Annotated in this window: 111 protein-coding genes, 1 tRNA gene, 3 pseudogenes and 3 CRISPR repeat arrays (2 of these 118 cut by a window edge); of the genes and pseudogenes, 47 read left to right on the forward strand and 68 right to left on the reverse strand. The window is 41.1% G+C overall.

Annotated elements, in window-relative coordinates:
- The 6 genes and pseudogenes from WA1_RS36105 to WA1_RS53795 form a co-directional block, all read left to right on the forward strand.
- Nucleotides 1-1103: pseudogene (locus WA1_RS36105) on the forward strand (nitric oxide synthase oxygenase) (its annotated part extends 1216 nt beyond the left edge of the window); the annotation flags it as partial.
- A 102-nt stretch (nt 1104-1205) separates the two neighbouring features.
- The gene (locus WA1_RS60625; protein WP_272819460.1) at nt 1206-1796 is read left to right on the forward strand and encodes a ferredoxin reductase domain-containing protein; all 591 of its coding nucleotides are present in this window, start codon (nt 1206-1208) and stop codon (nt 1794-1796) included.
- Nucleotides 1797-2238: 442 nt separating this feature from the next.
- Nucleotides 2239-3489 (forward strand): serine hydrolase, encoded by a 1251-nt coding sequence (locus tag WA1_RS36110; protein WP_017750147.1) that lies wholly within the window; start codon nt 2239-2241, stop codon nt 3487-3489.
- A 44-nt stretch (nt 3490-3533) separates the two neighbouring features.
- Nucleotides 3534-3656, forward strand: a pseudogene (locus WA1_RS53790) (type II toxin-antitoxin system HigB family toxin); the annotation flags it as partial.
- Nucleotides 3640-4044: a helix-turn-helix domain-containing protein gene (locus WA1_RS36115; RefSeq protein ID WP_017750146.1), complete on the forward strand. Its 405-nt coding sequence runs from the start codon at nt 3640-3642 to the stop codon at nt 4042-4044. The pseudogene WA1_RS53790 and the gene WA1_RS36115, both read left to right, overlap by 17 nt.
- A complete protein-coding gene (locus WA1_RS53795; RefSeq protein ID WP_148662840.1) occupies nt 4037-4183 on the forward strand; it encodes a glycosyltransferase in 147 nt (48 codons plus the stop codon). The genes WA1_RS36115 and WA1_RS53795 overlap by 8 nt, the downstream gene beginning before the upstream one ends.
- A 2-nt stretch (nt 4184-4185) precedes the next feature.
- Here WA1_RS53795 and WA1_RS36120 read toward each other — a convergent pair whose 3' ends face one another.
- From WA1_RS36120 to WA1_RS36150, 7 genes are all read right to left on the reverse strand, one after another.
- The gene (locus tag WA1_RS36120) at nt 4186-4986 is read right to left on the reverse strand and encodes a gamma-glutamyl-gamma-aminobutyrate hydrolase family protein (RefSeq protein WP_017750145.1); all 801 of its coding nucleotides are present in this window, start codon (nt 4984-4986) and stop codon (nt 4186-4188) included.
- Between the two features lie 102 nt (nt 4987-5088).
- Nucleotides 5089-5874, reverse strand: coding sequence for a class I SAM-dependent methyltransferase (locus tag WA1_RS36125; protein WP_017750144.1), 786 nt, complete (start codon nt 5872-5874; stop codon nt 5089-5091).
- A gap of 39 nt (nt 5875-5913) precedes the next feature.
- Nucleotides 5914-7410, reverse strand: coding sequence for a ThiF family adenylyltransferase (locus WA1_RS36130; protein WP_026135389.1), 1497 nt, complete (start codon nt 7408-7410; stop codon nt 5914-5916).
- 74 nt (nt 7411-7484) lie between these two features.
- Nucleotides 7485-7970 (reverse strand): E2/UBC family protein, encoded by a 486-nt coding sequence (locus tag WA1_RS36135; protein ID WP_017750142.1) that lies wholly within the window; start codon nt 7968-7970, stop codon nt 7485-7487.
- Between the two features lie 55 nt (nt 7971-8025).
- On the reverse strand, nt 8026-8223 hold the full coding sequence (locus WA1_RS36140; RefSeq protein WP_017750141.1) for a hypothetical protein: 198 nt from the start codon (nt 8221-8223) through the stop codon (nt 8026-8028).
- 60 nt (nt 8224-8283) lie between these two features.
- The gene (locus WA1_RS36145) at nt 8284-8676 is read right to left on the reverse strand and encodes a hypothetical protein (RefSeq protein ID WP_158516735.1); all 393 of its coding nucleotides are present in this window, start codon (nt 8674-8676) and stop codon (nt 8284-8286) included.
- 33 nt (nt 8677-8709) lie between these two features.
- Nucleotides 8710-9282 carry a LabA-like NYN domain-containing protein gene (locus WA1_RS36150; RefSeq protein WP_017750139.1) on the reverse strand — a complete coding sequence of 191 codons (573 nt, stop codon included), beginning with the start codon at nt 9280-9282 and terminating at the stop codon, nt 8710-8712.
- A gap of 196 nt (nt 9283-9478) precedes the next feature.
- Here WA1_RS36150 and tumA point away from each other — a divergent pair, with 196 nt between their 5' ends.
- The 5 genes from tumA to WA1_RS36175 all read left to right on the forward strand — a co-directional run bounded on the left by tumA (nt 9479) and on the right by WA1_RS36175 (nt 14723).
- The gene (gene tumA, locus WA1_RS61940) at nt 9479-9709 is read left to right on the forward strand and encodes an antitoxin TumA (protein WP_017750138.1); all 231 of its coding nucleotides are present in this window, start codon (nt 9479-9481) and stop codon (nt 9707-9709) included.
- Between the two features lie 44 nt (nt 9710-9753).
- A CRISPR array of direct repeats spans nt 9754-10152; the repeat unit is 37 nt; unit sequence GTTTCCAATTATGCGCCTCCACATTGTTAGTGGAGAC.
- Nucleotides 10153-10378: 226 nt separating this feature from the next.
- Nucleotides 10379-11473, forward strand: coding sequence for a TnsA endonuclease N-terminal domain-containing protein (locus tag WA1_RS53800; protein ID WP_272819043.1), 1095 nt, complete (start codon nt 10379-10381; stop codon nt 11471-11473).
- On the forward strand, nt 11457-12020 hold the full coding sequence (locus tag WA1_RS60630) for a Mu transposase C-terminal domain-containing protein (RefSeq protein ID WP_033336839.1): 564 nt from the start codon (nt 11457-11459) through the stop codon (nt 12018-12020). Before WA1_RS53800 ends, WA1_RS60630 begins: the two co-directional genes overlap by 17 nt.
- On the forward strand, nt 12014-13153 hold the full coding sequence (locus WA1_RS36170; protein ID WP_017750178.1) for an ATP-binding protein: 1140 nt from the start codon (nt 12014-12016) through the stop codon (nt 13151-13153). Before WA1_RS60630 ends, WA1_RS36170 begins: the two co-directional genes overlap by 7 nt.
- On the forward strand, nt 13143-14723 hold the full coding sequence (locus tag WA1_RS36175; protein WP_017750177.1) for a TniQ family protein: 1581 nt from the start codon (nt 13143-13145) through the stop codon (nt 14721-14723). The genes WA1_RS36170 and WA1_RS36175 overlap by 11 nt, the downstream gene beginning before the upstream one ends.
- A gap of 168 nt (nt 14724-14891) precedes the next feature.
- A CRISPR array of direct repeats spans nt 14892-15364; the repeat unit is 37 nt; unit sequence GTTTCCAATTATGCGCCTCCACATTGTTAGTGGAGAC.
- 390 nt (nt 15365-15754) lie between these two features.
- On the opposite strand, the gene WA1_RS36180 is transcribed toward WA1_RS36175, so the two are convergent.
- The 15 genes from WA1_RS36180 to WA1_RS36250 all read right to left on the reverse strand — a co-directional run bounded on the left by WA1_RS36180 (nt 15755) and on the right by WA1_RS36250 (nt 30234).
- A complete protein-coding gene (locus tag WA1_RS36180) occupies nt 15755-17431 on the reverse strand; it encodes a hypothetical protein (RefSeq protein ID WP_017746628.1) in 1677 nt (558 codons plus the stop codon).
- 152 nt (nt 17432-17583) lie between these two features.
- Nucleotides 17584-19551, reverse strand: a complete 1968-nt coding sequence (locus WA1_RS36185; RefSeq protein ID WP_017746629.1) for an RAMP superfamily CRISPR-associated protein — start codon at nt 19549-19551, stop codon at nt 17584-17586.
- A gap of 85 nt (nt 19552-19636) precedes the next feature.
- Nucleotides 19637-20125, reverse strand: coding sequence for a hypothetical protein (locus WA1_RS36190; RefSeq protein WP_017746630.1), 489 nt, complete (start codon nt 20123-20125; stop codon nt 19637-19639).
- A gap of 50 nt (nt 20126-20175) precedes the next feature.
- Nucleotides 20176-21072: an RAMP superfamily CRISPR-associated protein gene (locus tag WA1_RS36195; RefSeq protein WP_017746631.1), complete on the reverse strand. Its 897-nt coding sequence runs from the start codon at nt 21070-21072 to the stop codon at nt 20176-20178.
- Nucleotides 21072-22115, reverse strand: coding sequence for a type III-B CRISPR module-associated Cmr3 family protein (locus WA1_RS36200; RefSeq protein WP_017746632.1), 1044 nt, complete (start codon nt 22113-22115; stop codon nt 21072-21074). Before WA1_RS36200 ends, WA1_RS36195 begins: the two co-directional genes overlap by 1 nt.
- Nucleotides 22082-23854 (reverse strand): Cas10/Cmr2 second palm domain-containing protein, encoded by a 1773-nt coding sequence (locus WA1_RS36205; protein WP_017746633.1) that lies wholly within the window; start codon nt 23852-23854, stop codon nt 22082-22084. The genes WA1_RS36200 and WA1_RS36205 overlap by 34 nt, the downstream gene beginning before the upstream one ends.
- 189 nt (nt 23855-24043) lie before the next feature.
- Nucleotides 24044-24376, reverse strand: coding sequence for a type II toxin-antitoxin system RelE family toxin (locus tag WA1_RS61945; RefSeq protein ID WP_017746634.1), 333 nt, complete (start codon nt 24374-24376; stop codon nt 24044-24046).
- Nucleotides 24373-24606, reverse strand: a complete 234-nt coding sequence (locus WA1_RS36215) for a hypothetical protein (protein ID WP_017746635.1) — start codon at nt 24604-24606, stop codon at nt 24373-24375. Before WA1_RS36215 ends, WA1_RS61945 begins: the two co-directional genes overlap by 4 nt.
- 85 nt (nt 24607-24691) lie before the next feature.
- On the reverse strand, nt 24692-24979 hold the full coding sequence (locus tag WA1_RS36220) for a hypothetical protein (protein WP_017746636.1): 288 nt from the start codon (nt 24977-24979) through the stop codon (nt 24692-24694).
- Nucleotides 24980-25010: 31 nt separating this feature from the next.
- Nucleotides 25011-25379: a clan AA aspartic protease gene (locus WA1_RS36225; protein ID WP_017746637.1), complete on the reverse strand. Its 369-nt coding sequence runs from the start codon at nt 25377-25379 to the stop codon at nt 25011-25013.
- The gene (locus WA1_RS36230) at nt 25376-25648 is read right to left on the reverse strand and encodes a hypothetical protein (RefSeq protein ID WP_017746638.1); all 273 of its coding nucleotides are present in this window, start codon (nt 25646-25648) and stop codon (nt 25376-25378) included. The genes WA1_RS36225 and WA1_RS36230 overlap by 4 nt, the downstream gene beginning before the upstream one ends.
- Nucleotides 25649-25786: 138 nt before the next feature.
- Nucleotides 25787-25993 (reverse strand): hypothetical protein, encoded by a 207-nt coding sequence (locus tag WA1_RS36235; RefSeq protein ID WP_017746639.1) that lies wholly within the window; start codon nt 25991-25993, stop codon nt 25787-25789.
- Between the two features lie 195 nt (nt 25994-26188).
- Nucleotides 26189-26419: a hypothetical protein gene (locus tag WA1_RS36240; RefSeq protein ID WP_017746640.1), complete on the reverse strand. Its 231-nt coding sequence runs from the start codon at nt 26417-26419 to the stop codon at nt 26189-26191.
- Nucleotides 26420-26721: 302 nt separating this feature from the next.
- A CRISPR array of direct repeats spans nt 26722-27915; the repeat unit is 36 nt; unit sequence ATTTCCAATTATTCCGATTTAACCCAATCGGTGGGG.
- 187 nt (nt 27916-28102) lie between these two features.
- Entirely contained in the window at nt 28103-29107 is a 1005-nt protein-coding gene (cas1, locus tag WA1_RS36245; RefSeq protein WP_017746641.1) for a CRISPR-associated endonuclease Cas1, read from the reverse strand.
- A gap of 173 nt (nt 29108-29280) precedes the next feature.
- Nucleotides 29281-30234: a reverse transcriptase domain-containing protein gene (locus WA1_RS36250; protein WP_017746642.1), complete on the reverse strand. Its 954-nt coding sequence runs from the start codon at nt 30232-30234 to the stop codon at nt 29281-29283.
- A gap of 144 nt (nt 30235-30378) precedes the next feature.
- Here WA1_RS36250 and WA1_RS36255 point away from each other — a divergent pair, with 144 nt between their 5' ends.
- The gene (locus tag WA1_RS36255) at nt 30379-31410 is read left to right on the forward strand and encodes a M48 family metalloprotease (protein WP_017746643.1); all 1032 of its coding nucleotides are present in this window, start codon (nt 30379-30381) and stop codon (nt 31408-31410) included.
- A 127-nt stretch (nt 31411-31537) separates the two neighbouring features.
- Here the strand turns inward: WA1_RS36255 and WA1_RS36260 are convergent, their stop codons facing one another.
- The 12 genes from WA1_RS36260 to WA1_RS36310 form a co-directional block, all read right to left on the reverse strand.
- The gene (locus WA1_RS36260; protein ID WP_017746644.1) at nt 31538-33043 is read right to left on the reverse strand and encodes a TIGR03985 family CRISPR-associated protein; all 1506 of its coding nucleotides are present in this window, start codon (nt 33041-33043) and stop codon (nt 31538-31540) included.
- Nucleotides 33044-33304: 261 nt separating this feature from the next.
- Entirely contained in the window at nt 33305-35377 is a 2073-nt protein-coding gene (locus WA1_RS36265) for a WYL domain-containing protein (protein WP_017746645.1), read from the reverse strand.
- Between the two features lie 137 nt (nt 35378-35514).
- Nucleotides 35515-35856 (reverse strand): hypothetical protein, encoded by a 342-nt coding sequence (locus WA1_RS36270; protein WP_066613135.1) that lies wholly within the window; start codon nt 35854-35856, stop codon nt 35515-35517.
- 115 nt (nt 35857-35971) lie between these two features.
- Nucleotides 35972-36484 carry a hypothetical protein gene (locus WA1_RS36275; RefSeq protein ID WP_017746647.1) on the reverse strand — a complete coding sequence of 171 codons (513 nt, stop codon included), beginning with the start codon at nt 36482-36484 and terminating at the stop codon, nt 35972-35974.
- 119 nt (nt 36485-36603) lie between these two features.
- The gene (locus WA1_RS36280; RefSeq protein ID WP_017746648.1) at nt 36604-38085 is read right to left on the reverse strand and encodes a C2 family cysteine protease; all 1482 of its coding nucleotides are present in this window, start codon (nt 38083-38085) and stop codon (nt 36604-36606) included.
- A gap of 362 nt (nt 38086-38447) precedes the next feature.
- A complete protein-coding gene (locus WA1_RS36285; protein ID WP_017746649.1) occupies nt 38448-39452 on the reverse strand; it encodes a metal ABC transporter solute-binding protein, Zn/Mn family in 1005 nt (334 codons plus the stop codon).
- A gap of 27 nt (nt 39453-39479) precedes the next feature.
- Nucleotides 39480-41708, reverse strand: coding sequence for a GAF domain-containing sensor histidine kinase (locus WA1_RS36290; RefSeq protein ID WP_017746650.1), 2229 nt, complete (start codon nt 41706-41708; stop codon nt 39480-39482).
- Between the two features lie 205 nt (nt 41709-41913).
- Nucleotides 41914-42156, reverse strand: a complete 243-nt coding sequence (locus WA1_RS36295) for a hypothetical protein (RefSeq protein ID WP_017746651.1) — start codon at nt 42154-42156, stop codon at nt 41914-41916.
- A 72-nt stretch (nt 42157-42228) separates the two neighbouring features.
- On the reverse strand, nt 42229-43293 hold the full coding sequence (locus WA1_RS36300; RefSeq protein ID WP_026135019.1) for a WD40 repeat domain-containing protein: 1065 nt from the start codon (nt 43291-43293) through the stop codon (nt 42229-42231).
- A gap of 129 nt (nt 43294-43422) precedes the next feature.
- Nucleotides 43423-44394 carry a CobW family GTP-binding protein gene (locus tag WA1_RS36305; RefSeq protein ID WP_017746653.1) on the reverse strand — a complete coding sequence of 324 codons (972 nt, stop codon included), beginning with the start codon at nt 44392-44394 and terminating at the stop codon, nt 43423-43425.
- Between the two features lie 183 nt (nt 44395-44577).
- Nucleotides 44578-44715: a hypothetical protein gene (locus tag WA1_RS57525; protein WP_158516736.1), complete on the reverse strand. Its 138-nt coding sequence runs from the start codon at nt 44713-44715 to the stop codon at nt 44578-44580.
- Between the two features lie 241 nt (nt 44716-44956).
- A complete protein-coding gene (locus WA1_RS36310; protein WP_017746654.1) occupies nt 44957-45280 on the reverse strand; it encodes an H-type lectin domain-containing protein in 324 nt (107 codons plus the stop codon).
- Between the two features lie 477 nt (nt 45281-45757).
- Here WA1_RS36310 and WA1_RS36315 point away from each other — a divergent pair, with 477 nt between their 5' ends.
- A complete protein-coding gene (locus WA1_RS36315) occupies nt 45758-48886 on the forward strand; it encodes a hypothetical protein (protein WP_017746655.1) in 3129 nt (1042 codons plus the stop codon).
- 226 nt (nt 48887-49112) lie between these two features.
- On the opposite strand, the gene WA1_RS55895 is transcribed toward WA1_RS36315, so the two are convergent.
- Nucleotides 49113-49316, reverse strand: a complete 204-nt coding sequence (locus WA1_RS55895; protein WP_158516737.1) for a hypothetical protein — start codon at nt 49314-49316, stop codon at nt 49113-49115.
- Nucleotides 49317-49356: 40 nt separating this feature from the next.
- Here WA1_RS55895 and WA1_RS36320 point away from each other — a divergent pair, with 40 nt between their 5' ends.
- Nucleotides 49357-49980 carry a WD40/YVTN/BNR-like repeat-containing protein gene (locus tag WA1_RS36320; protein ID WP_017746656.1) on the forward strand — a complete coding sequence of 208 codons (624 nt, stop codon included), beginning with the start codon at nt 49357-49359 and terminating at the stop codon, nt 49978-49980.
- A 400-nt stretch (nt 49981-50380) separates the two neighbouring features.
- Complete coding sequence (gene psbA / locus WA1_RS36325; RefSeq protein WP_026135020.1) at nt 50381-51433, forward strand: photosystem II q(b) protein; 1053 nt, start codon at nt 50381-50383, stop codon at nt 51431-51433.
- 132 nt (nt 51434-51565) lie between these two features.
- On the opposite strand, the gene WA1_RS36330 is transcribed toward psbA, so the two are convergent.
- Both WA1_RS36330 and WA1_RS36335 read right to left on the reverse strand, forming a co-directional pair.
- Entirely contained in the window at nt 51566-52474 is a 909-nt protein-coding gene (locus WA1_RS36330) for an alpha/beta fold hydrolase (protein ID WP_017746658.1), read from the reverse strand.
- 72 nt (nt 52475-52546) lie between these two features.
- Nucleotides 52547-52981, reverse strand: a complete 435-nt coding sequence (locus WA1_RS36335) for a SufE family protein (RefSeq protein ID WP_017746659.1) — start codon at nt 52979-52981, stop codon at nt 52547-52549.
- Between the two features lie 271 nt (nt 52982-53252).
- On the opposite strand from WA1_RS36335, the gene psaK reads away from it, so the two are divergent.
- Nucleotides 53253-53516 (forward strand): photosystem I reaction center subunit PsaK, encoded by a 264-nt coding sequence (psaK, locus tag WA1_RS36340; protein WP_017746660.1) that lies wholly within the window; start codon nt 53253-53255, stop codon nt 53514-53516.
- A gap of 103 nt (nt 53517-53619) precedes the next feature.
- On the opposite strand, the gene WA1_RS36345 is transcribed toward psaK, so the two are convergent.
- The gene (locus tag WA1_RS36345) at nt 53620-54000 is read right to left on the reverse strand and encodes a hypothetical protein (protein ID WP_033336151.1); all 381 of its coding nucleotides are present in this window, start codon (nt 53998-54000) and stop codon (nt 53620-53622) included.
- A 115-nt stretch (nt 54001-54115) separates the two neighbouring features.
- On the opposite strand from WA1_RS36345, the gene WA1_RS60640 reads away from it, so the two are divergent.
- The 4 genes and pseudogenes from WA1_RS60640 to WA1_RS36360 all read left to right on the forward strand — a co-directional run bounded on the left by WA1_RS60640 (nt 54116) and on the right by WA1_RS36360 (nt 56940).
- Nucleotides 54116-54253, forward strand: coding sequence for a hypothetical protein (locus WA1_RS60640; RefSeq protein ID WP_017746662.1), 138 nt, complete (start codon nt 54116-54118; stop codon nt 54251-54253).
- A gap of 73 nt (nt 54254-54326) precedes the next feature.
- Nucleotides 54327-55283 (forward strand): annotated as a pseudogene (locus tag WA1_RS36350) (IS200/IS605 family accessory protein TnpB-related protein); the annotation flags it as partial.
- Nucleotides 55284-55398: 115 nt separating this feature from the next.
- Nucleotides 55399-56229 (forward strand): 4-hydroxy-tetrahydrodipicolinate reductase, encoded by an 831-nt coding sequence (dapB, locus tag WA1_RS36355; protein ID WP_017746664.1) that lies wholly within the window; start codon nt 55399-55401, stop codon nt 56227-56229.
- A 21-nt stretch (nt 56230-56250) separates the two neighbouring features.
- Nucleotides 56251-56940 (forward strand): hypothetical protein, encoded by a 690-nt coding sequence (locus WA1_RS36360; protein WP_017746665.1) that lies wholly within the window; start codon nt 56251-56253, stop codon nt 56938-56940.
- Between the two features lie 19 nt (nt 56941-56959).
- On the opposite strand, the gene WA1_RS36365 is transcribed toward WA1_RS36360, so the two are convergent.
- Together WA1_RS36365 and WA1_RS36370 are read right to left on the reverse strand one after the other, a co-directional pair.
- Nucleotides 56960-57574, reverse strand: a complete 615-nt coding sequence (locus WA1_RS36365; protein WP_017746666.1) for a precorrin-8X methylmutase — start codon at nt 57572-57574, stop codon at nt 56960-56962.
- 176 nt (nt 57575-57750) lie between these two features.
- A complete protein-coding gene (locus tag WA1_RS36370; protein ID WP_017746667.1) occupies nt 57751-58560 on the reverse strand; it encodes a TPM domain-containing protein in 810 nt (269 codons plus the stop codon).
- Between the two features lie 328 nt (nt 58561-58888).
- Here WA1_RS36370 and WA1_RS36375 point away from each other — a divergent pair, with 328 nt between their 5' ends.
- Nucleotides 58889-60475 (forward strand): hypothetical protein, encoded by a 1587-nt coding sequence (locus tag WA1_RS36375; RefSeq protein WP_017746668.1) that lies wholly within the window; start codon nt 58889-58891, stop codon nt 60473-60475.
- Nucleotides 60476-60766: 291 nt separating this feature from the next.
- Here WA1_RS36375 and WA1_RS36380 read toward each other — a convergent pair whose 3' ends face one another.
- The 3 genes from WA1_RS36380 to WA1_RS36390 form a co-directional block, all read right to left on the reverse strand.
- A complete protein-coding gene (locus tag WA1_RS36380; protein WP_017746669.1) occupies nt 60767-61225 on the reverse strand; it encodes a hypothetical protein in 459 nt (152 codons plus the stop codon).
- 14 nt (nt 61226-61239) lie between these two features.
- Complete coding sequence (locus WA1_RS36385) at nt 61240-61587, reverse strand: YtxH domain-containing protein (RefSeq protein WP_017746670.1); 348 nt, start codon at nt 61585-61587, stop codon at nt 61240-61242.
- A gap of 172 nt (nt 61588-61759) precedes the next feature.
- Complete coding sequence (locus WA1_RS36390; protein WP_017746671.1) at nt 61760-62089, reverse strand: hypothetical protein; 330 nt, start codon at nt 62087-62089, stop codon at nt 61760-61762.
- A 253-nt stretch (nt 62090-62342) separates the two neighbouring features.
- Between WA1_RS36390 and WA1_RS36395 the strand changes: the two genes are divergently transcribed.
- Entirely contained in the window at nt 62343-62561 is a 219-nt protein-coding gene (locus WA1_RS36395) for a hypothetical protein (RefSeq protein ID WP_017746672.1), read from the forward strand.
- A 25-nt stretch (nt 62562-62586) separates the two neighbouring features.
- Here WA1_RS36395 and ribD read toward each other — a convergent pair whose 3' ends face one another.
- The 4 genes from ribD to WA1_RS36415 all read right to left on the reverse strand — a co-directional run bounded on the left by ribD (nt 62587) and on the right by WA1_RS36415 (nt 66516).
- Nucleotides 62587-63654, reverse strand: coding sequence for a bifunctional diaminohydroxyphosphoribosylaminopyrimidine deaminase/5-amino-6-(5-phosphoribosylamino)uracil reductase RibD (gene ribD, locus WA1_RS36400; protein ID WP_419183628.1), 1068 nt, complete (start codon nt 63652-63654; stop codon nt 62587-62589).
- A gap of 331 nt (nt 63655-63985) precedes the next feature.
- Nucleotides 63986-64603 (reverse strand): rod shape-determining protein MreD, encoded by a 618-nt coding sequence (gene mreD, locus WA1_RS36405; RefSeq protein ID WP_017746674.1) that lies wholly within the window; start codon nt 64601-64603, stop codon nt 63986-63988.
- Between the two features lie 2 nt (nt 64604-64605).
- Nucleotides 64606-65418 (reverse strand): rod shape-determining protein MreC, encoded by an 813-nt coding sequence (mreC, locus tag WA1_RS36410; RefSeq protein ID WP_017746675.1) that lies wholly within the window; start codon nt 65416-65418, stop codon nt 64606-64608.
- Between the two features lie 90 nt (nt 65419-65508).
- Entirely contained in the window at nt 65509-66516 is a 1008-nt protein-coding gene (locus WA1_RS36415) for a rod shape-determining protein (RefSeq protein ID WP_017746676.1), read from the reverse strand.
- 369 nt (nt 66517-66885) lie between these two features.
- On the opposite strand from WA1_RS36415, the gene WA1_RS36420 reads away from it, so the two are divergent.
- The gene (locus tag WA1_RS36420; RefSeq protein ID WP_017746677.1) at nt 66886-67245 is read left to right on the forward strand and encodes a single-stranded DNA-binding protein; all 360 of its coding nucleotides are present in this window, start codon (nt 66886-66888) and stop codon (nt 67243-67245) included.
- Nucleotides 67246-67381: 136 nt separating this feature from the next.
- Here the strand turns inward: WA1_RS36420 and WA1_RS36425 are convergent, their stop codons facing one another.
- Nucleotides 67382-68134 (reverse strand): SIMPL domain-containing protein, encoded by a 753-nt coding sequence (locus tag WA1_RS36425; protein ID WP_017746678.1) that lies wholly within the window; start codon nt 68132-68134, stop codon nt 67382-67384.
- Between the two features lie 138 nt (nt 68135-68272).
- Here WA1_RS36425 and WA1_RS36430 point away from each other — a divergent pair, with 138 nt between their 5' ends.
- The 5 genes from WA1_RS36430 (at nt 68273) to murI (ending at nt 76506) form a co-directional block, all read left to right on the forward strand.
- On the forward strand, nt 68273-68689 hold the full coding sequence (locus WA1_RS36430) for an EVE domain-containing protein (protein WP_017746679.1): 417 nt from the start codon (nt 68273-68275) through the stop codon (nt 68687-68689).
- 82 nt (nt 68690-68771) lie between these two features.
- Nucleotides 68772-70220 carry a cation:proton antiporter gene (locus WA1_RS36435; protein WP_017746680.1) on the forward strand — a complete coding sequence of 483 codons (1449 nt, stop codon included), beginning with the start codon at nt 68772-68774 and terminating at the stop codon, nt 70218-70220.
- 726 nt (nt 70221-70946) lie between these two features.
- The gene (locus tag WA1_RS36440; protein ID WP_026135022.1) at nt 70947-72893 is read left to right on the forward strand and encodes an N-acetylmuramoyl-L-alanine amidase; all 1947 of its coding nucleotides are present in this window, start codon (nt 70947-70949) and stop codon (nt 72891-72893) included.
- Nucleotides 72894-73553: 660 nt separating this feature from the next.
- Nucleotides 73554-75587 carry an N-acetylmuramoyl-L-alanine amidase gene (locus WA1_RS36445; protein ID WP_017746682.1) on the forward strand — a complete coding sequence of 678 codons (2034 nt, stop codon included), beginning with the start codon at nt 73554-73556 and terminating at the stop codon, nt 75585-75587.
- A 79-nt stretch (nt 75588-75666) separates the two neighbouring features.
- The gene (gene murI / locus WA1_RS36450) at nt 75667-76506 is read left to right on the forward strand and encodes a glutamate racemase (RefSeq protein ID WP_017746683.1); all 840 of its coding nucleotides are present in this window, start codon (nt 75667-75669) and stop codon (nt 76504-76506) included.
- A gap of 95 nt (nt 76507-76601) precedes the next feature.
- Here murI and WA1_RS61950 read toward each other — a convergent pair whose 3' ends face one another.
- Complete coding sequence (locus tag WA1_RS61950; RefSeq protein ID WP_148662843.1) at nt 76602-76796, reverse strand: hypothetical protein; 195 nt, start codon at nt 76794-76796, stop codon at nt 76602-76604.
- Between the two features lie 1064 nt (nt 76797-77860).
- Here WA1_RS61950 and sds point away from each other — a divergent pair.
- A complete protein-coding gene (sds, locus tag WA1_RS36455) occupies nt 77861-78832 on the forward strand; it encodes a solanesyl diphosphate synthase (RefSeq protein WP_017746684.1) in 972 nt (323 codons plus the stop codon).
- A 92-nt stretch (nt 78833-78924) separates the two neighbouring features.
- On the opposite strand, the gene WA1_RS36460 is transcribed toward sds, so the two are convergent.
- Complete coding sequence (locus WA1_RS36460) at nt 78925-79398, reverse strand: hypothetical protein (RefSeq protein ID WP_017746685.1); 474 nt, start codon at nt 79396-79398, stop codon at nt 78925-78927.
- A gap of 273 nt (nt 79399-79671) precedes the next feature.
- Here WA1_RS36460 and hetZ point away from each other — a divergent pair, with 273 nt between their 5' ends.
- The 3 genes from hetZ to WA1_RS36475 all read left to right on the forward strand — a co-directional run bounded on the left by hetZ (nt 79672) and on the right by WA1_RS36475 (nt 84396).
- Entirely contained in the window at nt 79672-80862 is a 1191-nt protein-coding gene (gene hetZ, locus WA1_RS36465) for a heterocyst differentiation protein HetZ (RefSeq protein WP_017746686.1), read from the forward strand.
- The gene (locus WA1_RS36470; RefSeq protein ID WP_066613137.1) at nt 80855-81838 is read left to right on the forward strand and encodes a PatU; all 984 of its coding nucleotides are present in this window, start codon (nt 80855-80857) and stop codon (nt 81836-81838) included. The genes hetZ and WA1_RS36470 overlap by 8 nt, the downstream gene beginning before the upstream one ends.
- A gap of 251 nt (nt 81839-82089) precedes the next feature.
- Nucleotides 82090-84396 carry a transglutaminase TgpA family protein gene (locus WA1_RS36475; RefSeq protein ID WP_017746688.1) on the forward strand — a complete coding sequence of 769 codons (2307 nt, stop codon included), beginning with the start codon at nt 82090-82092 and terminating at the stop codon, nt 84394-84396.
- Between the two features lie 88 nt (nt 84397-84484).
- Here WA1_RS36475 and WA1_RS36480 read toward each other — a convergent pair whose 3' ends face one another.
- The gene (locus WA1_RS36480; RefSeq protein ID WP_017746689.1) at nt 84485-84697 is read right to left on the reverse strand and encodes a hypothetical protein; all 213 of its coding nucleotides are present in this window, start codon (nt 84695-84697) and stop codon (nt 84485-84487) included.
- Nucleotides 84698-85039: 342 nt separating this feature from the next.
- Here WA1_RS36480 and remA point away from each other — a divergent pair, with 342 nt between their 5' ends.
- Both remA and gmk read left to right on the forward strand, forming a co-directional pair.
- The gene (gene remA, locus WA1_RS36485) at nt 85040-85306 is read left to right on the forward strand and encodes an extracellular matrix/biofilm regulator RemA (protein ID WP_017746690.1); all 267 of its coding nucleotides are present in this window, start codon (nt 85040-85042) and stop codon (nt 85304-85306) included.
- A 174-nt stretch (nt 85307-85480) separates the two neighbouring features.
- Entirely contained in the window at nt 85481-86080 is a 600-nt protein-coding gene (gene gmk, locus WA1_RS36490) for a guanylate kinase (protein WP_026135023.1), read from the forward strand.
- Between the two features lie 52 nt (nt 86081-86132).
- On the opposite strand, the gene WA1_RS36495 is transcribed toward gmk, so the two are convergent.
- From WA1_RS36495 to WA1_RS36500, 3 genes are all read right to left on the reverse strand, one after another.
- On the reverse strand, nt 86133-86651 hold the full coding sequence (locus WA1_RS36495; RefSeq protein ID WP_026135024.1) for a photosystem I reaction center protein subunit XI: 519 nt from the start codon (nt 86649-86651) through the stop codon (nt 86133-86135).
- Nucleotides 86652-87194: 543 nt separating this feature from the next.
- On the reverse strand, nt 87195-87326 hold the full coding sequence (locus WA1_RS53810) for a Photosystem I reaction center subunit IX (protein WP_081403013.1): 132 nt from the start codon (nt 87324-87326) through the stop codon (nt 87195-87197).
- A gap of 114 nt (nt 87327-87440) precedes the next feature.
- Nucleotides 87441-87938, reverse strand: coding sequence for a photosystem I reaction center subunit III (locus WA1_RS36500; protein WP_017746693.1), 498 nt, complete (start codon nt 87936-87938; stop codon nt 87441-87443).
- Between the two features lie 275 nt (nt 87939-88213).
- Between WA1_RS36500 and tsaD the strand changes: the two genes are divergently transcribed.
- Complete coding sequence (tsaD, locus tag WA1_RS36505) at nt 88214-89254, forward strand: tRNA (adenosine(37)-N6)-threonylcarbamoyltransferase complex transferase subunit TsaD (RefSeq protein WP_017746694.1); 1041 nt, start codon at nt 88214-88216, stop codon at nt 89252-89254.
- A gap of 38 nt (nt 89255-89292) precedes the next feature.
- Here the strand turns inward: tsaD and WA1_RS36510 are convergent, their stop codons facing one another.
- Together WA1_RS36510 and WA1_RS36515 are read right to left on the reverse strand one after the other, a co-directional pair.
- Nucleotides 89293-90243, reverse strand: coding sequence for an alpha/beta fold hydrolase (locus WA1_RS36510; RefSeq protein ID WP_051077096.1), 951 nt, complete (start codon nt 90241-90243; stop codon nt 89293-89295).
- Between the two features lie 129 nt (nt 90244-90372).
- Nucleotides 90373-91092 (reverse strand): hypothetical protein, encoded by a 720-nt coding sequence (locus WA1_RS36515; protein ID WP_026135025.1) that lies wholly within the window; start codon nt 91090-91092, stop codon nt 90373-90375.
- A gap of 275 nt (nt 91093-91367) precedes the next feature.
- Here WA1_RS36515 and WA1_RS36520 point away from each other — a divergent pair, with 275 nt between their 5' ends.
- The 6 genes from WA1_RS36520 to WA1_RS36545 all read left to right on the forward strand — a co-directional run bounded on the left by WA1_RS36520 (nt 91368) and on the right by WA1_RS36545 (nt 96012).
- Nucleotides 91368-91919, forward strand: coding sequence for a GNAT family N-acetyltransferase (locus tag WA1_RS36520; protein WP_017746697.1), 552 nt, complete (start codon nt 91368-91370; stop codon nt 91917-91919).
- A gap of 105 nt (nt 91920-92024) precedes the next feature.
- Nucleotides 92025-92098: transfer RNA gene (locus WA1_RS36525), tRNA-Pro, on the forward strand.
- Nucleotides 92099-92613: 515 nt separating this feature from the next.
- Nucleotides 92614-93420, forward strand: coding sequence for a Tic22 family protein (locus tag WA1_RS36530; protein ID WP_017746698.1), 807 nt, complete (start codon nt 92614-92616; stop codon nt 93418-93420).
- 27 nt (nt 93421-93447) lie between these two features.
- Entirely contained in the window at nt 93448-94359 is a 912-nt protein-coding gene (gene prmC / locus WA1_RS36535; protein WP_017746699.1) for a peptide chain release factor N(5)-glutamine methyltransferase, read from the forward strand.
- Nucleotides 94360-94425: 66 nt separating this feature from the next.
- Nucleotides 94426-95055 (forward strand): L-threonylcarbamoyladenylate synthase, encoded by a 630-nt coding sequence (locus WA1_RS36540; protein WP_017746700.1) that lies wholly within the window; start codon nt 94426-94428, stop codon nt 95053-95055.
- 36 nt (nt 95056-95091) lie between these two features.
- Nucleotides 95092-96012: a sensor histidine kinase gene (locus WA1_RS36545; RefSeq protein WP_017746701.1), complete on the forward strand. Its 921-nt coding sequence runs from the start codon at nt 95092-95094 to the stop codon at nt 96010-96012.
- 176 nt (nt 96013-96188) lie between these two features.
- Here the strand turns inward: WA1_RS36545 and WA1_RS36550 are convergent, their stop codons facing one another.
- The 8 genes from WA1_RS36550 to WA1_RS36585 form a co-directional block, all read right to left on the reverse strand.
- Nucleotides 96189-97463 (reverse strand): RNA-guided endonuclease InsQ/TnpB family protein, encoded by a 1275-nt coding sequence (locus WA1_RS36550; RefSeq protein WP_017746702.1) that lies wholly within the window; start codon nt 97461-97463, stop codon nt 96189-96191.
- 34 nt (nt 97464-97497) lie between these two features.
- Nucleotides 97498-97872: a hypothetical protein gene (locus WA1_RS36555; protein ID WP_017746703.1), complete on the reverse strand. Its 375-nt coding sequence runs from the start codon at nt 97870-97872 to the stop codon at nt 97498-97500.
- A gap of 124 nt (nt 97873-97996) precedes the next feature.
- Nucleotides 97997-98965, reverse strand: coding sequence for a protein translocase subunit SecF (gene secF / locus WA1_RS36560; RefSeq protein WP_017746704.1), 969 nt, complete (start codon nt 98963-98965; stop codon nt 97997-97999).
- Nucleotides 98962-100374 carry a protein translocase subunit SecD gene (gene secD / locus WA1_RS36565; protein ID WP_026135026.1) on the reverse strand — a complete coding sequence of 471 codons (1413 nt, stop codon included), beginning with the start codon at nt 100372-100374 and terminating at the stop codon, nt 98962-98964. Before secD ends, secF begins: the two co-directional genes overlap by 4 nt.
- A gap of 130 nt (nt 100375-100504) precedes the next feature.
- Nucleotides 100505-101488, reverse strand: coding sequence for an alpha-ketoacid dehydrogenase subunit beta (locus WA1_RS36570; protein ID WP_017746706.1), 984 nt, complete (start codon nt 101486-101488; stop codon nt 100505-100507).
- A 79-nt stretch (nt 101489-101567) separates the two neighbouring features.
- Nucleotides 101568-101897, reverse strand: a complete 330-nt coding sequence (locus WA1_RS36575) for a helix-turn-helix domain-containing protein (protein WP_017746707.1) — start codon at nt 101895-101897, stop codon at nt 101568-101570.
- A gap of 449 nt (nt 101898-102346) precedes the next feature.
- Nucleotides 102347-103333 (reverse strand): porphobilinogen synthase, encoded by a 987-nt coding sequence (gene hemB, locus WA1_RS36580; protein WP_017746708.1) that lies wholly within the window; start codon nt 103331-103333, stop codon nt 102347-102349.
- Between the two features lie 407 nt (nt 103334-103740).
- The gene (locus WA1_RS36585; protein WP_026135027.1) at nt 103741-104082 is read right to left on the reverse strand and encodes a DUF4870 domain-containing protein; all 342 of its coding nucleotides are present in this window, start codon (nt 104080-104082) and stop codon (nt 103741-103743) included.
- 256 nt (nt 104083-104338) lie between these two features.
- On the opposite strand from WA1_RS36585, the gene WA1_RS36590 reads away from it, so the two are divergent.
- Nucleotides 104339-105967, forward strand: a complete 1629-nt coding sequence (locus tag WA1_RS36590; RefSeq protein WP_017746710.1) for a peptide chain release factor 3 — start codon at nt 104339-104341, stop codon at nt 105965-105967.
- Between the two features lie 114 nt (nt 105968-106081).
- Nucleotides 106082-108274 (forward strand): M48 family metalloprotease, encoded by a 2193-nt coding sequence (locus WA1_RS36595; RefSeq protein WP_017746711.1) that lies wholly within the window; start codon nt 106082-106084, stop codon nt 108272-108274.
- Here WA1_RS36595 and WA1_RS57530 read toward each other — a convergent pair.
- Nucleotides 108264-108500 (reverse strand): hypothetical protein, encoded by a 237-nt coding sequence (locus WA1_RS57530; RefSeq protein WP_158516738.1) that lies wholly within the window; start codon nt 108498-108500, stop codon nt 108264-108266. The genes WA1_RS36595 and WA1_RS57530 overlap by 11 nt on opposite strands.
- 400 nt (nt 108501-108900) lie before the next feature.
- On the opposite strand from WA1_RS57530, the gene WA1_RS36600 reads away from it, so the two are divergent.
- Nucleotides 108901-109416: an RNA recognition motif domain-containing protein gene (locus WA1_RS36600; protein ID WP_017746712.1), complete on the forward strand. Its 516-nt coding sequence runs from the start codon at nt 108901-108903 to the stop codon at nt 109414-109416.
- A gap of 124 nt (nt 109417-109540) precedes the next feature.
- Here WA1_RS36600 and WA1_RS57535 read toward each other — a convergent pair whose 3' ends face one another.
- Nucleotides 109541-109681: a hypothetical protein gene (locus WA1_RS57535; protein WP_158516739.1), complete on the reverse strand. Its 141-nt coding sequence runs from the start codon at nt 109679-109681 to the stop codon at nt 109541-109543.
- A gap of 1050 nt (nt 109682-110731) precedes the next feature.
- On the opposite strand from WA1_RS57535, the gene WA1_RS36605 reads away from it, so the two are divergent.
- Entirely contained in the window at nt 110732-112036 is a 1305-nt protein-coding gene (locus WA1_RS36605; protein ID WP_033336159.1) for a glycosyltransferase family 4 protein, read from the forward strand.
- 97 nt (nt 112037-112133) lie between these two features.
- On the opposite strand, the gene WA1_RS36610 is transcribed toward WA1_RS36605, so the two are convergent.
- Together WA1_RS36610 and WA1_RS36615 are read right to left on the reverse strand one after the other, a co-directional pair.
- Nucleotides 112134-112667, reverse strand: coding sequence for a HEAT repeat domain-containing protein (locus WA1_RS36610; RefSeq protein ID WP_017746714.1), 534 nt, complete (start codon nt 112665-112667; stop codon nt 112134-112136).
- A 23-nt stretch (nt 112668-112690) separates the two neighbouring features.
- A complete protein-coding gene (locus WA1_RS36615) occupies nt 112691-112948 on the reverse strand; it encodes a hypothetical protein (RefSeq protein ID WP_017746715.1) in 258 nt (85 codons plus the stop codon).
- Nucleotides 112949-113283: 335 nt separating this feature from the next.
- Between WA1_RS36615 and WA1_RS36620 the strand changes: the two genes are divergently transcribed.
- Both WA1_RS36620 and WA1_RS36625 read left to right on the forward strand, forming a co-directional pair.
- The gene (locus WA1_RS36620) at nt 113284-114003 is read left to right on the forward strand and encodes a choice-of-anchor W domain-containing protein (protein WP_017746716.1); all 720 of its coding nucleotides are present in this window, start codon (nt 113284-113286) and stop codon (nt 114001-114003) included.
- Between the two features lie 159 nt (nt 114004-114162).
- A protein-coding gene (locus WA1_RS36625) for an Rqc2 family fibronectin-binding protein (protein WP_017746717.1) crosses the window boundary here: on the forward strand, nt 114163-115343 show its 5' portion. It continues 550 nt past the right edge of the window; only the first 1181 of its 1731 coding nucleotides appear in the window; it begins with the start codon at nt 114163-114165; its stop codon lies beyond the right edge, outside the window.

Raw genomic sequence — 115343 nt, forward strand, 5'->3', positions numbered from 1 at the left:
TGCTGCTCGTCGTCACCTCTACCTTTGGCAATGGGGAAATGCCTGGAAACGGTAAAAAATTCCTTTCGTGGTTGAAGAAACAACCATCAGGTTGCTTGAGTGGTTTGAATTACTCAGTTCTGGGTATTGGCAGTACTGTTTACGAACACTTCTGTGCTGCTGGGATTGCAGTTGACAAAGCGCTAGCGAAAGCAGGTGCTAACTGTATCGTACCACTACACAAAGGCGATGAAATTAAAGGACAAGCCGACACATTTAAGCAATGGTTGGGGTTAATTGCTCGTATTGTAGGTGAAGATAACACTGCCGCAGATGCCACAACAACCGAAGCATTGGTCAAACTGAATGTCACTTTTTTAAGTGAAGCAGAAGCAACGCAATGCAGAGAACTTGCATCCCACATCTCTACAACTGACCAAGACGATATAGAAAAACGACATTTCGTGTCTGTACCAGTAATCGCAAATCAGGAACTCCTTCAAGAAGTGATTCTCGGTAGCCGTTCCACTCGCTATATTGCCTTTGACCTTTCTAACACCGATCTTCAATACGAAACTGGCGACCATGTTGCAGTTTATCCTTGTAATCCTCTAGAATTGGTCAATCGTCTCTGCCAACGTCTTAAAGTAGCACCCAATACCTACTTTACTGCTTATTATATAAGACCGGATGGCACGCAATTAGAAGACAAACCGCCCGTTGCCGTACCAACAACAGTAGGTCAAGTTCTGTCTGAAGAACTAGATCTTGCCTTGCGCGAACCTTTCAACGACCTTCTAACTTACCTGTACTCAGTTGTCGAAAATCCGCAAGAGAAGCACCGCTTGGAAGCATGGTTGGAAATTTTTCAACAAGGGGAAGACCATCCTGACAGCATCGCACTCAAGAAAAATATCACTGATAACTTTATGAGCGTTGTTGATTTATTTGATGAGTTCCCCTCAGCACCCATCACATTAGCAGCTTTACTAGAATTGCTACCCAAGCAAAAACCAAGGTTGTACTCCATCTCCTCTTGTCCTTTGCTTCACCCCCAGCAAATTCAAATCACTGTTGGTGTGTTGCAAGTAAAAACCGATGCAGGTAAAGTTCGCCAGGGGCTGTGTTCCAACTACTTAGCCGGCGTAGATGTAGGAATGCAAGTTCGTATTGGTGTTCGCACCTCTGCCTTCCGTCCACCCAGCGATCCGGATGCAGTGATGCTGATGGTAGGACCGGGTACTGGCGTATCACCTTTGATTGCCTTCCTTCAGTATCGAGAAGCCCTGTTGCAGCAAGAGCAGCCATTAAGCGATGCAACCCTGTACTTTGGTTGTCGCAACTACAATGACTTCCTCTATCATGAACAAATACAGACATGGCAGAGCAAGGGCGTGCTCTCTGGTTTGGAAGTTGCTTTTTCTCGTCTCGGTGACCAAAAGGTTTACGTCCAAAACCTCATGCAGCAAAAAGCCCAAGATGCTTGGAAACTCTTGAGCCATCCCAAGTGCCATTACTATGTCTGCGGTGATGCCAAAATGGCTGATGATGTGTTTGAAGTTATGATGGCGATCGCTAAAACTGAAGGAAAGCTCTCGCATATTGAAGCTGTTGAGTTCTTCGATAAGATGAAGCGAGAAAAACGCTTCTTCAGTGATGTTTGGGGTGTAACGTTGAACTACCAGCAAGCCATCAAACAGGTGCAAAAGGATAATTATTCTAAAGCTGAAAAATGGCTCAATCGCGTACATCAGCCAGTTGATGGTAAAGTCGCAGTTGAAGGAGAGGTGCAACCAGCAATGGTCAAGTTCGGCTGATTATTGAATCATACTCAAATTTTACCCCACCCTAGCCCTCTCCTTAGAAAGGTGAGGGAACCGGAAATTCTATTTCCCCCCTTTCTAAGCTATCCATTGGTCACATCTTTCTTTACAATCTTGAAACCCTTGTCTGGCTTGCATCGGGAGCACTGAGATTGTCAGCAGACTTGACAAAATAACACTTATTCTTCTCGCTAAAAATCCCTTTTTATTGAGAATGAACGACGAACGAATCAGGGTTAGAGAAAACGTGAGTGATTACTCTCGTAAATGTTAAGAAAGATCCGGATAATGGATAGCTTTCTAAGGGGGGTAAATCCCACTTCTCAAGGACTGATAAAATTGTGGGTGCTGGTGGTTTGGCAAACCGTCCTAGAGATGGTTCTATTCCATCTTATCCCACAGGGACTGTTCGTCATATACAGGGTAAAAAATTTTTATGTATCAATATATTATCAGTTTTTTAGTTATTATCTTACTAACGATAAACCTAATATTTCCTCCATTAGCGTTAGCAGAGAGTCAGCTTCAAACACTATTCTTAGCTCAGATACAAACCCCAGAACAATCAATTTCTTCCAAAGCAGCTTTAGAAAAATTATTTATTAGCAAAAAAATAAAATCTGAGTGGTTTACATCAGAATTTTTAGCTCAAGTTTCCATAGCACAAATACGACAAATAATTGCAGGGTTAAAGAAGCAATTAGGAAATTATCAAGGCATACAAAATAATGCTAAAGATTACTTAGTTCTCTTTAGTCAAGCTTCAGTGCCAACTAAAATCGTTTTAAATACCAAAGGTCAGATTTCAGGGTTGCTGTTCCAACCGCCACAAGCCAAAGTCATTAGTCTAGAAAAAGCGATCGCTCAATTTAAAGCTTTACCCGGTCAAGTAAGTTTTCTAGTTCAGGAAAACAAGACGACAAAAGCTGCATTAAATACTACAACACCCCTAGCTGTTGGTTCAGCCTTCAAGCTAGCAGTACTCCAAGCACTGAAATCAGAAATTGCTTCAGGTAAAAGGACTTGGAAAGACATTGTGCAACTGCAACCTAGTGAGAAAAGTTTACCATCTGGAATGTTACAAACATGGCCAGATGGATCGTACTTGACAGTGCAAACACTTGCAGCCTTGATGATTTCTATGAGTGACAATACGGCAACAGATGTATTAATAAACTTGCTTGGACGACAGGAAATTGAGTCTGTATCACCCCGTAACCGTCCCTTCTTAACTACCCGAGAAATATTTATTTTGAAAGGGTTTAGAAATCGGGACTTATTGAAACGTTATCAAACAAGCAACGAATCTCAACGCCGTGCCATCTTGAAAGATATTGTTAACAAGCCACTTCCTGATGTGAATGAATTTGTGGGAACTAACCCAGTTGCTCTGGATGTAGAATGGTTTTTTACAGCAGAAGAACTCTGCAAACTCATGGGACAAGTCGCCGATTTGCCACTGATGAGTATTAATCCTGGTGTTGCCAATGCCGAAAACTGGCAACAGGTGGCGTATAAAGGTGGATCTGAGCCTGGTGTTCTCAATTTGACAACTTGGTTACAGGCAAAGAACGGCAAAAATTACTGTGTGGTTGCTACTGTCAATAACAGCAAGACATCTATAGAAGAGTCGAAATTTATGGCATTGTACAGTGGGGTACTGGCTAAACTAGCAGCTAATAATTAATGTAATGCACGTTATCAGTCGTAAAAAGTGACGAGAATTTTGCCAAAGGTAATAAATATAGATTGATTGTTAGTATTAATTATGAAAAACAAGTCATCTATATTAAATATGTCTTAACTCATGCAGAATACGACAAAGATAACTGGAAAAATGACTATTACTATTAACTCAGAGATGTATAGCCAATTACTGTCTAAATATCAACCTCGAATTATTAAGACAGACGCTGAAAATGAGGAATTTTTAGAGGTGGTGGAGGAATTACTGGCTCGTCAAAACCTTACTCCTGAAGAAAGTACAATTTTAGAGCTACTGGTAAAGTTAATTGAAGATTTTGAAGATAAACATTATCAATTAAACCATTCTACACCACGCTCTCGAATGATTCATTTGATGGAAGCGCAGAATATTACGAAGGATAATTTAGTAGAAGTTTTTGGTTCATCTGATATGGTTGATAAAGTCATGAATGGTGAGTTAGAAATAGGTTCACAACAGGCTTTGGCCTTGGGGAAATTATTACATGTTGATTCTAGTTTGTTTTTGTATGAGTAGAATTGTTTTAACAACCATCCGCTCTTTTGGTGACATACATCCCAAAATTGCGATCGCCCTCGGATTAAGAAAACGCGGTCATGATATAGTATTTACCACCCACGAAGAATATCAATCCAAAATCGTGCATACTCCGTAAACTTAGAGTTCATACCAAGTTGTTGATGCTTCGACAGACTGGCTTGGGACTAAACCGCCAGCCCTTCTGATATACGTTGCTTCAATGAAAGCCTCAAAGAGGCGTTGACTAGCAGAATCGTTGATGGAAAGCTCTGGGTGCCATTGAACTCCAATAGCCCAAGGATGGTATAAATGTTCTACTGCTTCAATAATTCCATCAGGTGCTTTTGCTACAGCACGCCAATCCGGTGGTATTGTTCTTACTGCCTGGTGGTGACATGAAACGGTAGATATTTCAGTTTTTTGAATGACTTTAGCCAACCGACTATCTGTTGTGGTGATGTTCACCACGTGTTCAGTTGGATGCCACTTCTTGGAGGGTAGATCTAGCCTGTGACGAACTAATGTTCCATACTCATCTGGTGTTCCATACTCGTCTGGTATATGAGGAATCAGGTCTCCGCCAAATGCCGCTATGGCAATTTGCATACCTCGACAAATAAACAGAGATGGCAAGCCTTTATCAATTGCAAAATGTATAGACTTTATTTCAAAGCGATCGCGTCCTGGGTCAACTCCATAAATAGTAGGATGAGGAAGACCATTGTATAGTTCAGGTTCAACATCTCCTCCTCCTGGAACTATAAAACCATCTACATATTCTAGAAAGGATTCTGGATCGGTCATCACTGAAGGCATCAGAACTGGCTCACCACCTGCTGAATTAACAGCATCTAGATAAGTTTCTGTTATAGAAAAGGGTGGTTCTTCCTTGCGCCCTTTAGCTATAATGCAAATTAATGGTCTTTTAGTTCTTACCACTGTTAAAGTTCTCCTTAATTAATACCGATTTGATTTGCGTTCGTCACTGAATGGACAAGTGAAATCTTCAGAACCGATCCTCCAAACTAGTCCAGCAATCTTTCACTTCTTCTGACATACAACAATGATTTTTTTTGAGTCAGATGAGAAGTTTCCTCGCTGAAAATCACCGTATAGTTGTTCAACATCAAACCCGTTATATTTCAATAGGGCTATGAGTTCTTGTGGTCCGTAACAGCGGAATTCAATGTCTTCAATAATTTCTTTGTCAAGGTCGATATACCGATAGTGTTTGCGAAGTTTGAGAACTTGACGAGAGTAGTCATAATCTCTAATTTGCGTGACAACGATTGATCCATTTCCATATGGGTCGTGGTACGCTGAATCGAACATTTTACCCCGATCGAGGCAAGATAGAAAAAAACCGAGATTTGGATTAACGACATCAAAAGCAAATCTCCCATTGGATGCTAAATGATTTCTAAAACAGTGAAAGCAAGATTCAACATCTTCTAAAGTCAGCAAGTGATTAAGGAGATCAAAATGGGCAACAATCAACTCAAAATTCCTCTCCAGATCAAAACTTCGGATATCCGCTTGAATAAGTTCTAGAACGGGGAATTTTTTTCTTGCTTGATCTAACATATCTAGGGAGTTATCAAGAATTGTTGGTCTATGCCCATGCTCAATTAGAGGTTTAGCGATCCTGCCAGTGCCGCCCCCTGCCAATAGAACACTCAGATTTTTACCTAGCCCATCAGCCAAGTGGCTATAAAAGTCGGCATCTTGATTTTGCGTAGTCGTTCGCCCCACCTTACTCCTTTGCGATTGATATCGGTCGTAGGAGACACCATCTCTGTAGCGGAGTGATATGTCATTGTTATTCATCTGCGGCTCCTCTATAAAATCTCAACAAGCAAACTCTTTCTATAGCCAATAGTCCATATTTTCAACATCGCTTTCACTGGAGAATTCTTCACTCTTTGCTGTAGAAGCATCAAAGTAAGAACAAAAATAACAATCAGGTGTTTCTAAATACTCCGTATTGGTCTGATGCCAAACAGAATTGGGAAACTCGTAAACCCAATCAAGTCCCGCGTCTACATTGAGAAAACCGCTTACCATCCCATGGATGATACCTACTGCGGTACTGGCACAAATACTATTTAACCAAAATACTGCTGGGTCGTTTACTCCCTCTAAATAACCTGCGTTTGCAACCATTTGATTGATTTGCATTGGTGCAGATTCCACGGCTGCTTTTTGCAGGCTAATAATATTGCCACACATCAAGCACCAACCACCTCCTAAAGGAGGAATGGTGACACGACAAAACATTCGCGGTTTGCGATCGCATTGATTAATATCTATGTGAGTGCCAAGGCAAATGAGCGGATGCATATATTCTAATGCTAATTCTTGGGCTATTTTGCGAGAAAGATGATTATCTGTTGCAACTACGATTAAATCTGATGTAGCTATTGCTGCTTTGGCTGTTTCACTATCGATTGATGTTGGTATTGTAGTTACACAGGAACCTGTCTGATAAATTTTTTTGATTAAATGTTTCACATAGTCAACTTTTTTCCATCGCTCCTCAACCATTTTTTGAGTGGCTCCAGGCATTCGATTGAGATTGACTGTTTCTATGCGATCGCGGTCAATTAATATCCAATTTTTAACACCTAATCGCCCTAATAATTCTGCAAAGATTGAGCCTATTCCTCCACACCCAATGAGACTAACTTTGAGTTCGCTGAGTTGTTTTTGACAGGTATCGCCAAATATTTTCTGCCTGGTAAACATTAAATTGCGATTGTTGAATATGGGCTGTGTCATATTTATTGTGCCATTATTTTGGATTGTTGGTGTAACGCCATGCTCTTCAAGATTTTCTCCAAGAAAATCCGTCATTTCCAGGTAGTCATGAGAAAACTTTATACTAGAAAACTTTTTCCCTTTTCTGTCCCAGATACGGAATTTACATTGTTGTAATGACTGATTAAATACTCCAGAAATCAAACGAGGTTTTTTGGGGAAATTCTGAGCCAGAAATCGAGAATATTCCGATTCATAATAATCATCAACGGAAGAGAATTCGGGTATCATCTCGCCAACGTGGGTATGGATATGAACGACATGCAATCCTTCTTTGAGATACTGTTTTAATAAGTAGAAATGAAATTGTTGTGTTAAAACCAATCCACCTACAGATTGTATCTCATAGCAATCTTGAGAAGGAACAACCCAAGCTTTGGGAATATAGCGAATTTTTCTCTTGGATACGTGATGAGGTTTGCAGAAGAAGAAACCAATCACTTCTTCATTGAAATTTCGGCAATCTAACATATTTTGACGGAATTCTTGCCACATTTTTGGCGGTATATGTAAGGAATATTCTGCTAGTTTATTTTGATATCTCATCAGATTTTACCTCAGTTATTTTTTGAGCACAATTTGTCACTGGTCACTGGTCACTGGTCACTGGTCACTGATTACTAGTCATCGGTATTAATTGCATGACGTGCTGTTACAAATAGCGTTGCAAGGTTATGCCCTTTATCAACTTGCTGAGTTGGTTTCCATGAGTTCAACCATACTTCTCGATTAAATCCTCCTCCTAATCCCACACAATACCAATACCATCCTTCATCACTTAAAAAAGGCGCTCCATAATAGCTTTGTCTTGTGAAGTGATGGTCTCCTTCTCCGGTTGTGTTCCAAGGGTAATTGAGATAGCAACCAATGGGAGGTAATTGGGGGTATTCTGGTGGCAATAAAAACAAAACGTCAGTATTAGAAACTGTAAACTTCTGGGAAGATAAGGGCATTCCTTTGACTAAAATAGCCGTGTATTTGACATTTTCAATTGTTTTAGTTCCAACGACAATATTTTTTGCTGCTTTTTCTAAAAGTTTGAGTTCTTCTATCAACCTTGAAGTTGGTTGAAATTCAGATTTGTCTTTACTGACTGTAATTGTCATATTTCACCTCCACAAAATTATTGTTGACAAATGTTGATTGATATAAGACTTACGCCTATCCTTTAACAATTTTGGGTACAGTCCACACCTTTGAACCTTCTTTCAGAGCTTCATTATTCTTCAATGGTCTAGTTCCACCGAAACCTTCTTCCATAACATCATCATTCCCAATTTCTGGTAATTTTTTTCTCAATTGTTCTACCGTAGTCCCTTGTGGTAAATCGACTAATTTTCCATTAATGACTGCTCTCATTTCATCTCCTTTCTTTGGTTAATGACGTATTCTTGAATATATTTATTGTTCGTTCTTCAATCAAAAAACCCGTGATTTGAGATTTATTGTAATATCTGGAATAACTGATTTTGTTTGATGGGTTGGTTTATTAGAGACTTCAAACCAGTACCACAGAAAAATTAATCCAAAGATGCTAAAAATATTGATAACGATAAACTGTATCAACTGTCTAGCAATAGATTCTTCGAGAAGAATACATCTTTTATCTAATTGAGTCAGACGACTTTTGATTGTGTTGATTTCTTGTGCATATTTCTGCTCTTGTTGCTGACTAAGACTAATAATTTGTGTCTCTAAGTCTTGAAAGTTCTGCATGATGTTTGTCGTTTGATGCTTGAGTGTATCTAGGGTTTCTAGGTGATTTTGTCCTTGGGTAATTAATTTTCCATTGATTGTTGGCATAATATTCATTGGTCACTGGTTACTGGTCACTGGTCACTGATATTAATCAAATATGCTGGTGTTACCAATTCTGTGAAAAGTTTGGCTGCTATTTTGAGGGTTAAATGAATCAAATACCTCGATTAAATCGACAATACTATTAGCCGCGTTTTTTAACTCGTTACCTAACGATTGTTCAACTGATGCAACTTCAACTCGCATTCCTCTTCTTCTCAATTTTTCGGCTAAATAAGCAAAATCTGAATCTCCAGTCACCAATACAACGATATCGGGTTTTACTTCTAAAGCTAATTCAATCGCATCCATTGCCATTACGATATCAATGTTACTTTCATAATCCTCTCCTTTAACCTTTCCTTCTTTTGTGACGACTAAAAAGCCATTATTTCTAGCCCAGTAAACAAATTTTTCTTTCGTTTTTCGCTGTTCTTCAAATCTTTCTCTGGCTGGAGGTAACCCTACATAAATCACCATCTCTATCAATTCTCTACCTTCTTTTGGATCGGCGAGATAGTGACAAATTTTTTGCCAGTCTATTTTTCTATTGAAGCTTTGTGCTGCTAAGTAAGTGTTATCGCTATCTGCAAAAATCAGGACACGACGAGTTGTTAGCATAGGTTTTCCCTAATTGCTTTCGGTTTGGGTTCAATTTGTATATGCTTTATTAAAACCTATGCTTGGAAACGCGGGTTTCCGATGGTATTTGGCTAAGGGAGAAAGTCTAGTAACAAAACGTACTAACAATTTGCTAAGATGAAAGCAGTGAGAAGTTTTAGCATCACAGATAAATCTGTTACAAGGGTAAGAGCCAATGCGTAAACAGACTATTCAGTATACATCACCATTAGATGCCTTAGTTGCTGTTGCCAAGCGATTGAGCTTGTATGAAAACAAACAAAAAATGAACTCTGAAGAATTCTTTAACCAATATAATCAAGGATTATTGTCAGATGATGCCCTATTTATAGAATGGGCAAATGATTACCGTCATTACCTAGCTTTGCATCAGGAACTAGAGCAACGACTCAATTATGTTGCCTAATATTTTATCTGATGACTTTGAGAAAATCGCGCAAGCAAGTCTCAGTTTCCAATTATGCGCCTCCACATTGTTAGTGGAGACCATCTCTTATTCTTCAAGCGATGGAGGAGGGGCGAAAGTTTCCAATTATGCGCCTCCACATTGTTAGTGGAGACTAAGTGATATGCGATATCTGTTCCCCCCAGTTGCTCGGTTTCCAATTATGCGCCTCCACATTGTTAGTGGAGACAACAACCCAAAAATTACAGCAGAGGAATTTCTTGCGTTTCCAATTATGCGCCTCCACATTGTTAGTGGAGACGTTTAATATATAGTAACGCGTGGTAAATATTTATGTTTCCAATTATGCGCCTCCACATTGTTAGTGGAGACGCTTCAAGCCCTAAAGATGCGTTAGTATTATTAAGTTTCCAATTATGCGCCTCCACATTGTTAGTGGAGACTTTACCCAGTCTGTTACTTGAAGCATAAATTGGCAAAATTGCAATTTAATGCTTCCACTTTGAGTGTTACTTAAAGCAAAAAGTGGCAGTTTTTAAAGCATAAAGTGGCAGCAGTCAGTTGAAACAGTAATGGTAAATATTTGTATTGAAGCCAGAAATTGAATTAGCAAAAGTCTAAATTTGTGGTAAGAGCCTGTTGCGTGCTTTGAAGGCTTGGGGAGTCAGTATGTTGAGTGACCTTGAGTTCAATGATTGGTGTCACTACGTGAATTTACCACAAGCGGCTCGGCAAGTCATCTCCCAAATCCGCGAGTCTCAACCAATCCGGCGAGTGAAGAGTAGCGGGATTAATGTTAGAGGCGACTACGCCAGTCGAAAAATGGCAAAAACCATCCAATTCGAGTCGCATTCTGTCGAATTACCAGGTGTAGAAGAGTATGAAGAAGATTCAGATGTCCTGGAATACTACGACCAACCTTATCAAATAACTCTAGAATTTTTATCAAACAATGGGCAAATAGTGAAAGCTTCGCATATACCGGACTTTTTTGTGATTCGGAACAAGAGCGCCGGTTTTGAAGAGTGGAAACCAGAAACAAGATTAGAGAAATTAGCCGCTAAACAACCACAGCGCTATATTCGTACAGAAGATGGGCAATGGCGTAATCTACCAGCAGTTGCCTATGCAGAAAAATTAGGTTTATACTACCGAATCCGTTTAGACACAGAAATTGATTGGATTAGATACAGAAATCGACTATTTCTCAAAGCTTATAACGATAGCAGTTACGAAATTTCACCAGAAATAGCCGAGAATTTAGTAGCAGTAGTCAGTTTAAATCCTGGCATAACTTATTGGCAACTTCTGGATGATAAACAGGCTAATGCTGACGACATAAATGCTTTGATAGCCACTCAAAAAATTTACCTGAACTTGAGCGCGGCTCCCTTAGCAGAACCAGAAAGAGTACATCTTTTTCAGAACAAAGAAACTGCAGTAGCTTATAGTCAAATGGTGAAGTCTCAGCCCAAGGATGTGGCTGTAGATGTCTGGGATTTTGGCAAGATTACAAGCGTGTCTTCATCTCACAATCAATTAAGAATCACGCCCAAAGGAATGGAGATATTTCTCAGAGCTAGTCCTGAAGAATTAGCACAAGCCAACCAAAAATATCAAGTGATTGAACCATTACTCAATGGCTGTCCAAGGGATAACAAAACTGTTGCATCACGTACTATTTATAGATGGAAAGCTAAGTTTAAAGCCGCTCAAATTGCCTACAACTGCGGTTATATTTTTTACTTTGCCATCTACATCTAAGGGAACAGCAAAAGTTCAACCAAGCAGAGGTGTGAAAATTAATTATCTCTATTATTGGTCAACTGATGATTCGTTCCTAAGACCAGAAATTGAAGGAACTAATGTACCGATTCGCTACGACCCTTTTGACGTAGGAACTGCTTATGCTTACGTTAAAGGTCATTGGGTGCGCTGTATCTCTGAATATTACAAATCTTTTCAAAATCGTTCGGAGCGAGAAGTAAACATAGCTAGTACCCAATTACGTCGAAAAAGACAAAAACACGCTCAAAGGGTTACGCTCTCTGCCAAAGAAAAAGCTACTTATTTAGAAGGAATTGAAGCCCAAGAAGCTTTGTTAATACAACGCTTGCATGATTTAGCACATCAAGATGTCTGCGCTTTGATTGAGGGGAAGTTAACTCAAGAAAATCCTCAGAATTTTCGGAAGAGTTTAGAGAAAAATAATGGAGAGCTATCCGAAGATAATCAACCCGTAAAAGTATCAGCAACCCCATCAATAGATTTCAACGAAATAGAAGCTTACAGTAGGTCGGAATTATGGTGAGAACACAGACACGCTCTTTTCCAGATGAACTCCTCTTACAGTCGAACGAAACCAAGACTAATTACTTCAAAAATATTACTATTCCCCATAAACGACTCAAAGAAGCTTTGGATGTTTTATTAATTAATATTCTAGAGCCAGCCGACACATTAGTCTTTTTAGTTTTTGGTGTGACTGGCGTAGGAAAAACAACGTTACGCTTACGTCTTGAAAAGATGCTCCTCTCGGAATTCCTCCCTTCATTACGCCAAAACCCCGGTCAAATTGCTGTTGCAGGTATTGAAGCTATTCCTGCATCTGGTGGGAAGTTTAGTTATAAGGATTATTACACTCGTGTCCTAGAAGCTCTCAATGAAGTTTTGATTGAATACAAAGTTGATTATGGATTTACTGGAGATGAGGGAAATGATTTGGGCTTGCTAAATCGGGCTTATCGCCAAGATGCATTTGCATTACGCCGAGCAATGGAAAAAGTATTTCGTCACCGTCAGCTCAAAGCTTTTACTGTAGACGAGGCGCAGCATTTATTGATGATGGCTGGTGGACACCAAATGTTACAGCAAATGAACTGGATTAAGTCCATTGCTAATCTTACTGGTACAGTGCATATCCTATTTGGCACTTATGAACTGCTTAACTGTCCTACTCTGAATGGACAGGTAGGACGACGTAGCGAGGATATCCACCTCTCACCTTATCAAGCTGATAACCCAGAAGATATGACTGAATTTCTCAGAGTTATTAGAACTTTTCAACACCATATTCCCCTTGCACAAGAACCAAAATTAGAACAACACTACGAGTATCTTTTTTCTGGCTCAGTTGGCTGTGTGGGACTCTTGAAGAATTGGTTGACTCGCTCTCTGAGGGTCGCTTTAGCAGAAGAAGCTCGTACTCTCAATACTAAACATCTTAAAGTAGGTGCTTTTTCTGCATCCCGTATCAACAAAATTAAGGAAGAAGCAGAACAGGGATTTAGACGCTTCCGAGAAGAAACAAGTTTTGTTGAGCAGCAATATTTAACAGAATACGGCACAAAAATGCGAGTCGGAAATCGTGTATCTAAAAAAGGTCGTGTTGGACAAAGAAAACCCAAACGAGATACTGTAGGGGTGAATCCAGATGATATTTAACACAGCACTTAACGATGAATTATGGATTCAAGAAACACAATTTATCCCCAGCCCTAGCCGTTTGTTTCATCTAGAACCAATTGGTATAGGCACAAGTTATGTTGAGAGTCTGACTAGTTATGTTGCTCGTCTAGCCGAAGCTCACAGTGTACCAAGTGGAACTTTATTAGCTAGAGAGGTAAGACCACTAGTCAGACATGACAATGCTACCAATTCCTTGAATTCCTCAAGCACAGTAGCTTTGTATGGGCAAGCTTCTGTAAAAGCTTTAAACGGAACTCAAAGTGGAGCCAAACAACTTGTTAAAGCTCTCGAAGCACTTACAAAACGCACTGACTTACAGTTTTTGACAATGCTACCTTGGGCACAAGTCTTTCCTGTTTTGGGGTTGCTCAAAGATTTTCATGCTTGGTGTCCTTATTGCTATCAAGAGTGGTTGAACAATAAACAGGTCATTTATTCACCTCTACTGTGGGCTTTGAAAGCTGTCAAAATTTGTCCAAATCATCTTCAATTTTTAGAATCTAAATGTCCCCACTGTGAACAAGAATTTTTACCTCTATGGCACAATTCCCGACCTGGATTTTGCTTAAAGTGTGGTCGCTGGTTAGGAATTAAGCCGGAAATGAACGACCAACACAAGCACTTGTTTGAGGAGACAACCAACTCCCAACAAGAAATTTGGAAAGTTCAGACTTTAGGAGAATTAATTCAATTAGCTCCTGAGTTTTCCCATCCACCTTTGAGAGAGACTATTAAAACAATGCTCAAGGCTTATGTACATCAATATACTCAGGGCAATGTTTCCGCTTTTGGTCGTTGGTTGGGACTATCGAGATATGAAATCCTACATTGGTATTCAGGTGTAGCCATCCCCAATTTGGATAAACTCCTAAAAATTTGTTACATATTGGAAACAACTCTTGTCAATTTTCTCCAGCTTAAACTAGTACCGATTTCTCCTAATAAACTAGCTTCTTTAGAAGCTAATGAGCCGATAAAATTAACACAACCTGCTCTAGTTACTTCTAAAAATACTCCCAAGCCCGAACAAGTTATTCAAGCGATGCAACTAGCTTTAGAAGAGGAACCACCTCCTTCTTTAACTCAGTTAGCTGTTCGTTTAGGATTCAAAACTTATAGTAGTTTAACCGCCATTTCAAAATCTTTATCAGCATCTATTGCTGCTAGATATACTGAATATCAGCAACAGTTAAGGCACTCACAGATCCGCGATTTACTCGAATTGTCTCTTTTTGGCTCGGAGTCTCCACCACCTTCTCTGAGAAAAATAGCTCTTAGGACTGGGATTGGTCTGGCAACTTTTTACCACTATTGCCCTACTTTGTGCCATGCTATTTCTTTGCGCTACAAAGATTACCGAAAATTTCTTCATAAACTATCAATTCAGCAGGGTTGTCGAGAAGTCAGGCAACTAGCTCCAGTGCTTCATGCACAAGGCATTACTCCCACTGCTAAAAATCTGCGAAAATTTATGCAGAATCCCTCTTCATTGTGGCACTCTGAAGTCATTGAGGTTTTAAAACAGGTAAGACGCAATCTTGAATAGTCAATATCATTTTACCCTGTATCAACAGGGGTTTTCCGCTACTGCCACTTTATGCTTTAAAAACTGCCACTTTTTGCTTTAAGTAACAGCAGTGTGCAAATTTATCCTTACAGTCTGTGCAGATTTATGGGTCAAGTAACACAGTCACCGGATGCATCAGAATGCTTAGTTTCCAATTATGCGCCTCCACATTGTTAGTGGAGACGGTGACTTTTATAAGACCGTTGACTCAATGGGATTAGTTTCCAATTATGCGCCTCCACATTGTTAGTGGAGACTAGGACTACAGATAATCTTTTGATTGCTGCCAACAAGTTTCCAATTATGCGCCTCCACATTGTTAGTGGAGACAAAAAGTAAGCAACTTACCAAATAGTTGCTTGAATCTGTTTCCAATTATGCGCCTCCACATTGTTAGTGGAGACACGCACCGGGCAGCCATACAGTTATTAATCTTACGTTTCCAATTATGCGCCTCCACATTGTTAGTGGAGACTAAAGCTATTGTTAGCCATCAACTACTGTATTATGCCGTTTCCAATTATGCGCCTCCACATTGTTAGTGGAGACCAATCTACTGTCATTTCCTCTAAATCGACGACCCGTTTCCAATTATGCGCCTCCACATTGTTAGTGGAGACTACGGGGGTCTAGAGAGCTTGGAGAACAAGACTTTCGACTCCCATTTGCGCGGACTAGATAAAAAAGTACCGTTTGAGCGATCGCTTGTCAATATCCCTCCTGTAAAAAGTCGCTGTAAATCTAATTCTGGTAAGGGTTTCAGAGTTTGCGCGAACCTCGATTTCTACTAAAATGCTTCAAAGCTATGACTGATAAGTCGTTGGAGGTTATATAACAAGCGTTCGATAAATACACCTTCTGGTTCGCGCAGTTACGGTGCTCAAGTGATGTCGTTGGCAAAGTATGATTAGCCGATCGCACAATATGTAACCTTACAGCCTGCAGAGGTAGGCTTCGTTCGTATAGCTTCACTCTTCTGGAGTGAGGGCATTTTGGCGAATCTCCATGTATCATTCATCTAAACTGTCAGCTATTTTTTTCAATTTTTTCTGCAATTTATCGCGCTCGTAAGGTATCCCTAATATATTGATAGTTTCTAAAAATGGTTGTTTAACGTGGTGATTGTAAGCATCCATCACATTACTAACACTAGGTTGATTTTGTGAACCAAGTAGATATTGAATAGCATCAATATCCTCCATTCCACGCAGATTATGCATGAATTGGTTGCGTAAATCATTTTCACGATCTCTATTATCATCACATGACTGAATGAGATTTCCCCATAATTTTACATTGGATATGAGTTGCTGTAACCACGCTAGCATTACAGAATTTTTATTGGTTTTAAAGTTTAACTCATGAGTTTGTCTATCGACATAACTAACTTTATCTAGCAGCTTGGGAGGAAACTTAAGTTTATTCAAAATATCTTTTTTGATTTGATCTAAGTTATGATTCTCAGATAATTTCAATTTTCTTCTCAACTCAGGCTCTATTATTAGAAATAAACCTTTTTCATCCCATTGTAAAAATTCCGATACAGAAACACCTTGGTATGTATCAGTTAATTTCCCCACTTCATGAAGAATTGCCGTCTTTAAAAAAGTTTCCTGTGTAGCAGCAAGCAAAGTAACTCCTTGGAGATAGTTTTTTTGATTAAGAAAAAAACCAATTAAATCTAGACTATCAATTATACGTTGGCTAGCGTTTGCAATTTCAAAGTCTCCTTTACTATCTCTCTCAACATTATGTAAATTGAAAAAATTCACCATGTTTTGTAACTCATCAATACTTCCTTGAGAAACTCTTCCTGCATCTTGAATAATTTTGAGTGCTGCACCAGGAAATCCGCTAATAACAAGTTGTTTGGCTTTTTCAATTTGAAGACTACGCCAATATTCTGATGTTTTATGACTAACCTCTTCGGGTTTGGCTTTTTGTATAATTTCTAATTCAAGTTTTTCAAATTTTACTTCATCTGCTTCTGTCTGTTGGTTGTATGTAATATCATAATATTGATTGCTTAATATAAAGTTAACATTTTTAAACCGATTTAAACTGACAAATTGTACGGCTGATGAAATAGCTGGTGTACCAGCTTGATGGCTGATATATACTTCTGGATTGCTAAGTTGAATCTGACGAAAAACATTTTCAACGAGTGATAAAGTCTCATTCCAATGGTCTAATCCTCTTCCAGACTTTGGTTTTAGATATAAAAAATGTTTGTCTGGATTAAATGGCGATCTCAGAATATTTTGAAACTTATTTTGAAAATACCAAGTCAATATATTGCCAAGAGTATATGTATCTTGCCAATATGGACAATAATCTTTATCCCTTTGTTGAGCTTGAAAAATATGCTGTTGATCGGTTAAAAGTACAATGACTTCATCTAATTTGATATTATTTCTCTCAAAGTATTGAAAATAAGTATCAAAAAGTGGAAACGCTAAATCTGATGTATAGTTATTTAATTTCTCTTCATACACTATACCCAACACTCTCGATGGTACAGGATACAGGTTTGTGGTTCTATCCTTTTCAACACTGATAAAAATATCGCGATCGTAACTAATTTCAGTATTTCCCTTCTCCAGGACTTCGTAATAAAAATTCTCCCAATTCTGATTAGTTTTGAGTTGAACATCTCTATTTCCAGTTGTTAAAATCCATACTTTCATAATACTGATTCCTTGACTTTTGATGAGGATAGTTATATAGCAATCCGTTGAGGAGTCGTGAAAATCTCTGATTCCTCTCTCTGCGCTCTCTGCGCTTCTGCGGTTAATAATTTTTACCTATCCAATAAGACTGCTATATACAGAACAGAAATCTACCAAATTCGCATAAATTCACTTTCCTCTTCTAAAAACTCTAAAAACTTTTGTGTTTGTGGAGATGTATCTGGGAAAATAGTCAATAACTCAATGAACCCTTTATCTGTGTTGGTAGAACCCTTTTCATTGGTGATAAAATTTGGATACATACGATGCCAAATTCGTCCTGTTAACATACGTCTTAGATTTTCTTGCATACCCCCTGCTAAAATATGAGGATTTCTGATTGTATCTCTACCTCTGTATTCAGAATGTAACCAATCAATTGCAAGGCTTTTTCCATCTTTCGCTTCACGTCCCCAAACCTGTACTTTGGGTGAATACCAAGCTTCGCGCCATTTTTCTACACCAGTATTATTTGTCTCTGCACCTAAATTAACTGGTGGATTCTGTGGACGTTTAGGAGGAGACATCAGCCCAGGATTATTAACTTGTTTGGGTAAGCTTGGTGTATTTATAGATTGATTTTCTGAAAAGTTTGTAGATTGATTCACATCACGATGTACTTGTTTATCTTTTGGAATCCAAAGACGGAGTAAATCACGAGTATGGCTAATAAACTCGGCAACATCCTCTAGTTTGGTAATAGGATAATAAACAGTATCGTCGAGAAACTCCCAATGGCAACCAATAATTTGTCTTTGATAAGAGAAATAAAATTTTTTATGACAAATTCTCCGCCATGACTTTCCGAAACCTCCAAATATAAGCGAGAATTGAACTAGAGCTTTAGTTGTTTCTAGTATTTTTTGTCTTTGAACATCATCAATTTGACGATGCATACAAAATATTTTTAAAACTCCTGTAGGTAATTCATAATATCTTTTATCATCCTCATACCGAATTTGGGACGGATCGAAGTCAAAATTAACTCCTAGCAATCCGACTATCGAACCATCACCAGAAAAACCACCCCATAATTCTTTGGTAATATCTTTAGCAGTTGCTTCGTTAGTTAACCCTCCTAATAAACGTAGAGTGTGACCTCGTAAAGCAGCTTTAAACATATTTGGACGAAATTCTTTTGTTCTATCGACTAATTGTGATGTTCCTCCCTGTCCTTTCAGCTTTATTTGTAATAATTGATTGTCTCTAACAACTGCTTGCTCAATTTCCCGAAAGTATCCATAACCAGCACTAACTCGCGAACCAATTCCCATCGCTAAGGCTTTTTTCCAAATATTTTCGATTTTTTGCCATTCATCTTCTGATAATTTCTCAGTGCTAGAAATCCCAAATTTTAATTTAACTTGATGCAAAGATATCTGAGTTTTTGCACCATCTTGAAAATCATCGCTAATTACCTGTTTTTCCTCCTGACAATGGATAATATCTACCAATCCTTGTGTCCAATCCATACTCACTGGGTATGCACCATGGAAACGTAAAATACCAGGTTTACTACTTCCATCAGCTAATTTTTCTCCGCAATAGCTATTTGCTTGTCGTTTACCATACATATCAACACAAGCACGTCGAAAGACACCTTTCATGCTTGCGCCAGGAAAGTAAGGAAAACCTTTAGCATTAATCACTGGAAGAATTACGCTCTCATCTTGTCCGCTATTGGTCACTAAACGCCAACTCATTGTATATTCCCATGTTCTAACATTCGTGCCAAATTTAGGAAGTTTGAAGGATGTGTCTCGCGATACTTTTGGAGAAGAGGCTGGAGTAGGACGTGCAAAAGCTGGATTATTTGGAGTAGAGCGTGCTGTTGCGCGGTTAGGCGAGCGATTTTGTTGGTGACGAAGTTGTGGACGAGATACAGATGAGGAAGTAGATGGATTGATTCTGGGTTGTTGGTTTCCTGGAAGCTGATTTGTTGGAAAAACTTTTTTTGTCCATTCATCCACCCATTTATGAGCATCTTGATATGTTCCTTTATTTTGATCGACTCGATGAATTTGGCTGCGACTATCAATTTGGGCGCGAAACATCATGGGGACATGATCTTGATTCATGTTGATTACCTTAATTCACGAGTGAATTTTTAGTTATTGCCGAAAATTCTGTAGGAGATACAGCAATGCGATCTCTCTACAGGATTTATTTCTCTTGCTTTTCTAATTTCTTATAACGCTGCGTCCACCAAATTAAGCTATCACAAAATTGAGTGAGAACCGCTAAAGTGACTCTCTGATGTTCGACAGGAAAATGCTTTTTATCCCAAAGCTGATTTACCATACTTTGAATATCTTCAGTCTCAAAATTTCCCTTTTTATCGCGACGAATAGATTCTCCGTTACGAAGATTTTTTTTCTTGTCGTCAGGAATCTCTGGTTCTGGAACTTTTATTCCAGCTACTTTCATGATTTTGACTAATTCTTTCCATGTTGCTAACCAAAATTCTCCTTTTTTGTAATCATCTTCATTATTAGTTTTACCCATTAAGCGCAAATGTTCTCCCCAAAATCGCTCTAAACCATAAGTTGCTGTCACGCGCATTTTATGGGATTCGTTTAAAACATCTTTGTCACGATATTTGATTACAAGATCTTGCGCTTTTCTATCTAAGTCGAATGAATGCCAAGCCATAATTTACCTTTATTGTATACTTTAATAACGCATCAGACAACACTTACTAATTACTCTTCTTTTTTAGATTCAATCATTTTTATTGTTATATTACAGTGACCAAAACCAATTGATTCTAATCCACCTAAATAAATTTCACCTTCCATTTTTCCTTCGATGGGTTTCCAGTCTTGAGGGGGATATTCTTTATCGTGTTTGATAGCTATGGGAAATGCTAAAATAGTTCCTTCTGGTAAAGCTTCGGTATTGAAAAATTGTCCTTGTTTCGCCTTTTTCTCATTATCTTCTAAAGCAACACGGCTTTGACGGTATAAAGCCATATCATGAATCATTGCCATATCATTATCATCCACAACAACAGCAGGTAATTTTTTCTGCTTTCCATCTTCTTCTAATGGAAACCATGCTGATAAATCTTGTTGGGATTCTAATTCTAAAAAACCAAGGTTAAAAAAGAGAAACTTTTTTCCTTCGTCTTCTTGAGATGTTAATGCTTTTTCCCACAATTCTGTAGAGGCGGTATAAGGATCGGGTAGTTTTATCTCTTTGCTTAACCCAGCAACACGACGATATCTTTTGAGTAAAGTCGGACAACTAACCCAAACAATGGGTTGTCCCGGACAAAATACGGGTAGCCAAACAATTGAAGCATGCTCTAATTTTATTAAAGCTTCACTGGTACTATCTTTTTCACCCTGTTTTGATTCTTTTCCATACCAAATTTCTTCATGAATTGCTGGCAAACTCTTGTTTTGCTCTTCTAAATATTTACGATATTGTCGCATTTCCGAACGCAAACGACCGCGAATTGAACTACCAATAATCAATCCTGTTTGTGTAAATTGTTCGCGAAAAATTAAGTTTAGATTACCATTTTCTTCCCCTGCTGTTGCACCGACATGAACGGGAGCTAAAGTTTCAATAATACCGTAGGCTTTCTGATACATTAAGCAACTCCTTGTTCTACTTTTTCAAGACCTAAACCAACAATATGAATTGGTAGACACAAACCTGAACCAATACGTTTTAAGCTAAAACCTTCATCGGGAAACCAATCATCTGGAAATTGACTCCAAGATAAATCAAGTGTTTTTTCTAATACATACACGCTTCCTGGGGGAACTGCATAACGTCCGCGTCCAAGTCTTCCAGCTGTACTGTAACGATAGGGTATTGCTTTATCTGTCAATAGCTTTGGATTGTCTTTGTTAATGGGAAAATCGGGATGTTGGGGAACGCGAAAGGAAAAGCGTGTAGAACCCCAAACAGCAGGTGTTATTATTGCAAAAGCTTGTTGAATGGGTTCCTCTAAAAGTTTAGTCAGTTTCTCATTTTTTATGTCCGTTGATTCTATTTCTACAAGATGTTTTTCACCACCAAATCGATACCAACCATCTGCTAATTTGTGGCTTGAAAGATATATCAAACAGGTGTCTTCCTGCATTTGTACTGCATTTTCGAGAAATAAACCATTTTCTTTTAAAGTATGACGCTCTTCGTCTTTCATCTTGGGATGAAGAATGGGAATATTATACCAAGGAGATTTTTTACAGGTAGGTTTTTGATATCCCCAAGAATTAATTGTCTGCCATGTAAAAGCTGGTTCTAATTTGTCTTTATCTTCTTTATATTGTCTTTGACGTTGCCATTCTCCTTTTTCATCTAAGATCCATTCATCTTTTTCTTGGTCTTTATCAATTATGTAATGCCAAGGAATTGGAACATAAAAGTTTTGCTCGTATCCCGATTGCGCCCAAAATGCGCCAGCCACATAAAGGTTTTCTTTTAAGTCTCGATGCTGTTCGTCTTTCTCTGCTTGGCTAATATCACTTCGAGTTTTGTTAGCATTAAAAAATAATCCTGATATGGTTGCTGCACTAGGTGGAAATTTTTCTCCAGAACGTCCAACTAAATTTTCTGGTGATAAAAATGCACCTGCGCTTCCATATAAAAAACCTAAAGGTCTGATGATAATAAGGTATTTGAACATAAGTACCAACCAATTGTTATTAAATCTTCAATCCAATTAATCATCATTTGTGCAACTATGTAACTATCTGTACCATCTTTGGCTCCAACAATTAGTATTTCGTTTTGCTGTAATACTTGACTCCAATTAGGAAAGTATATTTCCAAAAAACTAATGAAAGCTCGACGATTTTGAATTATTATGCTTCTAGCCTTGTTATTAGCTGTTTGACTTTCGATCGCATTCGGACGACGGTTTTCTGCTAATCCAAAAGCATGACGCGCTTTGAGTTGGGCTAAATCGCTAAATATATGCGCCCAATTGGGTTCGTATTTGGGATCTCGACCTTTATTTTCCCATTCTGGATAGGTGTTACCATCACGATCGCAGTAACTTTTGAGGATATGCAAATACTTCCAAGGACAAGTCCAATCCACATACTGTCCGTTATTAAACACGATCCGGATTGTCACGCGATTGCGGTTTAAATTTTTGGCTGTCTCTTGTGCTTGACGACAGTGTTGTAATACATCTCGCTGAGGAACACTCCCTGCAACCCAGACAAAACCGACACTAACATTAATTTTTTGGTCATGTTCGTGCCATTTATCATTTAATGTCATTAACCATTCCAATGCAGTTAATGCAGGATTTGGGTTTTTAGGTTTTTTACTGTAAATGACACCTAAAAAATCATCACCACCCGCATAAATGACTCGTCCTAGTTTTTGACTTGGCAAATATCTATAAAAATCTTTACCCCAGTTCCTCAATTTCCTAGTAAATACCCTGATTTCCTCTTCTGGGTTTTCACCATTAGCCATTTTTTTCAGTTTTTTCCCCACTTCATCCCCATCCCCCATAAACCAACCTGTCCATTGTCCGGGTTGAGTTTCAGTTGGCTTGCGACGAATTTCTTTAAATCCTTTGGGTAATCTTCCAAAATAGGAATTTTTTTCACCTGCTATTCCTATATTTTTTCTCACATCCTCGCAGGTCACCAGACGTTTAACTAATTCAGGAATACTCAATTGTTCGTTCAGTGCGACAAATTTACCTTCGAGTTGAACTTCCTCCTGGGAATTTTCTTCATCTGCGTCTGATTCATCTGCTTCTGGTTCTGCTTCTTGGGAGTTTTCTCGATTTTCAGTTATCTCTGCTAATGATTTGTAAAACTTTCGGATCTCATCTAGCTCGGAGCGATAGGTCAAATTTCTTGTGATTGGATTACGATTTTTTCCCCCCAATCCTGGAAATGCAATACCATCCGTACCTGTTAAACTCGAGCTTTCTCCAATCCAATTAATTGCAGTCCAAGCACGGGAAAGTTTGCGGGTTTCCAAATCCTCCATTGCAGATGCGATCGAATTCCCCTCTCCCCAAAATATTTCCCAAGTATGGTTTCCCCAATGTCCCCACTCACGTTCCCATTCATATTCATAATTAGGTAATTCTTGCTCAATCCAGTTGCGACACACTGAGAGAATATTTTGCCAAGCAGCCAACAATACCTCTTGCGCTGCTTCTTTGGTAAAATGACCTTTAATTAGGATGCGGTTCGGCATTCCTTTTTGGACACTGATGTTTGCAGGGGAAATTACTGTCACATCATCTCGGCTATCTGCAGCTAGAACTATCTGCTGACTGAGATAGGACAAAATTAACGACGCACCATACAAGTCCCTCAACTTCCGCGATTTTTCGATAAATCCTTGCACTGGTGCAAAGGTAATTGCCTTATAGATTGCTTCATCAGTCATACTCTGACTTCAAGGGGTAAATAAGTTGAATTAAAATATCCAGATACAGAAGAATTGTATAATGAGCAACTTGAAGTCGCTCAAAAATACCGATTCTTTTTATCTATGTAACAATACGTAAAGACAGAACATTCGCGAAGTAAAAAGAACTGGTTTTCCTTTTACCGTTAATCTTCAGCCTATCGCTCGTCATCTCAAGTGTTGCAGAAATGACTCGAATTGCAGCCGTGCGTGATGCGAATGACGAAAAATGCTGTTGTATAGGGCGCGATCGTCGATCTCAATTCTCCAATAGTAGCGATCGCATTGATTAATATCGATGTCAAAAATATCGTATATAATGCGATACTCGCATACTCTTATTCTGTAAGCATTTTCTTGACCTTTTAGCTTTTTCACCCCACTTGGACGAGGTTCTGTAGCTAAATCATCAATTTTAACTTGTATGCGTTCTTGAAGCTCTGGTGATAATTTTTTAAGTTGTTTTAACGCTCCTTTTAATATTTCAACTCTATAACTCACGCAACTTCCTTTTTTCTTTCTATTTTTAGTTCTTTTTTAGCTTCTTCCCATGACACTGAGCCTTCAACCTCAGCCTCTTTTTTAGCTAGCTCATATGCTTTTAAATCTTCTTCTTCTTCTTCGATTTTTTGCAGGAAGGTGTAAATTTCATCTAGAGTACTATCATAAGCTTGATTTAGCAGGTCATTGATATATCGTTTGCGAAGTATGAAGGATTGGCGATCGCACAATATATTCCTTTACAACTCAGCTTGCCCCAGGAATCAGGCTTGATAATGTCCGCACATCATAATAGTAGCCGATATGTCAAAATATTTACTCAGATAATAGATTGCTGAAGCTTTGTAACTCATAATCAATTAACGCTTGTTTTAAATCTTGATGCACTGGATACATAAGACTAGCCTTTTGTAAAGAGGTAAATTCTTGTTCGGCAACAAAATTTAAACAATCTAAAATTTTCTGTGTCCAAGCATTTTTATTGTTACTCTTCCAAGCTTCAAAAACTTGTTGTTCTTGTAAACCTAGTAATCTATGAAATAAAGGGTTGCGGATAGCTACAGTAACGATCGCAACGTCACCAGACTGGCTCCCGAACTCCAACTACCCCGAAAGCCTGCCTAGTTGTTCAAGATTACAAAATGTCATCAACTAGAACTGTACCACCCTCACAAAAATCTATACTAAGATGATAATCTTCGAGCAACGCCGTTCCAATGAGTGGACGACGACCCATCGCTAGCACTGCAACATTACGCTCCACACCATTCCATACAATTGTTGCCAAATGAACATCAGTTTCCACAGTGGAGTTATTAGCAAGGTTTGCATTAATGTTGATGAGGTAAGGCAAATCAAGATCGGCAATGACAGAGGGCGGCAAGGTTAAGAAACCTTCAAACCCTGTATCAACAACACACTCAATTTCTATAGCCGAATGTTCTGGAGGAAGAAGAATTACACCTATTCTTGCTTGAAGTCCAACTACAGTTCCATGTATCACTGTGGTGTCCTAATCAATGTACCACCAATTGCATAAACGGCATCAAAACCAATCCTTTCTCCCCAAAGTGCTGCATCAGGTTGCTTGGCTCGTAACCGAAGGCTCGTTTCAACTAAATCATCACCGATTTCGTAGTCTCCTGTTTCAACATTAATTGAGATAATTTTGCCAATGTTCTCTTCCGTCTCAACTTTGGTACGGATACTTCTTTGATAAAGTTCCTTTCCTCGTCGGGCGATTTCTTGGCTACTAAGTAAAAGGTAGGACATACTAATCTCTTATTTAAGCTGCTAGATTCTTCACTTCATTGTAGCAATGGATGGTTCAAAGCTATGACTGATAAGTATTTGAATGTTATATAACAAGCGTTCGATAAATACACCTCCTGGTTCGCGCAACTGCGGCGCTCAAGTGATGTCGTTTGCGATCGCTTCCAATTCATCATACAACTGCCTCTCATTATACGTAAGACCTAAGCGGTCTATTTGATTAAGAAATTTTTCTTTCACAGCTTTTTGATATGTTGTCAGAACATCTGTGTCAGTTGATGTAGTTGAGTTTCCTAATAAGGATTGAATGACTTCTTGCTCGTTAAATCCCAACAGATTATGCATTAACTGGTTGCGGATATCGTAATCATGTTCTTTTTTACTATCTTTTTCAATGCATATCCATTGAAGTAAATCCCAAGGTTTAAACTCTGGTCTAAGTTGACAAAGCCATAATTTTAACTTGTATGCGTTCTTGAAGCTCTGGTGATAATTTTTTAAGTTGTTTTAACGCTCCTTTTAATATTTCAACTCTATAACTCACGCAACTTCCTTTTTTCTTTCTGTTTTTAGTTCTTTTTTAGCTTCTTCCCATGACACTGAGCCTTCAACCTCAGCCTCTTTTTTAGCTAGCTCATATGCTTTTAAATTTTCTTCTTCTTCGATTTTTTGCAGGAAGGTGTAAATTTCATCTAGAGTACTATCATAAGCTTGATTTAGCAGGTCATTGATATCTTGAATTAACTTTTCGCGTTCGCGTTCGGTTTTCATAATTAAGACTTTTTGGGATTGTCAACTTTGAGCAATTTTCAATTATATAGTAATTCTATTGGATTTGTAAAATACTTGTAAGGTGGAAATGCTCAACAAAAAACTTTTATTCAATTGCTAAGGTTCCTTCCTACTACGTTAGAGTGTAAAATGCTCGCGGTTTAACTTTTTGACTGTTTCTTGTGTTTGAGGACAATATTGTAGTGCATCCCCTTGGGGAATACTTCCTGCTACCCAAACAAAACCGATACTGACATTTTGGTAGGTTCCCCTTGCGTTGGGCGCAGAGGGTTGAATGTCGTGTTTCCAATTATTCCGATTTAACCCAATCGGTGGGGTCAACGAAGAAAAGTGCGATCAAAATGAAACATACGCTATTTCCAATTATTCCGATTTAACCCAATCGGTGGGGGAATGGTAACGCTTGGTCATCAGGAAGAGTTCCTTTATTATTTCCAATTATTCCGATTTAACCCAATCGGTGGGGAAAAACCCCCGGTTTTCTCTTTTATTAGAGTTTTGAATTTCCAATTATTCCGATTTAACCCAATCGGTGGGGCCTTGCAGGTGCTCCGGTAGTGGTAACATTTTTTGTTGTATTTCCAATTATTCCGATTTAACCCAATCGGTGGGGTGACATCTCCTTGATTTTCTGGCTTTTGCCATCGGAATCATTTCCAATTATTCCGATTTAACCCAATCGGTGGGGGTTTCCACTTTGGCGTTTGTTGGGATTCTTAACCTATTTCCAATTATTCCGATTTAACCCAATCGGTGGGGTGAAGTGGGATCAACATGTACTTGAGGATTATTGGATTTCCAATTATTCCGATTTAACCCAATCGGTGGGGTACCGGAAACCCCCGTGTTCGTGTTAAAGCTGGAGATTTCCAATTATTCCGATTTAACCCAATCGGTGGGGCTTAGCATTTGTCAATTGACTGTATCCATCTATATTGATTTCCAATTATTCCGATTTAACCCAATCGGTGGGGGATTCTCAAAACTTTTCTTCTGTTCCTAACTTTGAATTTCCAATTATTCCGATTTAACCCAATCGGTGGGGTCTGTCCGATTTCCATTTTCGTGATCAGTACACTTTAATTTCCAATTATTCCGATTTAACCCAATCGGTGGGGTTAATGGAAGCGGTGGAAATTTTACTATTGCATTTCCAATTATTCCGATTTAACCCAATCGGTGGGGCTTCCTTCGTTGCTCTTTGTGCTTCGTTGATTCTTGGTATTTCCAATTATTCCGATTTAACCCAATCGGTGGGGAGCTAACTCTTCTTCGCGTGGTGGTAATGGTTTGCATTTCCAATTATTCCGATTTAACCCAATCGGTGGGGCCTTCAAGAGAACAGCTCTTCTTTTGAACAAAGATTATTTCCAATTATTCCGATTTAACCCAATCGGTGGGGCAACAAGTGCCGTCGTCAAACATTTTGTGATGGCCAAATTTCCAATTATTCCGATTTAACCCAATCGGTGGGGGATAGCTGATGGCAAGGTGTCTATTTCTAAAAGTATAAATTAATAAAAGTATAAGTTATTTTACTCAAAATACATAATCGATTACTATTCAAAATTATTGGCAAAATTCTGTTGGTTTAGCCTGTGCTTGTAGACAATAAGCCCGACTTTTCTCAAAAGTCAGGCTTATTCTTTATATGCAAAATAATTAAGTAGGTCTTAAAAAGGCTTCATAGGGAGTTCCTGATAATAAACAACGCTTGTAACGTCTGACTTGCAATTGAATTGCATGACGATAGGTAACTTGAGATTGCAAATCTGGGTGGGATGTTTCTTCATTCATACGGGTTTCAAACTGTTTCAGAAAAACTCGCCTAGAAGATTGATTCAAATATACCCCCCCTGTACTCGACAACACATCAAAATCTTGAGTTTTAAACACAAAGTTATTGATGATTTTCAAAACTAAACTATCAACAATCACAGACCTAAATTCCTCCATGAGGTCAAAAGCTAAATAAGGCTTTTGCCTTTCTCCATAGTGAAAGTTACCAATATAAGGAGAAAGCCCTTCAGCAATAATAAAACTCATGACGTTGTTAAACAAAAGAGTATAACCGAAACTTAACAAGGAATTGATCGGGTCAGTAGGTGGTTGACGGTTGCGAAGAGAAAACTCAAAATTGGGATTGGTAATTAACTCCCCAAATGCTGGGAAATATCGAGCGGCTGTAATTCCTTCATAACCACGCAGAGAATCTAAATCATCAACTAAATCCAGAGAATCAATATCTTGACTAATACCATATATCGCCTTCTCAACTGCTGCAATTTTCCGCTTGCGGTTAAATCGTATTAATAGCTGCTTAGAATTGATTAACTTTCCGTAAACAACTGCTTTAGATACATGAAATTGAAATTCATCATGATTACGTCGTTCCATTTGGACTAAATGATTATCGAGATTTGTGGACTCCTCACTCGCTAAATGTCCGTGATATTGACCCGATTGATTGAGAAATAATACGGCAATTTTTTCGTGTAAACAAGCGTTAATCACAGGAGTTGAAAGTTGAATATTGCCAAAAATCATGATTTGCTCAACTTCTCGAATTGGGATTTCGAGTTTTGGCTTTTCGCTGACATGAATAATAAAACGTTGGTGGTCTTTATAAATACTTGTTCCTTGCTCAATCAGATAAATTGCAGCCATTTCCCGATTCCAGATGTTCTTTTGTAAAGGACTATTTTTATCATCGTTATCTTCTCCGATTTCTTCCCTGTCTGTCTCTGTCAGAAAGGGTTGATGCAGAAATGCGATATTCCGTTGCTGTTCCGGAAACTGTTGTTCTAAAAAATCTTCTGTTTCTGGTTCTGTTTCTATTTCTAATATCTGTTGTTTTGACGATAGGATGGTGGCAGTTTTTTTTTACGTTGATTTTGCTGTGGTGGTTGTTCGTCTTCGGATTTCAGCTTTGGTCGATTTGTATCTACTGGGAAAATAGCCTTATCTAAAAAACCATGACCGAGAAAACAAAAACCGCGTTCAAAAGTGGTTACTTGAGTTTTCTCTATATTGAGTGTCAATCCCATCGAATCTAACAGATTAATGATTTCTATTTTGGCTTCTAAAATCTCTGCTTGAGTACGAGCTAAAACGAGAAAATCATCTGCATAGCGCACGAGCTGTAAATGAGTTGCAGTGATAACTTCATCAAATTCATGCAGGTAAATATTCGCTAATAACGGCGAAATAACTGCACCCTGCGGAATCCCTTTTTGGGATAACACTAAACCTTCATTAGTTAAAACACCAACTGATATCCACGATTTTATTAAACATAAAATCCCTGGATGGTCGAGATGCAACCGAACTTGCTGTAATAACCTGGAATGCTCTATATTATCAAAAAATTTGGTAATATCGGCATCAAACACCCAGTTGTAACCATCGTCTCGCAAATCGGCAATTTTTTCAACTGCGTTAAGATAAGATAAATTCGGACGATAGGCAAAACTTGCTGGAGAAAAATTTTCCTCTGCAATTGGAGCCAGCACATTTAATAAAGCTTGCTGAACAATGCGATCGCGCACGGTTGGTATTTTCAATTCTCGCAAGTTTCCGTTTCTTTTAGGTATGATAACTTGTTTACAAGCTTGGGGTTCGTAGCTACCATTAGCGACAGCATCGCGTAATTGATAAATATTCATCGCTTGGTTGCGAGCAAAACCATCGATAGTTTCCCCATCCAGACCCGCACATCCGCGTTTTTCGGCTACCTTTTCCCAAGCACGTTGAAAATTGTGCAAAGCAAGAAACTCGCTGATTATTCTTTCCATTGGAACCAATTTAATTGTGGATTTTGGATTTGGCAATCCAGGTCTTAGTTTAGTTCATGGTTGGAAAGGCGAGTTTCCATTGGGATGGTAAATTACAGCATCTTGAATTTCAAGACCAGTCATTTATCCAAATGGAGTCCAGCCATGAAATTTAAAAATGCTCGGGGTAATTTAGCTGTCATCACAATTATGACGTTGTTTTGTTTTGGTGTTTTTATTTATGGCTTATGTGCAAGTTATTATGGAGTGCTGCTTTTTCAACAAGGTGCATTCAGTTTTATCATTGGTTTGTTTTTCTTAGTCTGTATTGGTTTACCAAGTCTTTACTGGGTTATATCCACCACTTACCAATATTTTTCCGCAGTTCCGACCTACATCAATCAAAGAAATATACGAGTGATTAACCCATATCTACTCGATGAAAAGGGACTATACTCAAATGAAGAACAATGGTTATGCACCGCAGTTCGAGATATTGCGATCGCAGAAAATATACCCAAGCCTCCTGTAGTAGGAATTGAACTGTGCGATGATAACGCTAATGCTTATGCAGTCGGAGCAACCCGTTCCTACTCAATGGTAGTAGCAACCACGGGTTTAATCAAGCACTTGAATCGGGAACAGGTTGCAGCAGTTATGGCTCATGAAATCGGTCATATTGCGAATTTAGATACCATGGCAAAAACCTTACTTTCCGCAGCTTGGGGTGGAGTCATGATGATACTATTTACACCGATGCTGCTGGTGGTGTGGTACTTGGGAAGATTTGTGGCATTGTTAATGTTAGGTGCAGGTTTAATTTATGGTTTGTTCGGAAATTGGCAAGAAGCAATGGGGTTTTTTACGGGTGTCGTAATTTGGCTAGTGTTGTTGATGCTACCATCAATGACCCAATTTTTGGTGACACTATTGACTTTTTGGCATAGTCGTTGGCGAGAATATCATGCTGATGCGGTTGCTGCAAGACTTACCAGTGTTGATGCAATGGTATCAGCCTTAGCAACCCTAGACAGACTTCCCTTTCAACCACCAAAAAAGAACCGAGAACAGATGTCAACTTTATGGGTAAGAGTCCCAATCAAAGAAGAAACAGGTACTTTTCACTGGCTAAAACATACTCATCCACCAATTCACAAACGGATTGAAGCTTTGAGACGAGGATTTTATATTAAGTGATACCCCCCTTAATCCCCCCTTAGAAAGGGGGGAAATTGAATTTCCAGTTCCCTCCTTAGAAAGGGGGGAAACTAGATTTCCTATTCCCTCCCCTTTCCAAGGTCTGGGTTAGGGTGGGGTAATAATATTAACGATTATTTATTGTACAGATCGCTCTACTTTCTTCATCATAAAACTTATGAGTCTCGCGAACACTCTGAGCAATTTGTTCCCGTAATTCCATAGGTAATAGAACCTCGACATTTGCACCCCAAGCTAGTAAACGCATCATCACGTTATAATCGCGATCGCGATACATGACGGTGTAATATGCATCGTTAGGATATTTCTTCAAGATTCCATGTAATAATTTTGCTTCTCCATCGCTATGTGCATATTTGCGAATAATTTCTGCAATCTTGTCTGGAGATTTTATTCTAGTAAATGTCTCGTGGCGAACAGTATTTTGGATGTAACGTCGGTGATAGTCAGCATTAAATCGCAAGAGCATTAAGCGAGAAATATTATTAACATCAAATCCCCAAGTCTTGCTCATTTCTACTTCAACATCTTCTGGTTGAGGAAGTTGATTTTTTAAATATTTATTTAATAATTGTGAAGGAATTATTTTATCCTTCCAATCAACAAAAAATAAAAATTTAATTTTTTCCAAACGATAATTATACCAATTCAACTCGCCACGTGGATTCACTCCATAAGCACAAAGATATTTTGCTCTTTGTACGTAATAAATACATACCGGATACACCAAACATTTTTTAGCACCTAACCGAGCGCTTGTATAGTGAAATAATATTGGTTTAATCTCTGGCTCACACCAATTCTCTTGTAGCTGTTCTTGTAAATTATCAACATGAATTTGAACGTCTTCTGGTAAAATATAATCAATATGTAAAAATACACGTCGAGTTCCATAAACTTCTGTAGAAATCTTATCAGCGATAGGTGCTAATTTGGGGTCGAGAAAAGTCAACATATCCAATGCTTGAGCTAAGTCGGCGAGTTCGCTAGAACTTAACTCCGGAACAACGGTACTCGATACTTGTCTCTTGTTTGATCCCTTTGTTGATAGCCATTCAGGTAATTTTTCAACCCTATAGATAATATTATTTTTATAAAGTAAAGATTTTCCGTATTTAAGACACTGTTTGACTATCAGACAATTTATGTCCGCCTGTAGTGTTTTCCTAACTTTGACAAACAAGCGATCGCGAATAACTTTCGTAATTGTTGCTTCAGATATATAAATATGTTGCTGTAAATTTTCCAACCAATCATCAACACTAAAATTATAAAAACGCAACCAATCTACAGTCGTTTTATAACAAGGGCATAGTTGATGATGAGGTCTTAATATCTCGTAATTTTTTTCTAATAAATTTCCTAATGGATGTCCCGATTGAAATGAAGATTGTAATTTTAAGAAATCTTGGTTAAAAAAATCTTGACTCCATTGATGAAATGTGAATCCGCTTGTTTGAATGCAGTCAAAATCGTTACTTTCTTCTCCATAAAACCAATTGATTAAAACCCATCTTCGCATTGCCGTAATTAAGTTTTGGCTTTGGTTGAGGGAACCATCGACCAATCGTTGAAGTATGAAGAAGTGAGGAAACAATTGGAGTTTAGGCATTGTAGAGTCCCGATATTTGGTATTCTCCAAAAATCTTGATTCTTTTGAGATACGTAACAATATGTAAACAAATTGAATTAGCTTGTAATACTCAGTATTGCAGAAGCGCTTGCAGATAAAACCACAAGTTATGCGAATGACAAAACACACAAACATTGTTGATAATTCTTGTGAAATGGGCGTCCCGCCCGTCCTAATATTGTGTGGTTTGAGTAAAACGAAGCGATCCCAATAATTTGATGAAATGTTGGGTTTCGTTCCTCAACCCAACCTACTGTCATAAATTTCAACAATTTCTCTACCGATTTCTCTGACTCTGTTGACTAATTCTGGTGGTTTTATAACTTTTACGTTTCCACCAAAACCTACAATCCACCGCCATAAATCAAAATCATTTAAAGACCATTTTGGTAATATAACTTGAAAACGATTGGGAAATAGTTTGTCTCCTGTTTTCTCTTTAAAACAAAATATTGATGGGGGAAGTTTTTGTTTCGTACTGGACTCCGGACAGTACATTTTTATCCGTGCAAACCGCTTTGTTCCTTCAATAACAAACTTATATATTGCGTCATTGAACCAAAGTTCTACTGTCACGCATACTTCGGAACGCTTCTTTTTATCTTGGTTGAGAAACTGGCGTTGGTCAGCAACACTGTAACCTAAAAATAATCCCGCACTGGCTTTTAACAAGGTTTGCAATCGCTGTAAAGATTTTTCTTGTTCTTGTCGCGATCGCACTTGGTTCTGCGTTCGACCTAAAAACAGACGATCCAACCTCTCAAATCTGAGCAATCCGGGTTCTTTCCCACCCACGCACTCATAACCCAAGTACCAAGCAAGGTTATGAAAAACAATTTGCAAGGGATAGACTAAGAAAAAACTTCTTTCATCTCCCGCATAGCGACCGCCATCAGTGAAGCGATTTAATTCAAGCAATTGACCGCTCGCGATCGCTTCTTCTAATTGTGACTGCAACTGCTTATTTGCCAATGCATCACCGTGTAAATACTGGTTGTTAATCATGGAATGGTGAGCAATAGACCGGACTGGATACACATTTTCACTAGAATTCAGCAGTTTTGTCTGTATCATTCGTTGCCTAAAATCTTCGTAGAAATCTAATAGTATTGGGTCATCAAGACTCTTAGCTTGTGACTGGAGCATTTCAAAAACCTTAATTAATTCTTGTTTGGAAAGAATTCCCGTACCAGAAAAATAACCATTTCGCATAGGAAAATCAGGCAATATTTTATAGGGTTTGAGAATTTTCTCAATATCTTTACGGAGAGTTGCTAAACCATCTCCGTGAATAATTCCAGCTTGCACAAGTGCGTTTGCTAAGGTTGACAAACTTCCACCACTGGTATCGGGAAGAAAGGGATTGTGGAGTATAAATTGAATAATTCCAATCAACCGCTCGAAGGGTTCGGTATCGGAGTACGGATGAGTGGATGTTATGGGTTCGTCAACAGAACTTTCTACTGTTAACTGTTCATTGTAGGTAATGACTCCCTTCTCTCCAAGCCACTGCAAGTCGGCTGCGATCGCATCTTCACAAGCATAAATTTGACCGCGCCTTTTTGCTACGATCGCTGCTATTTCAGCAATATCGCTGTTAAAATCCGGTACATGACCAAAAATAGACTCCAGCACACTAGGATTGGTTGCGTGCAAATTACCAATACCGGGATACTCAATAATCAGGGAGATAAGATGTATTAAGCGGTCAAAATCTAGTAACTTGCTGTAGCGATGGAAAACGATATTGGCGTGTTGCGTCCGATTCTTGTGGTTAATAATGCGGCGTTGCAGTTGGAGGCGCTGTTGAAGCTGTTTTTGAAAAGTTTGAGTATTGGGTCGAAATGCCGTCATATCAATTTTATCAACAACTGCAAAACCTTCTGCAGCGATGGGCGGAAAGTTATGCAGAGATTTAGACATACTTTCAATAATCTCTTGAGGGACAACGCGATCGCGCTTTTGATTCCGCTCCATGCATATATTTATAGGTGTGTCTAGATACCATGCAACCCAGGTGAGATTTTGCCTTGATATCATGGAGACCTTTTGCAAGAAATCCATCCGGAAGCTACGTTTGCAGTTTGTTGCATCATAAATGACACCCTTTTCAGATTGTAGGGCTGTGGAGATTTGTGCGATCGCCTCCGTTTCCACTTCACTCCACACGCCCTGTATAGTAGCATCACCGTAGAGTTGAGAACGAATTTCGTCAGTGGAGACAATAATGTAATGACCATGATTTGCGAGTTCAATCGCCAATGTTGATTTACCGCTCCCAGGAACACCAATAAGGAAGTGACAGAGGGGCATAATAATTGTAAAATTTAACGATGAATCTATCGTAGAGGCGCAAGAGCATTTAGTCTAGAGTTCTCGTGCGAATAACAAATTTTTGCAGTAGGTTGGGTTGAGGAACGAAACCCAACATTTCATCGAATTATTAGGTATTATTTCGTTCTCCCCAACCCACACAATACATTTGGTGATTGTAGGTTGGGTTGAGGAACGAAACCCAACATTTCATCGAATGATTGGGTATTATTTCGTTCTCCCCAACCACACAATACATTTGGCGATTGTAGGTTGGGTTGAGGAACGAAACTCAACATTTCATCGAATGATTGGGTATTATTTCGTTCTCCCCAACCACACAATACATTTGGCGATTGTAGGTTGGGTTGAGGAACGAAACCCAACATTTCATCGAATGATTGGGTATTATTTCGTTCTCCCCAACCACACAATACATTTGATGATTTAAGATTTACTTTATAAATGACCTCTAACATAAAGCAAGATATTCAACAAGAGAGCATGACATGCTCTTACCCTGGTTGTAGATACCACCTCAAAATTAATTTTTAATAACCTTTTACCAGATGAATTTTGGCGCTTGTGAAGGGGTTACCTTCGCTCTACTTCTACAGGAGCAGAAGTCATAGCATTGACTCGCTCCCCAATTTGGTAGGTCACAACTGCTTTGACTTTACCCGTACCCACATATCCTGTTTTATTTTTTAAATGGAATGCTTGCTCGGAATTTTCTAACGGACGCAGAGTAATTTTTTGTGGAGAATAACTAAAGTTTTGCGATCGCCCATGACTCACATTAACAATTTTAATGTTTTGAATGGTGATTTGAGAATTAGCTTCTTGAAGATTTTCTAAACGGAGAAAAACGGAAGCAAACCCAATATCTCGGTTGAGAGTTGGTGGGTGTCCGACTGGTGGTGTTTTTTCTTCCCTAGCCAACAGAGTCACTTGTGTAATTTGTACACTCTGAGATTGTTGAGTTTTTTCAGCAGCCATAACTAAGGATGAATCATATATAGGAGATGTGTGAAGTAAACTTACAAAAGACTTGCCAAAATCTGCCATTGCAAGCACACATGATAGCTTGAGTACAATCAGTTTCATACCATTGAATACCTCGTTTTTGTGTTGTCTCGTTTGGGCGAGTTGCGATACGGCTTTAGCCGTTAATCTTCACTTATCGCAAATCCCTCTTCCCCTACTCCCCACTCCCCACTCCCTACTTAAGTTGTATAACTCCAACTAGCAAAACTAGCTTTCAATTCATTGAAAGAAAGTTTGATAGTACCGGGCTTGAATTTACCTTCATAGTTACCTCCATCCAATCCCCAAGGGTTGTAGAGAGTAAATTGCTGAGTAAAAGAATCGTAATTTGTGACAACATACACGTGATTGGGAGCAATATTAGATGCAACTCCAGAATTATAAGAACTTACACCCATAAGGTTACCAGCCTTATATGCATTGACCATAGAGTTGAAATCTAAAGAACTAGAACTTGCATTACGTCCTGTAACGTGAGTTATAACTTTGTTATCTGCACCATACTCAATACCTAGATAAGAATTGGTATTATCTTGACCTATCCATCCAGACTCATTGACTTGAGCATAGGCTTTTTCTGCTAGAGCCACCCACAATTCATTAGATAAATCCTTGTAATTACCTCCATCAGACTTAGCTTGTTGAGCATAAACAAAATTCCCTGACGAGTTTGTAGGTAAATACTTATCTACCGTTACATAGTCAGCAACTCCACTGTTATAAAAGCGCACCGTGTATGTATTGTCACCATTGTCTGTAAACATACTCTGAATTTTACTGGGCGAATGTAAAGCCACTTCCGCCAAACCAGCCATAAAGTAGCAGTCTGCAAGTCCACCTTGCTTAACATCTTGATAACTCACACCATTTTGAAATAAATAACCATTGGCTTGTCGATAAGTGTAATTCGTCGGGATTGTTGGGCGATCGCTACCCAAAAACCACTTACCAATGAGCTTTTCCATTTGGTCACCAGTGCTACCAGCAAATAAATTTCCTAGATTTTGACCTTGATATTTTATGTTAGCAGCATTACCATTGACAATCTTATTAGACAAGACACGAACATCATCTGGGATATTAAAGCGATTAGCATTACTTACAAGCGTGCGTAAGTCTTTTAATTCATTAGCATCTATGACATTACCATCTTTAGCATCGCGGAAAATCGCCATCATATCGTTGCGATTGAATTGACTATCAGCAGCTAGCGTTCTTGCTTTTGTTATCAATTGTGGATCGATCAAATTTTGACTAAACCAATCAGTGGTTTGAGTAGAGCTATTACCATTACCAAACTCATGACTAGGTTGAGCCGAATAACCTGTCAAGCCAAACCAATCAACAGGTTGAGGCGATAAATAAGTATCCCAATTCGTTTGAGCATATCCAGCCTCTACACTGTTAAAGTTAGAGCCTGTAATATCTTCACCTCTATTAACTAGAACATAAGGATCGAAGCCTTCTATCAGTGGTGCATACTCATCTATCGAGAAACTGTTGAGCATTAAATTAGAACTGCTACGACCACCAAAACTTAAGCTGTTTAAATCGTTAGGATCGGACAGACCAACTAAATCTCTATAAGTGTGCGTGCTAGGAGTCAGACCTAAACCTTTATCTGTATTTAGCACGTGATTTGTACTATCAAGCTCAAACATACACAGATGCTCCTGTATGACTAGTGCTTCTCAGACAATTTATGACAATAAAAATGTTGAGATAAAAGTATTAGTTTCAAACATCTCGGTCTGTTGCTTAATTTATCCCAACAACAACTAGACTACAGGCTTCAATACGATCGCGTTACCTATTTTATGCGAATAAGAAATTTTTGTATTACTACATACAAAAGCGAATTTCTCTCATCCCCCACCCAATACTGCAAGGGATTACAATCGTTGAAGTATCAGAACCCCGGTTTCTTGAAGAAACCGGGGTTCTAATTTCCGCTTAGGAGAGTAGTATTGGGGGAGGATCTATAATAAGAAAAGCCTTACAAATGACCAATGACACATTTCTTTTACTTTGTAGCAGCTGGTTCAAACATGAGATATGTCCCTCCCAAACCTTCTACAATTGTTCGCGTATTAGCAACCATCATTTTTTGATAAGTATCTGCTTCAGTTCCCGGTTCACCCAAACTATCAACAAACAATTGCCTTTCTGACACTCTTACATTTGCTTGTTCAGCGACAGTTGCGATCGCATTGCTGTTATGTGTCGTTTCTGTGAAAAGTGTTGGTATCTGATTTTTCCTAATATATTTAGCTAGTGCTTTTGTCCGCTTAGGAGTTGGCATCCCCTCAGAATTTGTACCTCTTAACACAACTGCATAACCCAGATCGTATGCTCTAGCATAATAAGCCATAGCGTTACGAGTTGCGATCAATTTGCGGTGATTTTCAGGAATACTCTCAATTCGTGCTGCAATCCAAGTATTCAACTGATTTAGCTCTTGTTTAATTTTCTGCGCGTTGCTGTTGTATAATGATACATTCTCAGGAACTGTTTTACCTAAATTACGACTCACGACATCAACCATACCAACTACATTTTTTGGATTATGCCAAACATAAGGGTTAACCACCGTCTTCTTCTCTACCTTAAACTTGATTGGCTTGGAAACTGCTCGTTGAGCAACTGCAACTCTCAACCCTGAATTATTACGTGTCCTAATAAGTTTGCTCAAATTTGGTTCAAAATCGTATCCATTATATAAAATGAGTTGAGCTTGCTCAATTGCGTCGCCGTCTTCTGGCTTTGGCTCATAAAGCAGAGGGTTAGAATTTGAGGGGATCAAGCAAGTTAAATTAACTGTTTCTCGTGCAATTTGTTTGGTTAAGTCGCACAACACACTCGTTGTTGCTACAACTCTGGGGAGGTTGTTGGTGAGTTCGTTAGACGTAGCAGTATTAACCGATGAGATGTTTGTCACTTGACTTGGATTATTACACCCAAAAAATCCTATAGTCAGAGCAATGAGGAGAGTTCGTAGGGATTGGGTTAATAGTAACTTTTTTGACATAACAACTTCTTATTTCCACTCACACAATCATAAGGTTTGCCGTTGTGGAATCACAATTATAAATTCTGTACCCTGAGTGGGGTTAGAATAGCACTCAAGTTTGCCTTGATGCTTTTCAACAACAATATGGTAACTGATAGATAGCCCTAACCCTGTACCTTTGCCGACAGTTTTAGTGGTAAAAAAGGGATCGAACAAACGATTTTTGATAGATTCGCTGATTCCTGGTCCGTTGTCAACAATACAAATTCTAACATGATTTTCCAACGTTTCAGTAGAAATACGAATTTTGGGAATTGATAATAGCTGATTTTTCTCCTGTCTGGTGTCCCACTCGCTATACTTCTCCTCAAGAGCATCAATAGCATTGACCAAAATATTCATGAACACTTGATTCAATTGTCCTGCATAGCACTCAACTAAAGGTAACTTGCCATATTCTTTGATAACTTCAATAGGGTATCTATTTGATTTGCCTTTCAATCGATATTGCAAAATTAATAAAGTACTATCAATTCCTTCATGAATATCAACGGGTTTGATTTCTGCTTGGTCGAGCCTGGAAAAATTCCGTAAAGACAAAACAATTTGCCGAATGCGATCGGTTCCCATCTTCATGGAAGATAGGGTTTTTGGTAAATCTTGAGCAATAAAATCCAAATCTATGTCTTCTGCTAACTCGCGAAGTTTTAAATCTGAATGGGGAAATTGGTTCTGATAGAGTTCCAGTAATCTCAGTAGATCGTATACATATTCTTCAATATGAATGAAATTTCCATAAATAAAGTTCACTGGGTTATTAATTTCATGCGCTATCCCTGCAACGAGTTGTCCCAGACTAGACATTTTCTCGTGTTGGATAAGTTGGGTTTGTGTAGCTTGTAACTCATGAAGTGCTTGAGCTAACTGTTCCGCAGCTAGTTGTAGTTTAGCCGTGCGTTCTGTGACTTGTTGTTCTAAATTGGCATTGAGCGTTTCAAGTGAGTGGCACATTTCATATTGCTGAATAGCAGTAGCAAAGTGAGTCGCTAGTGTCTGAGCGAGTTCAATCTCAACAGTTTTCCACTGTTGAATTTGCAGTCTATCGGATTGTCTCCAAACAGCAAATGACTGCCGAGGGTAAAGTTGCCTCTCATCAGGATCGAACTGTCCTGCCCATAGAATATCAGTTTCAAATTCGTTGCGGAAAATGCTGAGATATCCAACTTCTTGTTGGCGGTACGAAAGCGGCACTATTAAAAGACTGCGAATTTTTGTTGACTCAAACAATGGCTGTAGATTACGTAAGCTAGAAATAAGATGAAGGTCTGAAATTGCCCAAGCTTGATAATTATTGGATTTAAAATGTTCGTACCAGATGTGGTACTCCTCCAACATTTGATATTTAGTGACTTTGTGTGTCACGGGTTGAGATCCACAAGTATAAAGTCGGATAGCTTCTCTTTTTGTTGCTAGCGACTCAGCAAAACTTTTGGCAGAATTCTTCTCAAGTTCTAACGCTTCCGATCTAAAGCACAATCGACCACCAGACCCTCCAAATGCGGCAACAGTTTCTTCTAATGCTGCTTGTAATTCTATAGCAGACTGGGAATGGAGTAGCATGGCAACGCGATTGATAACAGCTTCACGTTGAGCTTTTTCTTGAGCCTCAGCAAGTAAAATAGATTGAGCGATCGCAACACAAAGCTGATCTGTGACTAATTGAACCACCATGAGTTCGTATTCTGAAAACATCCGCGATTCAGCATGGTGAGACACCAATAGTCCCCAAAGTTGGTCGTGATGCAGGATGGGTAAAACTAAGGAAGTTTTGACTCCCATTGCTGTCAGATACTCGTTATGACAAGGATCGACTGGTCGGAAACGCAAGTCCTCATACACAAACTCTCCAGTTTCTGGATCTCTCAAGATACTTTGACCGAGTTGGCAAGAATCAACATCTACCACTACTCGCACTTGAGCCTTAATAAACAGTTCGCGAGCTGAGAGAGGAATATCATCTACAGGAAAATTTAATCCATAAAGAGATGGCAAACGTTGCTCGCGGATATATTCCGCTATCACCTGTCCGCTACCATCCGGATGAAATTTATAAATCTTTATTCTATCAGTCTTCAAAAAAGAACTGAGTTCTGCTACCGTAACGCTAAGGATTTCTTGAAGATTTAGTGATCGTCGAATTCGATAAGTGATGCGGCGCAGCAAACTTTCTCTATCTACAATGAAAGAGTTGTCTTGTACAGATGGAAAAGTCATAGTTTACTGCTAACAGAATCTAAAGGTTTCGCTATTAGCAGTATTCCCACAGCACAAGGGTAAATAACATTTTCAGACTATTCTTAATTTTTTTACAACAGTTTTGAAATAAATAAACCACACTATGCTCTGCTCTTGTGGTACGGGCGTCCCCGCCCGTACATTAGTTGGCATTGCCCACTCTACTTTACCACTGCTGTAAGCATTATCGAACAGACGGTAACTTGCCTTGAAGGAGTTCCTGTCCAGCTTTAGTACAACTAGAGCATTGGCAACCGAGTTTGTCCAAAATAGGATTTGACTCTTGAGAAGCATTTGATATTAGCAAGTCAGAATCAGATTGACTAGGTGCAGATTTCACAATTGTTGCTTCTGCTTGATTTGCTATCAGCAGTGCAGAAGAAACAATTATGGGAGAGGCTAACAAAATCAATTTGGCTACTTTCATAATATGGTTAAGTAATTGCTCTTTGGATACAGCATAACCAATTTTGACTCGATAGTCATTCTCAAAATCGCCCTAACCAAATCCTTTACCGCGAGAAGTTTTTGACCAAACAAGCAATTCACCATACTTACCACCCGCAGCTAATTGCTTACCTTGCGGATGCCATGCTAAACAAGAAAACTCAGATGATGCGCCTGTGAGAATTTCCGAGAGTTGCTGGGCATTTTTCCAAAGACAAATCCATCCATCAGCACCAGCTGAAGCTAGTCGAAAGCTATTGGGTGCGAAGGCAATAGCTTGCACAATATCGACATGATTAGTTAAAACTCTTGCTTCCCAACCAGTAGAATCAGCTTGCTTTTCCCAAACAACTATACCGTCAACGCTAGAGCATGCCAACAGAGGCGCTTCTGATGTGCTAATGTCCGACCATGCAAGTTGACGAATTTTACCAGGAAAGCCCCGCATAATCCAAGGTTCAGGGCTGTTACCTGATATTAATAGTTGGGATTCTACAACAGTGATGGTGCGATCCATATTACCAGAGGCAAGAAATTTGCCATTGGATGACCATCCCATAGTTAAGCTAGCAGATGGAATTTCTAGGATGTGTGGTTCGTCATGCCAGTTTTGACAATCCCAGACTTTGACACCGCGATCGCCACTAATAGCCAGATAGTTTCCATCACAGCGCCAATCGATACCTAATACTGAGGAATTCTCAAAATTGAGTGTAACGGTTACCTCGCGAGTGTCAGCATCCCACACTTGCGCGTAACGTCCCAAGCTGAAAGCTAATAGATGGTTGGTAGGACTCCAAGCAAGTCTATCCACCCAAGCAGGAGCATTTTCTAAAGTAGCGATGAGTTTTTTGTCTTGCCAAATCCTGACCTTGCCATCTTGTCCCCCAACAGCTAAAAATTGCCCATCCTTAGAAAAGGCGACACAATCTACTGATTCACCTTGTTCGGTTTGCAAAGTTGTTAAGTCCTCATCTTCCCACAAGACAACTTCCCCTGCTGCTGAGGCGACGGCGAAAAATGTACCTTGCGGAGACCATGCGATCGCTGTCACGTAATCTGCAAGTGTCCCGGAATATTGTTCTTCAAAATCCTTGGATTTTAAGGAGGTGTTCATGATTTTTTTGAGGGAGTTGGGAGTTGGGAGTTGGGAGTTGGGAGTGGGAGTTGGGGGATAGAAAATAGCTAAATTTTTCAAACAAATAGTTCATTCCCTATTCCCTATTCCCTACTCCCTATTCCCTATTTACGCTTTACAAGCAAGAAAGTCCTGCTTCAGTTGGGCTTCATCAAGGTTACGCCCAATAAAGACGAGTTCGTTTTTCCGAGTTTCGCCCGGTTTCCAAAGACGATCTGGTTTGCCTTCAAACAGCATATGTACCCCTTGGAATACAAAGCGGCTATCTTCACCAGCAATGTTTAAAATGCCTTTCATTCTGAAGATATCCTGTCCTTGGGTACGCAGTAACTCTCCCAACCAATTATTTAACTTATCTCCATCGAGTGCGCCTTTTTCCACTAAAGCTATGGAGTATACACTCTCATCATGCTCGTGAGCATCTTCACCTAAGAAATTTGGGTCAATTTCTAAAGCGCGATCGAGATCGAAGGCTTTTACCCCTAACAAAGCATCCATCGATACCTCTGAATTTTGGGTTCGGTAAATTTTTGCCATAGCATTCATCCCCCGAATCCGCTTTTCTAGTTCCTCAAGCTGTTCTGGTGATACCAAATCGACTTTATTTAATAAAATCACGTCAGCAAAGGCAATTTGCTCTTGTGCTTCATTCGCATCCCAGTGTTGCCAAATATGCTTGGCGTCTACCACCGTTACTACAGCATCCAAATTGAGCTTTTCCCGCATATCCTCATCGACAAAGAATGTCTGAATGACTGGTGCAGGATCGGCAATCCCAGTAGTTTCAATGACCAAGTGGTCAAATTGATTGCGGCGTTTCATCAAGTTACCGATGATGCGAATCAAATCGCCGCGCACCGTACAACAGATGCAACCGTTGTTCATTTCAAAAATTTCTTCATCTGCATCAATAACCAGTTGGTTATCAATGCCCACTTCTCCAAATTCGTTGACGATCACGGCTACTTTTTTACCATGTTCGTAAGTCAGGATGCGATTGAGAAGTGTTGTTTTACCTGCTCCTAAATAGCCAGTCAGAACTGTAACGGGAACTGAATCTGTTATTGCGTCAGCTACCATGCCCTAAGCGCCTCTTACTGCACGATTGAGATAATCATTATTAACTATCTTAATCTTTTTTACTCTATAGTTTACTCAGAAGCTTACAAGATTTCAGAACATAATGATGCCACTTACGTCAAAAATACTTGAATTTTTCAATTTATAAGACTTTACAAATATTAATATAAGAATTCTAAATCACTACTGAAAATTTTCTGGAAAACTTGGGCATCTTGCCCATCCCACTACTATGCTGAGAACAGCGATCGCACCATCAACTTTTTCGGTAATTCTCAGGAAATTAATTACCGAGAGATCATAACCTAACCGTAGTATCACGGCGGCTTCCACCCCTACAGAGGTAAAATCTTTCTCAGAAATCGCCTTCTTTTAAAAAAAAATTGAAATAATAGTATTAAACAATACTTAAATCGGCATTTGTTGCATTAGCTTTGATACAGTTTATGAGTACTCAAATTTCTAATAGATAACCCTCCCCAAATCCCGTTTAGAGAGGGCTACAAAATGTTTGACTAACTCCTGTTAAGGATCTACTAAGTTCAGTTCGTTAGTTTTCATTTTAATTCCCCTCACCGATGGCAATGAAATTAAAAGCCGACTTTTCTTTCGTAACTGCCAATTCTGGAGAACCTGCGACTGATTGTTGTTTAATTCCTAAATCCCAAATAGCCACTTCAAATTTGTTTGGATCGATATCCTTGACAATGATTTGGTTGTCAGCACCCCAATCCTTTAAAGTAGCTACTACAGATGGAGGAGTAAGGAAAGGTTGTGAAAAAGTAATTACATAAGATCCTGGTTCAGATGATTTCACTTCAAATCCTTCCCCACCCTGCTTTGTACCATCTTCACTAACTATTCCGTAAAGAATTTTTTGTGCCATGTTCAAACCCCCTAATCTTTACTTAATTAAGCCTCAGAATACACTGCCGAGATAACGGCAAAATGAGACCAATCGTAAAGTTACATCACAATTTAACATAAGATAATATTCTTTATAAAAATTTAACTATAGCCATCCTATTTGATTTGTAAAAATTAATGTTGTTCAGAACCCCGACTTCTCAAAGAAGTCGGGGTTCTAACTCCATCGCGAATGATTTCGGATAGCTATAAATTTGATTCATACTTTCGAGCAAGCACAAAAATAACTAAAGTCAATCTTCAGAGAGATAAATTACAAAGACAGATTTTTTAGCTTACAGATGAAGAGGAAAATTTTTATTTTATGGAGACGAACGGCAAACACATTGAGACTGGAACTACACGGGTTGCAGTTTTCATCAAAGACGAATGTACTTCAGGTATGCAAGAACTGAGTACAGCATTATCTAATTAAACTTAGTTGAGGAAAATATTTATGTTTCAAAGTGCATTCATTGCATTTAAATTGTGCTATTTACAAGGGTTAGCACAAATTCCGGTGGTTGACCAAGTGTTAACCCCAGAAGAGGCATCAGTTGTTTTTTCTGGTCCTAAATTTTTGGTAGCATTGCTTGCAGGTGTATTCATGGCATTTGCTTTCCAACTATTGTTGACTAATTTTTCAGTAGCGGTGGGAATTTCGTCTTTGGGAACTGATTCATATACTGATGATGAGTCAGGAAGTTCAGGTGGTACGATTCGCAAAGTTGAAACAGCTGTTGGTCTTTGGGCGCTTGTGACTGCAGCGATCGCATTATTTAGCGCCTGTTTTTTAGCAGTGAAACTTAGCTTAATTGAAAGTGCATTTTTAGGAGCGATCGTTGGTGTAGTCATTTGGTCTGCTTACTTCTCGCTCATTATGTGGCTTGGTTCAAAAGCAGTAGGCTCCTCGATCGGGTTTGTTGTTAGCACTGCAACATCTGGTTTACAAGGACTGATGGGTACAGCAGCTGCTTTGGGTGCGAATGCTGCAAAAAATCAGATGGTTTCTACTGCTGAGGAAATTACTGCTGTTGTCCGTCGCGAACTCACATCAGGGCTTGACCCTGATACTATCAGAAATACGTTGCAAAGCTCTTTAACTTCTGTACAATTACCCAAGCTAGATGTTAAAGAAATTCGCTCTCAATTTGACAAGGTACTTAAAGACGCAGATTTGCCATCGATAGCTGATAGTGACCTCCTAAAAAATATTAATCGCCAAACATTTGTCGATTTAATTAGCAGTCGCACAGACTTTTCCAAAGAAGATATTAATCGCATTGCCGACCAATTGCAAAATGCTTGGAACCAAGTTATCGAGCGGCAAAATCCCACCGAGCAAGTCATCCGTTTAATCCAACAAGCGACTCCGGAAGACTTGCGCTCTGACCGATTGGGTGAAAGAGTTCGGGAACTGGCGACAGTCGGTGGTGGAAATGGCAAGCAAAGCAATGGGATAGTAAAGCAAGCTCTAGAAATTGGCTTAGGTGTGACTTTGCCTGCAGTGTTAAAACGAGTAGACTTATCGCAACTGGATGTAGAACAAGTTACCCAACAGCTAAAAGAAAAAGTTCAGGATGTAGATGTGGAGAAAATAACACAACAGTTGCAACAAATTAAAGACCAGGCTGGTGATGTTATAGCTCAGAGATTGCCTGCACTACCAAATAATACTATTCAGGCAGATGTAGAAGAATACATACTGAATTCCTTTCCCTGGCATTTCAACCGCATCACCATTAAAGATGAATTCCAAGAAGTTATCTACGATCGCAATGCAAATCCCTCAAGTGTAAGACGACAATTGGAAGAACTCAACGAAGAGTATCTAACCAATTTATTGCAACAACGAGGCGATCTTAGCGAAGCACGGATTAAGGAAATTTCTGAATTACTTCAAAGCATTAGAAGCGAAGTATTAGAAACTGTCAAGCAGGCGGAAGCACGAGAAAAATCGCAAAATCTCCGCACCCGTCTAGAAGACTACCTGCGATCAACCAACAAAACGGAACTCAACCCAGAAGGTATTGAGCAAAACTTGACAAAACTACTAGAAGATCCACAAGCGAGTTTTGAGGATTTGAGAGGGCGATTTTCACACATCGATCGCGATACCGTAGTGGGGCTTTTGGCTACACGCGCTGACATCAACGAAGAAGAGGCTAATAATATTATTAGTCAATTTGAACAGACTCGCGATCGTATTTTAAATCGCGCCAACGAACTGCAAGAACAAGCTAGGGCTAGAGCCGAGGAACTGCGACAAAGGGTAGAAGACTACTTGCGGAATACTAATAAAGAAGAACTCAACTCCGAAGGCATCAAGCGCGATTTTAAAACGTTGCTGGAAGATCCAGAAGCTGGTATTTCTGCTTTAAGAGCAAGATTATCACAATTTGACCGCGATACTTTAGTGAAGTTACTGAGTCAGCGCCAAGATTTGAGCGAAGAACAGGTTAACCAAACTATTGACTCTTTGCTTGCTGTACGGGATAGCGTTTTACAAGCACCACAAAAAGTAGCCGAGACAGCAAGACAGCAATATGAGAAAACAACAACTGCGATTGCTGAATACCTCCGCAGTACCAACTTGGAGGAACTGAATCCAGAAGGTATTCAACAAGATTTGCTCGCCTTACTAAACGATCCTAAAGAGGGTGTAGATGCTTTACGAGAGCGCCTCTCATACCTGGATCGAGAAACTTTAGTTAAGCTATTGACGCAACGAGGGAACTTGAGTGAAGAGCAAGTTAATCGCACTATTGACTCAGTGCAACAAGCCATTAATAACATCGTTAAAGCGCCGAGACGCTTCACAAATCGTGCAACACAAAGGATTGCTGAGTTTGAAGCAAATTTAGAAAATTATTTGCGTAACACCAATAAAGAAGAACTGAATCCAGAAGCTATCAAACGCGATTTGCAGTTGTTGCTGTCTTCTCCTCGTGCGGGAGTATCTTCTTTAGGAGAGCGCGTTTCTAAATTCGATCGCTCTACACTTGTGGCTTTACTGTCCCAACGTGAGGATATCTCCTCTGAAGAAGCTAACAGAATCGTCGATCAAATAGAATCTGTTCGTAACTCGATTGTTGAACAATATCAGCAAGTTCAGAAAAGGGTACAATCAGTTATTGATGGCATTTTTGGCAAAGTTCGCAACTATCTTAATTCGCTGAATCGTCCCGAACTTAACTATGAGGGTATCCAGCAAGACTTTGCCAAATTGTTCGACTCACCACAAGCAGGTTTTGAGGCTTTGCGCGATCGCCTTTCCCAATTCGATCGTGACACTTTAGTTGCTCTGATCGGTTCTCGTGAAGATATTTCAGAAGAGCAAGCCAATCAGATCGTCAACCGCATTGAAGCCGCACGGGATAGCGTACTATACCGAGCTGAACGCATCCAACAGGAAACTCAAAAACGCTTAAATGCTATCAAAGAGCAAGCTAAAAAGCAAGCAGTTGAAACCAAAAAAGTTGTTGCTGGTGCTGCTTGGTGGTTATTTAACACGGCTATTGTCTCTCTAACGGCTTCAGCTCTAGCTGGGGCTTTTGCTGTATCGGGTTTTAACCTATTTGGTTGAAGGTTCGACGAGTTTGTAGGATGCTACTTGTAGGGTGGGTACTGTAGATATTCGAGATATTGTATAGTACCTTACCCACCTTACTAAAAACCGTTGTCAGTCGGTTTTCAGTGAAAATCAATTAAGGGTTGAAGAAGCAAGGCGATCGCTCCTACAACCACAAATGATAACGTTACCCAAAATAGAACAAGATTGAGTCTCATATTCTTTTCCTGTTTGAGAAAAACTAAGCATGAGAATTATCATCTCGTACTTCCCAGCGAAAAAGCCTTGGTAGTTGCGACAGATCGAGAGCGTAGTTTACAGTCCATAGGACAATCTCTATGAATAGCAGATTCCGAATCCACGTCAACTCACTCACAGGATTTAGAAGCATTAAGCCCTGATACAACTGCCAGATACGGTAAGGCAAGTACAAGTAAGGTATCATAACAAATGTAACTGATCTCATCCGCATTGCAGATGGAAATATGCATCGCATCAGTTGCTTCCTTACGGTTGAAGGACGGGAAGAGTGGTATACGCCGTGGGGTGGGCCTCCCGATGTGCGATCGATGGCAGTGAGTCAATCCGGTGAACTCTATGTAAACGTGCATGTCGGAGGTATTTTACGCTCCAACGACCAGGGACAGTCTTGGCAACCTACCATTGACTTTCATGCAGATGTTCACGAAGTACAAACCGTTCCAGATCATCCCGATCTCGTACTAGCAGCTACGGCTGAGGGATTAGCGATGAGTCAAGATAGAGGAAATTCTTGGAGCTTTGATCGCACAAATCTCCATGCTGCTTATTCACGAGCCATAGGGGTGTGCAAAGAGACTATCTTGATGACTTCTTCTACAGGTCCCCGTACTAACAAAGCAGCTATCTACCGCCGTCCACTCAAAGTGCCAGGAACGTTTGAGAAATGCGATCGAGGTCTACCAGAGTGGTTTTCAGACAATATCAACACAGGAACCCTTGCCACTTCAGGGAATATCGCTGCGTTTGGGACGAGAGATGGTCAGATTTTCCTCTCAAACGATGCTGGATTGACATGGAAGCAGATTGCCAAAGATTTAGCTTCAATTCAATGTTTTTCCGTTGGTTAAATAGCTCTCTAAAGTAGAATTCTCTAAATAAAAGGGCGGTAGATGCAATTCGCCCAAAAAAAGAAATCACGCAATGAATCATTTGTGTGTCGTCTTGTAAAGATTACCAGCATCTAGATGAAGATTCTATGACTACACTCACAATAACTTGATACTTGTATCACAATCTAACCACTAACCACTCATGATGGCCTTACCATAGGGCGATTAAAAATGAGAAGCTCTCTCCATACATCACACTTGGGTTTTATATCCAAAAAGCTTGATTTTTTAGGGTTTACGGGTAACGCTTTGCTAAAAAATTATGAAGTTTTGTAAAATCATGAAATAAATATGAGAAGAAAATGAGATAAATATGAAAACCTGCTTGTGAAAAAATTTAACAATCTCGATCTTGCATATGAACGAAATAATGCAACAGACTCGTGAACTAGCGATATTCAAGCGCTGGGAGTACTTTTGTAACTGGATTACCAGCGTAGATAATCGAATTTATATCGGCTGGTTTGGGGTACTGATGATTCCTACCCTCTTGGCAGCTGCTATTTGTTTCATCCTTGCCTTTACTGTCGCACCTCCTGTAGATATGGATGGAATTCGGGAACCAATTGCAGGCTCAATCTTAGGTGGTAACAACATCATCACAGCAGCTGTGATACCTACCTCTGCTGCGGTTGGACTGCATTTCTATCCGCTTTGGGAAGCCGGGAATATTGATGAATGGCTTTATAACGGTGGTTCTTACCAGTTAATTGTGTTACATTTTCTGATTGTTGTTTGGTGCTATCTAGGGCGGATGTGGGAGCTCAGTTATCGACTAGGAATGCGTTCTTGGGTTCCTGTTGCTTTTTCTGCTCCTGCTGCGGCTGCAACTGCCATTTTTCTCATCTATCCCATTGGTCAAGGTAGTTTTTCAGAGGGAATGCCGTTAGGAATTACTGGTACTTTCCACTTTATGCTTGCTTTCCAAGCTGAACACAATATCCTGATGCATCCTTTTCATATGTTGGGTGTTGCTGGTGTCTTTGGTGGTTCTTTGCTAAGTGCGTTACATGGTTCTCTTGTGACATCAAGTTTGATACGAGAGACAAGCGAAGCTGAATCTGCCAATGCTGGATACAAGTTTGGTCAAGAAACAGAAACTTACAACCTATTTGCCAGTCATGCTGCTTTCTTTGGACGTTTAACTTTTCGTAGCTTGGCTCTGAATAGTAAGCGTGATATCCACATTTACTTGACTCTGCTACCAACTATTGGAATTTGGTTTGCAGCACTAGGTGTGAGTACGATGGCGTTTAACTTGAATGGATTCAATTTTAATCAATCAGTTTTGGATAGAGTTGGTCATGTTATTCCTACGAGTGCAGATTTAATCAATCGCGCTAACTTAGGAATTCAGGCAATGCATTCACCGAATTCTCACAATTTTCCTTTGCTTCTTGCTAGGGAGTAGGGAGTAGGGAGTGGGGAGTAGGGGTAAGAAATTTTCATTTCTTCAGTTGTGGGCGATCGCGAAGCGATTAATAGTACAATTAGCCCCCTCTCCCATGGGGAGAGGGGGTTGGGGGTGAGGGCTTTTTCATAGTTAAACGTTACGCAAAAAATCTCCAATTGCTTCCACAATAGCAGATGGATATTCCTCATGCATTCCCAGAGAACCGGGCAAAACAGTTGATTGCACTCCCGGTAACCCAGCCAAAGCATCCATTTCAGCACGGGATTTAGATGGGCTGGATTCTCCAATAACAACCATCAAAGGAACAGATAAATTCTTAGCCAGCGCCAAAAAATCATCTTGATTATTGACTGCGTCGAGATTACCAGTCACAAATGCAGCAGGTGCAAATCTTGCTCCTGGTTGTTGAGTATTGTTCCATTTGTACTGAATGAAGCTTGGTGTAAGTTTTGCTTCATCAACATAAACATGACGACGATACATCAAACTGAGGAAAGATGGAACAGTATTGAGCTTATAAAGAAGTTGTCCCAAAATAGGAGAACGTACCATTCCTCTGAAAATTCCAGCGACCTGGCTATTGACACCCATGGTAGGTAAGGGACCGCGCCAAGTTGGAGCAACCAAGACAATCCGTGAAAATGCAGTTGGTATTTTGTTGGCAACTTGGAGAACATAAGCGGTACTGTGACCGGCGGCAATAATAGTGATTGGCTGATTAAATACAGAGGTAACAAAATCGTATAAAAATTGCTGATATAAAGCGGGTTGGTAATCAACTGGAAGCCGTGAAGATTGACCAAAACCAGGCCAATCTACAACAGTCACTTGAAAGTAGGGAGATAGCAGCTTGCCGATTTCGCCCATTTCCGATCGCATGGAAACAGTGCTAAAAGCTGGAAGTAGTAGGAGTGGAGAACCAGTACCCAAACTTTCATAGACAACACAAATTTGTTGGTTTTCCCACGGCCAGGTAAATTCTTGAACAACTCCACCAAACTCACTATTAATAGACGCGGATAATACATTAGTTGACATAATTTTACCTTTGTTAATTGTTAATAGCTAATAGCTAATAGCTAATTGTTTTTTAGTATTAGCCATTAGCTATTAGCCATTAGCTGACACTACCAATGCTTTTTTTTGCATTGTTTTAAAAATATTGTAAAATCCGTTAGCACGAGAAGGTGTCAGGCTAACATTTAAACCCGTTTCTTGAATAAAATCTGGAGTCAGTTGCACAATTTCATTGGGAGTCAGACCATGTAAACCTTCAATTAAAAGCCCTACTAACCCTTTGGTTAATTGAGAATCTGAATCACCTTGGAATACAACTTTCCCGTCTTCTAGTTTAGCTGTGACATACACTTGAGAAACGCATCCAGGGACTTTGTTTTCCGCTATCTTATCAGATTCTGGAAGTTCACTCAGTTTCTGACCATACCAAATGAGCTGTTCGTAACGTCGCTTTTGGTCAGAAGACCTTTGAAAGCGCTGCACGATTTTAGCAAGATTGGGCGGTAAGGAATCGAGAGTCGAGGACATAACACAAGATAAGACATAACGAGCGATATTACATCGAGTTTAGATTATCTGAGACGCCACTAACCAGTGACCAGTGACCAGTGACCAGTGACCAGTGACCAGTGACCAGTGACCAGTGACCAGTGACCAGTGACCAACCTAAGTTCACATTAAGCAATGACAATAAATGTAAAAAAATTGTGCTAAATCAAACTTTAGATAGATTTCCTTGATAATTAATTCACATGGGAGTATCAATCATTCATCAATAATTAAGTAAGGAGAAAGCCAAGTGTTGACATCTACTTTACTAGCCACTTTTGCTACAACACCTTTGGTATGGAGTCCCACTGTTGGGTTAATCATGATTATCAGCAACATCGCTGCGATCGCCTTTGGTAAATCCAGCATTAAGTACCCCAATGCAGATCCCCAACTACCTTCATCCAATTTCTTTGGTGGTTTTGGTGTACCAGGTCTGTTAGCAACAACTGCCTTTGGTCATATCTTAGGTGCTGGTATTATCTTAGGATTGCACAATCTTGGTAGGCTCTAGTCGCCCGCAACATTGGTTTTGATAGACTGCAAGATCCCCGACTTCTCTAAGAAGTCGGGGATCTAATTATCCTCAAGGGAGCTAATTATACCCAATCGCTCACTTACACAGCAGGAGGCAAACCTCTCATTTGGCGGACAGCATTGAGACATGCTGGACAATCACAGCCAAACATAGCAACGGCTGTATCGCTTTCTTCTTCTGTGAAGTTATACTCAGCAGACGGGTTATTTTGGTTTTGTTCACCTTGAGGTGCTGCAAATTCCACGGAAGAGCGAGTCGATGGAACCCGATCAACTTTGTTAACCTTTATACATACCAACTGAGGAGTTGGTGAATGAGGATTTTTTATACAGGAATTTTGGGTTCCCGTAGGATTCACTGTTTCACTTGCTCTAGCTGGCTGGGTCATCATGACCAATGACAGAATAGATGAAAACAGTACGGGACTGGAAAGTAATGTAAGGGCAAATTTCTTGTTCATTTACTGAAAAATGTATGTGGCTGTATACGGTCTGGCATTAATCTTTTCACATTAATATAGTCGTTTCAGTAATTTTTGTGCAAAGTTGTCCAACCGATTATAGATAGTAGCAATCTTGGTAGGCATCATTCTAACAGAGGCAGTTCCCCTCGTCTACAGCATAAATTCACCCAACAAGAAAACAGAAGAAGATACACCTGAAATGCAAAGCTTCAATGCCTCTGTGTTTTTACCGAACTTTGCTTTTGACTGAAATTCTATCCGAGCATAGCGGAAGCGTGAGAACCCCTGTCTTTTAAGCAGGGGATGAAACGCGACACGTAGGGCTGACTTACAAAGATGGTTGTTTTTATCCATCAATCAGTAGAGAAACTAAACCACATTTGTTGACTGAAATTGCTTTACCCTTGCCTGAATTTATTGATTCGGATTGGGTTAAAGAAGTGACAGTGCGTCCTTGTTACGGTCAGTTGTGGATTGATTGGGTGATTGAGGATGGTAAACAGATTGTTGAAATTAATCCCCATCTTGATTATACGCAAGCTTGGAGCTTTGACCACGGTGGTAATAACTGGCTAACTGGTGTTTCAACACTGGGACAAAGCTTAATCATTGATGGGAGAAAGTTACGTTCAATGAACCAAGATTATTGTCGGATTGTTGCCAAATACAAACAAGGGAAGTCTGATTTTTATTGGGATTCTAATCTTGACAGGATTCAACGCAAACGCAACAACCAAATGCGGGATGCCATTAATAAAGCAGCAAGATTTATTATTAATCGATGCCTTGCTGACGGCGTTGGAAATATAATTATTGGTTGGAACGAAGGACAGAAAAATGGTTCCGATATGGGCAAACGCGGCAACCAGAACTTTGTCCCAATTCCCACGGGTAGGTTAATTGAACGTCTTAAACAACTTGTCTGTGAATATGGGATTGTTTTGACAATTACCGAAGAAGCATATACGAGCTGTGCATCGTTTTTGGATGGCGATTTATTACCGAAATATGGTGAGAAACCCGAAGGATATAAACCGTCTGGAAATCGCATTACGCGAGGAACTTACAAAACCAAAAACGGAAAAATTATTCAGGCTGATTGTAATGCAGCAGCGAACATAATGAAGAAAGTAGCCACACAGCTAGGACTTGTCCTAGTCAAGGTGGGTAGGGCAGTTTTGAGTCTGCCACATCGGTATGATTTGTTCCGAGATCTAAAGAATTCATTTCGCAATAAGTTGCGAAGTGCAGCTTTAGCTCACAGAGTAACAACCATGTAGAATCCCTCGTGTTTTAAACCGAGGGAGAACTCAAAATCTAAGTTTGTCTTTAGCTTAACAGGCAAGCTGATAAAATAGCTACTCATTGGCTGATATAATAAGCATACTCAAAACTATGTCAAATCAAGCTCCTATCCCAGTTGTTGTTGTTGGCGCTGGTGGCAAAATGGGTCGTGAGGTAGTTAAAGCAGTAGCACAAGCACCTGATATGAATCTTGTAGGTGCTATTGATACTAGCCCAGAACTTCAAGATAAAGACGCAGGCGAACTCGCAGGTTTAACAGAACCGCTGGAAATTCCCATCACCAATCAAATCGAACCAATGCTGGCATTTGCAGCCCAGGAAAGACAGCCAGGAGTGATGGTAGATTTTACTCATCCCAAATCAGTTTATGATAATATTCGCAGTGCGATCGCTTATGGTGTTCGTCCTGTAGTTGGAACCACCGGGTTAACTCAACAACAAATTAGCGAGTTAGCAGAATTTGCTGATAAGGCCAGTACGGGCTGTCTGATTATTCCCAACTTTTCCATTGGGATGGTGCTGCTACAACAAGCTGCAGTCGTGGCATCCCAATATTTTGACCACGTTGAAATTATAGAACTGCATCACAACCAAAAAGCTGATGCGCCTAGCGGTACAGCAATTCAAACGGCTCAAATGCTAGCTGAAATGGGTAAAGTATTTAACCCACCTCTTGTGGAAGAGTCCGAGAAATTACCAGGAGCCAGGGGAAGTCAAGCAGGAGAAGGTATCAGAATTCACAGCATCAGGTTACCGGGGTTGATAGCTCACCAAGAAGTGATTTTTGGCGCAGCAGGTCAAATATACACCCTCAGACATGATACGAGCGATCGCGCTTGCTATATGCCGGGAGTACTACTAGCAATTCGCAAAGTCTTGCAGTTAAAGTCGTTAGTATATGGATTAGAAAAAATACTATAAATCTCAAATCCAGAATTACCCATGATAGTCCCATTAACCCGCCAGAAATTTGAACAACTTGTTCCTCTGGTTGCCACAGGTCTGCAGTACAAGTATTACTGGGGAAAATTTCCCGACTTTTTACAACGGCTACTCATTTCTGTAGTAGCGGCGGCGGCTGTTTTACTGATAAGAGTTATTTTTGGAGTTAGCGATTTAACAACTCCCATACTATTTCTTATAGGGCTGATTGGTGCTCTCTATTGGCTCTGGGGACCTGTATTTTGGGCAAGCATGCGAAATGCAAAATGTCGCCGTTATAAGTATGGTGGGTTTTTCCAGGGACGAGTTCTAGATTTCTGGATTACAGAAGAGGTACTTGGTAAACAAGAAACTGTAGACAACAAAGGTGATTTGGTGATTGTAGAAAACCGAGAAAAACGAATTAACATAGAAGTCGGCGATGAAACGGGATTCACTGCTGAATACAAAGCACCATTACGAGTTTCTTACAAAGTTATAGCTCGAAATCAGATGGTAGAAATGCTGGTAGCATCAAACAGCCCAGATTTAAGCAGAATTGAAGAAATTTCCGATATTTACATTCCCAGCCGTGATGTATGGGTGAGTGATTATCCCCTAATACGACGAGATTTTTTTACTGAAGTGAGTCGCCGCTTTGGCGATAAATATTCAGAAAGACCGCGTCGCCACCGCCGGAATGATGAATGATAAATATTATTTTCATAATTCATAATTTTCCATAAGCTTGCCAAGCCAAGTCTACGAGACCATCAACAATAGCGGCGGCTACGACAGCATTTCCCTTACGGCTGTCAATTGTAATGTTAGGAACTAAAGATTCTCGCAAACGTTCCTTTGCAGCATCTACATCTAAAAATCCGGCTGGTGTGGCGATTATTAAAGCAGGTCTGATTTCCTCAGATTCAATTAAATCAACAAGTGTTATGAGGGCAGTTTGAGATTGACCTACTACAAATATTCCCTCTGGGTATCGCTTGGCTAGGGTCTCCATTCCCGATGCAACGCGAGTTTTTTCTTTTTGAGGGTGAGTGTAGGAGTCCATACTGCAATATACCGGATTGGCAAAGGTATTTTGAATGTCTTGAAGAATACCTACCTGCACCATTTGGACATCTACCACAATAGTGGTGCGTGCTGCTAGTGCGGCAGCTGCAGCCTGCAAAGCACGTTCAGAAAAGCGAATTAAAGATTTATACTCAAAGTCTGCTGTAGCATAAACTACTCTTCGAACAAGTTCATACTCTGCGGGCGAAAATATATGCTCACCCATTTCTGAATCGATGATTGCCAAACTTTGAGCGTCGGTTGTATGCCATTCCATAGCTATCAGCAGTCAGCTTCCAGCTAAAAGCTTAGCAGCTTTTATCCCTATATCAATGTCATCTCGATTGGAATACAAATCTTGTGGTACGGGCATCCTTGCCCGTACTCTTCATCAAAAGACAAATTAAAGAACGGGCGAGACGCCCGTCCCACAAGATTATCATTACCCCACAGTTAAGACTCAGCACTTGGAGAAGAGCGACTGAAAACAGGTGACAAGTAAGCAACTAGAGCACCAATGAAAAATCCTGCTACGTTGCGAGTGACTGGTAACCAATCGCTTGTTCTGGTGACAACCGGTCCAAGACCAAAGGCAAGAAATAAAATACCCCACAAAGGCGAGAAAATTAAAGCCCACTGCCAAGCAATTACCTCTCCTTTACCTCGAGGTTGAGCCGCAAATCCACAGATAATCCCCCCAATAATAGAAGTAATTAACGTGAGAATCCACTGCTCTCGCGGTAATCCCGGAACAACTCCGCAACCTCCCTGCAGTAAACAGGTTTTCACTGTTTCCATAGCCTGAAGAATAGCTTGGTCTTCGCCTTGTTCTCGCACAAAGTACAAGTTCCCAAAGCGGGTTTGCAATTCTATCCAAAAAGTACGTGGGAGTAATTCATAAACTGCGTCTCCGACACTAAAACTTAAAATGTTTCCGCCACGGGAGTCAGCAACAAGTAAAACACTTTTATCATCTAAGCCCCAAAAGTTGATGACTGCACGACCTGGGGTGCGATCGTATTGTGTTAACACTCGCAGTTTCCAGCCGGTGTCAGCCTCAAATTTGTCAAAATCTTTGACAAGCTTCTCTTCTTGAATGCTGTTGAGAGATTTCGCTAAGTCTACAACTGGGGTTGGGGTATCCGGTAGTAACTCGGGATTGTCATAAGCGTATGCGTTGGGAGATTGTGTTATCCAAATCGATCCGGCTAAAAACAATACTGCCGCAAATGCCAAAAACTGTCGCCAAACACTATGCTGCATAAGCTTTTTTATACAGTTATATCCAGTAGAAGTGAACACGTTGTTTTAAAAGAGTACGGGAAAAGTGATACTTCTTTACACTTTTTAACTTTAATCTAATCTAACACTCTAAATCAAATTCAACTTTTTGGAGAACTTGGGAGTTGGCGATTAGAAATACACAGGAGCGATCGCCGCCTTCCAACAGAGGCGACAGAAGAAAATCCTGATATTCTAGAATCCAAACGCTACTGCAAGAAAATTCTTATCTTCGCGAGCTAATGAAAATAATACTTATTATCTCAAACCCCAAGACCCAACCCCTAATACCATTACAGAGAATTTAACAATGGAAACTGTAATACCCAAAGCAAGTCGCTGGTTTGTTCGTAGAGACATAGATGGTTTTTTTGGATTAGCTCTCGACAACTTGATTCAAATTTTGTTGATCGTCAATCTTTGCCAAGGAGTGCTTGGCTTTTCTACTACCTTGGTGTATGGACGTATCTTGCCTGGAATAGCTCTCAGTTTAATCGTTGGCAATTTCTATTACAGTTGGTTAGCTTACCAAAAGGGTCAACGCGAGCAACGGGATGACATAACGGCTTTGCCTTATGGCATTAACACCGTTAGCCTGTTTGCTCATGTTTTTTTAGTGATGTTACCTGTTCGGTTGGCTGCGATCGCACAAGGTGCATCTTCAGAACAAGCGGCTGAGCTAGCTTGGCAAGCAGGGCTTGTTGCTTGCTTGGGGTCTGGTTTGATTGAACTATCGGGCGCGTGGATTGGCGATTTTCTTCGGCGCTTGACTCCACGTGCAGCGATGCTTTCCACTTTAGGTGGTATCGCCATTACCTTTATTGCCATTGGATTTCTTTTCCGAACTTTTGCCAGCCCTGTCGTAGGTCTAGTTCCCTTAGGCGTCATCCTGATTACTTACTTTGGAAGAGTTCGATTTGTCATACCTGGTGGTTTGCTCGCAGTTCTTTTAGGAATTGGTCTTGCATGGGGAACAGGTTTAGTCAGTTGGGACAACACCAAATTTGGTGCTGCAGTACAACCCATTGGGGTTTATTTTCCACAGTTATGGATTGGGCAACTATGGAATAGTCGATTAGTGTTGGTAGAATATTTTAGTATCATTTTACCAATGGGGCTTTTTAATCTTGTTGGTAGCTTGCAGAATTTAGAAAGCGCTGAAGCTGCTGGAGATAGTTATCCTGCTGCCCCAAGCCTCGCTGCCAATGGTATTGGTACGCTAGTTGCTGCTGTTTTTGGTTCCTGTTTTCCAACTACCATTTATATCGGTCATCCCGGTTGGAAAGCGTTGGGCGCAAGAGTCGGGTACTCCGTCCTTAACGGCGTTATTATGGGTTTGCTCTGTCTCACCGGCACTGTTGCTATAGTTTCTTATTTTGTGCCAATTGAAGCTGGAATGGCAATTGTATTGTGGATCGGGATTGTGATTGTTGCTCAAGGTTTTACAGCCACTCCACCTCACCATGCTCCTGCTGTTGTTGTCGGTTTGTTACCTGGTATTGCTGGCTGGGGTGCTCTTATCGCTAAAAATGCACTGAGAGCAGCAGGTTTGGGAACTCCAGAACAACCTATAACGCCAGCGTTGATTCAACTATTTAAGTTAAGTGACACTTATATTGATGGTGCTTTTGCTCTAGAGCAGGGTTTTATTTTTTCAGCCATGATTTTAGCTAGTATCACGGTATATATAATTGAACGAGATTTTCGTAAAGCTGCTTATTGGTCTATTGCAGCTGCTGTGCTTTCTTGGTTTGGCTTAATGCACAGTTATCGTTGGACTGTAGCAGATACTGTAGTAAATTTAGGTTTTGGCACGGGGGTTGCTTGGGCAGTTGGTTACCTTTTACTAGGAATTCTCTTCTTCTATACTGAGTGGCACATTCGACACAGACAGTAATTAAGGTGTAGGTTGGGTTGAGGAACGAAACCCAACTATAAAGTGACCAGCGATCGGCAAACAGCGATCGCTGAACAGGTATTATTCAATGATGATTGATAATTAATAGCTTGACTGTTATGGTGCTTTTAGGTAATTGGCAAGATTGGTTAACTGTGTTGATATATTTATCTTTTACCTGCTTTGTCATTTGGCGTATTTTTTTGACCAAATGACCATTTATGTTGAATTTCCAAGGTCACTGGTTACTGTATTGTTGGGTTTCGTTCCTCAACCCAACCTACACTTTGGTCACTGGTCACTGATTCTCCTAGCTTCTCGTTCTCGCAGTGATAGTAGCGCTTTCTGAGATTGAGGTAGACGATCGACTGTTCTTCTTGAAGGTTTTGGACGTGTGAAAGTTTTCCAAGCAGCTTTCATCCCGACCATGATACTGCGGGTACTAGCTTGAACGTTTTGCGCTTGTTGTTTGGCGCTATCTAGGCTTTGATCGACTTGCTTGACAACTTGACCAGCACTTTTGACTCCTTCACTGACATCGTCAGTTAGATCGGTGATTTCTAAGCTAGTCAGACGAATGGCTTCTAGAGTTGGTGGTAACTCTCTTGAAAGGGTGTCAAATAACTTTTCGGCACTCCGAGCTGCCCGTGCTACTTCTAGCAATGCGGGTAGCGCCGCTACCATAACCGCAGTGAGGCTAGCGGCAACTAGAAGTATAGATAGTCCTAGCCAAAAAAGGGGGTCAATCACTTTGGTATCGTTTACTAGCTATCTAAATGTTGTGTAACAGGATCTGAGTTTTGTTCTGTGTTTTGCCGCTTTAAGACTTGGCTTTCCCTCTGGCTGGCGTCTATACCAGCTGCGATCGCATCTCGCAATCGATCTAATGTTTCATCCCAATTCGAGCGTGCGTTAGCAGAAAGGCGGTCTGCCTGTATCTGAACACTTGTTGAGATATCTTCTGCCAACTCTGGTAGAGCACTAGCAGATTTTTTTAAGATCTGACGCGTTTCGCGCCCTGTGCGAGGAGCCAAGAGTAATCCGGTTAGGGTGCCAATAGCAGATCCTAACATTAACCCACCGATAAATAATCCCGAACGGTTGTTAGACATTTTCTTTTTCTTCTCCTTATACACATTCTATGTGGGTTTCCACGCTTTGCGAAATCCCAATATTTACTTTCTGTGATGCCAAAAGGTGGCTTTTCTTCTTTGTGTGTGTTTTTAGTTACTATCTACGGTGATAATTTTACTGAAAATTAAAGAATCTGAAAAGAATTTATTTTTAAATTCTTTTTTTCATGGATATCGCTCTGAGTTGAAAAAAATCACGACGCCAGATTTGCTGACCAAAAGCCAGAAGGCTAAAAATTTGTCGCACCTGTTGAATTTGTACTTGTTTTGGTTGGTTTCCTTGGCGCAAGTTATGGATATTTCTCTGACCAACGTGAATCGCTGCTGGGGCTTTATGTAACACAGCATGAGTACTGCGTTCTGCAGCACTTAAGATATCAGCAATATTTGCGATTCGCCGTTTAAGTAGCCAAACCCGCCAAGCTACGTAGAAAAGTGTCAGAGATGCGAGCATATTAATAACGACAACAACTGCGACCATATAATATCTTTTTGCACCCTTGGTATCTGCTTTAAAATCGACAAATTATATTTTTCATTCCAAAAAATCATATTTTTCTCTGATACTGGCTAAAATATTTTTGAAAATTCTACATTATTAACCATTATCAACTTATAACTCGATATATTAAATTTTTGATAACACTTGTGTCATGTTGTACATTCACTCCTGTTGCCATCGCCGGAATTGTGTATTGTGAAAACAGCTAGGCTAATGTTTAAATGGAGGTCGAATGACTCCTATGATTATGCGTCAGCTTTGGTCTGTGGTAGAAACCGCCCAAGCCAAGACGCTTTTACAGCTCGACGATGCCAGCTTGGTGCAATGGTTGGTAAAGCAAACCAAGACCCAAGCTCTATTAGACCGTCATGAAACCGATTTCTTGAGCGACTATATCAAATCTCGTTTAACACTGATTCGGGATATGGCTCAAGAACGTCAGTATTCTTAGGTGACCAGTGACCAGTGACCAATGACTAATGACTCGTAGGTAAATAACCCTCCACTACACAATCAGAACCGACAACTCGCATCTCTACACGTTCTAAAGACAACGCTTCGGTCATGGTGCTAAAACCAAGATCGCCCACAGGTGTCGGAGCATTGTTCCCACCGATGATTTTAGGAGCAATAAAGGCAAGAACTTTTTGCACGGCTCCTTGAGCGATCGCACTAGCAGCCAAGACACCACCGCACTCCCAAAGGACGCTGCAAAAACCTCGATCGTACAAGTAAGCCATTGCCCGAGTAGGTGTGAGTGGTGTTAATTCTACCACTTCCACCCCAAGCTTACGTAACAGTTCTTGAAAGCTGGGGTTAGCACCCTGTTCCGTTAAAACTAAAGTGGGAGCCTCTGAAGTTTGCCACAAATGAGCTTTTTCAGGTAATTCAAGACTGCGACTCATCACCACACGGAGAGGATTGTGTGCTCCTTGTTGATGGCTAGTGAGATGGGGGTTGTCGTGTCTAACCGTATTGCCACCAACGATCACTGCATCGCAAGCTGCTCTAACTTGATGAACTTGATGGCGAGCAGCTTGATTTGTGATCCAAGCACTGTGACCGCTAGAAGTAGCTATTTTACCATCTAAAGTCATGGCATATTTCAAAATACCAAAAGGTTGTTTGTAGAGAATGCGATGGGCAAAGCCCTCATTCAACTTCTTACAAGCTTCCTCTTCTACTCCAACCAAAACTTCTATTCCCGCAGCACGCAAGCGAGCAATACCACCACCTGCTACGAGTGGGTTGGGATCGACCATACCAACCACCACTTTAGACACCCCAGCAGCAACCAATGCTTCGGAACATGGGGGAGTACGCCCGTAGTGATTGCACGGTTCGAGACTTACGTAAATAGTAGCGCCACGAGCATCAGTACCAGCTGCTTTTAAAGCAAAAACTTCTGCATGGGGTTCGCCAGCACGGGGATGAAATCCTTCCCCCACAATTTTTCCATCTTTCACTATGACAGATCCTACCATGGGGTTTGGAGAAGTCCGTCCTAGGGCAAGGCGGGCTAATTCCACACACCGCTGCATCATCGCCCGGTCAAAATCAGTTCCTACGCCTAGCACAACTTGTGAATTTTGTCCAAGTTCTGACACGACTTGAGTTTCATTAATATGTAAAGTGTCCTGTTGAGGAAGCAATGGGGAGTTATTCATACCCAATAACTTTATAATAATTCCATTCCAACAGGTTACCTTAGAGCAATGATTGTTGATAGTTGCCAATCAATACAAAAAAGTAGGGGCGCAAAGCCGCCGCGCCCCTACCAACCACTAACCACTAATCACCAATGAGCAACAAAAACGCATGGCGATCGTTCTGTATGGCGCAATGCCTTGCGCCCCTACTAACCACTAACCATTTTCAAGACTGTTCTGCCAGCTTGAAGTGTTGCCACCAACGATTCAAAGGAAAATAGACAACTGGTGCCCATAGACTACTGAGAATAGCAGAAGCAAGGGCAACTTTCTGGAAATAAGCCCAGATGTCTGCCGCAATTGCGTTACCCATTAAAGTTAATTGGGACGCAAAAATTGTTTCTGCAAGAACTGCCATACCAAATACAATTAAGGCAATAGAAATAAAATCTTCTTGAATAAAGCGTTGTTTTTGGAGCATTCCCGTAAGTCCCCCCACAATTCCCAAACTCAAAGCGTGAGTTGGGTCTGGTGAAGTCATCGCATCTTGGAGTAACCCCAAAACTATCCCAGCACAGGTACCTTCAAAGGTTGTACGCTTGACACTCCAAGCAACCACCCAAATTACAGTCCAATTAGGTCCAATACCTAACAATTCCATACCGGGAAACCGTGTAGGAAGTATCATTAAGCACAAAAATGCCGACCCCACTGTAATCCCCCAATCAACGACTTGACGTAAGAAGGGATTCCAGCGAGAAAGAGGGCTAATTTTAATTCCGGATTTTCGCCTTGTTGGTTTTGGTTTTTTCTGTCTGCCACCATTTAAATGTATAAATTGCATCTTTAATTAGATTTTTCTAACTGTGTATTTTCTGAAGTGGGTTTTTCCGATTCTACGTTTTCAGGCTTCGGGTAGACTGCTACCCAATCTAAGGAACGTATTGGAGGGAAAAGTTCCACTTTTGCTACTGATGCTGGTAGTTTTTTCAAATCTAGCGACTTCACCTTTCCCACTGCTAAACCTGATGGAAATTTTTGGCTGTATGTAGATGTAGCAACCAAATCTCCAGGTTTTACATTTGGAACTTTTTCATAAAACTCCAGCACTGCATCCGCAGAGGCGTCTCCCCGCAATACACCTTTAGCACCAGTGCGGGTAACGGTGACGCCAACTTGGCTCTTAAGGTCGCTAATGAGCAGCACGCGACTGGTGTTGGGAGTTACACTCTCTACTAAACCTACTAACCCGCCATCAGCTTTAACAACATAACCTTCTTTAATCCCCGCGATCGCACCGCGATTGAGGGTAACTTGTTGCCACCAATTATCAGCACCTCGCCCTACAACCCTAGCTGGAATTGGGCGTGCTGATAAGGGCTGCTTTTCTACATAGCTCAATAACTCTTTTAATTTTTTATTTTGATTTTCTAGGTCTTGTATGCGGGTTTGAAGTTCTAACACCCGAGGATTGTCTCCCGAAACTTCCTCTGATACGGGCGCTGTTTGCAACATCTGGAACGGACGGGTAAGACCCTCGTAAACTTCAATAAGGAGCGCACCTTGGGTTTGTCTAAGTCCCCAAGCACCACTGATAACTATACCTAACAAACCAATTTGTAATCCTCTCCGCTCCCACCAGCGACGTGCTGTATACATAGTAACCTTCTCTAGCCATAACTTTACATAAGACAGAAGAATTCTATATTTATGATAAATATAGAACTCCATATCTGAGAATCCCTGATTTTACATATTCCGAGAACGTCCACTAAACACACGTTCTAATTGTTTGAAGTTTTCTAACACTCGCCCTGTTCCCAAAACCACACAGCTTAATGGGTCAGCAGCAACGTGCGTAACTATACCCGTCTCATGACTTATTAGGGTATCCAATCCTTTGAGTAAAGCGCCTCCTCCAGCGAGCATAATCCCTCGGTCGATGATATCTGCGGCTAGTTCGGGAGGTGTCCGTTCCAGGGTTCGCTTCACCGCTTCTATAATGACTGACAGTGGTTCAGACATACTTTCGCGAATTTCAGGACCTTTGATGGTCACAGTTCGCGGTAAACCAGAAAGCAGGTGTAAGCCTCTGACTTCCATAAAGGAGTCATCGTCATCGTGAGTAGGATACGCCGAGCCAATGCGAATTTTTATATCTTCTGCAGTCCGTTCCCCAATCACTAAGTTATGAACTTTCTTCATATATTGCATGATTGCTTCTGTCAGTTCATCTCCAGCGATGCGTACTGATTCAGAAATTACCGTACCTTGAAGACTTAGCACTGCGACTTCTGTTGTTCCACCACCAATATCAATAATCATATTGCCTGTTGGTTCTGCTACAGGCAGCCCAGCTCCAATGGCTGCAGCCACAGGCTCATCAATTAGGTAAACTTCTCGTGCGCCCGCTTGAGTAGCTGCGTCCATCACAGCTCGTCTTTCGACGCCTGTTACTCCACTAGGAATACCTATGACTATACGGGGTAAGACTAAGGATTTACCTTCGTTGACTCGCTGAATAAAACTTTTCAACATCAACTCAGCCGTGTCAAAGTCAGCAATTACACCGTCCCGTAAAGGACGTAAGGCAATAACATTCCCTGGTGTCCGACCGAGCATTTTTTTGGCCTCTTCTCCTACCGCTAGGGCGATTTTCTCGTTTTGATCGATCGCCACTACCGAAGGTTCTTGAAGAACAATCCCTTTACCTGATACATATACGAGGGTGTTGGCAGTACCGAGGTCGATACCCATATCCCGCGATAAGGAAAATCTACTAAAAAGACCCACGCGTTTCTACGCCCCCTAATTCCAATACTTTTTACTACAACCGTAAGAGAGAATCGTGCTGGATTCTATTACGTTTTTTGTCCTGAGTCTAGTAAAGCAGAATATCTTTTCATATATTTTTTTTATTCTTCAACCAGCCCCAAGCTTCTACTGTTTTATATTCTTTAGCTTCATATGTGTATCCGTATGCTTTTGTAGTTTGCACTGAATATTTTTTATCAGTTCTCTCAGTAATTATAATTGTTATTTATTTGACAATACTTTTTTAGCGCTGCAATTCGCTATTATAGAATTCAAAATCAACAAGTACATAAGTACTGAAAGGAAACTCTCATGAGCGTTAATGTTGTCACTTTAGTGGGTCGCGCTGGTATGGACCCCAAACTTACTTGTTTCGAGACAGGAAAAATGAAGTGTCAGTTTTCTCTAGCCGTCAGACGTCCCACCAGTAGAAGTGATGAACCAGATTGGTTTAACTTAGAACTCTGGGGAAACGAAGCACGAGTTGCAACCGATTACGTGAAAAAGGGCAGTTTAATTGCCGTCAAAGGTGCTCTCAAGCTCGATTCTTGGGTTGACCAAAACGGTAACAAACGAACTTCACCAATTATCCGTGTGGACAGGCTAGAGTTACTCGGTTCCAAGAAAGATATAGAAACTGACGGGATCGATAGCAATTCGGAGAATTTTTAATTGGGTTAGTTGTTAGTTGTTAGTTGTTAGTTGTTAGTTGTTAGTTGTTAGTTGTTAGTTGCCACTGGTCACTGGTCACTGTTCACTGATTAGTTGTTCTACCATCAACCACTAACCACTAACCACTAACCACTAACTAATAACTAATTTGCAGTGTTACCGTAGCTTCCACTTGTTGCTCTGAGCCAACGACAGGAGTGGAAGCATCTTGTGAAGCTGACTCTCGTACCTTTAGCGCCCCCATCATCGATATTGGTGGTGGCGTTGGTGCATTTGCCCCATCTATTTCAATACTAACAACTTCTTTGGCTTGGAATCCTAATGTACCCAAAACTGCACTCGCTTGCTGCTGTGCATCTTGGGTTGCTTCTTTGAGGGCTTGTTGTTTGGCGATCGCGATCGCGTCGTCACTGGCGATAAAACTGATGCTACTAATTTGCGTCGCTCCTGCTTTGACAGCTTCATCTAATAAAGTGCCAGCACCTTCTGTCGGCAAACGAAACCTCACAGTGTTAGTAGCCGTATACCCAGTTAGACGCTGCACGTTATTATTGTAGCTATAAACTGGGCTAAGACTAATGCCAGTGGTTTGCAATTTCTCTACTTTTCGACTTTTCAAAAGTTCTACCACCTCTGACGATCTGCGAGCTGCTTCTTTCTGAACTTCTTGTGCTGTTTTCCCCTGAACCTCAACTCCTAAAGTGATTTGAGATAGAGTTGTGGGAATTTCTTGTGTACCGCGCCCACTTACAGTCAAAGTTCGCAGCATTCTTTGCTTTTCTTGTGCCAAAGTAGGTTGGGCAAAACTGACGTATAACAGCAAAGCTATGGGTACAGTTTTCCAGAGGTTCCTTGAATTGAATCGAGAACCAAGTGTAACGATATTCATTGTTCACTCCTCAATAAGAGATTAAAGTCCAGATCCCCGACTTCTTTAAGAAGTTGGGCATCTTGTAGTAGGATATGCTGTTAATTTGGCACCAATAAAATTAAAAAGTGGTGTAGTTACGTTTTTGGAAACTGAACAATGGTGTACTGGTTGCTGAAAACTGAACCAGAAGAATACTCTTATAGCAATCTAGAAAAAGATGGCGAGGGAGTTTGGGATGGAGTGAGCAACGCTTTAGCTCTCAAGCATCTACGTACAATGGAGATTGGCGACTTAGCATTGATCTACCATACAGGCAAAGAGCGACAGGTTGTGGGTATCGCAGAAGTTGTGAGCTTACCCTACCCCGATCCAAAATTAGATGATGCCAAACGAGTGGTTGTGCGGTTAAAAGCAGTGCAAAAAGTCAAGCAGCCAGTGACATTATCTCGAATAAAACAAGATAGCAACTTTGAAAACTTTGATTTGTTGCGGCTTCCTCGACTATCTGTAGTGCCTGTATCAGAGTTTTACTGGCAACGCCTTCTACAATTAGCAGCAGCGACGGTCGGTTAATTCAGTTCTTTTCGTAACCAATGAATGATACTTGCTCTCAACAAACTTGTACATTAAAGAGAAGGTTTTTTTTTGGTAACCAATGCAGTTAAGCTTAACAACCTTCTCATTCCGATTACCTCTGTTAGCAACCGCAACAGAAGCAGCAGATAGTTCAATGGTTCTAGCAGCAGTGCTGCTGAGTTTAGTTGTTATCTATCTTGCTAGTAAAGTTGGTGGAGAGTTATCCAACCGTATCGGTTTACCCCCTGTTCTGGGTGAACTTGTGGCTGGTGTAGTCGTTGGTGTTTCAGGGCTACATCTTTTGGTGTTTCCTGAAGGGGGAGCAACTGGTTCTGGCTCTCTCATTATGAGCTTCCTGCAAACTACGGCGGGTCTGAATCCGGATGCAGTTGATGCTGTGTTTGCAGCACAGTCTGAAGTTCTGACCATATTATCAGAATTGGGTGTTATTGTTCTTCTGTTTGAAATTGGCTTGGAGTCGAACATCAAAGATTTGATGGCGGTTGGGATACAAGCCGCTGTAGTTGCATTCGTAGGGGTAGTTTTACCCTTCGCTGCTGGTACAGCAGGTTTGATGGCTTTGTTTGGCATCCCAATTGTGCCTGCGATTTTTGCTGGGGCGGCTCTCACGGCTACCAGTATAGGTATCACTTCTAAAGTCTTATCAGAATTGGGTCGTCTCAATTCAAAAGAAGGACAAATTATTTTGGGTGCTGCCGTTATTGATGATGTGCTGGGGATTATTATTCTAGCAGTGGTCGCAAGCCTTGCTAAAGAAGGCACGGTGGATTCGGGCAAAGTCGTTTACTTGCTGATTAGCGCTACCTCTTTCCTTGTAGGATCGATTGTCTTGGGTAACGTCTTTAGTAACTCTTTTGTCGCGATCGCTAAAAAGTTAAAAACTCGTGGTGAATTAGTGATACCAGCATTCACCTTTTCCTATATGATGGCATACCTTGCGGCTGTTATACAGCTAGAAGCCATTTTAGGTTCTTTTGCAGCTGGGTTAGTTTTAGATGAGACCGACGAGCGCGTCCAGCTACAAAAACAAGTCATGCCCATTGCCGACTTACTAGTCCCTATTTTCTTTGTCACCGTTGGCGCAAGAACCGATTTGGGAGTGCTAAATCCAGCTATTCCTACCAATCGCGAGGGCTTAGTTATGGCAATTTTCCTAATTGCTGTTGCGATTATTGGAAAAGTTGCCACAGGGTTGAGTGTTTTTGGAATACCTCAAATCAATCGTTTGGCAATTGGTGTTGGAATGATCCCTCGCGGTGAGGTAGGATTGGTTTTTCTCGGTATTGGCTCCTCTACAGGAGTTCTCTCCAAACCTTTAGAGGCAGCAATTATCATGATGGTTATTCTGACAACATTTTTAGCGCCACCTTTGTTAAGATTTGTATTCCCAGAACCAATTGAGACAGCAACCGACACAGAAAAATTAATTTTTGACGGTTCTGGTAGCAATTCTCTTGTAATTGGATCATCAGATGCTAAAATTTCTTCTCCAGATAAAAGGGAGTAGGAAGTAGGGAGTAGGGAGTAGGGAGTAGGGAGTAGGAAGAATTCCACATCCCTCACTCCCTCACTCTCTCACTCCTCCCCAATCCCCTAACCCTGTGTCTGTACTTAGTTCTTTGTAAAGACTGTTTCCTATATATTGTCAAGACCAATGGAACTCATATTCCCAAATCTACGTCTCCAGAGATGGAATTTTTAGAAGTTTTTTCTAAAAAAATCGACTTTAGGTATGTTCTTTTTGTCCTTCCATTCCCCTGCTCTCTAGTTAAACCCTAAATATTTTCTAGCCTTTAATACAGTAGGACTTAAAAATCACAGGGAGTAGGGAGTAGGGAGTAGGAGTTAGGAAAAAAGCACTTTCTACCTTGTCCCCGACCCCATTCCCCATTCCCTATTCCCTTTCAATTGGTGCATCAAATACCAAAAATGACACAACTCGATAAATCCCTTGTCGATTCAAGTGTTACCCATAGGGATTGACTGCTGTTGAAAATGCTGGTTATCTCATTAGTTAGTGTAGTCTAGTGCTTTAAAAAAAATGGACTTTTTTAATGTCATAACGGCATAGCAAATAGAACAGGTATGCTAGATTCGACGCCACTATTCCAATTCCTAGTAAGGATTTGATGCTTTTGGCATCAAAACCAAGGTGTGGGCGGTGATGGTGTGAGGATGTGCCAACACTTTGAAATTTTGACGGCTCTATGAATGCGAATCAGGAGAAAACACTGTGAAAATGCACTGGTTACTACCTGGTACCTTTGTAACTACTTCATTATGTATGCTGGCTACGCCTGCGGAAGCAGCGAAGTTACAGTCTTGGCGTTTTGATGCTAATCAAAATAGATTGGAAATCAATACCGAAGGTGCTGTGCAACCTCAGGCGCAACTGGTTTTTAACCCCACGCGCTTGGTTATCGATTTGCCAGGAATAGAATTTGGGCGTCCGCAGTTGACTAAGTCAGTTGGTGGAGCCATTCGCTCTGTTCGGATCGGTCAGTTTGACAAAGCAACGACTCGTGTTGTTGTCGAATTGAGTCCGGGTTATACCCTCGATCCAAAGCAAGTGAAATTTGAGGGCAAAACTGCCAGTCGTTGGACAGTACAATTACCAACACCACAAGCTGAGCAAACAGAAACCTCGAATGTAAGCGAGCAAGTTACGATCGCGACTTCGAGAAACGTTTCACCCCCCAGAAATGCTTCACCTCTGAAAAATGTTTATAGCGTTGTTACAGTAGACTCGCAAGAAAACAAACCAGAGTTTTCAAAACAAGTTGTGACTATTCCTGAAGCTACAACTCAAATAGAGAGCTTGCAAGTCACAGGAGACGGTTTATTTGTCCGCACAAATGGAGAAACCCCCAAATTTCAAATTATTCGCAGTCGCGATCGCTCTACTATTTTTGTTGATATCCCCGGTGCTACCCTCACGTCAAATTTTTCACAGCAGGATGTCAAAGTTAACCAGTATGGGATAAACCGTATTGAATTTAACCAACTGAGAACAACAAGACCAACTGTCAGGCTGACATTAAGAGTAGATCGAGATAGCCCTGACTGGCGGGTCAGTACGAGCAATATTGGTAGTAGTAGTGGTTTGGTGCTGTTACCTAACCGATTTGCGACTAACTCCCCCAGAGAAAATAATTCAAACAACTTAAACTCTCCAAGTGAGAGTCAATCGATACCTTTACCAGATCCATCAAGCAACAACTCCATTGCGACAATTCAGTCAGTGGATGTTGCTGGTACGAAACTGATGATTAGAGGCGATCGTGCTTTATCATCAGTCAACACTGGTTGGGATAGGTCTTCTGGTTTCTACCGAATTACTATTCCTAATGCTAAGTTAGCTCCTTCCGTCAAAGGTCCAGATTTTAGTGCCAACAGCCCCATTTTGCGGGTACGCTTGCAACAGCAAGACTCTCGTACAGTGGTTATATTTGTTCAACCCTCATCAGGAGTGCGATTTGGGCAACTCAACCAACCAAACAATCAACTCCTCTCTCTGGAACTAGAACGTACCCGTACAATATTGCCTCCCGTAGGATTACCGCCTATCTCGCGAACAAATCCACAGCCTCTACCACCCAGAACAACGACTCCTCCATCTCGGAGTCCTCGCGTCCCCAAAGGAAGAGTTATTATTGTTGTTGATCCCGGACATGGCGGTCAAGACCCAGGAGCACTTGGTATCGGGGGAATTCAAGAGAAGGACGTTATTTTACCCATTAGCTCGAGAATAGCTGAGCTTTTGCAGCAAAAAGGCGTACAAGCAGTGCTAACCCGAAATGCTGACTACTTTGTGGGTCTTCAGGGGCGGGTTGACATGGCAGAGAAGGTAAATGCTGATGTATTTGTTAGCATCCATGCTAACTCAGCAGGAGCCGGTCGTCCAGATGTTAGTGGTTTAGAAACATATTATTACGATAGCGGCTTAGGCCTAGCTAGAATTGTTCACAGCAGTATTCTCCGCAGTGTCAACGTTAAAGACCGAGGAGTCAGGAAAGCAAGATTCTATGTCCTGAGAAAAAGTTCTATGCCTTCGATTCTTGTAGAAACAGGGTTTTTAACTGGTCGTGAGGACGCTGCTAAGCTAGGTAACCGCCTGTACCAAAATCAAATGGCAGAGGCGATCGCTAATGGTATTGTTGAGTACCTCAGACAAAGATAACGGAATCTACTTTGTCTAAGAATAAATTCCCGATGGGCTGTTGCCTTAGCACAATTGCAGGCAGCAGCCCTTATTCTTTTAAATATATTGTGTAAAAAGTGTTTATTTAGACTTCAAATTGGGAATACTGTGTGACATCACACCTAACTTACCTGATGGTGATGCACATGAGTACGGCTATAAGACCCAGGATTTCCAAAAAATCGCACAACTTCTTGCCTTTGTCACCTGAGAGATAGGACTATAAAAATAAGAAATAAGCAATTGACCCTTTGAGATAAACTTTGTAATGGTAATATTTTCTATTATTTCTAGTGACTGATAAGGGTTTTTGCTAGCTCAACCCAAGCATCTATATTTTTTCAGTTATACATCAGTGGGGTCTATGAGTCCCTACCATATCAGTCAACCGTATCTGACAGATAAAGTGTGAAGTATGAAATATGAGTAAATTCCACCAAAAAATTGAACATTTGTACCGAGTTATACTACTTTTTTCATTCTTTATGCTTCATTCTTGTAAACTTCATCCGGCAAAAATTAAGCGCAAGCTTTATTTCTAAAGTGACTTTTTATAATGCTGAACGGTAAAGGCGTCAGTCCTTGCCAAAAGTTTAGGCATTTTGACATCTCTTATAAATACGAATCTGGAGAAAAATTGTGAAAATTAACTGGCTGTTACCTGGTGCTGTTGCAACAAGTGCTTTGTTCATAGCTTCGTCGCCAGCGCAAGCAGCGAAACTGCAATTCTGGGGATATGATGTCAATAAAAATCGATTAGAGTTTCGTACTGAGGGACCTGTTCAACCCCAGGCGCAACTCATTTTTCATCCCACTCGCTTAGTAATTGATTTACCTGGTGTGGAATCTGGACGCCGACAGCTCATGCAACAAGTCGGTGGTGCTATCCGCGTTATCCGTATTGGACAATTAGACGAACACACAACTCGCCTTGTTGTAGAACTAAGTCCGGGTTATACTCTCGATCCAAAGCAAGTGAAATTTGAGGGGAGAACTCCCAGTCGTTGGTTCGTACAATTACCGACGCCAGAAGCAGAACTTGGAGTTCCCTCTTCACTAAATGTTTACAGTGTTGTCAAGCCTAACCCCAATACAGCACAAAGACCGGAACCAAACGTTAATGTCTACACCGAACCTGTCCCCAATACAAACCTTGAGCCACTTCCAAGACGAACGATTGTGAGTCGTACTAATAACAGCAATCTTGCTGAAGGTATGGCTCAAATTGAGAACTTACGTGTCACAGGAGATGGGTTGTTTGTCCGTACCAGTGGTAGCATTCCTAAGGTAAAGATGTTTCGCAGCAAGGACAAAAGCGCAATCAACATTGATATTTCTGGTGCTGCTTTATCCTCTGATTTCCCGATGCGGGATGTACCCGTTAACAAACATGGAGTTAGACACGTAGAATTTACCGAACTCAGATCCGATCCACCAGGTGTCCGGATGACGTTATGGGTAGAAAAAGATGGTCCAGATTGGGGAACAAACGTTAGCTCTAATGGAAGTTTGGTAATTCTGCCAAACAGCAGTGGAGTGACAGTATCAGAGAATAACGCTAGGAGGAATAACGACGATAGTAATTCCAGTCGTTACTCCGACAATAATTCTAGAAATAATGACGATAGTAACTCAAGCCGTTACTCCAACAATAACCTCCGTTCTTACGAAAGTGTAAATGACTCATTGTCTACAATTCAATCTGTAGAATTGGCTAGTGCTGGCGCACAACTGTTTATTAAAGCTGATGGCACTTTAGCTTCTATTGATAGCAACTGGGAAAGATCTTCGGGTTTTTTCCGAATCACGATACCCAATGCCAAATTAGCAACTCCAGTCAAAGGTCCAAATTTGGATGCAAGCAGCCCCATTCTCCGCATCCGACTGCAACAGAAAGATTCTCGTACAGTTGTTATGTACGTTCAACCCGCACCTGGAGTGCGAATTGGACAACTCAATCAACTGACAGAAAGGGTTTTGTCCCTACAATTACAGCGCACTCGTTCCATAACTTCGCCATTTTCTTTGCCGCCTTTAGCAAGACCATCATATCCACAACCTATGCCTAACGGACCAATGACAATTAATCCAACTTATGGGACACAGCCACAAGCACGACGAAGAGCACCCAATGGGCGCGTTGTGATTGTTGTCGATCCCGGACATGGTGGTAAAGATTCTGGTGCTCCCGGTATTGGCGGATTGCTAGAAAAGAACGTGGTTCTGCCTATCAGTCAAAGGGTAGCATCCGTTTTGGAGCAAAGCGGCGTGCAGGTAGTGCTTACTCGCAATTCTGACTACTTTGTGGAACTTCAAGGACGGGTAGACTTAGCAGACCGAGCCAATGCCGATTTATTTGTTAGCGTTCACTCTAATTCTATTGAGGGTCGTCCTGATGTCAATGGTTTAGAAACGTATTACTATGACAGCGGTTACGATCTGGCTCGTGTCGTTCATAATACTATTCTCGAAAGTATCCCAAGCCTCAAAAACAGAGGAGTACGGAAAGCTAGATTTTATGTTCTAAGAAAAAGTTCTATGCCTTCCATTTTGGTAGAAACTGGCTATATGAGTGGTCTAGAGGATAATCCCAGGTTGGGAACTCCCGAATACCAAAATCGCATGGCGGACGCCATCGCTCAAGGTATACTTCGATACTTGCGACAAAGATAGTGGTTAGTGGTTAAGAGTACAACTAACAACTAACAACTAACAACTAACAACTAACAACCTAAATTAATATTTTCTGCCTGTGCTGAGCTATTCTGATTTTGATAACGAACCCCAACGTGCCTCAATTGGCATTTTTGATAGTGGTGTAGGTGGTTTAACGGTCCTGCGACAACTCTACAAGCAACTCCCCAATGAATCGATTATTTACTTTGGGGATACGGCTCGACTTCCTTATGGCATTCGCACACCAGGTGAAATCGTACAGTATGTACGTGACATCCTAGACTGGATGCAACAGCAACAAGTGAAGATGGTTGTCATGGCATGTAACACCAGTTCTGCTTTAGCCCTAGAGGCGGTGCAGGACAAATATCCTTTTCCCGTTCTAGGAATTATCCTCCCTGGGGCAATGGCAGCAGTTGAATGTGGCAAACGCATTGGGGTGATTGCCACTCCGGCAACTGCCAAAAGTAATGCATATCGACATGCTATCCTAGAAGTAAATCCCCAAGTTCAAGTCTGGCAAGTAGGTTGTCCGGAGTTTGTGCCGCTCATTGAACAACATCGCGTTCAAGATCCCTACACCATAGATGTGGCACGCTCATACCTCGAACCACTCATACACCATCAGATCGATACCCTAGTCTACGGCTGCACCCACTATCCTCACCTAGCACCAGTCTTGCGATCGCTGCTTCCATACCAAGTACAGTTGGTCGATCCTGCCATACAGGTAGTTGCTGCTTGCGCTCAAGAACTAGATGTGATGGGTTTGAAAAACACCCATCCACCAGTACCCACGCGCTTTGCTGTCAGTGGCTGTCCGCAACAGTTTGCTCAGTCCTGCTTGCAATGGCTAGGTTACACCCCAACCGTTGAGGCAGTATGCTGGGCTGAAAGAGTAGGGAGTAGGGAGTAGGGAGTAGGGAGTAGGGATAAGAGAAAGAAATTACAAACTCTTCCCTAACCTCTAATCCCTAACCCCTACCTCCTCTCTTGACTCTTGACTCTTGACTAGTGTAGGCTAGTAGCCTCAGTCACATTTGACGTTAAGGTTACCTCCCCCTTATTCGTATGGGAAACTCGTGAAGAGTCACCACTAGCTGTCTTATTTCCGGTTCTCTTTGCTAGTGCCAACAAGAGGTAGACTGCTAACAAATAACCAGAAGCTAATATAAAAATCATCATAGGCATTTTTCCGTAAATCATCGTCTCTACCAGGTCTTGTGTCCAAGGGTTATAAACTTAAATAAATAATGTAGAACTGCAGCCACAAACTACACTTGTAGCGGCTGTTTTTCTACGTAAAAAACTATTCGGTAGAGCTAAATGCTCTCCGAGGAATCCACTTGTAAGGAATTTTTTGCAAACTACACCTATAGCAACAAATAGTTGATTTACCAAAAAGCAAACGCAATCCGTTGTTTCAGCATTCTACCCAGTCTGCATTATTTTGCACGCACTTGACTCTGTACTTGCATTGCAAGCACTTTTTCTGTGCTCATAAACTATGACGTTTCCCCTATAGAAAACGCATGGCTTTAACCTTGAGTTTTGGAGACGAGGGACTTAACCAACGAATAACTCCCTTGGTCAAAGCCCACGATACTTTATTCACTCACAACACCAGAAAAGGAAAACACCTCTTGGTGATTTTCTCGACCGGATGGTGAATCTCTCAATAACTTAAAATCCCTTGATTTTAGCGTAACACAACCACCCTGACTTTTTAGCCAATTTTTCTGCTAAATTTAAAATTTTCTAGGGTTAGTTACATAGGCTTTGAAGATATTTTTCTTGACTTAAAAGCCGACACTGTATAAAAAAAAACTATAGTTGACTCATAAGTAAATTTTACCTTGTTTTCAATGTTACTAGTAAAAATGTTATGGTAAATTTACTGAAAATTAAAGTTTTTATGAAGAAAAGCACTTTTGTTTGATATCTAAGATTTTAGCAAATTTTAAAAAAAGTATTAAAAGCCGCTTTCTAGTGCGAAGATATACCCATTACTACCTCAGTATGCTTTTCGCCACATTAGAAAAAATGAAAATTTAACACCTGAGTTTTTTAACTACCTGTTACTATTTTAAGAATTGTAACAAGGCAGAGACCAACAGGCAAGTACCCACAACGCTTTTAACAGTGACCAGTAACGAGTAACCAATTTCTCGATCGTTCTATCCTTTCTATCCCAAAAAAGGACTAGATTATCTTAAAATGAGTAGAAGATATGTAAACTTTCGTAAATTAAAGCCAGAGTCTGCCCATCCATGACCCCAGCCACCTCCCTTTTTTCCCCAGTGGAAGCTGACCTGCTTTTACTAGCAGACAATCTAAAACAGCTAGTTGGAAACGGTCACCCCATTCTTTGTGCAGCCGCCGAACACTTATTTGGAGCTGGGGGAAAGCGTATCAGACCAGCTATTGTTCTACTCGTCTCGCGGGCAACAATGCTCCAGCAAGACATTACGCATCGCCATCGCCGCCTAGCTGAGATTACAGAAATGATTCATACAGCTAGCTTGGTACACGACGATGTGGTTGATGAATCAGAAATGCGACGTAATGTTCCGACCGTTCACAGTTTGTTTGGTAACCGGATTGCAGTTTTAGCAGGAGATTTTCTGTTTGCTCAATCTTCTTGGTACTTAGCAAACTTGGACAACCTTGAAGTGGTTAAACTGCTGTCGCAAGTGATTATGGATCTGGCAACTGGCGAAATCCAGCAGGGATTAAGTCGATTTGATAGCAGTATAACTATTGAGACTTATTTGAATAAGAGTTATTACAAAACCGCGTCTTTGATTGCTAACAGTGCTAAAGCGGCAGGGGTTTTGAGCGAAGTTTCCCAAGAAGTCACTGAGCATTTATACGACTACGGGCGTCACATTGGTTTGGCGTTCCAGATTGTGGATGACATTTTAGATTTCACGAGTTCGACAGACACCTTAGGTAAACCAGCTTCTTCAGATTTAAAAAGTGGCAATTTAACAGCACCTGTTTTATTCGCTTTAGAAGAACAACCGTACTTGGAAGTTTTGATAGAAAGAGAGTTTGCTCAAGAAGGAGATTTAGACCAAGCCCTCTCCTTAATTGAAAATAGTCAGGGTCTACAGCGAGCAAGGGAATTAGCAGCCCATCATGCTCGGTCAGCATTAGAGCATATAGCAGACCTACCCGCCTCCGATTGCCGTCAAGCCTTGATTAAGATGGCTGACTACGTGTTGAGTCGTCTCTACTAATTTTCAAGACTTAATAACCAAATCATATACATAGACCAAGTCATTGGTTTAGCATGAGAGTATACATGCTAATACCTGATAGCTGATAAAATTTATGCAATGTCCGGAGGAATTTGCATATTCTTTCTGTTCTGTTGAAGCTTCTGCTGAATTAGGTTTTCCAGGTCAGTGCGCCTAATTTCTACTCCATTACTGGTAATGTCAGGAGTTTCAAAAAAAACTATACTCTCTACGGGTTGCATTGCTACCAGTTGGAACAGAATGTGAGTGACAGGGACGGGTGTAGCTACCAATTGAGGGTCAAGCCCAGCATTTGATTTGCCTGGGACATCCTGTAATGTAGGGAAAGCATAAATTACACGCTTTTCCAACTGTGGATTTGCGCGGTTGCTTAATGTAGTCAAAACCCAGCTGCCATCTAAATTTTGGAGTATGTAGTATTGGGAACGGCGTAATTTCTGGGCGATCGCGCTAAGGACAGGAGCGATTGCTGTGACAAGTTGCGGTGTTACACCATCTTTGGGTGCATTGTCAATCAGCAATTGAATTTGTGCTTGTAAATCCATAATTATCTGTAAACTGCGAGTGGTGTTCATAACATCTAAGCAGTGACCAGTAAGCAGTGACCAGTGACCAGTGAGCCTTTGGGTTTGCCTGGGGATCTAGAAGGGAAGCTTGCCTCTAGTACTGGACTTACCGCCTACAGAATTGATTCACCAGTAAACATTGACCTATAAACAATTGATAACAGGTTACTGGTCACTGGTCACTGGTCACTGATTAAGAAGCAGGCTTACAGGTTGTACTCAAGTATGTTAGGGTCTTTTTAAAACTTGATTATGAATTCAGCCGCAACCGTAACAATTCAGGGAGTAAGTTCTATCGGCGTGGAGGCGATATATCAACTCCTGTTTAAGGAGCTTCAGCAGTCAACTAAAGCTTCGGCTCCCAACTGTCGTGATGTGTCAACACGAATCGCTGCCGAAGTTAACAGAATTTGCAGTGAGAGCAAGCGCATCCAAGCCGCCGGTGGTGTGGAAAACTCTGCGATCGCTCTAGCCAAACACAGGCTGCAACAGTGTCTCAGGTACTACGAGTTGGGTTCTAATCGAGGTAGGGTAGAATTACATAGCACCTTAAGTGCGATTATTTATCGCTACATCAATCCCCCTCAAAGACAGTTGAGCTATCAAGGACGGCTCGTTGTCATTGAAGATTTCTTACAGAGTTTTTACTTAGAATCCTTAAACGCTTTCCGACGAGAAAGCCAACTTACTGCTAGTTATCGTCCGCAAACTCTGTTGGAATTGGCAGAGTATATGGCATTTACCGAACGCTATGCCAAAAGAAGGATTCCCTTACCTGGACGCCAGCAACAACTCATTATTCTTCGAGCACAAACATTTTCCCAACAACAACCACCGGAAACTTGTGTTGATATAGAACAAGCCGCAGAGGGAAGCGGCAATGAAGGCGATGGTTCTTGGGAAGATCCTGCAGTGCAGCAATTGCGAAGTGCAATGGCAACACAGCCAGAACCCGAACCCCAAGAAGACACTTTGCGTTCTGTAGTTGTTACAGAATTGATGAACTACCTAGAAGAAAAACAACAATCAGACTGCGCTGATTACTTTTCCCTCCGCCTGCAAGATTTATCAGCACAGGAAATAGAGTCTATCTTAGGGTTAACACCAAGACAAAGAGATTATTTGCAACAACGATTTAAGTACCACTTAATTCGATTTGCGCTGTTGCATCGCTGGGAACTAGTGCATGAGTGGCTAGAAGCCGATTTACGCACTAACCTGGGATTGACACCACAGCAGTGGCAAATTTACACAACAAAACTGGACGATAAGCAAAGGTCTCTATTAGAGTTGAAACAACAGGGAATACCTGATGAAAAGATTGCCAAAACTTTAGGGTTATCAATGGCACAATTGCAAAAACGGTGGTTTAAAATTCTTGAGTACGCTTGGGAAATTCGTAACTCTTTAATATCCGGATCGGGTGCATCTACTCATGAATAGTGACTCAGAATCCTTACAAAACCAGTTGATTGCTTGGTTATTGGGCGACCCCCAAACAACTGAAGAAGGAAACTTGGTAGATTGTAAGGACGTTAAGGGGGTAAACAATCTAGATGAAACAGCCGCCGCTTCCAACGGTGGCGATTTTCGATCGAGACAACCACCCCAAACCTTTCAACTGGGAGAAATTCCTACTGTGCAAGAACGTTTCCAAGCCGTCCTTAAACGTCGGTTACAAATTCAATTAAAAAACCCCCCGCCGCTATTCCCTTGGGAAAACCAACTGACAGACTACCCCGATTATGTAGACAAACCGTCAGTTGATTTGGTTCCGGTTTGGGGGTGGACGGCACAGCAAGTCAAGCTGAATTTGCCGATTCTGTTACCGGAAAGAGTTTTCCAAATGTTACTGGAGAAGTGCCAAGGGTTAGTGTCGTCTTCATTACCATTGGGGACTAAACTAGTTCAAGCGGTGGAAAACCTCTTCCCTGCTGAGCCTGAGGTAATCAATGACATCGCCGGATTAGTGCTAAGAAGCCCCTATAGATCTGCCGTGGATGCTATAGAGACCATGCCGAATTTAGAAAGTAGCTACTCAGATTTACAGCCCCGCCAACAAATGGCACTGTCATTAATGGCAGCAAAACAGCTGTTAGAAAATTTGACGCTACCCATCGGAGCAACCGATCCACTTGTAGAAAGACAATGGTTAACTAGCTCAGGTGTTCTTACTTTAAAGGTGGAATACCAAACCCAAGGACAAGTCACCAAGCTACGCGTTCAAAGCGAGTTACCTGGAGCGGGAATTTTAAATCTTCAGGGAGAAGCCTCTCAAGCAATGGTAGAGTCTTCAAGTCCGGGATGTGTAAGTGTCGAATTAAATGACATACAACTCAACCAGACTTACACCCTAGAAGTCGAGTTAAAAGAAATAGACACTAGACCACTTGTTTTTGTGATTGTTCCCACGGCGTAGATCGCTTTTGCCATCGCTAGCACCTTAAATTAATAAAACGCCATTGTGACGAAATGAAAATCCTGGTTTTGAGCAATTCTCTTTTCAATTTAAAGCGTCATTAGGGCGTCTACAGAAAGCTGCTATGAGGAAGACACGAAGAAGGGGTACGGTTTGACCGACTCGCTTGGTGTTTGTAGCGTCCAAGATTGCCGCTTTGATTACATACCCATAGACTGCTTTCTTGCTTTTAAATGATTAACAAATCCAGGATGAATTGGCGTCTACCTGTTGTCGATCTCTTGCGGCAAAGCATGCAGGAGACGCCATTGGTGGAAGTAGAAAATACAATTACCTTACGGGTGCTAGTGCTAGCGTTGGTGGTTGTTGGGATTATCGCCACGGATATTGCTGCAGAGACTAAATTTAGTTTTTGGGCAGTACCCTTTTCAGTCGTTGGCGCGATTTGGAGTTACCACCGTCGCCGCGAACGTAATGTCTCGGTTAAGTTTTGTATTGCCATAGGCATGTTGGCAGCACTGGGTGCTTTTTTTGGCAGATTATTTGGCGAGCTAAATGACACGCGTTTGGCTTTAGCGGAGTTATTAATTCAACTCCAAGTGCTTCACAGCTTTGATATGCCCCGTCGCAAAGACTTGGGTTATTCAATTGTCATCGGGTTGATTTTGCTCGGTGTCGCCGCAACACTGAGTCAAACGCTAGCATTTGCGCCAGTGCTGCTGTTATTTTTGGCAATTGCTTTGCCGACCTTAGTGCTTGATTACCGTTCTCGGCTAGGATTTCAAAAATTTGTTGCGTTCCCTGGTTCAACCAGGGAACAACAAAAAACTTCTTCTTTTTTAAGTTGGAAATTTCTTTTCTTCAATTTTTTAATAATTGTGGTAGCGGGACTGGGTATTTTTGCTGTCTTACCCAGAGTTCCCGGCTATCAACTGCGAATGTTCCCAGTCAGCGCTCCGATTAATGTTAAAGGAGAGTTTACCGGGCGTAGTATTATTAACCCAGGTTATATGCGCCGAGGTAACGATCCCAAAAATCAAGGTGCTGCTTCCAGTGGATTGGGAGAAAATCAACCGGGTATTCCCGGAAAAGTAAATGATAATTTTTATTACGGTTTTAGCAGCCAAATAAATCAAAACCTGCGGGGAGAGATGAAACCCAAAGTTGTGATGCGAGTGCGATCGCAGAGCAAAGGTTTTTGGCGAGTCTTGGGGTTTGACCGCTACACGGGTAAAGGTTGGGAAATTTCTCGCTCCGAGCAAGTTGAAACAATCAAGCGCTCTCCTTGGTCTTTCCAAATTTTTCTGCCTAGAGCCATCAACACCGGTCAAAGTCAGGATGTAGTACAAACGTATACAGTTGTGTCGGATTTGCCCAACTTAATCCCAGCCATGGCACATCCCAAAGAAATCTACTTTCCGACACCAATAGTCGCGGTGGATAAAGAAGGCGGGTTGCGAGCACCTGTTGAATTGTCAGAAGGTTTAACTTACACGGTGGTTTCAGAAGTACCCCTTCGCGATCGCACTTCGTTGAGAACAGCTTCAACCAAGTATCCAGAGAGTTTTAAAAAGCACTACCTACAAATCCCTGATGGAATTGCCGAAAAAGTCAAAAAACACACTGAAGGAATATTAGCCAACTACAATCTTGAACGGGTAGGTAAGTCTCAAAAAGCCCTGGAATCACCCTATGAAATAGCTCTTTACTTGGCTCAGTATTTAAAGCAACACTATAATTTTCCAGATAATCCTTTAGAATTGCCCTACCTGAGTGAAAAAGAAGACCTGGTAGAAACTTTTTTGTTCAAGCACAAAGGAGGTTACCCAGACCACTTTTCCACAGTACTGACAGTGATGCTGCGTTCCATAGGTATACCAGCGAGGTTGGTAGCGGGATTTAGTCCGGGAGAATTTAATCCATTTACGGGAATGTACGTTGTCCGCAATACTGACGCTTACGCAATGACAGAAGTTTACTTTCCCAAATATGGCTGGTTTGCCTTTGACCCAATCCCAAATCATCCCCTGATTCCCCCTTCGGTGGAAGACACAGAAACATTTAGTGTTCTGCATCAATTTTGGAACTGGGTAGCTGGGTGGTTGCCAACTCCAGTCAAAGGTTTTCTCACCACCATATTTGGAACAATATTCAATTGGATTTTCAGAGCATTGTCGTGGTTTATCTCATTATTTAGCCAAGGTTGGGCTGGAGCGATGGCGGGATTAACGGTAGGAACAGCATTCGCCTTTTGTAGTTGGATGGCATGGCGTTTGTGGAGACAGTGGCGCGATCGTTTGAGGCTAAGTAAATTACCGCCAATGGAAAGCCTCTATCAACAAATGCTCAAATGGACAGATCAAAAAGGTTTAGGTAAACATCCAGCACAAACACCTCTAGAGTTTGCTCGCGGATCTTACGACCATCATGCCTTTGGAATTGCCGAAGTCATTGACGAAATATGCCAAGCTTACGTAAGTTGGCGTTATGGTGGCTATGCTCCTGACTTAAATCGGCTGCAACAAAGATGGCGAGAGTTAAATAAAACACCTAAGTAGCTGAAAAAGGGAGTCGGGAGTCGGGAGTCGGGAAGGAAAAGTTTCATGATTGGTGATGAACTTTTTTTATTGAGACCGCCTCCCGAATTTACTTTGTCAAACTCTGAAGAAACGCTTGCTTAGCCTCAAAATGCTTCCTAACCTCCGAAGGAGTCAAGAGTAAAACCGTTGTTTCAGGTCGAATTGGTTGCAACAAAGTATTTTGACTGCAATGAGAATCACTTGCTTTTCGGTACGTGCAATCAGCATTTATACCAGGTATCCGAAAGTAATCGCCTACTTGTAATTCTTGAAAAGTCATCAGACATATTTAAAGGTATTAATATTACCATCATAACGTTGCTGGCTGAAGCCGTTGCAATGAAAAAGTTTTATAACCAATCATGAAAATCCTTCTTCCCTACTCCCCACTCCCCATTTTCCTGACATAACAAGTCAAGTTATTAGCTTGACTCAGTATACTTTACCTATATCCTTAGATAGATTTTTAATGCTGTTAGGTCAGAAATAGCTAAAAAAAGCGGTTCTTACCTAAAAACTTGAATTGGCTTTGATTTATTCGTTGTAACTCCTGTTTTTTATGGATAACATGGAAAATAGTTCAAATTAAGCTTCTCACACCACGTTTGGCGTCAGTTTTGTTATGGACATTCAGTTAATCAACATCGGTTTCGGCAATATTGTCTCTGCCAACCGAGTCGTTGCCATAGTTAGTCCAGAGTCTGCTCCAATCAAACGAATCATTACCGATGCACGCGATCGGGGTCAGCTCGTAGATGCAACTTATGGGCGGCGTACTAGGGCTGTCATTATCACTGATTCAAGTCATGTTATTCTTTCAGCAATTCAGCCGGAGACGGTAGCAAATCGCTTCGTGATGACTCGCGAACATCAAACTGTAGATAATTGACAAATGGAGGTTACAAACCCTATCCTATTTTGACAACATCAGCAGTACCATGTGGATTAAACTAGTTCTATGTTAATAAGACTACAAACGCGTTAGTCGATAGTCGCCCTGCCAGCTAATGAAAGACTAATGACTCTTGAGCTAGGTTTATCGATCAATTCACAGGTTAAGCGGATGATGCAAGTTTTATCCACCAGAAGTGGTGCTACTACCAAAGAATGCCCCCCTATTAGCAGGCTAATTATTTTGACTGGTCCGAGTGGAGTAGGTAAAGGTACTTTAATGCGAAGTCTTCTACAGCGTCATTCGGATCTGCATTATTCCGTATCCGTGACGACTCGGCCTCCTCGTCCTGGAGAAATCGACGGAAAACACTATAACTTTATCAGCCATGGTGAGTTTGAAAAATTAGTCGCGGCTGGCGAATTACTGGAGTGGGCGGAATATGCGGGTAACTATTACGGTACTCCCCGTGAAACCGTAATTAACCAAATTCGCTCTGGTAAATGTGTCGTATTAGAAATTGAGTTAGAAGGAGCACGACAAGTTCGCGCTTCTTTTAAAGGCGCTCGCAGCATTTTTATTTTGCCGCCCTCTATAGAGGAATTAGAAAAAAGGATACGCGGTCGCGCTCAAGATTCAGAAGAGGCGATCGCACGCCGTTTGCGCCGCGCCAAAGAAGAAATTAGCGCCGCCAATGAATTTGAGATTCAAATCGTGAATGACGACCTAGAATCCGCACTAAAGGCTGTCGAAGCAGCTATTTTTGATTAGTGGTTAGTGGTTGGTGGTTAACAACTAACCACTAACCACTATCTATTAACTATTAACCAAACAGACCTTGAATAGACCCTAAGTTACTAGTCAACAAGTAAGCGACAACCGCGCCACCAATACCACCGATTAAAAAAGCGCTGGCAAAGTTGTTCCAGCCTTCTCCGGATTTAAAAGCATCTGGAGGATTGGGTGTGGTAACAGTAACGTGAGGCTGAGGTGGATTGCTGTTGGCATATAGAGATAGAGAAGCAGTCGCAATCACAATCAAGCCCAGGGTTCCTAATAAACCTGCTAGGTTCGCATTGTCGGTATCGCGCAGAGGACCCAATTTGGCAAAAGGACCAAAGATCCAGTAACCATGAGCCATGCCAATTTCCAACCCACGTCTAAAAGTAGTGAGTCCAGGACGGTACGCAGGTAAGTTGTTGATGTACCACTTGGTTAAAGGAGAAGCACTGATTGGTGTTTCCAAGTTGCCTCTCTGAGGGTCCCGCCATTCTGGAAAAACAACCTCGCGATTTCTAGCATCGCTTGGATTATTTTTTGACGCATCTACGGCTTGTGCTATATCTGCCATACTTTTATGTTTGCCTCTAGATAAAATGATGGCTTTATTTCAAGTTAATAATAATTGTTAATCTTAGCTAAATTTCACTTTTACTACCGAACTTTATAAAAATTAATTTGGTTTTTAAAATGCTCAAACCCTTACATTTAAAATATAGCAATCCTAAATTATTCATGAGATAAAGAAACCCGGTATCTGAGAGATACCGTGGTTTGATGAGGCTCAGCATTTTCTCACAAATCCAATAAGATTGCTATATGAGTAAATTTTTTCATCACAATTCTTTATTTAAATCAACAGGACTATGATTTAATTTTTGAAATATTACGTAGGTAGGTAGTTAAAATTTTTCATCAATCATTTTTTATGATTACTATATGAGTTAGAAGCTAAAAGTTACGAGTTAGGATTTATAATCTATGAGTTTCTGAAGAAAATTTCTTCGGAGAAATTTAGACAGGGAAAGATGCCTACTTCTAAAAACTCTAGACTCAATATCTAACTCTTAACTCCTAACTTCTAACGTCTAACTGTTATCCCCTACTACGGCAGTGGATGAAAAAGTAGGTCAGGGAAGAAGTAGTTAAACACAATCAACACAACAGCAGTGAAAATTAAATTGGCAAACAACAGAACTGGTGCCAATGAAAGATATCCAAGAAAATTATTTTGCATGAAACGTTCTCCCAGTAAGTCAATTGATTTAGAATTACTTAGTTAATAGTTAGTTGTTAGTGGTTAGTGGAACTACTTGTCTACTAATAACTACTAACTACTAACCACTAACTACTAACGCGGTGAAATGGGAATTTCTTCATCCTTGGCTGTTAATTGACCTGAAAGGAATTCTTGCAGTGCAGCTATAGGCCAAGTAAAGCCAGAAATCATAAGGGGTAGAGCTTTAGCCACGTCAATCTTGACTTCTCCCCATTCCACATCTCCACCTTCTGCCTTATTTTTCTGTAGATAGGTACGACCTACCCAACCAATCCAACCAGCAATGTAAAGGAAAAGAATACTAGGAATGAGAAAGTCTCCAGCACGATCCAAACGACCATCCACAATCAGGTGAGGAAGACCTTCAGGACCGCACAGGGCTTGAGAATAACGCTCAAAGCGCTTTTCCCCTGATGCGGGGTCAAAAGTAGTAGGGCGGGCAGTTTGTACCCGCTCTAGGAAAGCAGGCGATTCTTTGCAAGGAACTAGACCCGCACCTAAAGCTAGCGCTTTAGGAGCAAAGTTGAACCAAACACAAATCGATACAATCAGAGCAAACAAGCATCGCATGGAGTTGTTTCCTTTTATTACGAAACAAAAAGTTGTCTGTACAAAACGAAGCGGCTTGTACAACCTTGATTTGCAAAGTTAGCAAGTCATCACTAGCAAGTCATCATACTCTTGAGCGTGAACCGAGTAAAGTTGAAGTAAATAAAAGTTAAAGCTTCTCAATGGGAATGGGGAGTGGGGAGTGGTGAGTGGGGGATGGGCAAAACCACTCCTATTTACTATCCTGTTAATAAAACGTTTTAATCTCCCCCTACTCCCTACTCCCTTATTCCACAATGACAACTGTTTTAGCCATCGAAACTAGCTGTGATGAAACTGCGGTAGCAATTGTTAATAATCGTCAAGTTTGTAGTAGTATTATTGCTTCTCAAATCTCAATTCATCAGCAGTATGGTGGGGTCGTGCCGGAAGTCGCATCCCGCGAACATTTGGATACCATCAATGGAGCGATCGCCCAAGCTTTAGAACAGGCGGAACTCGATTGGCAAAGAATCGATGGGATCGCCGCAACCTGTGCTCCTGGGCTGGTGGGCGCACTATTGGTTGGGTTAACTGCTGCCAAAACCTTAGCAATGGTACACAACAAACCATTTCTAGGAGTCCATCACCTAGAAGGTCACATTTACGCGACTTACTTAAGTGAACCCACATTAGAGACACCTTTCTTAAGTTTGTTAGTTTCTGGCGGACACACAAGCTTGATTTATGTCAGAGATTGTGGTAGCTACGAGACCTTAGGTGAAACACGCGATGATGCAGCAGGAGAAGCTTTCGACAAAGTTGCGCGTTTGTTAAACTTGGGGTATCCTGGAGGACCGATCATAGATAAATTGGCTAAGGAAGGAAATCCACAGGCATTTACACTGCCAGAAGGAAAAGTTTCCCTACCAAGTGGTGGATATCACCGTTATGATGCCAGCTTTAGTGGATTAAAGACCGCAGTGTTGAGACTTGTACAGCAGTTTGAGAAAAATGATCTGCCACTTCCCATCTCTGATGTGGCAGCTAGTTTTCAGGAAACAGTAGCGCGATCGCTAACCAAGAGAACTATTGCTTGTGCGTTAGACTACGGTCTTTCCACGATAGCCATTGGTGGAGGCGTAGCGGCTAACAGTGGTTTGAGAAAACATTTACAACAAGCCGCAGAAACTCATAACCTGCGCGTGCTATTTCCCCCTCTCAAATTTTGTACAGACAATGCGGCGATGATTGGGTGTGCGGCGGCAGACCATCTTAATAGAGGTCACACCTCAGCCCTAACGTTAAACGTCCAGTCCCGGCTAGCACTCACTCAAGTTATGGAGTTGTACCAGTGACCAGTGACCAGTGACCAGTGACCAGTGACCAGTGACAATTAACCATTAACCATTGACTGTGGACTGTGGACTGTGGACTGTGGACTTTTGACTAGAGAGTGAATGTGAGTAGCAACGACGTCCGGTTGTTCTAACATAGCTAGATGACCGCAATGGGGAATTTCAATTACATTGTCCCCACTGTATTGAAACAGTCGATGAAAGCTAGCTAGATGACGGACATATTTTGGTTCCATAACCTTGTCTTCTTCCCCAGTAAGAAAGTAAACTGGTTGATTTAATTGGGAAACCAGTTGAGGTAAACGATTAACCTCTTCTTCTGTTGTAGAATCTAGAAGCGATCCCAAAGCAGCTTCTGGATCTGCAACAACAAAATCAATCACTCGTTGACGCGCCCAATTGCGCTCTAGAGGGCGGGCTACATTTGCCCTTGTAAACAGCAAATCAATTAAAGGCAATTGGCTTAGCCAGCGTGGTCGGACTTGTAAAAACTTCTGACCTAGTGAGCGGAATTGTTCAAAAGCTTCTTTAAGATAAATACCACCGCCTGAATTAATACAGATAATGCCTTTGACACAATCAGGCATTTCAGATGCTGTCCAAAGGGCAATAGTGCCTCCCAAAGAATGACCAATTAGCCAAGCACTAGAAATATTCAGTTGTTGTAAAAGACCGACTAAATCCTGAGCATAGGCTGCTGGGCTGTAGAAAGAATCGAAGGGATTAAGAAGAGCACCCGTGGATTTAGAGGTCAGATTCAAATAAGCTAGGTCTCGACTAGAATCGGTCTTTAACTTCGGCTGGGATTCACCAAAACCCCTTAAATCATAACAAAGGCATTGGAAACTATCTGCCAACTGGGAGATGACAGGTTGCCAGTATCCACGACTATTGAGCCATCCGTGGATAAAAACAAGAGTGTGAGGGTAGGATGTAGGAGCGGTTAGCTCGTATGCGTGTGGAACGCCCAGGATTTCGATGGTTGCCATATCTCTATGGTATCCGTTTCGATTGGAGATTGGGGATTGGGGATTGGATTTTGGATTTTGGATTTTGGATTTTGGATTTTGGATTGGGGGAGAATGGTCACTGGTCACTGGTCACTGGTCACTGACTCCTCATCTCGCCATCAACCTCTGACGCACTCCTTCAGCAATTTTGTGACCCAAATATTCTGGGATTAAGCTTTCATTTGGTCCTAGCAAATAGAGAATCAAACGCGTGCGCCCCCGCCAAACTAGTAAATTGGCATTGACTACCAAAAGGTCTTCCTGCCAAATAGCGTACATAACTTTATAAAACAAACCTGGTTGGTTATCAGCTTCAATCACTAGGGCTGGAAGATGAAAGACTGGATCGACGTAGAACTCGGTTTGTACTTGCTCTAAGCCAGTATCCAAATTAAATTCCACTGCCAGCATTTCTTCTACCTCGAACCGCCCACCTAACGCTTCTCGAATGGCACGGCAGACATTTTCTGATGTTTTCTCTGTAAGAGCTTTGCTACCCCGAGATACCAAGAGTTTGATAAAAACTAACATCGGTGGTCGAATTTGACCGTATAAACTCAGACCGTGGATAGTCAGCCCGTAAGCAGCCAGTACGCCAAAAATATCACTCAGTAGAAAAGACTGGTTGCGATAGGCAAAATGTAAAGCACTTTTGCTACCCTCAGGTTTCAGCTCTATAACAGCGCGTCTACTTTTATAGAGGCGGTATGCGAGCCGCAAATTTTGTAACTGAATCTCACTGCTAACAAATTGTTCGTAAAACTGAGGAAACGCTCGGTTAAAGCGTTTGAGAAGTTCTAGTGTAGAAGATTTTAAGCCAGAAGCCATAATTCCGGGAGTGGGGAGTGGGGAGTGGGGAGTGGGGAGTGGGGAGTGGGGCATTACCCATTTTCAGTAATTTCTCCTTGGCTCCATAACATAATGCTAAAGTTGAAAGAGATTAGTGTGAAACACGCACTTGCTAGCTACTGCTATTCAAAATCCTAAAAATACATAATTATGAGTGTAAGTGGAAGGAGAAAGGAGGGTGGCGTGCAGGTACAAGTGAATCATCACTTTTTCAGTAGAGACCAATTTAGTTATACTACCCGAACCACGTTGGCATGGGTTTTTGGAAAACTTGGTTTAGTACATCAGATACAGCCACAACAGCTAAAACAAACCCCTTTGAGGAGATGAGCACAGACGCTACGGGTAATTCCAGTCCCAGTGGCAAGAGTGAAACTTCTTCGCAAGAGGCTCGCATCGTGTTCAGCACTGAACGAGACATCGACCTGTATGAACTAGAAGAACTCTGTGATTCTGTCGGTTGGTCGCGACGTCCCCTCAGAAAAGTGAAAAAAGCGATTGAGCACAGTTTTCTGGTTGCCACCATGTGGCAGGTGCGAGGAAACAAAAGACGACTTATAGGTTTTGCCCGTGCTACTTCAGACCACGCGTTTAACGCTACTATCTGGGATGTCGTAGTTCATCCGGAGTTTCAAGGTCAAGGATGTGGCAAAGCGCTGATGAAATACGTACTTAAAAAATTAAGGAGTGAAGAAATTAGTAATGTGACTCTTTTTGCAGATCCTCATGTTGTAGACTTTTACCGGACTTTGGGATTCATGGCCGATCCGGAAGGCATTAAAGGTATGTTTTGGTATCCTCACTAGATTTTAAAAAAAGAACTAGCCAACTCCAGTTAATTTAGCTATAATGGTCTAGGTTAGACAGCCATGAAAGCGAAATAAGCAAAAATATGGCAGATAACTTATTGTCGGGATGTAGCGCAGCTTGGTAGCGCGCCTGCTTTGGGAGCAGGATGCCGCAGGTTCAAATCCTGTCATCCCGACTCATTGAATACTGAAAAAAAACCAGTTTTGTCAAAAAACTGGTTTTTTTGTGCAAATCATCAAAAATTAAGATTTGAATTTGCTTGAATTTCTGCAATTTTTATGTAAATTGACTTACATGAAATTGCAGATTTTTCCGAAACATAGCAATTTCACTGTTTTCCACTTAACTTCTAGTGGTTAAACTCAATTGCAGCAAAGCCTACTTGAAAAAGTATACATATTGTGTAATCATTGTGACATTTTTCTACTATTTGCAATAGGAACGATTTACTATTTATTAGCGTCCCTTTTTTTAGGTAAAGCCAATAAAATGGCATTTGGCACCTTGGCTAAAGAGGAAATTGTTTGCCATTCTGGTTAACATACACCAGTATCTACAAAAGTATGAAGTATGAAGTATGAAGTATGAAGGATTAGCATCTTACCCTTTCCCCTTCATCTTTTAGCCTTGATCCTTCATATTTTATCCTTTATCAAATCTATTGAGAAACATTTACTGCAAGGAGAAGTCATGAAATCACTTATTCGCTGGAGCACAACAGTAACTTTAGTAGGGAGTACTCTACTGGCGACAATTTTTAGTGGAGCTGTTCCGGTGCTTGCATTAACAGAACAGCAAATCAAAGAAAAATTAGATCCAGTACCCGTATTTTTGATTACTAACAACAAAGGCGTTCCCTTAACTCGTACAATTCCGGCTAACGCTCAAAACGGGCAAAATGCACCGAAAAAAGACGTTGCTGTCACAGACGTTTTTATGAGCGGTCAAGAAGCACAGGCTTTTGTCAACGAGCTGCGAAACACGAAAGGCAGTGACCCGAAAATGGCAGAATTGGTCAAAAGCTTGCAAGTGACACCAGTCCCTCTTGGATTGATTTATCAAAGACTTCGCGATGGTGCTAATAAACCAGACCGCCCCGTATTTGCTTTTCAACCAGGAAAACAAGACTTGGAAGGTGCGATGACATTATTGCGTCAAAGCGGTAAAAACGTGCAGCAGTTCCCCAGCGTACCTGTCTTTATTGTGAGATCTCCCGATAAAGGATACGTATCGGTAAAACGAAAAACTGACAATAAAGAAATGATCCCTCTGTTTTTAAGTAAGAAAGACGCACAGGGTTTATTGGAACAAGTGAAAGCACAAGTTCCCAAAGCTGATATTCAGGTTGTAGATATAGACAACGTGATTAAAACTTTACGCGAGAAAAATGACGCATGGCTCAGCCAAGTAGCTATAGTCCCCTCTTCTGATAGCATGCAATATGTTGTCACCAAGCAAGGGACTGCTAAACCAGCTGCACCTGCACCTAAAAAATAACAACTGGTTTTCATCTTAGATTGAGTCATGGCGGATAAACAGTCAGTCGTCACTGGGTTACAGCTTTGGCAGTGGCGTAATACGGCAATAAAAGCTGCTAACGCCTTTGGTGTCCCAACTGCTGAAGTAGATTGGCTGCTTCAAGAGATCGCTGGGTTGGATCGTTTGACACTGCTTTTGGAATCCTTCAAAGACAAACCACAAATTCCGCTACAGTTATCACTGTTCGATTTAGACCTACTGTGGCAAAAGCGATTAAAGGAGCGTCTACCAGTGCAGTATATTGCTGGAGTGACTCCTTGGCGAAAGTTTAAAATTGCAGTGTCAAATTCGGTTTTGATTCCCAGACCAGAAACAGAATGCTTGATAGATTTGGCAATAACGGCTACAGTCAATCTCCCTTACCTTCAACAAGGGCATTGGGCTGATTTGGGGACTGGTAGTGGAGCTATTGCCGTAGGGCTGGCAGATACATTTAAGAACGCAACAATTCATGCTGTTGATTCCAGTCACAAGGCATTAGAAGTCGCAATGGCAAATGCTCGAAGCTTGGGTTTTGAGGAACGTATTCAGTTTTATCAAGGTTCTTGGTGGAATCCCTTAGAATCTCTCAGGGGTCAGTTTAGTGGAATGGTATCTAATCCACCGTATATACCCACTAGCACCATCCCTACTTTGCAACCCGAAGTTACCGACCATGAACCACATCTGGCTTTAGATGGTGGTCCTGATGGCTTAGACTGTATCCGCCATTTAGTAGAAGTTTCGCCCACCTATTTGCAACCGGGCGGAGTTTGGCTGATTGAGATGATGGCAGGGCAAGCAGACGCTGTCCGAGAAATATTGCAACGTTGTGGTAGTTATTGCAACATTCAAATTTATGCGGATTTAGCTGGTATCTATAGATTTGCTCTTGCTTATCGGAAAAGTGAGGGATGAGGAGTGTTAAGTTAAAAGTATTATTCTTATCCCTACTCCCAACTCCCCATTCCCAACTCCCCAAAGATGACAGTTGTTTCTCTAGATGCTCTCATATCTGGCGCACGTGCCGGAAAACTTGTTAGCTTTCCGACAGATACAGTTCCTGCTTTGGCATCCCTACCTGAAAGAAGCTCGTTAATCTATGTTGCAAAGCAACGAAGTCGAGAGAAACCTTTGATATTAATGGCTGCTCATGCAGATGAAGTTTGGGCATTTACTCAAGGTAGAGATGAAGAATACAAAGTTTGGCGTGAAGTGGCAAAGAAGTATTGGCCTGGAGCACTGACTTTGGTACTACCAGCTTCAAAACGCGTACCAAGAGTCATGGTCTCCGATAGTGATGAAAATTTTAGTCAGTTCACGAATCAATTAAGTAACTCTGTTACAGTAGGAATACGGATTCCAGATAATGCGATCGCCCGCAAAATTTTGGCACAAACAGGTCCACTGGCCACGACTAGTATCAATTTATCAGGTCAGCCTCCTTTACTGACAGTCAGCGAAATAGAAGCTCAGTTTCCTGATATTCTCAGCTTGGCAGCAACAGAATACGATACTGAATTACAAGGAATCGGTCTACCTTCTACTGTAGTGAAATGGACTGAAGAAAATTGGCAGGTCTTGCGGCAGGGTGCTATAAAGGTAGAATTTTAAACCTGGTCACTGCTCACTGATTACTGGTCACTAATTATGGATTGGAGTAACTGGATATCTTTAGGAATAGGAATAGCGTTGGGATATGGTATTTGCAGATTATTAGCAAGGCAGGAACCAACGTCTAGTTCATCTGCCTTATCGCCTCAAGATCATCAAAATGTGTCAGCACTTTTACAACAAATGAAGCAAACGCAGCTGGCATACTATATGGCACGGGAAATGAGCCAGTTTAAAGCTGGGTTTTTGGCAAGAACAACCCACGTTTTGCGATCGCCTCTCAATGGATTAATTGGGTTGCACCAGTTAATTTTGTCAAACCTCTGTGAAGATCCGGAGGAAGAGAGAGAATTTATTTCCCAAGCTCATGAGAGAGCACTGAAGTTGCTGAAGCTAATAGATGAAATTCTTAATGTTGCTAGGACAGAATACGGTACTAATAAATTAAATATTCAGCCTCTATCACTTGTAGATATTTTACAGCATCTTCATGAAGTCATTTATATGCTGGCTGAGAATCGCAATTATCCCTTACTCATGTCTCCGCCAGATCCAGAAATTTACGTTTTAGCAGACCCTTACTGGTTGCATTACGTTTTAGTAAATTTGGTAGAAAGTTGTATTGCCCAAATGGAGGAGGGTAGTCTTCGCATTTCTGTTGGGTTTTCTCCTACAGACGATCGCGTTTGCATTTGGCTGGATGTACCAACTCATGCTATTCCCATACAAGAACAAATAGACTTAATTGCAACTGATGATAAATTTTTCAAGCAAGAGGAACTGAAATCTTGTTTATCTCCAGGAATGAAGCTACTACTCAATCAAACACTCATAGAAGTAATGGCGGGAAAGCTAGAAATTTTTGCCTGTCCTGTAGATTGGGAACACTCAGATAGCTATACAAGGCTACAATTGTCTATCCCTCGCGTAATTCCTGAAGTTGAACTTCAGTCATAGAAAGGGAACAATCGAATTTGAGTAGAATCCATGAATTTTACCGAAGAGAAGGGTATATTTTTTATCCTTCATCTCGTTGTGCGGGATAAAAGTAAATTATATCTTTAAATAATAGTTCCAGTTTACGTAGTCAAATATAGGCAAACTACTACACCTGGGTTTAAGCAACACCTTTTTTATCGACTGCTCGACAGAACAAAGGTGTTAAACGCCAAAGGATGTACTACCAGACACCCCCTATCCCTCTCTACAATCTCTTGCAAGCAATTAAAAGAGTTTGGGATTACTTTTCTGCCGATGTTAAATGCACCGTTAACATCTGCCTGAATTCTCAAACCATCTTTACTTACATACCACGCACGTTGTGTTCGCTTTCCAGAGAAAGTATGTTTTACCTTATTGTTAGGGTTGAATGTTGGGATGATGTCCCAATCAATTAGCGAAGCTTTGCTAGTGTAGGATTCTTCGCCTACCTTAACGGTAATGCCAACTTTTTCAAGTTTGTAAGTCAACATCTCGATAAATATCGCGTGTGGAATCTGAGTAAAGTTTTGGTTATTTCTCTTGCCAATATTTAGAGAAGTTTTCCATTGTTCGTTTTTCCCGATAGCTACTATCAGTACACCGTTTTTTACCAGTTCGTCAACTATCATTTTGGTTGATTGATGTAAGTAGCTATTCACAAAGTTGTTTCGGTTACGCACAATGTTTTGAATCCGAGATGATGTGCCTCTTCCGTCAGGTAAAAACCCGCGAAACCTAGCTAGCTGCTTATTATACAATTGGTTAGCCGATTTTAACGGTTTACCATTTATGACTATTGGCTGTATGGTCGGGTCACTAAACACAATTGTTGCTAGATTGTCTAACCCTATATCAATAGAGGCAGCTAACTCTGGATTTAGACTACAGAAAAATTCCGCATTGTCTGGAACATCATAAACGACTTCTATCACAAAACAACCTGTTTTAGGTATGATTCTCACCTCACACAAATCGTCAAATTTTAACCGGGGTTTTACAGGTAGTTTAATTGGAGACATTGAGGGGACAATGTAGCCGTTCTTGAACTCCTTTTTACTAATAGCTTGATAATTAAACTTGACAATATTGAGATGGCTCTCAATATAACTAGGCGGTTTTGGACAACCCGTAAATTTTTTCGGCTCTAATTTGTATGCCTCCATTGCCCTGAAATAAGCAGTCCAGGCATCTGCATTTTGTTTGAAAACGAGTTGAGCAACTTTTGCAGGCATCATGCTATAACTGCTGTTTGATTTAAACATGACATCTAACTTTGCCTGCGACTGCGTACCCCAGCCGTAAAAGAAACCTTGACGTTGTGTAAATTGAGCCGTGTTGTAAAGTTGGCGCGAGACTTTAGTAATCTCCTCACAATAAGGAAACCACTCGTGCTCGTGTTTAATTGTGTGCTGTTCTACATTTTGCATCTTTACCGGAGACCATGCTATTAATAAATATACTTTAGCTACAGACCCATTTCCAGAGTGGATGACTGGGACCTTGTTGGCGAATTTGAAAAACCTGTTTTTCGAGACGTTGTTTTTCATCCTCAGGCATTCCAAATAAGATATTTCGACTTTGCCAAATCAAGACAGCTAGGGTCATGGCAATACAGAAAGATAAACCTAGAGTAGACAATGGATGATAGTAGAGACCATATCGCACGGCTACCCAAGTAAAGTATTGCCGCCATAAAATAAGTTCTTCACGCAAATTCCATAAACAAACAGGTGCGAGAGTAAGCCATAAAAAGCTAACAAACAACCATCGAGCACCTACCTGAAGCTGGTGTAGTCTGAGCACTTGTTGAGCAAAACAGGGGTCGATGTTTTCCATTTCCCAGTGGTTAGTTGTTAGTTGTTAGTTGTTAGTTGTTAGTTGTTAGTTGTTAATGGCTACCAACTACTAACCACCAACAATGACAGGCGAGATGCCTGTCCTACACCACTAACTATCAGAGTCAAGCATCTACTGAGTCAGTAGGATTGGTTATTCCTGATTCGCCGTTGCGTTCTCGCCACAGAGACAGAAGCGTACTAGCAATGAAAATACTTGAATAAGCCCCTGCTGTAAAACCAATGATTAATGCTAAAGCAAAATTGTGAAGTGTCTCTCCCCCAAACAGAAAGATAGCAAGCAATGTCAGCAGTACAGTTAGTGTTGTGTTAATTGATCTAGCTAAGGTTTGATTAACTGCATCATCTACAATTTCTGCAAAGGAACGGTTAGGATTAATTTTGAGAGTTTCGCGAATGCGATCGTAAATCACTACAGTGTCGTTAACTGAAAAACCCGTAATTGTCAGCAGAGCAACGATAAAAAGGCTATCAGCTTCCGTACCTGCAACCAAACCCAAAATTGAGAAAGTCCCTACCGTGATTAGCACGTCATGAAATAGAGCAACGATCGCAAACACGGCATAATCCAATTGGAAGCGCACAGCCATGTAGATAACAATGCCAGCAAAGGATACTACCAGAGCGATGATACCGGATCTAAATAATTCTTGCCCAATCGTCGGACCAACAGTGTCAATTTGATTCTTCTGCGGGTCAAAAGCACCTATTTTCTCGCCGATCGCATTCTGTAACTGAGTCCGTTGTTCAGGCGTTAAAGTTTTTGTCCGAATGAGAACCCCATTGTCTTTGCCAGTTTCTTTGTCAGCAATCACTTGGATACTGCTATCACCCAATCCTTGGGCTTTTGCAACGTCTCGAACCACATTGATATCAATGGGTGTACCGCAGTTATTCGGTTGAGAACAATCCCGTTCAAACTGCAAGCGCGTACCACCTACAAAATCGAGGCTAGGACGCAGGGGAGAACCAATTTGCTGCCAAGAAATCACCATTGACATGACACCGACAAGAATAACGAGGGAAGAAACAATCCACCAAATCCCTCTTGATTTGTTTATACTGAGTTTCATTGAGCCACCTCTGCCTTATTCGTCACTGGCAGGTTCGGACAATAAAGTTCCGGTTTCCGCAGCGAGGGGAAAGAAATTGCCAAAAACATGAATGTGCGACTGCAGGTGATTGCTGTGAACATACTTACCGCCACCCCTAAAGCTAGGGTAAGGGCAAAGCCTTTCACCAAGCCAGAACCCAACCAAAACAGTGCCGCACAAGCAATCCATGTCGTGACGTTACTATCTAAGATACTGGAAAATGCACGATAAAAACCGGATTCTACAGAACGATACAGAGATTTACCAGCCCGCAATTCTTCTCGAGTGCGCTCAAAAATTAGCACATTGGCATCAACTGCCATACCAATACTGAGGATAAAGCCGGCAATACCTGGTAACGTTAGTGTAACTCCTAACAGTGCAAAAGCACCCCAACTTAGGAGAGAGTATATTAATAGAGATATGTCCGCAATTACACCTGGTAGTCGATAGTACACTACCATAAATATTAATACTAACGACAAACCACCAATACCAGCATAAATACTGCTTTGTATACTGTCCTTACCCAAGGTTGCTCCAACAGTTCGGATTTCACCAATTTCTACGGGTACTGGTAACGAACCACCACGGAGTTGTACGCCTAAATCGTTCGCTTGTTGGGGGGTAAACCGACCTGTAATCACAGCCGCACCACCAGTAATACCCGCCGCAGCAAATTCCGGTCCGACAGTAGGAGCACTAATAAGTTCGTTATCTAAGAAAATACCAATACTGCGTCCAGTACCTGCTAGTTTTTTCGTCAGCTCGGCAAATAATTCACCCCCCTTGTTATCAAAGCGAATGGCAACATTCCAATCATTGCCTTGAGTGGGTTCGCCGTAGGCATCTTTGAGGTATTTCCCAGTTAAAGGCGGATTTGTACTTTCAAATAATTCTGCAATTGCATTAGTGTTATTTTTTAACTCTTGTTGATTTTTGTCAATAGCAGCTTTATCTTTGCTCTTTCTCAGTTCGTCTTGCTTTGCCTTCAATTGAAATCTGGAAGCTTGAAGGGCAAAAAGTTGAGGTTCGGTATTAGGCTTTTGGGTGCGGAACTCTAACTGTGCTGTACCTCCTAGCACTCGTTCTGCTTGTTCTGGGTCGTTCACCCCAGGCAGCTGCACTAATATTTTATCTGTGCCTACCGTTTGGATGACTGGTTCGGAAACCCCAAGACCATTGATACGACCTTCAACAACACTTTTTACAGCTTCCAATTCTCTTTCAGTGATTTGCTGAATTTCTGGTGTTGTTTTCACCTCTATTGTTAGCTGCGAACCTCCGCGTAAGTCCAAACCTAGAGGTACGGGAATAAGTGATATCACCGCAATGGCGGCAACAACCATAATAGATATCAGAAATAGTAGCGATCGCTGTCTTTGCATAGTCTCACTCGCTGCGACAAAGCTTATGATAACGTTGTTTGAGAGCGAATGGCGATTAGGAATTGGGGATTATGGCTTAAATCATTTTATACTAATCCAATCCTTAGTTCCCAATTCCCAATTTCTCCTCTTACACGCGTAGCGCTACCATTTTCTCAACAGCTTCAACGATTTGCTCTGGTTGAACAATTGTCAGCCTTTCCAGAGTCCCGTTATATGGTGTTGGAATATCTTGAGAAGAAAGCCGCAGTACAGGTGCATCTAATTCGTCAAATAGACGGTCATTAATCGAGGCGATTAACTCTGCTGCAACGCCTCCTGTTCTCATGCACTCTTCCACAATAATTACGCGGTGTGTTTTTCTTACAGATGCACCAACAGTATCAAAATCTAGCGGTTTAAGTGATATCAAATCAATCACTTCGGGGTCATAACCTTCTTTTTCTAAAGTTTTTACTGCCTGTATCACGTGATGGCGCATCCGTGAATAAGTCAATATTGTCACATCTTTTCCGCTACGTACAACTTCTGCTTTATCCAAAGGCAGAAAATATTCTTTTTCAGGCAAATCTTCTTTCAGGTTGTAGAGCAGAACGTGTTCAAAAAATAACACGGGGTTGTCATCGCGAATTGCGGATTTCAAAAGCCCTTTAGCATTGTATGGTGTAGAGCAAGCCACAATTTTCAACCCAGGAACGGCTTGGAAGTATGCTTCCAAGCGCTGGGAGTGTTCCGCCCCCAACTGTCTTCCCACACCACCAGGACCGCGAATCACCATTGGGATTTTAAAATTACCACCAGAGGTATAACGCAACATACCAGCGTTATTAGCTATTTGGTTGAAAGCGAGGAGCAAAAAGCCCATGTTCATACCTTCAACGATTGGTCGCAACCCTGTCATTGCTGCACCCACAGCTAAGCCAGTAAAGCTGTTTTCAGCTATGGGAGTATCTAGAAGCCGGAGTTCCCCATACTTTTGGTATAAGTCTTTAGTAACTTTGTAGGAACCGCCGTAGTGACCGACATCTTCCCCAAGAACGAATACAGTTGCATCACGAGCCATTTCTTCATCAATGGCTTCCCGTAAAGCGTTGAAGAATAGTGTTTCTGCCATTGGACTTTTATTGAGATATTGTCTTTAGAATCTTATCGTGCATCTGCTCTCCCTGTTGGTGAGCAAACACACGATCTGGTCACTGGTCACTGTATATCAAGCTAGGCGTATCGGATACTTGACTAACCTGACTCATGGGGGAAGACTGACCAATTGGATTTTCTGGGAACCTTCTAGGTCTTCCTGGTTTGCGCTTGTGTCGCTGATTAATAGATTTTTCACTAGCGGCTGCTAGTTCTTCAGGCGTGCATTTAAATAGTCGCAGAGCTTCTAAATATTTTTTTGGTGTCATCGTGGGTTCTGTACGTCCTGCTTCCCAATTGCGGACGCTCGTTTCACTGATTGCAAGCCTGAAGGCAACCTCTGCACGACTAAGTCCCGCACGCTCTCTCAGGACTTGCATATCCATACCCCAATGCTCCCTTTTAAACTAAGTACTTATTTAGTAAATCAGTTGACGTATTAAAGCCAACAAAGATTATTTATTAACTATATTATTTTATAATCCATTAGTTCCGTATCTGGCAAATGGGCTATTCTCCTGAGTGCTACTCTTTGCTGTTTTGTGGTCTTATGACTCACAACTGCTGTCATCGTGTAATTTGGGCGATTGCGGACACGGTAAAAATAGCAAAATTTATCTTCCTATAAAAGAATAATCGCATACTTAAGCAGTCCCAACAAAAAAAGTTCATCACCATCAAGTTACGAAAATCGCTTTTCCCTACTCCCCAACCCCTAAAAACAAATGTGGCAACGAATTTGTAACGGTCATACCGTATGAGTTATCTACAAGTTGATAATCCATTCGATATTCGTTATCTTATCCGTTGCCAAATGTGTTGCCCAATAAGATTGCTACTCCTGCTGCAACCAACGTGCCGCATCTTTAGCATGGTAGGTTAGTATCAAGTCAGCACCTGCACGTTTGAACCCGATTAAAGTTTCCATCACCAGACGCTGCTCATCAACCCAACCGTTAAGTGCAGCCGCTTTAACCATGGAATACTCGCCAGAAACGTTATAAGCAGCAACAGGTAAGTTGCTAGCCTCTTTTACTCGCCAAATAATGTCCATATATGCCAAGGCGGGTTTCACCATGAGCATATCAGCACCTTCAGCGATATCTAAGTCAATCTCCTTGAGGGCTTCACGACCGTTACCGGGGTCCATTTGATAAGTTCTGCGATCGCCAAATTGTGGGGCGGAATCTGCTGCATCCCGGAAAGGACCGTAATAAGCCGAAGCGTATTTAGCTGCATAGGACAAAATCGGTGTATCTTGAAATCCCGCCTCATCCAAACCACTGCGAATTGCTTGTACAAAGCCATCCATCATACCAGAAGGGGCGATGATATCCGCACCAGCCTTTGCCTGAGAAACTGCCGTTTTCTTGAGTAATTCTAAAGTCGGGTCATTTAAAACCCGTCCTGTCAAATCACCCACTTGTAAATAACCGCAGTGACCGTGACTGGTATACTCGCACAAACAAGTGTCAGCAATGACAATCAAATCTGATACTGCTTCTTTAACAGCCGTAGCAGCTTTTTGGACTATTCCACAATCGTGCCATGCACCTGTCGCATCTACGTCCTTATCTGCTGGAATCCCAAATAAAATGATGGCAGGAATGCCCAGGTCATAAACCTCTTTTGCTTCTTCCACAATTTTATCTATCGAAAGTTGGAAGACACCGGGCATCGATCTCACTTCATGAGCAATACTTTCCCCAGGTACAGCAAATAGGGGGTAAATCAGATCGTTTGTAGTGAGTACAGTTTCGCGTACCATGCGGCGCAGTTGTGGATGAGTACGCAAACGGCGGGGACGATGAGTTGGAAACATAAAGCTTTGTAAACCCGAACTAAAAATCTGGAATAATGGACACAAAACAAAGCGTCACAAAGGCACAGTCAAAACGTTCTGTAGTCAGAGAAACTACAGAAAGCGCTTAACTTCCTCTGCCCTACTGCTGATGATGTTGTGGGGCAATTTTGTATTTTTTTGTATTTTACAGCTAGCCTGTAAGTACTAAATCTTAAAAGTTCCCTGAATTTCTTAACTGAAAAACTTATTAAAAATTAATAGTTCTTTGTCATTTGTCACTGGTCATTGGTTTAGAAGCAAGACAGTCATACGGTGGGCAATGCCCACCCTACAAGTGTTTCAAAAATCAGATAGAATTCCTATACATACAAGACCAATTACTGGTTACTGGTCACTGGTCACTGGTCACTGGTCACTGGTCACTGCTAAACAATCCGGAAGATGAAGGGGTAGCGGAAAGCTGTTTCAGAATTGTTTAGAACATGGAAAAGCGCCCAAATTGTAAGTCCCCAATGAACTAAAAACCACAAGAATCCGACAAAACCTAGTAAACCAACGCTTGCTATAACCAAGGCTCCAATTATAATTCCGTACAACCATACATTAAAGTGGAAATTGATAGCTTCTTTGGCATTTTTCTTAACAACTGGATCTTGAGTTGTTAACAGGATGATAATAGGCATACCGATTGAGATAAACAGAAAATTGAAGAAAATTGCTCCATGACACAGTGCTGATAAAACCTTTCGCGTATCCGTGTCGTACATTTGTCACTCCCGTGTAACTAAAAGGAATAAAGTGCTGAGGTTCGAGTTCTAGTTACAAATATTGAGTAGACTTGATATGAACGTTGTAGACAGCAAGCAATGAGTTTTGATATTTTCGTGTATAAATTCTACTCAGTAACCAGAACCCATTGCTCAACACTTATATAAGACCCTATCACAAGCTATTGTTGTCTTAATATTAAAACACTCGCTAAAGTTGGAAAAAGTTAAGTTAGATTACAAGCATTGAACAGATATGTCAACTGAACTCCTGCCCGAACTGCATACAGCAGTTGAAAGTCGCCGTAATTTTGCAATTATCTCCCACCCTGATGCCGGAAAAACAACACTGACCGAAAAACTTCTGCTCTACGGAGGTGCCATTCACGAAGCAGGCGCAGTGAAAGCACGGCGAGCACAGCGCAAGGCAACATCCGACTGGATGGCTATGGAACAACAACGCGGTATTTCCATCACCTCTACAGTTTTACAGTTTGAATACCGGAATTGCCAAATTAATTTATTAGATACTCCCGGACACCAAGATTTCAGTGAAGATACTTATCGCACTCTAGCCGCAGCAGATAATGCGGTGATGCTGATTGACGTAGCGAAAGGTTTGGAACCACAAACACGGAAGTTGTTTGAAGTGTGCAAGATGCGCGGTATCCCTATTTTCACATTTATTAACAAACTTGACCGTCCGGGAAGGGAACCGTTGGATCTGTTGGACGAAATCGAGCAAGAATTAGGCTTGCAGACTTACGCTGTCAACTGGCCAATTGGTATGGGCGATCGCTTCAAAGGTGTTTTTGACCGTCAGCTACAACAAATTCACTTATTTGAAAGAAGCGCCCACGGTAGCCGCGAAGCTGTAGATACGGTGGTTGATTTAGGTGATGCAAAAATTGAGGAACTCCTAGAACAAGACCTCTACTACCAGCTAAAAAACGATTTAGAACTGTTGGAAGGGGTAGGACCGGAACTGGATTTAGAATTGGTACACCAAGGCAAAATGACACCCGTCTTTTTTGGTAGTGCCATGACCAACTTTGGGGTACAGTTATTCCTCAATTCCTTCCTTGATTATGCCCTCAGACCGGGTTCGCATAACAGCACTGCAGGTGATGTACCGCCAACCTACCCGGAATTTACTGGATTTATTTTTAAACTACAAGCGAACATGGACCCAAAACATCGCGATCGTGTTGCTTTTGTTCGTGTTTGTACGGGTAAATTTGAAAAAGACATGACAGTCAATCATGCTCGTACTGGCAAAATTATCCGCTTGTCCCGCCCGCAAAAATTATTTGCACAAGAAAGAGAATCCATTGACGTTGCGTATGCAGGCGACGTTATCGGCTTAAACAATCCTGGCGTTTTTGCTATAGGAGATACAATTTATACTGGTCAAAAGTTGGAATATGAAGGGATTCCGTATTTCTCGCCAGAACTATTTGCGACTCTCCGCAACCCAAATCCTTCTAAATTTAAACAATTTCAAAAAGGCGTTTCCGAGTTGCGGGAAGAAGGGGCTGTACAAATTATGTACTCAGTAGATGAGGCTAAACGCGACCCCATTTTAGCAGCAGTCGGTCAACTACAATTTGAGGTTGTGCAATTCCGCTTGCAAAATGAGTATGGAGTAGAAACTTTGTTAGAATTACTACCTTACTCAGTTGCCCGATGGGTAGATGGTGGTTGGGAAGCGCTAAACACAATAGGACGCTTGTTTAACACAACAACAGTCAAAGATAACCTTGGACGCCCAGTGTTACTGTTCCGTAATGAATGGAATTGCCATCAATTGCTGGAAGACCATCCTAATTTAAAACTGAGCGCGATCGCACCAGTCTTTTCTACACAGCAAGTGGCTGAGGGTTAGTAGATAGTGGATAGTGGTTAGTAGATAGTGGTTAGTAGATGAACAAGTATCCACTAACAACTAACAACTATCCACTAACAACTAACCGCATTAAAATAGAGTGAGAGAATTTTTATGCCTTCGCAATTTGAACCGTCTTTGGAGGCAGGTTTAAACATCCTTAAGCAAGGAAATTATCAGAGTGCGATTGCGACTTTAAAAGCAGTCGCTGCAAGAGAAGGTAACAGCAATGCTGGCTTACAAGCGCAGATAGGGTTAGTTGTAGCATACACACGCAGTGGAAACACCCTAGAAGCACGAACTCTCTGTAAAACTCTCACTCAAAGTCATAATACTCAAGTACAAGAGTGGGCGCAACGCACTCTAAAACATCTGACACAACCCAGTAAAACGAGTCAGCCAAAAACTGATACCACTGGATTTGTTGCTTTTGATGGAGATAAGAAGGGAACAAGAAGACACGGGGATAAGGAGACACAGGGACAAGGTGAAATTTCTTCCCCCCCTCTCCCCCTCCCCCCCTCCCCCCCTCCTGTTTCTCCTCCTCCTGTAGCTATCCGCGAACCCATAAAACCACTGACGATATACTGGAAACAGGCACCAAGAGCAAAGTCTTGGCAACCTCTACAAAAGCTTAATTTAATTCCCTTTCGGTTGTTGCAAGCCGGAACATTTATTGCTCTATTTTGGATAATGCGGGAATTGTTGATATTTGCGATGCAATTTATCAACAACACATTAATGAACTTACCGTATCTTGAGCCAATACAACTCTTATACGCAGACCCTACATTTTTTCTCCTCTTAACCCTTTTCTTTTTAATCGGTTTATCACCTTGGTTGCTTGATGGACTTTTAATCAACTTTTATTACCAGCGAGAATTTAACAAAGATACTTTAAATAAATACAGTCAGGAAGCCGTTCGGGTGCTGCAAAGGTACTGTCAGCAGCAAGGTTGGAAGTTGCCAAAGCTGGGTGTTTTACCTCTATCTGCTCCAATAGTCATAACATACGGAAATTTACGCCGGACTGCTCGAATTGTTGTCAGTCAGGGCTTGTTAGAGCAATTAGCTGAAGATGAAATTGCTGCTATCTACGCACGATCGCTCGGGCATATTGCTCATTGGGATTTTGTTGTCATGTCTTTGGTATTACTTGTTACAATTCCTTTCTACCTACTCTATCAACAAATTGCTATCTGGGGAGATAAGAGAGAAATCAAAGTTTTGCGGGTGGTTTTGGCGTATATGTCAAGCTTTGCCTATGGAATTTGGTGTTTGTTAACTGGAACTTCTTTGTGGTTGTCTCAGCTTCGTCATTACTATAGCGATCGCATTGCTGCTGACATTACAGGTAACCCCAATGGTCTTGTTCGTGGATTACTCAAAATTGCTATTGGGATTGCTAGCGATATTCAAAAACAAGAACATACTTGTTGGCAATTAGAAAGCTTGAACATAATGGCACCAGTTGGCTATCAACAAAGTATTTGTTTGGGAAGTATAGCTCCTCACACAACCTTTGAATCCTTTTTAATGTGGGATACTCTTAATCCTTATCGGTGGTGGTTTATTTTTAACAAAACTCATCCTTTGATGGGCGATCGCTTACAACATTTAACATCAATTGCCCGTCTTTGGCGTTTAGATACGGAATTAAATATGGAAAATCAAAAGCCTTTAAAGGTGAAGCGCCAGTCTTTTCTTTTTCAAATTGCGCCTTTTTTGGGGATTCCTGTAGGTATTCTGTTTGCCTTTTTAATTTGGATACTTTGGCAAACAGCTTACGCACTCAAGTTTTTGAACTTAAAGTGGATATATGACAATTCGTCTTATGTTACGGGTTGCTTGTTAATTTGCATTGGCATTGGCATCATCGTGCGGATAAATGCTTTTTTCCCCAGTATTAAGTCTCTAACCGTGCAAACCGATAATCGACTCCCGGTTTTGCTTGCTAATCCCGCCAGTCTTCCCGTTGACAGTACTCCAGTACATCTTGTCGGTAAGCTTTTAGGGCGTCGAGGTAATAGTAACTTTTTAGGGCAAGATTTAATACTGCAAACTAGCACAAGTCTCGTAAAATTACATTACATTCCGCAAGTTGGGGAAGAACTTCACACCCAAGCCCTGATTGGTCGCCGGATTACCGTTACAGGTTGGCTGAGAAAAGGATCGTTACCTTGGATAGATATTCACACCTTGAATACTCAAAGTGGCAAAACTGTCAATAGCTATCATCCCGTTTTGTCTATAATCCTGGCTATTGCTTTTAATGCTTGGGGAGTTTACGTGCTATTCAAGGGCTAGTAATCAGTGACCAGTGACCAGTGACCATTGGTAACTGATTACTGGTCACTGTAAAGAAAAGTTGCAAAATCCCAAAACAAATGTTACATTTATTTACATTAACAGTTGCAAGTGGCAAACTTAGCATCCCAGCTTGGTTAACCGTGTGGCTGTAAAGCGCCAATAATTCCCCTTTTTTCCCAACACAGCACGAAATCAGCCAGCCATTGGCTGGTTTTTGTTTCAAAAACACAAAATAGTAGAAGACGAAGTGTATTTTATGCTACTATGCGATTATGCAATCGCTGGAAATGTCTATCTTGAACTAGCTACGTGTAAAATACCGTGATAATGTAGGGAATGGTGTTGCATTCTTCGGAATAAAAAGGGAACGAAGAAGTCCAGTGGCAGCTATACTCTGTAAAATTCAAAATTTTGAGACTAAAGGTGTTATTGGCGTTGTGTGCGCTGTCATATTAAAGAAGCTTGACCCTGGTGAAAAACTGTATTGTATTGGTTAATAGTTTGGAGTAAAAAGGTTGGTTTGTGGCAATGTTAGTGGATAGTATCACTTCACCATTCGCACACCAGCCCCTGTTTTTTGCCTGGTCGCGTTCATTCAAATGTCAAATCTGGAGGTATGTTTCATGTCCGTTCGCCTATACATAGGTAATTTGCCAAAAGAAGAAATAGATCGTCAAGAATTACAAGCAGTCTTTGCAGCTGAAGGTGATGCTGTCACCACTAAACTGATTAAAGACCGCAAAACTGGCAAATGCCGTGGTTTTGGTTTTTTGACGGTAAATAATGATGAGCAAGCAGACCAAATTATTGAAAAATACAATGGTTTCTTGTTCAAAGATTCCGCTATTAAGCTAGAAAAAGCTCTACCTCGAACTAAAGGTGGGGAAGAAGGTGGCGAAGAGCAACCAAGTCCGGCTAAAGCACCAAGTCAAGGTGGAAGCAGCCATGCAGCTCCCATACAAAAAGAGGGGGGTAACCGTAGAGAAAAAAGCGCTAAAAAGTCCCGTCGTGGTGGCGGCGCTAGAGAGAATGTTCCTAGTGCATCTGGAAACACAGATGACACTATTCGTCCAGATCCTCGCTGGGCTAATCAGTTGGAAAAACTCAAGCAAATGCTGGCGGCACAAACTACAAGTTAGTTCTCCCTCTAGGGAAATTAAAAATCTGATTTTGGTTTTTAATTGCTGTATAGATGGTGGGGTTATTTCCGCCACATCGTATGAAGTCCCTTAGCTATTTAGCTTTGGGAACCTTTTAACTGAATCATGTGCGTTCGGCGCTTCTCCCAAAGGGAGACGCCAAGAGCGAACGCAGCAGCGCTTTGCTATCGCAACTGTTGGAAAAACAGCGATCGCTGGCTGTACTTTCCTCTGCGCGAATAGGCTTGCGTTCTGAACTTAGCATCCAATCAAAGTAGCTACTCAGGCGCAGCTTGTTTTGCCGCTGAAAAAAACGACTAAGTTTTAAATGCAGGGCTATTGTTATGTACTGTGTAGGTAGAATTCAGAATTAAAAGTATTCTGCTTGCGAGGAAAACGATAGAGGGTTGACCGCATTCTTTCAACAGTCGCGATGGCACTAGTTCGACTCAATTTGGGTTACGTGTTTCTTTTTTGTTCTCACTGCTAGTACATGAAGGTAGAAGTAAAGCTTAAATCAAGGTTTTGATAGTGGATCGCTTAAAAATAGGTGGTGCAATAGCTTCTTTTCTCCTCATCCCCAAACCAACTCCGTTGAGGGAGAAGGTGTTTAAAGCTCTCTACCTTTGGGAGAGGGTAAAGGTGAGGGAAGAGACTAACTGCAATTCCACAGGCTTATATCCATTGGTAAAATTTACAGAAATGCAATTTATACATTCCCTACTAGTTGCTTAAATGTCATCTAACAATGACCTTAACATTTGGTAAACTAAACCATTAGCGCAAAAAAAGAAAGTGTAAGATTATACTCTTTTATGAAAAAAAATTATTTTTTATTTAATTAAAAAACAGTATAAATTGAAACAAATTGCCATCGCTTAAAAGTTGTTTACGAAAATTCTGAAGAAAGAGCCAAAGGTTATTTTACAAAGCTATATTGACATTTTTTCTAAAAAATGCAGTGAATACATCATAATATTCAGTGTTATGGAATACTGTTTATTGATAATTTTTGCTTAGGAATAAGCATTGAAGCGATGCAATAAAGTATAAAAGGAAACTAATAAATTTAATTGAAATTACAAATATTTAGATTACTTATTAAGTGTATTAGCTAAAAAGATAGGATATAAATATAAAGAATTTAAATGTAAATACGTAAATCAAAAATTCTACTTCTGTTAGCAGATGTATAAAAATGTATTGCACATTAAAATAAAATAAAGAATAATAAAAATTCCATAAACGAGGCTGAAGGCTAAGAGCGAATTCAGATATGCCGGAGACCTTTCGTAAGAAAAAACACCAACAAACTATGAACTCTAGAACTAAGCAACGCATTGCCTTAATTTCAGTCCACGGCGACCCGGCGATTGAAATTGGGAAAGAAGAGGCTGGAGGACAGAACGTTTACGTGCGCCAAGTGGGAGAAGCACTGGCTAGATTGGGGTTGCAGGTTGAGATGTTTACTCGCAAAATTAGTGCAGAGCAAGAAACAATAGTTCAGCACAGCCCCAATTGTCGGACGATTCGGCTAGAGGCTGGTACTGTTGAATTTGTGCCACGAGATAATCTATTTGGATACTTGCCAGAATTTGTGGATAACTTCCTCAAATTCCAGCAGGAAAACAACTACGTGTATCCTCTGGTTCATACAAACTATTGGCTCTCTGGTTGGGTGGGGATGCAGTTAAAGAAGATCCAAGGAAGCAAACAGGTCCACACTTACCACTCTTTAGGAGTCGTTAAGTACAACACAATAGAAACGATTCCTCCGATAGCCAATACTCGGTTAGCAGTGGAGGCGCAAGTTTTGGAGACAGCCGAACGTATTGTGGCGACGAGTCCGCAGGAAAAAGAACATATGCAAACTCTTGTTTCTACAAAAGGGAATATTGACATTATTCCATGCGGTACTGACATTCAGAGGTTTGGTTGTGTTGACCGACAAACAGCAAGAGCCGCATTGGGTATTGACCCTGAAGCTAAACTTGTGCTTTATGTAGGTCGTTTCGATCCACGCAAAGGTATAGAAACCTTGGTGCGTGCGGTGGGTCAATCTCAGTTTCGCAGTTCCGATAAACTTCAACTGATTATAGGTGGTGGAAGCCGTCCCGGTCATAGTGATGGGATAGAACGCGATCGCATTGAAAGCATTGTTGCTGAGTTAGGGATGGGTGATTTCACCACCTTCCCAGGCCGTCTCAGTCAAGAAATTTTGCCATACTATTACGCTGCTGCTAACGTTTGCGTTGTTCCCAGTCACTATGAACCTTTCGGACTAGTAGCGATTGAAGCCATGGCAAGTGGTACACCAGTGGTTGCTAGTGACGTTGGTGGACTTCAATTTACCGTCATACCAGAAGAAACTGGTTTATTAGCAACACCACAAGATGCAACAGCTTTCTCTGCTGCGATTGACCAAATTCTCAGCAATCCACAGTTGGGGGATCAATGGGGTCAAGGAGGTAGACGGCGAGTTGAAAATAAATTTAGTTGGGATGGAGTAGCATCTCAACTGGATCGGCTTTACACTCAAATTGTGCAAGCAACTCTTGAGAAAACCCTGCAAGAAACTCCTGAGAAACTACCACAAGAAAAAGCAATTTTAGTGAGTTAGCGAGCGCAAGTTTTCTGCATTAAGAAACCAATAGTCTATAGTCGAGAGTTATTAACATTATTGTCTCTAGACTATAGACTTTTGAATGCCAATCATTTTATAATTCGTCTGTATTAGTGGTAGAATGCATCTCATTCAATAAATCAATAAGGTCTTCTAACAAACCAGCTTTTTCATCGTTTTGTAGTAAAGCATCTTTGACTCGTTGAGTACAAATATTTAACGTTTTTGAGTCAACCTCTACATCTATCGACTCAATAAGAGAAAATGCTTGGTGACTGACTTCAAAATTTCCTGTAATTACCTGTTCGATTGAAAACGGTAATAAATGACTGCAATCGAATCCTTCAAGAGCATAGATTAAAGTACCTCTATAACCTTCAGTTTTTGCGTCATTTACAAGTGATACTATTGGATTCAGTGCTCTTTCATCTCCAAGTTCGCGTAATCCGACAGCAGCAGCATTACGAATAACAGGGTCATTTGTTTTTTGAAGTAACTCTATTAAAATGTTTACAGAGCGACGATCTCCAATGTCGCCAAGTGCATGAGCGGCTTCAACCACTAAATCTCTGTTATTTGAATCAAGCTGCTCCACATATTTTTGATACTGTGTACTGCTAAGTGTCATATTATCCCTCTTTGGAATTCTAGCTACTTTATTATAGGTTTTCCTATTAACTCCCAATATTCATAAACTTCTTTTGCTTGCTGTGCATTATCAGTATCTCTGCCACCGAATTCTTCCTTTCCTATTCGATGCCACCATTTCTGAAAGTCTTTATCATTATAACCATACCAATTATCGCGCTTTTTCTTCTTGCCTCCTCTAAAGCTCTTGCCCTTTTCTCCTTTTTGACCTCCTGACGACATCTCTTCATCGTCATAGTTTTCATTATTATTGGCGCTCATACCGCAATCTAGTTGAAATTCAATTCAGAATCTTATCAAGTATTTGTACCAAATCGATATATTGCTAATTAAGAAAAATATGTTTATCTGCCCAGATATCATCTCATATCCATTCACTATTTTTCCCGATTCAAATTTGAAAAATCTGACACAACACACTAGTAGTGTCTTGAATAAGTTTAATATTTTCCTGAAAGAATTAAGTTTTTATTAAAAACTTTCCGTACTTTGTACCAGTATTAAGAAGTTCTGTTAAAGTTTCATGTAAAAGCAGTCTGGGAAGCTGTAGTAATCAGTAATTTCTAGGAAACCCTATTTTTTATTGAGACAAGCACATGATTCAACGGACACTGCTTTTGATTTTTGGTCTAGTTACCCTTGGACTGTGTATAACTCCAAACCCAGCAAAAGCTCTAACGCTCACCCAGAATCCTAATTTCACAGATACGGACTTTGAAAATCTCATCAAGCAAGGGCAATTTTCCGAAAAGTTTGTTGCTGAAGGTCGAATTGGCGATCTTGGAGGTCTTGCTACTTATGAACTCAGTATTAATGAAGATATTAAGCAAGGTGGTAAGCCTGTTGAGCAACAACAGTATACCTGGGTTAACAATCAGCCAGTAAACTTTAGTTTGGAATACACGGGTAACAACGTTAAATATGTTGTTGGCGGTCAGACTTTGTCCAGCACTGCTTTTAATGGTTCCGTGACGGATATTTTCATCCGTACCTTTGCTTCACAAAATAGTACTGTTAGTTTGAGTAACTTAGTGTTGAATGGTACAGGAATAGGAGCTTTAAACTCTTCTTCTTTGGGTATTGCTTCAGACGTGGATTACCTTAGAGTTAGCGACATTAGCAATCCGTTCGTGCTGACAGGTCAGACAAAGTTGTTTTGGTCGGGTACAACTCCACCAAGAAATTCTCAACTAGCATACCAATTTAAAGTCGGGGGTTCGTCTAAGACAAGCGTACCCGAACCCGGTACAATTGGTGCGATCGCATTGGCAGCATTTGCAGGTGTAGGTTGCAGTAGAAGCAAGAAAGCCGCTTAACGAGTGACGCTGGAAGATCCCCGACTTCTCAAAGAAGTCGGGGATCTTATTAATGTTGTGTTTTTGCTATTGTAGTAGAGTTATACTTACCATGGACGTTTACATAACTCAATCAGTGAACAACTGGTAGCTGAGTAATTGTTAAAACGGGAAATCGTTGTGCAAACTTTTGATTTTACGACTCTCACAGCTGTTTGTAGCGATCTCCGCGCTAACTGGCTACCGTCACGTATCGAGCAAGTTTATCAGCGCAATAGCTACACCATTGCGATCGCACTCCGCACGATAAAACAACGGAGTTGGCTGGAAATTTCTTGGCAAGCCCAAGCCGCCCGCCTTCACATTGGAGATCCACCACCAAGAATCCCAGATACTTTTACCTTCAGCCAACAACTGGTACATCAGTTAGGTGGATTGGCACTAGTTTCCATAGACATTATCGACCCTTGGGAACGTGCAGTAGATTTGCAGTTTGCCCGTCGTCCGGGCGAAAGCGCTTTATATCACCTGTATGTTGAAATTATGGGTAAGTATAGTAATGTTATTCTTACCGATGCTAGTAACACAATAATTACTGTTGCTCACCAAGTTAATCAACAACAATCCAGTATCCGTCCCATTCTCACAGGACAGCCATATGAAAAACCACCCCGGCTGACTGCGACCGTACCCAGTTTGACAGAATCTCAAGAACGCTGGCAAGAACGAGTCAGTTTAATACCAGGAGCCATCAAAAAGCAGTTACTCAAAAACTACCGTGGTGTTTCTCCTTCCCTGATACAGTCAATGTTACAAGTATCAGGTATAGATCCAGACAGTGCGACAGATACCCTAAACTCTGAGGATTGGCAGAGTCTGTTTCATTACTGGTGCGAATGGTTACAAAGATTAGAGAGCGATAAGTATGAACCTGTTTGGACAACAGGAGGATACAATGTCCTAGGTTGGGGTGCGTTGAAACCAGCTAAAGATATTCAAGAGTTACTCAATCGCTATTACACTGACCAGTTCAATTTACAGACATTTTCTCAACTGCGGCATCAGTTGAATCAAAAACTCAACAATATTTTAGAAAAATTGCGCGTCAAAGCTGCTACCTTTAAGCAACGCTTACAGCAATCCGAGCAAGCAGATGAGTATAGGCAAAAAGCAGATTTGTTAATGGCGCATCTCCATGAATGGCAAGTAGGAATGAAGGAGATTATCCTCCCTGACTTTGAAACTGGCAACCCCCTAAAGATTGCCTTAGAACCAGATAAAAATGCGGTGCAAAATGCTCAAAATCTGTACAAACAACACCAAAAACTCAAACGCGCCCGTACTGCTGTTGAACCGCTGTT

It is taken from the genome of Scytonema hofmannii PCC 7110 (assembly GCF_000346485.2).
GTDB lineage: Bacteria > Cyanobacteriota > Cyanobacteriia > Cyanobacteriales > Nostocaceae > Scytonema > Scytonema hofmannii.

What these genes read in the sequence shown, in the direction of transcription:
- WA1_RS60625 (WP_272819460.1), top strand. Translation starts at nt 1,206, where the DNA reads ATGGTAGGACCGGGTACTGGCGTATCACCTTTGATTGCCTTCCTTCAG.
- WA1_RS36110 (WP_017750147.1), top strand. Translation starts at nt 2,239, where the DNA reads ATGTATCAATATATTATCAGTTTTTTAGTTATTATCTTACTAACGATA.
- WA1_RS36115 (WP_017750146.1), top strand. Translation starts at nt 3,640, where the DNA reads ATGACTATTACTATTAACTCAGAGATGTATAGCCAATTACTGTCTAAA.
- WA1_RS53795 (WP_148662840.1), top strand. Translation starts at nt 4,037, where the DNA reads ATGAGTAGAATTGTTTTAACAACCATCCGCTCTTTTGGTGACATACAT.
- WA1_RS36125 (WP_017750144.1), bottom strand. Translation starts at nt 5,874, where the DNA reads ATGAATAACAATGACATATCACTCCGCTACAGAGATGGTGTCTCCTAC.
- WA1_RS36130 (WP_026135389.1), bottom strand. Translation starts at nt 7,410, where the DNA reads ATGAGATATCAAAATAAACTAGCAGAATATTCCTTACATATACCGCCA.
- WA1_RS36135 (WP_017750142.1), bottom strand. Translation starts at nt 7,970, where the DNA reads ATGACAATTACAGTCAGTAAAGACAAATCTGAATTTCAACCAACTTCA.
- WA1_RS36140 (WP_017750141.1), bottom strand. Translation starts at nt 8,223, where the DNA reads ATGAGAGCAGTCATTAATGGAAAATTAGTCGATTTACCACAAGGGACT.
- WA1_RS36145 (WP_158516735.1), bottom strand. Translation starts at nt 8,676, where the DNA reads ATGAATATTATGCCAACAATCAATGGAAAATTAATTACCCAAGGACAA.
- WA1_RS36150 (WP_017750139.1), bottom strand. Translation starts at nt 9,282, where the DNA reads ATGCTAACAACTCGTCGTGTCCTGATTTTTGCAGATAGCGATAACACT.
- tumA (WP_017750138.1), top strand. Translation starts at nt 9,479, where the DNA reads ATGCGTAAACAGACTATTCAGTATACATCACCATTAGATGCCTTAGTT.
- WA1_RS53800 (WP_272819043.1), top strand. Translation starts at nt 10,379, where the DNA reads ATGTTGAGTGACCTTGAGTTCAATGATTGGTGTCACTACGTGAATTTA.
- WA1_RS36170 (WP_017750178.1), top strand. Translation starts at nt 12,014, where the DNA reads ATGGTGAGAACACAGACACGCTCTTTTCCAGATGAACTCCTCTTACAG.
- WA1_RS36175 (WP_017750177.1), top strand. Translation starts at nt 13,143, where the DNA reads ATGATATTTAACACAGCACTTAACGATGAATTATGGATTCAAGAAACA.
- WA1_RS36180 (WP_017746628.1), bottom strand. Translation starts at nt 17,431, where the DNA reads ATGAAAGTATGGATTTTAACAACTGGAAATAGAGATGTTCAACTCAAA.
- WA1_RS36185 (WP_017746629.1), bottom strand. Translation starts at nt 19,551, where the DNA reads ATGAATCAAGATCATGTCCCCATGATGTTTCGCGCCCAAATTGATAGT.
- WA1_RS36190 (WP_017746630.1), bottom strand. Translation starts at nt 20,125, where the DNA reads ATGGCTTGGCATTCATTCGACTTAGATAGAAAAGCGCAAGATCTTGTA.
- WA1_RS36195 (WP_017746631.1), bottom strand. Translation starts at nt 21,072, where the DNA reads ATGTATCAGAAAGCCTACGGTATTATTGAAACTTTAGCTCCCGTTCAT.
- WA1_RS36200 (WP_017746632.1), bottom strand. Translation starts at nt 22,115, where the DNA reads ATGTTCAAATACCTTATTATCATCAGACCTTTAGGTTTTTTATATGGA.
- WA1_RS36205 (WP_017746633.1), bottom strand. Translation starts at nt 23,854, where the DNA reads ATGACTGATGAAGCAATCTATAAGGCAATTACCTTTGCACCAGTGCAA.
- WA1_RS36230 (WP_017746638.1), bottom strand. Translation starts at nt 25,648, where the DNA reads ATGTCCTACCTTTTACTTAGTAGCCAAGAAATCGCCCGACGAGGAAAG.
- WA1_RS36235 (WP_017746639.1), bottom strand. Translation starts at nt 25,993, where the DNA reads ATGCATAATCTGTTGGGATTTAACGAGCAAGAAGTCATTCAATCCTTA.
- WA1_RS36240 (WP_017746640.1), bottom strand. Translation starts at nt 26,419, where the DNA reads ATGAAAACCGAACGCGAACGCGAAAAGTTAATTCAAGATATCAATGAC.
- cas1 (WP_017746641.1), bottom strand. Translation starts at nt 29,107, where the DNA reads ATGGCTGCAATTTATCTGATTGAGCAAGGAACAAGTATTTATAAAGAC.
- WA1_RS36250 (WP_017746642.1), bottom strand. Translation starts at nt 30,234, where the DNA reads ATGGAAAGAATAATCAGCGAGTTTCTTGCTTTGCACAATTTTCAACGT.
- WA1_RS36255 (WP_017746643.1), top strand. Translation starts at nt 30,379, where the DNA reads ATGAAATTTAAAAATGCTCGGGGTAATTTAGCTGTCATCACAATTATG.
- WA1_RS36260 (WP_017746644.1), bottom strand. Translation starts at nt 33,043, where the DNA reads ATGCCTAAACTCCAATTGTTTCCTCACTTCTTCATACTTCAACGATTG.
- WA1_RS36265 (WP_017746645.1), bottom strand. Translation starts at nt 35,377, where the DNA reads ATGCCCCTCTGTCACTTCCTTATTGGTGTTCCTGGGAGCGGTAAATCA.
- WA1_RS36270 (WP_066613135.1), bottom strand. Translation starts at nt 35,856, where the DNA reads ATGTTAGAGGTCATTTATAAAGTAAATCTTAAATCATCAAATGTATTG.
- WA1_RS36275 (WP_017746647.1), bottom strand. Translation starts at nt 36,484, where the DNA reads ATGAAACTGATTGTACTCAAGCTATCATGTGTGCTTGCAATGGCAGAT.
- WA1_RS36280 (WP_017746648.1), bottom strand. Translation starts at nt 38,085, where the DNA reads ATGTTTGAGCTTGATAGTACAAATCACGTGCTAAATACAGATAAAGGT.
- WA1_RS36285 (WP_017746649.1), bottom strand. Translation starts at nt 39,452, where the DNA reads ATGTCAAAAAAGTTACTATTAACCCAATCCCTACGAACTCTCCTCATT.
- WA1_RS36290 (WP_017746650.1), bottom strand. Translation starts at nt 41,708, where the DNA reads ATGACTTTTCCATCTGTACAAGACAACTCTTTCATTGTAGATAGAGAA.
- WA1_RS36295 (WP_017746651.1), bottom strand. Translation starts at nt 42,156, where the DNA reads ATGAAAGTAGCCAAATTGATTTTGTTAGCCTCTCCCATAATTGTTTCT.
- WA1_RS36300 (WP_026135019.1), bottom strand. Translation starts at nt 43,293, where the DNA reads ATGAACACCTCCTTAAAATCCAAGGATTTTGAAGAACAATATTCCGGG.
- WA1_RS36305 (WP_017746653.1), bottom strand. Translation starts at nt 44,394, where the DNA reads ATGGTAGCTGACGCAATAACAGATTCAGTTCCCGTTACAGTTCTGACT.
- WA1_RS36310 (WP_017746654.1), bottom strand. Translation starts at nt 45,280, where the DNA reads ATGGCACAAAAAATTCTTTACGGAATAGTTAGTGAAGATGGTACAAAG.
- WA1_RS36315 (WP_017746655.1), top strand. Translation starts at nt 45,758, where the DNA reads ATGTTTCAAAGTGCATTCATTGCATTTAAATTGTGCTATTTACAAGGG.
- WA1_RS55895 (WP_158516737.1), bottom strand. Translation starts at nt 49,316, where the DNA reads ATGATACCTTACTTGTACTTGCCTTACCGTATCTGGCAGTTGTATCAG.
- WA1_RS36320 (WP_017746656.1), top strand. Translation starts at nt 49,357, where the DNA reads ATGCATCGCATCAGTTGCTTCCTTACGGTTGAAGGACGGGAAGAGTGG.
- psbA (WP_026135020.1), top strand. Translation starts at nt 50,381, where the DNA reads ATGAACGAAATAATGCAACAGACTCGTGAACTAGCGATATTCAAGCGC.
- WA1_RS36330 (WP_017746658.1), bottom strand. Translation starts at nt 52,474, where the DNA reads ATGTCAACTAATGTATTATCCGCGTCTATTAATAGTGAGTTTGGTGGA.
- WA1_RS36335 (WP_017746659.1), bottom strand. Translation starts at nt 52,981, where the DNA reads ATGTCCTCGACTCTCGATTCCTTACCGCCCAATCTTGCTAAAATCGTG.
- WA1_RS36345 (WP_033336151.1), bottom strand. Translation starts at nt 54,000, where the DNA reads ATGAACAAGAAATTTGCCCTTACATTACTTTCCAGTCCCGTACTGTTT.
- dapB (WP_017746664.1), top strand. Translation starts at nt 55,399, where the DNA reads ATGTCAAATCAAGCTCCTATCCCAGTTGTTGTTGTTGGCGCTGGTGGC.
- WA1_RS36360 (WP_017746665.1), top strand. Translation starts at nt 56,251, where the DNA reads ATGATAGTCCCATTAACCCGCCAGAAATTTGAACAACTTGTTCCTCTG.
- WA1_RS36365 (WP_017746666.1), bottom strand. Translation starts at nt 57,574, where the DNA reads ATGGAATGGCATACAACCGACGCTCAAAGTTTGGCAATCATCGATTCA.
- WA1_RS36370 (WP_017746667.1), bottom strand. Translation starts at nt 58,560, where the DNA reads ATGCAGCATAGTGTTTGGCGACAGTTTTTGGCATTTGCGGCAGTATTG.
- WA1_RS36375 (WP_017746668.1), top strand. Translation starts at nt 58,889, where the DNA reads ATGGAAACTGTAATACCCAAAGCAAGTCGCTGGTTTGTTCGTAGAGAC.
- WA1_RS36385 (WP_017746670.1), bottom strand. Translation starts at nt 61,587, where the DNA reads ATGTCTAACAACCGTTCGGGATTATTTATCGGTGGGTTAATGTTAGGA.
- WA1_RS36390 (WP_017746671.1), bottom strand. Translation starts at nt 62,089, where the DNA reads ATGGTCGCAGTTGTTGTCGTTATTAATATGCTCGCATCTCTGACACTT.
- WA1_RS36395 (WP_017746672.1), top strand. Translation starts at nt 62,343, where the DNA reads ATGACTCCTATGATTATGCGTCAGCTTTGGTCTGTGGTAGAAACCGCC.
- ribD (WP_419183628.1), bottom strand. Translation starts at nt 63,654, where the DNA reads ATGATGCAGCGGTGTGTGGAATTAGCCCGCCTTGCCCTAGGACGGACT.
- mreD (WP_017746674.1), bottom strand. Translation starts at nt 64,603, where the DNA reads ATGCAATTTATACATTTAAATGGTGGCAGACAGAAAAAACCAAAACCA.
- mreC (WP_017746675.1), bottom strand. Translation starts at nt 65,418, where the DNA reads ATGTATACAGCACGTCGCTGGTGGGAGCGGAGAGGATTACAAATTGGT.
- WA1_RS36415 (WP_017746676.1), bottom strand. Translation starts at nt 66,516, where the DNA reads ATGGGTATCGACCTCGGTACTGCCAACACCCTCGTATATGTATCAGGT.
- WA1_RS36420 (WP_017746677.1), top strand. Translation starts at nt 66,886, where the DNA reads ATGAGCGTTAATGTTGTCACTTTAGTGGGTCGCGCTGGTATGGACCCC.
- WA1_RS36425 (WP_017746678.1), bottom strand. Translation starts at nt 68,134, where the DNA reads ATGAATATCGTTACACTTGGTTCTCGATTCAATTCAAGGAACCTCTGG.
- WA1_RS36430 (WP_017746679.1), top strand. Translation starts at nt 68,273, where the DNA reads ATGGTGTACTGGTTGCTGAAAACTGAACCAGAAGAATACTCTTATAGC.
- WA1_RS36435 (WP_017746680.1), top strand. Translation starts at nt 68,772, where the DNA reads ATGCAGTTAAGCTTAACAACCTTCTCATTCCGATTACCTCTGTTAGCA.
- WA1_RS61950 (WP_148662843.1), bottom strand. Translation starts at nt 76,796, where the DNA reads ATGATTTACGGAAAAATGCCTATGATGATTTTTATATTAGCTTCTGGT.
- sds (WP_017746684.1), top strand. Translation starts at nt 77,861, where the DNA reads ATGACCCCAGCCACCTCCCTTTTTTCCCCAGTGGAAGCTGACCTGCTT.
- WA1_RS36460 (WP_017746685.1), bottom strand. Translation starts at nt 79,398, where the DNA reads ATGGATTTACAAGCACAAATTCAATTGCTGATTGACAATGCACCCAAA.
- hetZ (WP_017746686.1), top strand. Translation starts at nt 79,672, where the DNA reads ATGAATTCAGCCGCAACCGTAACAATTCAGGGAGTAAGTTCTATCGGC.
- WA1_RS36470 (WP_066613137.1), top strand. Translation starts at nt 80,855, where the DNA reads ATGAATAGTGACTCAGAATCCTTACAAAACCAGTTGATTGCTTGGTTA.
- WA1_RS36475 (WP_017746688.1), top strand. Translation starts at nt 82,090, where the DNA reads ATGAATTGGCGTCTACCTGTTGTCGATCTCTTGCGGCAAAGCATGCAG.
- WA1_RS36480 (WP_017746689.1), bottom strand. Translation starts at nt 84,697, where the DNA reads ATGACTTTTCAAGAATTACAAGTAGGCGATTACTTTCGGATACCTGGT.
- remA (WP_017746690.1), top strand. Translation starts at nt 85,040, where the DNA reads ATGGACATTCAGTTAATCAACATCGGTTTCGGCAATATTGTCTCTGCC.
- gmk (WP_026135023.1), top strand. Translation starts at nt 85,481, where the DNA reads ATGATGCAAGTTTTATCCACCAGAAGTGGTGCTACTACCAAAGAATGC.
- WA1_RS53810 (WP_081403013.1), bottom strand. Translation starts at nt 87,326, where the DNA reads ATGCAAAATAATTTTCTTGGATATCTTTCATTGGCACCAGTTCTGTTG.
- WA1_RS36500 (WP_017746693.1), bottom strand. Translation starts at nt 87,938, where the DNA reads ATGCGATGCTTGTTTGCTCTGATTGTATCGATTTGTGTTTGGTTCAAC.
- tsaD (WP_017746694.1), top strand. Translation starts at nt 88,214, where the DNA reads ATGACAACTGTTTTAGCCATCGAAACTAGCTGTGATGAAACTGCGGTA.
- WA1_RS36510 (WP_051077096.1), bottom strand. Translation starts at nt 90,243, where the DNA reads ATGGCAACCATCGAAATCCTGGGCGTTCCACACGCATACGAGCTAACC.
- WA1_RS36515 (WP_026135025.1), bottom strand. Translation starts at nt 91,092, where the DNA reads ATGGCTTCTGGCTTAAAATCTTCTACACTAGAACTTCTCAAACGCTTT.
- WA1_RS36520 (WP_017746697.1), top strand. Translation starts at nt 91,368, where the DNA reads ATGGGTTTTTGGAAAACTTGGTTTAGTACATCAGATACAGCCACAACA.
- WA1_RS36530 (WP_017746698.1), top strand. Translation starts at nt 92,614, where the DNA reads ATGAAATCACTTATTCGCTGGAGCACAACAGTAACTTTAGTAGGGAGT.
- prmC (WP_017746699.1), top strand. Translation starts at nt 93,448, where the DNA reads ATGGCGGATAAACAGTCAGTCGTCACTGGGTTACAGCTTTGGCAGTGG.
- WA1_RS36540 (WP_017746700.1), top strand. Translation starts at nt 94,426, where the DNA reads ATGACAGTTGTTTCTCTAGATGCTCTCATATCTGGCGCACGTGCCGGA.
- WA1_RS36545 (WP_017746701.1), top strand. Translation starts at nt 95,092, where the DNA reads ATGGATTGGAGTAACTGGATATCTTTAGGAATAGGAATAGCGTTGGGA.
- WA1_RS36550 (WP_017746702.1), bottom strand. Translation starts at nt 97,463, where the DNA reads ATGCAAAATGTAGAACAGCACACAATTAAACACGAGCACGAGTGGTTT.
- WA1_RS36555 (WP_017746703.1), bottom strand. Translation starts at nt 97,872, where the DNA reads ATGGAAAACATCGACCCCTGTTTTGCTCAACAAGTGCTCAGACTACAC.
- secF (WP_017746704.1), bottom strand. Translation starts at nt 98,965, where the DNA reads ATGAAACTCAGTATAAACAAATCAAGAGGGATTTGGTGGATTGTTTCT.
- secD (WP_026135026.1), bottom strand. Translation starts at nt 100,374, where the DNA reads ATGCAAAGACAGCGATCGCTACTATTTCTGATATCTATTATGGTTGTT.
- WA1_RS36570 (WP_017746706.1), bottom strand. Translation starts at nt 101,488, where the DNA reads ATGGCAGAAACACTATTCTTCAACGCTTTACGGGAAGCCATTGATGAA.
- WA1_RS36575 (WP_017746707.1), bottom strand. Translation starts at nt 101,897, where the DNA reads ATGGATATGCAAGTCCTGAGAGAGCGTGCGGGACTTAGTCGTGCAGAG.
- hemB (WP_017746708.1), bottom strand. Translation starts at nt 103,333, where the DNA reads ATGTTTCCAACTCATCGTCCCCGCCGTTTGCGTACTCATCCACAACTG.
- WA1_RS36585 (WP_026135027.1), bottom strand. Translation starts at nt 104,082, where the DNA reads ATGTACGACACGGATACGCGAAAGGTTTTATCAGCACTGTGTCATGGA.
- WA1_RS36590 (WP_017746710.1), top strand. Translation starts at nt 104,339, where the DNA reads ATGTCAACTGAACTCCTGCCCGAACTGCATACAGCAGTTGAAAGTCGC.
- WA1_RS36595 (WP_017746711.1), top strand. Translation starts at nt 106,082, where the DNA reads ATGCCTTCGCAATTTGAACCGTCTTTGGAGGCAGGTTTAAACATCCTT.
- WA1_RS36600 (WP_017746712.1), top strand. Translation starts at nt 108,901, where the DNA reads ATGTCCGTTCGCCTATACATAGGTAATTTGCCAAAAGAAGAAATAGAT.
- WA1_RS57535 (WP_158516739.1), bottom strand. Translation starts at nt 109,681, where the DNA reads ATGCTAAGTTCAGAACGCAAGCCTATTCGCGCAGAGGAAAGTACAGCC.
- WA1_RS36605 (WP_033336159.1), top strand. Translation starts at nt 110,732, where the DNA reads ATGAACTCTAGAACTAAGCAACGCATTGCCTTAATTTCAGTCCACGGC.
- WA1_RS36610 (WP_017746714.1), bottom strand. Translation starts at nt 112,667, where the DNA reads ATGACACTTAGCAGTACACAGTATCAAAAATATGTGGAGCAGCTTGAT.
- WA1_RS36615 (WP_017746715.1), bottom strand. Translation starts at nt 112,948, where the DNA reads ATGAGCGCCAATAATAATGAAAACTATGACGATGAAGAGATGTCGTCA.
- WA1_RS36620 (WP_017746716.1), top strand. Translation starts at nt 113,284, where the DNA reads ATGATTCAACGGACACTGCTTTTGATTTTTGGTCTAGTTACCCTTGGA.